Source organism: Roseococcus pinisoli (assembly GCF_018413645.1).
Classification (GTDB): Bacteria; Pseudomonadota; Alphaproteobacteria; order Acetobacterales; family Acetobacteraceae; genus Roseococcus; species Roseococcus pinisoli.
Genome location: NZ_JAHCDA010000005.1, coordinates 55,197 through 168,819 on the forward strand (window position 1 = coordinate 55,197; position 113,623 = coordinate 168,819).

102 protein-coding genes (2 of these 102 only partly in view) are annotated in these 113,623 nt (G+C 70.3%); 57 read left to right on the forward strand and 45 right to left on the reverse strand.

Features of this window, described 5'->3' with window-relative positions; genetic code table 11:
* From KHU32_RS21050 to KHU32_RS21075, 6 genes are all read left to right on the forward strand, one after another.
* Positions 1-665, forward strand: partial view of an alkaline phosphatase D family protein gene (locus KHU32_RS21050; protein ID WP_213672148.1) — the 3' end only. It extends 907 nt beyond the left edge of the window; the window shows 665 of its 1,572 coding nt (coding positions 908-1,572); its start codon lies beyond the left edge, outside the window; it ends in the stop codon at positions 663-665.
* Positions 666-682: 17 nt separating this feature from the next.
* Positions 683-1,585 (forward strand): 3-hydroxyisobutyrate dehydrogenase, encoded by a 903-nt coding sequence (gene mmsB, locus KHU32_RS21055; RefSeq protein WP_408887866.1) that lies wholly within the window; start codon positions 683-685, stop codon positions 1,583-1,585.
* 27 nt (positions 1,586-1,612) lie between these two features.
* A complete protein-coding gene (locus KHU32_RS21060; RefSeq protein ID WP_213672150.1) occupies positions 1,613-2,071 on the forward strand; it encodes a carboxymuconolactone decarboxylase family protein in 459 nt (152 codons plus the stop codon).
* Between the two features lie 63 nt (positions 2,072-2,134).
* Positions 2,135-3,139 (forward strand): ABC transporter substrate-binding protein, encoded by a 1,005-nt coding sequence (locus KHU32_RS21065; RefSeq protein WP_213672151.1) that lies wholly within the window; start codon positions 2,135-2,137, stop codon positions 3,137-3,139.
* A gap of 68 nt (positions 3,140-3,207) precedes the next feature.
* The gene (locus KHU32_RS21070) at positions 3,208-3,885 is read left to right on the forward strand and encodes an ABC transporter ATP-binding protein (protein WP_347265585.1); all 678 of its coding nucleotides are present in this window, start codon (positions 3,208-3,210) and stop codon (positions 3,883-3,885) included.
* On the forward strand, positions 3,882-4,649 hold the full coding sequence (locus KHU32_RS21075; protein ID WP_213672152.1) for an ABC transporter permease: 768 nt from the start codon (positions 3,882-3,884) through the stop codon (positions 4,647-4,649). Before KHU32_RS21070 ends, KHU32_RS21075 begins: the two co-directional genes overlap by 4 nt.
* Here the strand turns inward: KHU32_RS21075 and KHU32_RS21080 are convergent.
* The 4 genes from KHU32_RS21080 to KHU32_RS21095 form a co-directional block, all read right to left on the reverse strand.
* A complete protein-coding gene (locus KHU32_RS21080; protein ID WP_213672153.1) occupies positions 4,600-5,388 on the reverse strand; it encodes a polysaccharide deacetylase family protein in 789 nt (262 codons plus the stop codon). The two genes, KHU32_RS21075 and KHU32_RS21080, sit on opposite strands and share 50 nt — an antisense overlap.
* Positions 5,385-6,341, reverse strand: a complete 957-nt coding sequence (locus KHU32_RS21085) for a glycosyltransferase family 2 protein (RefSeq protein WP_249681488.1) — start codon at positions 6,339-6,341, stop codon at positions 5,385-5,387. Before KHU32_RS21085 ends, KHU32_RS21080 begins: the two co-directional genes overlap by 4 nt.
* Positions 6,342-6,513: 172 nt before the next feature.
* Entirely contained in the window at positions 6,514-7,923 is a 1,410-nt protein-coding gene (locus KHU32_RS21090) for an amidase family protein (protein WP_213672154.1), read from the reverse strand.
* Positions 7,910-8,629 (reverse strand): pyridoxamine 5'-phosphate oxidase family protein, encoded by a 720-nt coding sequence (locus KHU32_RS21095; RefSeq protein ID WP_213672155.1) that lies wholly within the window; start codon positions 8,627-8,629, stop codon positions 7,910-7,912. The genes KHU32_RS21090 and KHU32_RS21095 overlap by 14 nt, the downstream gene beginning before the upstream one ends.
* Positions 8,630-8,748: 119 nt before the next feature.
* On the opposite strand from KHU32_RS21095, the gene pdxR reads away from it, so the two are divergent.
* On the forward strand, positions 8,749-10,257 hold the full coding sequence (gene pdxR, locus KHU32_RS21100; RefSeq protein ID WP_213672156.1) for a MocR-like pyridoxine biosynthesis transcription factor PdxR: 1,509 nt from the start codon (positions 8,749-8,751) through the stop codon (positions 10,255-10,257).
* A gap of 18 nt (positions 10,258-10,275) precedes the next feature.
* Here pdxR and KHU32_RS21105 read toward each other — a convergent pair whose 3' ends face one another.
* From KHU32_RS21105 to KHU32_RS21175, 15 genes are all read right to left on the reverse strand, one after another.
* Positions 10,276-11,676: an NAD(P)H-dependent flavin oxidoreductase gene (locus tag KHU32_RS21105; RefSeq protein WP_213672157.1), complete on the reverse strand. Its 1,401-nt coding sequence runs from the start codon at positions 11,674-11,676 to the stop codon at positions 10,276-10,278.
* Between the two features lie 128 nt (positions 11,677-11,804).
* Entirely contained in the window at positions 11,805-14,015 is a 2,211-nt protein-coding gene (gene pnp / locus KHU32_RS21110; RefSeq protein WP_213672158.1) for a polyribonucleotide nucleotidyltransferase, read from the reverse strand.
* Positions 14,016-14,588: 573 nt separating this feature from the next.
* Positions 14,589-14,858, reverse strand: coding sequence for a 30S ribosomal protein S15 (gene rpsO / locus KHU32_RS21115; protein ID WP_213672347.1), 270 nt, complete (start codon positions 14,856-14,858; stop codon positions 14,589-14,591).
* Positions 14,859-14,915: 57 nt separating this feature from the next.
* Complete coding sequence (truB, locus tag KHU32_RS21120) at positions 14,916-15,860, reverse strand: tRNA pseudouridine(55) synthase TruB (RefSeq protein WP_213672159.1); 945 nt, start codon at positions 15,858-15,860, stop codon at positions 14,916-14,918.
* 185 nt (positions 15,861-16,045) lie between these two features.
* Entirely contained in the window at positions 16,046-16,471 is a 426-nt protein-coding gene (gene rbfA / locus KHU32_RS21125) for a 30S ribosome-binding factor RbfA (protein ID WP_213672160.1), read from the reverse strand.
* A 73-nt stretch (positions 16,472-16,544) separates the two neighbouring features.
* Entirely contained in the window at positions 16,545-19,334 is a 2,790-nt protein-coding gene (gene infB, locus KHU32_RS21130; protein ID WP_213672161.1) for a translation initiation factor IF-2, read from the reverse strand.
* Positions 19,335-19,355: 21 nt separating this feature from the next.
* A complete protein-coding gene (locus KHU32_RS21135; protein ID WP_347265586.1) occupies positions 19,356-20,054 on the reverse strand; it encodes an RNA-binding protein in 699 nt (232 codons plus the stop codon).
* Positions 19,981-21,537 carry a transcription termination factor NusA gene (nusA, locus tag KHU32_RS21140; protein WP_213672162.1) on the reverse strand — a complete coding sequence of 519 codons (1,557 nt, stop codon included), beginning with the start codon at positions 21,535-21,537 and terminating at the stop codon, positions 19,981-19,983. The genes KHU32_RS21135 and nusA overlap by 74 nt, the downstream gene beginning before the upstream one ends.
* A 3-nt stretch (positions 21,538-21,540) precedes the next feature.
* A complete protein-coding gene (gene rimP / locus KHU32_RS21145) occupies positions 21,541-22,059 on the reverse strand; it encodes a ribosome maturation factor RimP (protein WP_249681489.1) in 519 nt (172 codons plus the stop codon).
* Positions 22,060-22,175: 116 nt separating this feature from the next.
* Positions 22,176-23,486 (reverse strand): glycosyltransferase, encoded by a 1,311-nt coding sequence (locus KHU32_RS21150; RefSeq protein WP_213672164.1) that lies wholly within the window; start codon positions 23,484-23,486, stop codon positions 22,176-22,178.
* Positions 23,483-24,046, reverse strand: coding sequence for a polysaccharide biosynthesis C-terminal domain-containing protein (locus KHU32_RS21155; protein WP_213672165.1), 564 nt, complete (start codon positions 24,044-24,046; stop codon positions 23,483-23,485). Before KHU32_RS21155 ends, KHU32_RS21150 begins: the two co-directional genes overlap by 4 nt.
* Positions 24,047-24,131: 85 nt before the next feature.
* On the reverse strand, positions 24,132-25,799 hold the full coding sequence (locus KHU32_RS21160) for a stimulus-sensing domain-containing protein (RefSeq protein ID WP_213672166.1): 1,668 nt from the start codon (positions 25,797-25,799) through the stop codon (positions 24,132-24,134).
* A gap of 339 nt (positions 25,800-26,138) precedes the next feature.
* A complete protein-coding gene (locus KHU32_RS21165; RefSeq protein WP_213672167.1) occupies positions 26,139-27,662 on the reverse strand; it encodes a tripartite tricarboxylate transporter permease in 1,524 nt (507 codons plus the stop codon).
* On the reverse strand, positions 27,662-28,171 hold the full coding sequence (locus KHU32_RS21170) for a tripartite tricarboxylate transporter TctB family protein (RefSeq protein ID WP_213672168.1): 510 nt from the start codon (positions 28,169-28,171) through the stop codon (positions 27,662-27,664). Before KHU32_RS21170 ends, KHU32_RS21165 begins: the two co-directional genes overlap by 1 nt.
* 103 nt (positions 28,172-28,274) lie before the next feature.
* A complete protein-coding gene (locus KHU32_RS21175) occupies positions 28,275-29,243 on the reverse strand; it encodes a Bug family tripartite tricarboxylate transporter substrate binding protein (protein ID WP_213672169.1) in 969 nt (322 codons plus the stop codon).
* 299 nt (positions 29,244-29,542) lie between these two features.
* Between KHU32_RS21175 and KHU32_RS21180 the strand changes: the two genes are divergently transcribed.
* The 4 genes from KHU32_RS21180 (at position 29,543) to KHU32_RS21195 (ending at position 33,542) form a co-directional block, all read left to right on the forward strand.
* Positions 29,543-30,037 carry a hypothetical protein gene (locus KHU32_RS21180; protein WP_213672170.1) on the forward strand — a complete coding sequence of 165 codons (495 nt, stop codon included), beginning with the start codon at positions 29,543-29,545 and terminating at the stop codon, positions 30,035-30,037.
* Between the two features lie 124 nt (positions 30,038-30,161).
* A complete protein-coding gene (locus KHU32_RS21185; protein WP_213672171.1) occupies positions 30,162-30,695 on the forward strand; it encodes a hypothetical protein in 534 nt (177 codons plus the stop codon).
* Between the two features lie 80 nt (positions 30,696-30,775).
* A complete protein-coding gene (locus KHU32_RS21190) occupies positions 30,776-31,915 on the forward strand; it encodes a cupin domain-containing protein (protein ID WP_213672172.1) in 1,140 nt (379 codons plus the stop codon).
* A 70-nt stretch (positions 31,916-31,985) separates the two neighbouring features.
* On the forward strand, positions 31,986-33,542 hold the full coding sequence (locus KHU32_RS21195; protein ID WP_213672173.1) for a D-aminopeptidase: 1,557 nt from the start codon (positions 31,986-31,988) through the stop codon (positions 33,540-33,542).
* A 33-nt stretch (positions 33,543-33,575) separates the two neighbouring features.
* On the opposite strand, the gene KHU32_RS21200 is transcribed toward KHU32_RS21195, so the two are convergent.
* Positions 33,576-34,349, reverse strand: coding sequence for an AraC family transcriptional regulator (locus KHU32_RS21200; protein ID WP_213672174.1), 774 nt, complete (start codon positions 34,347-34,349; stop codon positions 33,576-33,578).
* Between the two features lie 64 nt (positions 34,350-34,413).
* Between KHU32_RS21200 and KHU32_RS21205 the strand changes: the two genes are divergently transcribed.
* Positions 34,414-35,646 (forward strand): MFS transporter, encoded by a 1,233-nt coding sequence (locus KHU32_RS21205; RefSeq protein WP_249681490.1) that lies wholly within the window; start codon positions 34,414-34,416, stop codon positions 35,644-35,646.
* Positions 35,647-35,698: 52 nt separating this feature from the next.
* On the opposite strand, the gene katG is transcribed toward KHU32_RS21205, so the two are convergent.
* Positions 35,699-37,909: a catalase/peroxidase HPI gene (katG, locus tag KHU32_RS21210; RefSeq protein ID WP_213672350.1), complete on the reverse strand. Its 2,211-nt coding sequence runs from the start codon at positions 37,907-37,909 to the stop codon at positions 35,699-35,701.
* Positions 37,910-38,119: 210 nt separating this feature from the next.
* Between katG and KHU32_RS21215 the strand changes: the two genes are divergently transcribed.
* From KHU32_RS21215 to acdA, 3 genes are read left to right on the forward strand one after another with little or no spacing between them, the layout of a single operon-like run.
* On the forward strand, positions 38,120-39,034 hold the full coding sequence (locus tag KHU32_RS21215) for a hydrogen peroxide-inducible genes activator (protein WP_213672175.1): 915 nt from the start codon (positions 38,120-38,122) through the stop codon (positions 39,032-39,034).
* Positions 39,035-39,038: 4 nt separating this feature from the next.
* On the forward strand, positions 39,039-39,713 hold the full coding sequence (locus tag KHU32_RS21220) for a DUF533 domain-containing protein (protein ID WP_213672176.1): 675 nt from the start codon (positions 39,039-39,041) through the stop codon (positions 39,711-39,713).
* Position 39,714: 1 nt separating this feature from the next.
* Positions 39,715-40,941, forward strand: a complete 1,227-nt coding sequence (acdA, locus tag KHU32_RS21225) for a 3-sulfinopropanoyl-CoA desulfinase (RefSeq protein WP_213672177.1) — start codon at positions 39,715-39,717, stop codon at positions 40,939-40,941.
* A 48-nt stretch (positions 40,942-40,989) separates the two neighbouring features.
* Here the strand turns inward: acdA and mscL are convergent, their stop codons facing one another.
* Together mscL and KHU32_RS21235 are read right to left on the reverse strand one after the other, a co-directional pair.
* Positions 40,990-41,463: a large conductance mechanosensitive channel protein MscL gene (gene mscL / locus KHU32_RS21230; protein ID WP_213672178.1), complete on the reverse strand. Its 474-nt coding sequence runs from the start codon at positions 41,461-41,463 to the stop codon at positions 40,990-40,992.
* 151 nt (positions 41,464-41,614) lie between these two features.
* The gene (locus KHU32_RS21235) at positions 41,615-42,085 is read right to left on the reverse strand and encodes a MarR family winged helix-turn-helix transcriptional regulator (RefSeq protein ID WP_213672179.1); all 471 of its coding nucleotides are present in this window, start codon (positions 42,083-42,085) and stop codon (positions 41,615-41,617) included.
* 155 nt (positions 42,086-42,240) lie between these two features.
* Here KHU32_RS21235 and KHU32_RS21240 point away from each other — a divergent pair, with 155 nt between their 5' ends.
* The 4 genes from KHU32_RS21240 to KHU32_RS21255 all read left to right on the forward strand — a co-directional run bounded on the left by KHU32_RS21240 (position 42,241) and on the right by KHU32_RS21255 (position 46,297).
* Complete coding sequence (locus KHU32_RS21240; protein WP_213672180.1) at positions 42,241-43,377, forward strand: TRAP transporter substrate-binding protein; 1,137 nt, start codon at positions 42,241-42,243, stop codon at positions 43,375-43,377.
* A gap of 78 nt (positions 43,378-43,455) precedes the next feature.
* On the forward strand, positions 43,456-44,175 hold the full coding sequence (locus KHU32_RS21245; RefSeq protein WP_249681491.1) for a TRAP transporter small permease subunit: 720 nt from the start codon (positions 43,456-43,458) through the stop codon (positions 44,173-44,175).
* Between the two features lie 5 nt (positions 44,176-44,180).
* Entirely contained in the window at positions 44,181-45,593 is a 1,413-nt protein-coding gene (locus KHU32_RS21250) for a TRAP transporter large permease (RefSeq protein WP_249681492.1), read from the forward strand.
* Positions 45,590-46,297, forward strand: a complete 708-nt coding sequence (locus tag KHU32_RS21255; RefSeq protein ID WP_213672181.1) for a hypothetical protein — start codon at positions 45,590-45,592, stop codon at positions 46,295-46,297. The genes KHU32_RS21250 and KHU32_RS21255 overlap by 4 nt, the downstream gene beginning before the upstream one ends.
* A 43-nt stretch (positions 46,298-46,340) precedes the next feature.
* On the opposite strand, the gene KHU32_RS21260 is transcribed toward KHU32_RS21255, so the two are convergent.
* From KHU32_RS21260 to KHU32_RS21270, 3 genes are read right to left on the reverse strand one after another with little or no spacing between them, the layout of a single operon-like run.
* Positions 46,341-46,814: a DUF3237 domain-containing protein gene (locus tag KHU32_RS21260; protein ID WP_213672182.1), complete on the reverse strand. Its 474-nt coding sequence runs from the start codon at positions 46,812-46,814 to the stop codon at positions 46,341-46,343.
* Between the two features lie 39 nt (positions 46,815-46,853).
* Positions 46,854-47,630, reverse strand: a complete 777-nt coding sequence (locus KHU32_RS21265; protein ID WP_213672183.1) for an RMD1 family protein — start codon at positions 47,628-47,630, stop codon at positions 46,854-46,856.
* Positions 47,631-47,640: 10 nt separating this feature from the next.
* Positions 47,641-48,057, reverse strand: coding sequence for a rhodanese-like domain-containing protein (locus KHU32_RS21270; RefSeq protein ID WP_213672184.1), 417 nt, complete (start codon positions 48,055-48,057; stop codon positions 47,641-47,643).
* A 95-nt stretch (positions 48,058-48,152) separates the two neighbouring features.
* On the opposite strand from KHU32_RS21270, the gene KHU32_RS21275 reads away from it, so the two are divergent.
* From KHU32_RS21275 to ppdK, 7 genes are all read left to right on the forward strand, one after another.
* Entirely contained in the window at positions 48,153-48,887 is a 735-nt protein-coding gene (locus tag KHU32_RS21275) for a maleate cis-trans isomerase family protein (protein ID WP_213672185.1), read from the forward strand.
* Between the two features lie 74 nt (positions 48,888-48,961).
* A complete protein-coding gene (locus tag KHU32_RS21280; protein WP_213672186.1) occupies positions 48,962-51,064 on the forward strand; it encodes a TonB-dependent receptor in 2,103 nt (700 codons plus the stop codon).
* Between the two features lie 8 nt (positions 51,065-51,072).
* The gene (locus tag KHU32_RS21285) at positions 51,073-51,453 is read left to right on the forward strand and encodes a DUF6525 family protein (RefSeq protein WP_213672187.1); all 381 of its coding nucleotides are present in this window, start codon (positions 51,073-51,075) and stop codon (positions 51,451-51,453) included.
* A 45-nt stretch (positions 51,454-51,498) separates the two neighbouring features.
* Positions 51,499-53,154 (forward strand): gamma-glutamyltransferase, encoded by a 1,656-nt coding sequence (ggt, locus tag KHU32_RS21290; protein ID WP_213672188.1) that lies wholly within the window; start codon positions 51,499-51,501, stop codon positions 53,152-53,154.
* A 138-nt stretch (positions 53,155-53,292) separates the two neighbouring features.
* Positions 53,293-54,171: a glycine--tRNA ligase subunit alpha gene (locus tag KHU32_RS21295; protein WP_213672189.1), complete on the forward strand. Its 879-nt coding sequence runs from the start codon at positions 53,293-53,295 to the stop codon at positions 54,169-54,171.
* 3 nt (positions 54,172-54,174) lie between these two features.
* On the forward strand, positions 54,175-56,313 hold the full coding sequence (glyS, locus tag KHU32_RS21300; protein WP_213672190.1) for a glycine--tRNA ligase subunit beta: 2,139 nt from the start codon (positions 54,175-54,177) through the stop codon (positions 56,311-56,313).
* Between the two features lie 12 nt (positions 56,314-56,325).
* Positions 56,326-59,001 (forward strand): pyruvate, phosphate dikinase, encoded by a 2,676-nt coding sequence (gene ppdK / locus KHU32_RS21305; protein WP_213672191.1) that lies wholly within the window; start codon positions 56,326-56,328, stop codon positions 58,999-59,001.
* Between the two features lie 37 nt (positions 59,002-59,038).
* On the opposite strand, the gene KHU32_RS21310 is transcribed toward ppdK, so the two are convergent.
* Entirely contained in the window at positions 59,039-59,470 is a 432-nt protein-coding gene (locus KHU32_RS21310; RefSeq protein ID WP_213672192.1) for a PACE efflux transporter, read from the reverse strand.
* Between the two features lie 105 nt (positions 59,471-59,575).
* Here KHU32_RS21310 and KHU32_RS21315 point away from each other — a divergent pair, with 105 nt between their 5' ends.
* On the forward strand, positions 59,576-60,478 hold the full coding sequence (locus KHU32_RS21315) for a LysR family transcriptional regulator (protein ID WP_213672193.1): 903 nt from the start codon (positions 59,576-59,578) through the stop codon (positions 60,476-60,478).
* Between the two features lie 5 nt (positions 60,479-60,483).
* On the opposite strand, the gene ygfZ is transcribed toward KHU32_RS21315, so the two are convergent.
* Entirely contained in the window at positions 60,484-61,296 is an 813-nt protein-coding gene (gene ygfZ, locus KHU32_RS21320; protein WP_213672194.1) for a CAF17-like 4Fe-4S cluster assembly/insertion protein YgfZ, read from the reverse strand.
* A 62-nt stretch (positions 61,297-61,358) separates the two neighbouring features.
* On the opposite strand from ygfZ, the gene KHU32_RS21325 reads away from it, so the two are divergent.
* Genes KHU32_RS21325 through asnB form a run of 5 tightly spaced genes read left to right on the forward strand, consistent with a single transcriptional unit; the run spans position 61,359 to position 66,789 of the window.
* Positions 61,359-62,285, forward strand: coding sequence for a glycosyltransferase family 9 protein (locus KHU32_RS21325; RefSeq protein ID WP_213672195.1), 927 nt, complete (start codon positions 61,359-61,361; stop codon positions 62,283-62,285).
* Positions 62,282-63,046 carry a glycosyltransferase family 2 protein gene (locus KHU32_RS21330; protein ID WP_213672196.1) on the forward strand — a complete coding sequence of 255 codons (765 nt, stop codon included), beginning with the start codon at positions 62,282-62,284 and terminating at the stop codon, positions 63,044-63,046. The genes KHU32_RS21325 and KHU32_RS21330 overlap by 4 nt, the downstream gene beginning before the upstream one ends.
* Positions 63,043-63,999, forward strand: coding sequence for a glycosyltransferase (locus tag KHU32_RS21335; RefSeq protein ID WP_213672197.1), 957 nt, complete (start codon positions 63,043-63,045; stop codon positions 63,997-63,999). Before KHU32_RS21330 ends, KHU32_RS21335 begins: the two co-directional genes overlap by 4 nt.
* A gap of 10 nt (positions 64,000-64,009) precedes the next feature.
* Positions 64,010-65,023: a glycosyltransferase gene (locus KHU32_RS21340; RefSeq protein WP_213672198.1), complete on the forward strand. Its 1,014-nt coding sequence runs from the start codon at positions 64,010-64,012 to the stop codon at positions 65,021-65,023.
* 11 nt (positions 65,024-65,034) lie between these two features.
* Positions 65,035-66,789 (forward strand): asparagine synthase (glutamine-hydrolyzing), encoded by a 1,755-nt coding sequence (asnB, locus tag KHU32_RS21345; protein WP_213672199.1) that lies wholly within the window; start codon positions 65,035-65,037, stop codon positions 66,787-66,789.
* Positions 66,790-66,831: 42 nt separating this feature from the next.
* On the opposite strand, the gene KHU32_RS21350 is transcribed toward asnB, so the two are convergent.
* The 3 genes from KHU32_RS21350 to KHU32_RS23500 are packed head-to-tail and all read right to left on the reverse strand — an operon-like array spanning position 66,832 to position 68,709.
* Positions 66,832-67,680, reverse strand: coding sequence for an ABC transporter permease (locus KHU32_RS21350; RefSeq protein ID WP_249681494.1), 849 nt, complete (start codon positions 67,678-67,680; stop codon positions 66,832-66,834).
* Positions 67,677-68,426, reverse strand: a complete 750-nt coding sequence (locus KHU32_RS21355; protein WP_213672200.1) for an ABC transporter ATP-binding protein — start codon at positions 68,424-68,426, stop codon at positions 67,677-67,679. The genes KHU32_RS21350 and KHU32_RS21355 overlap by 4 nt, the downstream gene beginning before the upstream one ends.
* 31 nt (positions 68,427-68,457) lie before the next feature.
* Complete coding sequence (locus KHU32_RS23500; RefSeq protein WP_213672201.1) at positions 68,458-68,709, reverse strand: DUF1289 domain-containing protein; 252 nt, start codon at positions 68,707-68,709, stop codon at positions 68,458-68,460.
* A 259-nt stretch (positions 68,710-68,968) separates the two neighbouring features.
* Here KHU32_RS23500 and KHU32_RS21365 point away from each other — a divergent pair, with 259 nt between their 5' ends.
* The 4 genes from KHU32_RS21365 to KHU32_RS21380 all read left to right on the forward strand — a co-directional run bounded on the left by KHU32_RS21365 (position 68,969) and on the right by KHU32_RS21380 (position 72,526).
* Positions 68,969-70,285, forward strand: coding sequence for a dihydroorotase (locus KHU32_RS21365; protein WP_213672202.1), 1,317 nt, complete (start codon positions 68,969-68,971; stop codon positions 70,283-70,285).
* Positions 70,282-70,743 carry a group III truncated hemoglobin gene (locus tag KHU32_RS21370; RefSeq protein ID WP_314073074.1) on the forward strand — a complete coding sequence of 154 codons (462 nt, stop codon included), beginning with the start codon at positions 70,282-70,284 and terminating at the stop codon, positions 70,741-70,743. The genes KHU32_RS21365 and KHU32_RS21370 overlap by 4 nt, the downstream gene beginning before the upstream one ends.
* Positions 70,740-71,429 carry a 5-formyltetrahydrofolate cyclo-ligase gene (locus KHU32_RS21375; RefSeq protein ID WP_213672203.1) on the forward strand — a complete coding sequence of 230 codons (690 nt, stop codon included), beginning with the start codon at positions 70,740-70,742 and terminating at the stop codon, positions 71,427-71,429. Before KHU32_RS21370 ends, KHU32_RS21375 begins: the two co-directional genes overlap by 4 nt.
* 143 nt (positions 71,430-71,572) lie before the next feature.
* Positions 71,573-72,526, forward strand: coding sequence for an aliphatic sulfonate ABC transporter substrate-binding protein (locus tag KHU32_RS21380; RefSeq protein WP_213672204.1), 954 nt, complete (start codon positions 71,573-71,575; stop codon positions 72,524-72,526).
* A 6-nt stretch (positions 72,527-72,532) separates the two neighbouring features.
* Here the strand turns inward: KHU32_RS21380 and KHU32_RS21385 are convergent, their stop codons facing one another.
* Positions 72,533-72,907 (reverse strand): hypothetical protein, encoded by a 375-nt coding sequence (locus tag KHU32_RS21385; RefSeq protein WP_213672205.1) that lies wholly within the window; start codon positions 72,905-72,907, stop codon positions 72,533-72,535.
* A gap of 95 nt (positions 72,908-73,002) precedes the next feature.
* On the opposite strand from KHU32_RS21385, the gene KHU32_RS21390 reads away from it, so the two are divergent.
* From KHU32_RS21390 to egtD, 11 genes are all read left to right on the forward strand, one after another.
* Positions 73,003-73,653 (forward strand): tetratricopeptide repeat protein, encoded by a 651-nt coding sequence (locus KHU32_RS21390; RefSeq protein WP_213672206.1) that lies wholly within the window; start codon positions 73,003-73,005, stop codon positions 73,651-73,653.
* On the forward strand, positions 73,653-75,017 hold the full coding sequence (locus KHU32_RS21395) for an outer membrane protein assembly factor BamB family protein (RefSeq protein WP_213672207.1): 1,365 nt from the start codon (positions 73,653-73,655) through the stop codon (positions 75,015-75,017). The genes KHU32_RS21390 and KHU32_RS21395 overlap by 1 nt, the downstream gene beginning before the upstream one ends.
* A gap of 4 nt (positions 75,018-75,021) precedes the next feature.
* Entirely contained in the window at positions 75,022-76,389 is a 1,368-nt protein-coding gene (gene der / locus KHU32_RS21400; RefSeq protein WP_213672208.1) for a ribosome biogenesis GTPase Der, read from the forward strand.
* Between the two features lie 92 nt (positions 76,390-76,481).
* On the forward strand, positions 76,482-77,294 hold the full coding sequence (locus KHU32_RS21405) for an isocitrate lyase/PEP mutase family protein (RefSeq protein WP_213672209.1): 813 nt from the start codon (positions 76,482-76,484) through the stop codon (positions 77,292-77,294).
* Between the two features lie 164 nt (positions 77,295-77,458).
* Complete coding sequence (locus KHU32_RS21410; RefSeq protein ID WP_213672210.1) at positions 77,459-78,142, forward strand: 3-oxoacid CoA-transferase subunit A; 684 nt, start codon at positions 77,459-77,461, stop codon at positions 78,140-78,142.
* A 180-nt stretch (positions 78,143-78,322) separates the two neighbouring features.
* The gene (locus tag KHU32_RS21415; protein ID WP_213672211.1) at positions 78,323-78,964 is read left to right on the forward strand and encodes a 3-oxoacid CoA-transferase subunit B; all 642 of its coding nucleotides are present in this window, start codon (positions 78,323-78,325) and stop codon (positions 78,962-78,964) included.
* The gene (locus KHU32_RS21420) at positions 78,961-80,058 is read left to right on the forward strand and encodes an acyl-CoA dehydrogenase family protein (RefSeq protein WP_213672212.1); all 1,098 of its coding nucleotides are present in this window, start codon (positions 78,961-78,963) and stop codon (positions 80,056-80,058) included. The genes KHU32_RS21415 and KHU32_RS21420 overlap by 4 nt, the downstream gene beginning before the upstream one ends.
* Positions 80,055-80,840 carry an enoyl-CoA hydratase/isomerase family protein gene (locus KHU32_RS21425; protein WP_213672213.1) on the forward strand — a complete coding sequence of 262 codons (786 nt, stop codon included), beginning with the start codon at positions 80,055-80,057 and terminating at the stop codon, positions 80,838-80,840. The genes KHU32_RS21420 and KHU32_RS21425 overlap by 4 nt, the downstream gene beginning before the upstream one ends.
* 397 nt (positions 80,841-81,237) lie before the next feature.
* Complete coding sequence (locus tag KHU32_RS21430) at positions 81,238-81,603, forward strand: DUF427 domain-containing protein (RefSeq protein WP_213672214.1); 366 nt, start codon at positions 81,238-81,240, stop codon at positions 81,601-81,603.
* A 193-nt stretch (positions 81,604-81,796) separates the two neighbouring features.
* The gene (gene egtB / locus KHU32_RS21435; RefSeq protein ID WP_213672215.1) at positions 81,797-82,999 is read left to right on the forward strand and encodes an ergothioneine biosynthesis protein EgtB; all 1,203 of its coding nucleotides are present in this window, start codon (positions 81,797-81,799) and stop codon (positions 82,997-82,999) included.
* A complete protein-coding gene (gene egtD, locus KHU32_RS21440) occupies positions 82,996-83,955 on the forward strand; it encodes an L-histidine N(alpha)-methyltransferase (protein ID WP_213672216.1) in 960 nt (319 codons plus the stop codon). The genes egtB and egtD overlap by 4 nt, the downstream gene beginning before the upstream one ends.
* 6 nt (positions 83,956-83,961) lie before the next feature.
* Here egtD and KHU32_RS21445 read toward each other — a convergent pair whose 3' ends face one another.
* The 7 genes from KHU32_RS21445 to KHU32_RS21475 all read right to left on the reverse strand — a co-directional run bounded on the left by KHU32_RS21445 (position 83,962) and on the right by KHU32_RS21475 (position 95,083).
* The gene (locus KHU32_RS21445) at positions 83,962-84,876 is read right to left on the reverse strand and encodes an ABC transporter ATP-binding protein (RefSeq protein WP_213672217.1); all 915 of its coding nucleotides are present in this window, start codon (positions 84,874-84,876) and stop codon (positions 83,962-83,964) included.
* A complete protein-coding gene (locus KHU32_RS21450; RefSeq protein WP_347265587.1) occupies positions 84,873-85,511 on the reverse strand; it encodes an ABC transporter permease in 639 nt (212 codons plus the stop codon). The genes KHU32_RS21445 and KHU32_RS21450 overlap by 4 nt, the downstream gene beginning before the upstream one ends.
* A 5-nt stretch (positions 85,512-85,516) precedes the next feature.
* Entirely contained in the window at positions 85,517-86,134 is a 618-nt protein-coding gene (locus KHU32_RS21455; RefSeq protein WP_213672219.1) for an ABC transporter permease, read from the reverse strand.
* Positions 86,134-87,009, reverse strand: a complete 876-nt coding sequence (locus KHU32_RS21460) for a glycine betaine ABC transporter substrate-binding protein (protein ID WP_213672220.1) — start codon at positions 87,007-87,009, stop codon at positions 86,134-86,136. Before KHU32_RS21460 ends, KHU32_RS21455 begins: the two co-directional genes overlap by 1 nt.
* 199 nt (positions 87,010-87,208) lie before the next feature.
* Positions 87,209-93,595 (reverse strand): autotransporter domain-containing protein, encoded by a 6,387-nt coding sequence (locus KHU32_RS21465; RefSeq protein WP_213672221.1) that lies wholly within the window; start codon positions 93,593-93,595, stop codon positions 87,209-87,211.
* 132 nt (positions 93,596-93,727) lie between these two features.
* Positions 93,728-93,901 (reverse strand): hypothetical protein, encoded by a 174-nt coding sequence (locus tag KHU32_RS21470; RefSeq protein WP_213672222.1) that lies wholly within the window; start codon positions 93,899-93,901, stop codon positions 93,728-93,730.
* A gap of 294 nt (positions 93,902-94,195) precedes the next feature.
* On the reverse strand, positions 94,196-95,083 hold the full coding sequence (locus tag KHU32_RS21475; RefSeq protein ID WP_213672223.1) for a LysR substrate-binding domain-containing protein: 888 nt from the start codon (positions 95,081-95,083) through the stop codon (positions 94,196-94,198).
* A 112-nt stretch (positions 95,084-95,195) separates the two neighbouring features.
* On the opposite strand from KHU32_RS21475, the gene KHU32_RS21480 reads away from it, so the two are divergent.
* The 3 genes from KHU32_RS21480 to KHU32_RS21490 all read left to right on the forward strand — a co-directional run bounded on the left by KHU32_RS21480 (position 95,196) and on the right by KHU32_RS21490 (position 97,900).
* Entirely contained in the window at positions 95,196-95,915 is a 720-nt protein-coding gene (locus KHU32_RS21480) for a dienelactone hydrolase family protein (RefSeq protein ID WP_213672224.1), read from the forward strand.
* The gene (locus KHU32_RS21485) at positions 95,905-96,648 is read left to right on the forward strand and encodes a sulfite exporter TauE/SafE family protein (RefSeq protein WP_213672225.1); all 744 of its coding nucleotides are present in this window, start codon (positions 95,905-95,907) and stop codon (positions 96,646-96,648) included. The genes KHU32_RS21480 and KHU32_RS21485 overlap by 11 nt, the downstream gene beginning before the upstream one ends.
* A gap of 82 nt (positions 96,649-96,730) precedes the next feature.
* Entirely contained in the window at positions 96,731-97,900 is a 1,170-nt protein-coding gene (locus KHU32_RS21490) for an acyl-CoA dehydrogenase family protein (RefSeq protein WP_213672226.1), read from the forward strand.
* A 43-nt stretch (positions 97,901-97,943) separates the two neighbouring features.
* On the opposite strand, the gene KHU32_RS21495 is transcribed toward KHU32_RS21490, so the two are convergent.
* Entirely contained in the window at positions 97,944-98,315 is a 372-nt protein-coding gene (locus KHU32_RS21495; RefSeq protein ID WP_213672227.1) for a hypothetical protein, read from the reverse strand.
* Between the two features lie 121 nt (positions 98,316-98,436).
* On the opposite strand from KHU32_RS21495, the gene KHU32_RS21500 reads away from it, so the two are divergent.
* Together KHU32_RS21500 and KHU32_RS21505 are read left to right on the forward strand one after the other, a co-directional pair.
* Entirely contained in the window at positions 98,437-99,840 is a 1,404-nt protein-coding gene (locus KHU32_RS21500; RefSeq protein ID WP_213672228.1) for an amidase family protein, read from the forward strand.
* Positions 99,841-99,848: 8 nt separating this feature from the next.
* Complete coding sequence (locus KHU32_RS21505) at positions 99,849-100,190, forward strand: hypothetical protein (RefSeq protein ID WP_213672229.1); 342 nt, start codon at positions 99,849-99,851, stop codon at positions 100,188-100,190.
* 81 nt (positions 100,191-100,271) lie between these two features.
* On the opposite strand, the gene KHU32_RS21510 is transcribed toward KHU32_RS21505, so the two are convergent.
* Together KHU32_RS21510 and KHU32_RS21515 are read right to left on the reverse strand one after the other, a co-directional pair.
* The gene (locus KHU32_RS21510) at positions 100,272-100,613 is read right to left on the reverse strand and encodes a hypothetical protein (RefSeq protein ID WP_213672230.1); all 342 of its coding nucleotides are present in this window, start codon (positions 100,611-100,613) and stop codon (positions 100,272-100,274) included.
* Between the two features lie 49 nt (positions 100,614-100,662).
* Positions 100,663-101,664, reverse strand: a complete 1,002-nt coding sequence (locus KHU32_RS21515; RefSeq protein ID WP_213672231.1) for a Bug family tripartite tricarboxylate transporter substrate binding protein — start codon at positions 101,662-101,664, stop codon at positions 100,663-100,665.
* Positions 101,665-101,927: 263 nt separating this feature from the next.
* Here KHU32_RS21515 and sdhC point away from each other — a divergent pair, with 263 nt between their 5' ends.
* The 5 genes from sdhC (at position 101,928) to KHU32_RS21540 (ending at position 106,089) form a co-directional block, all read left to right on the forward strand.
* Entirely contained in the window at positions 101,928-102,365 is a 438-nt protein-coding gene (sdhC, locus tag KHU32_RS21520) for a succinate dehydrogenase, cytochrome b556 subunit (protein WP_213672232.1), read from the forward strand.
* A gap of 5 nt (positions 102,366-102,370) precedes the next feature.
* A complete protein-coding gene (sdhD, locus tag KHU32_RS21525; RefSeq protein WP_213672233.1) occupies positions 102,371-102,772 on the forward strand; it encodes a succinate dehydrogenase, hydrophobic membrane anchor protein in 402 nt (133 codons plus the stop codon).
* Positions 102,773-102,883: 111 nt separating this feature from the next.
* Entirely contained in the window at positions 102,884-104,695 is a 1,812-nt protein-coding gene (sdhA, locus tag KHU32_RS21530; RefSeq protein ID WP_213672234.1) for a succinate dehydrogenase flavoprotein subunit, read from the forward strand.
* A gap of 2 nt (positions 104,696-104,697) precedes the next feature.
* A complete protein-coding gene (locus KHU32_RS21535) occupies positions 104,698-105,480 on the forward strand; it encodes a succinate dehydrogenase iron-sulfur subunit (protein ID WP_213672235.1) in 783 nt (260 codons plus the stop codon).
* 186 nt (positions 105,481-105,666) lie between these two features.
* A complete protein-coding gene (locus tag KHU32_RS21540; protein WP_213672236.1) occupies positions 105,667-106,089 on the forward strand; it encodes a DUF1489 family protein in 423 nt (140 codons plus the stop codon).
* Between the two features lie 60 nt (positions 106,090-106,149).
* On the opposite strand, the gene KHU32_RS21545 is transcribed toward KHU32_RS21540, so the two are convergent.
* The 3 genes from KHU32_RS21545 to KHU32_RS21555 all read right to left on the reverse strand — a co-directional run.
* Positions 106,150-107,550, reverse strand: coding sequence for a M20/M25/M40 family metallo-hydrolase (locus KHU32_RS21545; RefSeq protein ID WP_213672237.1), 1,401 nt, complete (start codon positions 107,548-107,550; stop codon positions 106,150-106,152).
* A gap of 67 nt (positions 107,551-107,617) precedes the next feature.
* Positions 107,618-110,425 (reverse strand): AsmA family protein, encoded by a 2,808-nt coding sequence (locus KHU32_RS21550; protein WP_213672238.1) that lies wholly within the window; start codon positions 110,423-110,425, stop codon positions 107,618-107,620.
* A protein-coding gene (locus tag KHU32_RS21555) for a hydantoinase B/oxoprolinase family protein (protein WP_213672239.1) crosses the window boundary here: on the reverse strand, positions 110,422-113,623 show its 3' portion. The gene runs 446 nt beyond the window's last position; the window shows 3,202 of its 3,648 coding nt (coding positions 447-3,648); its start codon lies beyond the right edge, outside the window — the gene reads right to left on this strand; it ends in the stop codon at positions 110,422-110,424. Before KHU32_RS21555 ends, KHU32_RS21550 begins: the two co-directional genes overlap by 4 nt.

Below are 113,623 nucleotides of genomic sequence, written 5' to 3' on the forward strand. Positions count from 1 at the left end.
ACATCACCGCCTATCGCCGGCTGCGCTTCGGCCGCACGCTGGACCTGCACGTGCTCGACACGCGCCGCTTCCGCGACGACCAGCCCTGCGGCGACGGCACCGCCCTGCCCTGCGAGGCCGTCGCCCGGCCGGAGGCGCAGGTCCTGGGGGCCGTGCAGGAGGCCTGGCTGCGCGCGGGCATCGCCGGAAGCTCCGCCCGCTGGCAGCTGCTGGGCCAGCAGATCTTCGTGGCGCCACGCCTCTTCCCCAATGGCGGCCGCAGCATGGATTCCTGGGATGGTTACCCGGCGGCGCGTGAACGCCTGCTCGCCATGCTCGCGGGCCGCGACGCGGCGGTCCTGACCGGCGACGTCCATCGCGCCTGGGCCAACGACCTCCAGGCCCGGCCGGACGGTCCGCCCGTGGCGGTGGAGTTCGTCGGCACCTCGATCACCAGCGAGGGCGATGGCAGCGAGGCGCAGCCGACGGCCGCCGCCGCCATGTCGATCAACCCGCACCTGAAGTTCCACAGCAACCGCCGCGGCTACACGCGCCACGTCGCCCGGGCGGACCGGCTGGAGGCGACCTACCGCGCCGTCGGACATGTCCAGCAGCCGGACGCGCCGCGGGAGGACCGAGGCCACTTCGTCACGCTGGCCGGGCGGCCCGGGGTGGTTGCGGGCTGAGGCTTGGCCTAGCCTCACTGGAAAGCAAGGAGGAGGCGCGAATGGCACGCATCGGTTTCGTCGGTCTCGGCAATATGGGCCTGCCCATGGCGCGCAACCTCGCGAAGAAGGGCCATGAGGTGCGCGGCTACGACCTCAGCACCGCCGCCATGGACGCCGCCGCGCAGGACGGCGTGGGCCGGGCGCAGTCCGCCGCCGATGCCGCCCGCGGCGCCGACTTCGTCATCTCCATGCTCCCCGCCGGCACGCATGTACGGGATGCCTGGCTGGGCGCCGGCGGCATGGCCGCGGCCTGCGAGCCGAAGGCCGTGCTCATCGACTGCTCCACCATCGACGTCGAATCCGCCCGCGCCGTCGCCGCCGGGCGGCCGATGCTGGACGCCCCCGTCTCCGGCGGCACCATGGGCGCCGAGGCCGGCACCCTCACCTTCATGGTGGGCGGCCCCGCCGAGGCCTTCGCCAGCGCGAAGCCGATCCTGGAGGCCATGGGCCGCACCATCGTCCATTGCGGCGAGGCCGGCGCCGGCCAGGCGGCCAAGCTCTGCAACAACATGCTGCTCGCGATCTCCATGATCGGCACCTGCGAGGCCTTCGCCCTGGCCGAGAAGCTCGGCCTCAGTCACGAGGCGCTGTTCGAGGTGGCGAGCAAATCCTCCGGCCAGAGCTGGTCGCTCACCACCTATTGCCCGGTGCCCGGGCCGGTGCCGGGCAGCCCCGCCAACCGCGACTACAAGCCCGGCTTCGCGACCGCCCTCATGCTGAAGGATCTCGGCCTGTCGCAGCAGGCGGCGGAATCCGCCGGCGCCGCGACGCCGCTGGGCGCGGCCGCGCTCGCCCTCTACCGGCGCTTCGCCGAGGGCGGCGATGCGGGCACCGACTTCTCCGGGATCATCCGCATGCTTCGCGACGAGGCCCGCTGAGGGAACGCCAACGAAAGGGAGACCAGGATGAGCACGAGGATCGACTACGCCGCCGCCGCGCCCGGTGGCGTGAAGGCCCTGGGCGGGGTCTATGGCTACATCCAGCAATCCGGCCTGCCGGCGCAGCTGGTCGACCTCGTCTATCTGCGCGTTTCCCAGATCAACGGCTGCGCCTATTGCATCGACCAGCATTCGCGCGACCTGCTGAAGCATGGGCTGGCCGTCGAGAAGCTGGTGCTGGTGCCGGCCTGGCGCGAGGCCGGCGCGCTCTTCGACACGCGGGAGCGCGCGGCCCTGGCCTGGGCCGAGACGGTGACCCGCGTCGCCCAGACGGAGGTGCCCGATGCCGATTACGCGGCCGCCGCCGCCGTCTTCGAGCCGAAGGAGCTCTCGGACCTCACCATCGCGATCGGGCTGATGAACCTCTACAACCGGCTGGCCATCAGCTTCCGCAAGACGCCCCAGGCAGCGATGGCGCACGGCTAGCGGCACCCTGGCGCTCCGGCGCCTCAACGCCACATAGTCCTGCCGCCGGGACAGGAGACCGCGATGCGCACGCGCTACCGAATTCAACGCCGCGCCCTGGGGGGGCTTTTCCTCGCCGCGGTGCCGGGCGCGCGCGTGGCCGTGCCGCAGAGCCTGGACCGCGTCTCCTTCCACACCAACTGGCGCGCCCAGGCCGAGCAGGGCGGCTACTACCAGGCCGTGGCCGCCGGCATCTATCGCCGCCACGGCATCGAATGCGAGCTGCGTCAGGGCGGCCCGCAGATCGACCCCATCCGCCTCATGCTCACGAGCCGCGTGGATATGGTGATGTCCAACGGCTTCCAGGCGCTGGCCTATGTGCGCGAGAACATCCCCGCCCTCACCATCGCGGCCATGATGCAGAAGGACCCGCAGGTGCTGATGACCCATGCGGGCAACGGCATCGAGAGCTTCGAGGACATGCGCGGCAAGCCCATCCTGGTGGGCGCCGCCGGCCGCGTGACCTACTGGCCCTTCCTGAAATCCCGCTTCGGTTTCACCGATGCGCAGGTGCGCCCCTACACCTTCAATCTGCAGCCCTTCCTGCTGGACCGCATGGCCATCCAGCAGGGCTTCCTTTCCTCCGAGCCCTTCTCGGCACGAAAGGCCGGCGCCGATCCCCGAACCTTCCTCATCGCCGATGCCGGCTACGAGAACTACCAGACCACGATCGACATCCATCGCAGCTTCGTGGACCGCAAGCCCGATGTCGTGCAGCGCTTCGTGAATGCGAGCATCGAGGGCTGGACCCAGTACATGAAGGGGCAGGACGCCGCGGCCGCGAACCGCCTCATCCTGCGCGACAATCCGGAGATGACCGAGGAGCGCATCACCTATGCCGTCGATGCCATGAACGCCGCCGGCATCGTGATCTCGGGCGATGCGACGACGCTGGGCGTGGGCGCCATGACCGATGCGCGATGGGAGCGCTTCTACAACACCATGCGCGATGCGGGCGTCTATCAGCCGGGGCTGGATTTCCGCCGTGCCTATGACCTGCGTTTCGTGAACCAGCGGGTCGGGCTCTGACGGGCTCCCTCCTCCGGCTCGACGGCGTCTCGAAGAGCTTTCCGGGTGGCGTCATCGCCGTCGAGGGCATCACGCTCGACGTGGCGGAGGGCGACTTCCTCGCGCTGCTGGGCCCTTCCGGCTGCGGCAAGTCGACGCTGCTGCGCATGATCGCGGGGCTGATCGAGCCCAGCGCCGGGCGCCTCGACTGGGGGCGGGATGCGCGCCGCGAGATCGGCTTCGTCTTCCAGGAGCCCACGCTGATGCCCTGGGCCACCGCGCTGCGCAACGTGGCGCTGCCGCTCGAGCTCGGCGGGATGCCGCGGCGCGAGGCCGAGCGCCGGGCAGCCGAATGGCTCGCCCGCGTCGAGCTCGCGGGCTTCGAGGACGCCTATCCGCGCGCGCTCTCCGGCGGCATGCGCATGCGCGTCTCGATCGCGCGCGCGCTGGTGACGCGGCCGCGCCTGCTGCTGATGGACGAGCCCTTCGCGGCGCTCGACGAGATCACCCGCTTCCGCCTGAACGACGACCTGCTGAAGCTGTGGCAGGCGGAGCGCTTCACCGCGGTCTTCGTCACCCATTCCACCTTCGAGAGCGTCTTCCTCGCCGAGCGCATCCTGGTGATGTCGCCGCGCCCCGGCCGCGTGGCGGCCGAGCTGCATGTTCCCGCCGGGGACCGCGCGACGCCCGAATTCCGGACCTCCGCCGCCTATGCCGCGCATTGCCGCGCGGTCTCTCAGGCGCTCGGCCGGGCCATGGCGGCATGAGCCTGGCGTTGCGCGTCCTCGCGCCGCTGCTCGTCGGCCTGGCGGTGCTGGGCGGCTGGGAATGGGGCGTGCGCCATTACGAGGTGCCGCCCTATATCCTGCCCGGCCCCGCCCTGATCGCGCAGACGCTGTGGAGCGACTGGGCCACGCTGGCGCCCTCGCTGCTCGTCACCCTTGAGATCACCTTCGCCGCGCTGCTGGTGGCCGCGACGCTGGGGCTGGCACTGGCCATCCTCTTCGCGCAGTCCCGCGTCATCGAGATGTCGCTCTTTCCCTATGCAGTGGTGCTGCAGGTGACGCCGATCGTCGCCATCGCGCCGCTGATCATCGTCTGGGCCGACAACCTGATGCTGGCGCTGCTGATCTGCGCCTGGATCGTCGCCTTCTTCCCAGTGTTGTCGAACACCACGCAGGGGCTGAACAGCGTCGACCCGAACCTGCGGGACCTGTTCCGGCTCTACCGCGCCAGCCGCTGGCAGGTGCTGTGGCGGCTGCAGCTGCCGGGCGCCCTGCCCTATTTCCTCGCGGGGCTGCGGATCTCGGGCGGGCTTTCGCTGATCGGCGCGATCGTCGCGGAATTCGTGGCGGGCACGGGCGGGGCCTCCTCGGGCCTCGCCTCACGCATCCTCGAGGCCGGCTACCAGTTGCAGATCCCGCGCATGTTCGCGGCGCTGGTGCTGGTCTCGGGCCTCGGCATCGTGATCTTCGGCGCGCTCACGCTGCTCTCCTACCTTCTGCTGCGGCGCTGGCACGACGCGCGCTGAGCTCCCGCGCCGGGTCCAGCCATTCGAACCGTGGGTCGGCGGAAAGGCGGCCCAGCAGCTCGTCGAGGAAAGCCCAGGCGGCGGCGTCATGGGCGAGATGGTGCGTCAGCAGGCCGATCGGCCCGTCCCAGTCACCCGCGAGCCGGCGCAGCCGCAGCATCCTTCGCAGGCGTGCGAGCGTCGCCCCGCGCCCCCGGAAGCGGGGCGACGGCTTCCAGCGCAGCAGGTCGACCTGCGCATGCGCCTGCCGAAGGCCGAGCCCCGGCAGCGCCGCCGGCTCCCCGGCCGAGAAGCCTTCGAACCCCGCCTGCCGCAGCGCCTCGTGCAGCGCCGGATGGCTGTCGTTCCAGGGCGGCACGTAGAGCTTCAGGGCGCGGGGCAGCGACCCGATCGCGGGCCAGGCCGTGGCAATGGGCAGGGCGATGGCGCCGGGTTGCTCCTCCGCGCGGAACTCCGTGTCGCGCTCACCGGCCCGGCGCCGGTTCTCATGCGCCACGCCGTGTTGGGCGGCGAAGACGCCCGGACGGGATGCCAGGAAGGCGCCAAGCCGCGGCAGCCCCGTCCCCGAGGGGATGACCGCCAGCACAAGCGGAAGCCGGTGCCGGGAGGCGAGCTCCACGAGCCGTTCCAGGGCGAGGGTAACGTCGCCGGCATCGTCGTCGCGCCACCAGAGCCGGGGCCGCCGTCCGGCGGCGGCCCATCGATCCAGCTCGCGGCCCAGCCGCCACCAGGCGATCACGCGGCGCTTTCGCCCGCCGATTGCTCCGCGGACCGGCAGGGGTTTACGGGTATTGCAGGCTCCAGCCGCGCCCGGAGCTCGGAGAGGATGGGGTAGAAGGCCGCCATCAGGGCGATCATCACGCCCCAGTCGCCCTCGCGGTAGCCGCGCCGGGCAACGTAGCACTTCCAGAACCGCCGCAGCCCCCGGAAGGCATGCGAGAGCAGACCGTGGCGCCGCCGCCCGGCCTGCAGGTCCTGGGCGTTGAGCTGGGTGTAGCGGTCCAGCCGGCGCAGCATGTCGGAGACGTCGGTGTCGACCTCGTGCCGGAGGGCGTGCCGCAGGCGCCCGCCGGGGGTGCCGAGCAGGCGCGCCGCCGGATGCACGCGTTCCATCCCCCAGGCCTTGCCGCCGCGCCGATAGAGTCGGGCCACGGCGCTGGTGCCGAAGGAGCCGCCCCAGCCGTGCCGCACGCAGCGGCCGCCGACATAATTATCGACCGGCAGCAGGAACCAGTCCGCCTTCGGCGCCCCCTGGAGGAGGAGACGGATCTCCTCGGCCAGTTCGGGCGGCACCAGCTCGTCGGCGTCGATCTCCAGCACCCAGGCGCCACGGCAGGCCGCCAGGGCGGCCGCGCGGCGCGGCCCCTCGAGCGGGAAGATGCCTTCCACCACGCGGTCGGCGAGCGCGCGGGCGATCTCGGCCGAGGCATCCGTGCTGCGGTCGAGCAGGACGACGATCTCATCGGCGAAGCGCAGATGCTCCAGGCATTGCGGCAGCCGCGCGGCCTCGTTGCGGGCGCAGACGAAGACGGAGAGCCCGATATCAGGCGGCGTGGCGGGCGGTTTCCCCTCCCCCGCTTCCGACGAAGCCAGGACGTGGCTGTAACCGGATGCCGTCACGAAAGGGACGACGCCGGCGTCGGGATCGAAGGGCGAGGACATGTGGAGGATCCAGGTGCGAATGATTCGCATCTATATGTGTCAAAACGTAACGACAAGCGGAATTGCCGTCGCGACACAGCCCCACGAACCCATTCCGAAGAAATGGAATGTATATTTCGTCCAGTTATTTCTGTTGCTTATGGGTAAACATCGCATCGCCGCCCGATGGCCTTTCGGCCATCGGTAACGGATATGTAACGGCTTACGCCTGGGTGGCGGGCGTCACCTCGAAGGGCTTCTCGGCCAGGAAGCCCGCCGCCGCGCGCAGCACCAGCGCATCGGCCAGGCGCGGCCCGGCGAGTTGCAGCCCCACCGGCAGCCCCTCCGCGCTGAAGCCGCAGGGCACCGAGATCGCGGGGCCGTGCGAGAGATCGAAGGGATAGGAGAATTCTGCCCAGACCAGCCAGTCCCAGGGATGCTGGGGCCAATGCGGCGGAAGCTGCATGCCGACCGGGAAGGCCGCCACAGAGGCCGAAGGTGTGGCCAGGAGGTCGAAGCCCGCCTCCTGGAACCAGGAGTTCACCGCCGCGGCATAGGCGAAGCGCCGGCCCATGGTCGCGTGCGCCTGGTCGAGGTTGAAGTCGCGATAGGCCTCCGTGCAGGCGACGAGGCCGGGATCCATCTTCGTCGTGTCCTCGGCGCCGCGCGCCAGGAAGGGGCGCATGCCGATGCCCCACATGTCCCGCTCCAGCGCCGAGCCGATCGGGCCCCAGGCTGGCGTCACCTCCTCCACGACCGCGCCGGCCGAGCGCAACGCGTCGAGGCTCGCCTCGACCGTGGCCGCGACGTCCGGATCGACGCGCGCATGGCCGAGATCGGGGCTATAGGCGATGCGCAGGCCCCGCAGGCCGCCCGGGGCGATGGCCGCCGGGAAGAAATCAGGCAGCGTCGTGTGATCGAGGTCGTGCGGCCCGGCCACGACGGAGAACATCAGCGCTGCATCCTCGGCCGAGCGCGTGATCGGCCCGGCATGCGAGAGCGCGCCGTTGTTCGGCACCGGCACGTAGGGCACGCGCCCATAGGTCGGCTTGAAGCCCACCACGCCGCAGAAATGCGCCGGCAGGCGGATCGAGCCCGCGCCATCCGTGCCCAGGTGCAGCGGCCCGCAGCCCGCCCCGCAGAGCGAGGCCGCGCCGGAGGAGGAACCGCCGGCCGTGCGCCCATGCATCCAGGGATTATGCGTGCTGCCCGTCAGCGGGCTGTCGCTCACCGCGGTCCAGCCCTGCTCGGTGCTGGTGGTCTTGCCGAGGATGATCGCCCCGGCCCGGCGAAGCCGCTCGACCAGCGGCGCGTCATGGGCCGCCGGCGCGGGGTCGGTGAGGCGGGAGCCCCGCCGCGTCGGCAGCCCCTTCACCGCCTGCACGTCCTTGATGGTGACGGGCACGCCGTGCAGCGGGCCCAGTTCCTCGCCGCGCATCACGGCGTCCTCGGCCATGCGGGCCTGGGCCAGCGCGCCCTCGGCATCGAGCGCCACGAAGGCGTTCAGGGAAGGATTCTTCCTGCCGATCCGATCCAGAACCGCCTCGGTGATCTCCAAGGGAGAGGCGCGCTTGCCACGCACCATCGCCGCCAATTCGACCGCCGAGGCGGTAGCCAGATCAGGTCTCGCCATAAGTTTTCTTGTAACTTTCCCTCATGATCTCATCGAGCCTACGACCCGGGGTGAAACCTGCAAGACCTTTCGGGAAGGGCACGCCTTCCACCAGCCTCGGGCAATCCTCGGGCGTGCCGATCACCTGCGTCACCGGAATGCGCGCGGCATAGATCGGGAGGGCATAATCTTCCTCCTCGTCGCCGACGCCCTTGTTGCGGACCTTGCCGGAGGCTTCGTCGATGTTCATGCCGATGACCATCGTCGCCTTCAGCTCCTGCGTCGTGCTCGGCCGCAGCTCGGCGTTCCGGCCGGGATAGAAGCGGTCGATCATCAACTCCAGCAGCTTCGCCTTCTCATCGAGGTCGTCGATGATATGCGCGTTGCCGAAGCACATGGCCGAACGGTAGTCGACCGAGTGGTTGAAGCCGCAGCGCGCGAGGACCAGGCTGTCCAGATGCGTGACGGTGACGCAGACCGGCGTGCCGGGCTTCTGCGTGCGCAGCATCCGGCTCGCCGAGGAACCGTGCCAGTAGAGGTGGTTGCCCTCGCGCCAGAAGGCGGTCGGCGTGCAATAGGGCTGGCCGTCGATGACATAGGAGACGTGGCAGATCATCGCGGCGTCCAGGATTTCGTAAACCGAGGCATAGTCGTGCCGCCCGCGCTCGTGCAGGCGGCGGACCTTGTTGCGCTCGGTGACGGGATAGCGGTCGGTGACCTCGGACATGGCGGAAATCCTGGCGGATAGGTGAAGGCCGCATGCTGGCAGGCTCAATGGCTCCTCACGAGAGCCAATTTAACCAACATTCACTGGTCCAATACCTAACGCCTCGCTAGGCTGCCTCCATGGCCGCCGACCTTTCCCATCTCCTGATGCTCGCCATCGAGCGCTCCAACGGGACGCCCCTGCTGCGCCAGGTCTACCTGGAGCTGCGCCGGGCGATCCTCGGCGGCACCCTGCCCCCCGGAGCGCGGCTGCCCGCCACGCGGGTGCTGGCGCAGCGCCTGGGCATCGCCCGCAACACCGTCGTCGCGGCCTATGAACAGCTCCTGGCCGAAGGCTTCATCGAGGGGCGGGTGGGCGCGGGCAGCTACGTCTCGCGCGACCTGCCGGAAGGGCTGGAGCGCCCTGCCGCCGCGCGGACGCCGGGCAAGCTCCCCCCGCCGGGGCCGAGCGCCGTCAACATCCCCCACATGGTCCAGCCGGGCGCGCAGCCCTTCAACACCGGCCGCACCTCCTGGGACGACGCCACCGCGCGCATCTGGCGCCAGCTCACGCTGCGGCGGCTGCAATCGCCCGATCCGGACATGCTGGGCTATGGGGACCCGCGCGGCTCGCTGGCGCTGCGCGAGGCCATCGCCAACTACCTCGGCGCCGCGCGGGCCGTGCGCTGCACGCCGGACCAGGTGATCGTCACCTCCGGTGCGCAGCAGGCCATCGACCTGGTGCGCAAGGTGGTGGTGGCGCCGGGCGATCCCGTCTGGGTCGAGGATCCCTGCTACCCCGCGCTACGCGCCGCCATGGCCGCGGCCGGCGCCCGGATCGTGCCGGTGCCGGTGGATGCGCAGGGCCTGATCGTGAGCGAGGGCATCGCCGCCTCGCCCACGGCGCGGCTGGCCTATGTCACGCCCTCCTCCCAGTACCCGATGGGCGTCGTGCTCTCCATGGCGCGGCGGATGGAGCTGCTGGCCTGGGCGCGGCGCACCGGCGCCTGGATCGTGGAGGACGACTACGACAGCGAGTTCCGCTATGCCGGCCGCCCGCTGGCCTCGCTGCAGGGCGTGGATGAGGCCGGGCGGGTGATCTACATCGGCACCTTCAGCAAGGTGCTCTTTCCCGGCCTCCGGCTCGGCTACGCCGTCCTGCCGGCGGAGCTGCTGGCCCCGGTCCAGTCCGCCCGCCTCCTCTCCGACTGGCACCCACCCGTCTTCCAGGAGGGCGTGGTCACGGACTTCCTGGCCGAGGGGCATTTCGCCCAGCACCTGCGCCGCATGCGGCAGCGCTACCGGCTTTCGCGCGACGCGGTGGTGGAGGCGCTGCGGGAGAGTTGCGGCCACTTCCTCGACGTCGAGGCACCGGACCAGGGGCTGAAGCTCCTGGCGCGGCTGCGGCCGGGATGGCAGGACACCGAGGTCGCCGCGGCGGCCGAGCGCGCGGGCGTCATCGCGCGGGCGGTCAGTCCCATGTTCATGGAGGAGCGCCCGATCCAGGCGCTCATGCTGGGCTTCTCGGGACACGAGCCCGGCACCCTGAAGCATGCCTCGCGGCTGCTGGCGCGCAGCGTGGAGGGGATGCACCCCTTCCACGTGGATGTCAGTTCAAGATTAGCCGAGCCGGCCGCATCGCAGCGGTGACCGGCCCGGCCGGATGACCTAGCGCCCGGAGATGATCCGATCGACCAACTGCTTCACCGTCGGCACGAAGCCGTTGGAGTAGAAGGGGTCGGAGCTGAAGCGATAGGCATTGTGGCCGGCGAACATGAGGTTGTTCTCCAGGCTGCCGTCATGCGCGATGTCCTGAAGGGTCTTCTGGATGCAGAAGCTGCGGGGATCGGCCTTCTTGCCCGTGCTGAACTCCGGCCCGTGCTGCGTCCAGTTGCTGAAGCGGCACTGGCTGAGACAGCCCATGCAATCCACCTGATCCTTCACGATCTCCCGCGCATTCTCGGGCGTCACGAAGACCAGCGTGGAATCCGGCGTGCGCAGCGCGTCGCTGAAGCCCTGGTCGGTCCAGGTCACCGCATGCTCGCGGTCGGTCGGCGTCAGCCACACCGGGCGCTTGCGCGGGCCCACGCCGAATTCGGCCGTATGCTCGCCGATCGGCTCGCTCGTATAGGCCACCTGCCGCTCGCTGCGCGCCTCCAGGTCATGGAGGAAGTCGTTGCGCACGGCCGAGGAATAGAAGCCGGTGGGCGAGAAGGGCTGCAGCAGGACGTCGCCGGGCTTCAGCGTGGTCAGGCGCTGCTTCCAGGCGTCGCTGATCGGGCTTTCCTTCGTCAGCAGCGGCCGCGTACCGAACTGGAAGGCGATGGGGCCGAGCTCCGGATTGTCGAGCCAGTCGTCCCATTCCTCGAGCCACCAGACGCCGCCCGCCATGATGATGGGCGTCTCGTCCAGGCCGAAGGCGCGCATCTGCTCGCGCAGCTTGCGCACGCGCTCGTAGGGCCGCTCGGGCTTCTTGGGGTCCTCGCCGTTCGAGAGGCCGTTATGGCCGCCGGCGAGCCAGGGGTCCTCATAGACGACGCCGCCCAGCCAGTCGCTGACCTTGGAATAGCTGCGCTTCCACAGCGCGCTGAAGGCCCGGGCGGAGCTGACGATCGGGTAGTAGTGCACGCCGAACTCGCGCGCGATCTCGGAGAGGCGATAGGGCATGCCCGCGCCGCAGGTGATGCCGTTGATGAGGCCCTTGGCCCCTTCCAGCACGCCGCGGATCACGCGCTCGGCGCCGCCCATCTCCCAGAGGATATTGGCATGGATGCGAGCATTCTTGCCGCCGACGTCGCGCGCCTCGCGCGCCTGGGCGATACCGCCCGCGATGCCGTAGGCGACCAGCTCCTCATGCCGGTCCACGCGGGTGCGGCCGGTATAGATCTGCCGGATCGTCCGCCCCTCCGCGTCGTAGCTGTCGGCATTGACGGCCGAGAAGGTGCCCACGCCGCCGGCCGCGGCCCAGGCACCGGCCGTGAGGCCGTTGCTGACGGCCACGCCCTTGCCACCCTCCACGATAGGGAGCACGTCCACGCCGCCCATGCGGATGCTGTTGATCGCCTTCACCGTCCGCCGTTCCTGCCGAATATTTCTCAATATGACACTAACATGAATTCGCCCGGCGCAAGCAGAGGCGCCGGGCGTGATATGGGGTTTTTCGGCCGGAATGCAAAGCTTCCGGCCGATCCCGCAGCTTAGTCGCGCCGCGGGCGGCGGTCGCGGCCGCCTCGGTCGTCACGGTCGCGGCGGGGGCGATCCTCGCCCTCGCCCGCCTCGCGCGGGCGGCGCTCGCCGACCTGCTCGGTGATGTCCGCACCCGTCGCCTGGTCGACCACGCGCATGGAGAGCTTCACCTTGCCTCGGTCGTCGAAGCCGATGACCTTGACCTTCACGGCATCGCCATCCTTGACGACGTCGGTGGTCTTGTTCACCCGCTCGTTCGACAGCTCGCTGATGTGGACGAGGCCGTCCTTGGCGCCGAGGAAGTTCACGAAGGCGCCGAACTCGGCGGTCTTCACCACCTTGCCGTTGTAGATCGTGCCGATCTCGGCCTCGGCCGTGATGCCCTTGATCCGGTCGATCGCGGCCTGGGTCGCCTCGGGGCTGGTCGACGCGATCTTGATCGTGCCGTCATCCTCGATGTCGATCTTCGTGCCGGTCTGCTCGACGATCTCGCGGATCACCTTGCCGCCCGTGCCGATCACTTCGCGGATCTTGTCCTTCGGCACGTTGATCACGGTGATGCGCGGCGCGGTGGCCGCCATCTCGCCGCGGGCGCCGCTGATGGCCTTGGCCATCTCGCCGAGGATGTGGAAGCGGCCATCCTTGGCCTGGCCCAGGGCCGTCTTCATGATGTCGAAGGTGATGGACGTGATCTTGATGTCCATCTGGAGCGCGGTGATGCCCGCTTCCGTCCCGGCCACCTTGAAGTCCATGTCGCCGAGGTGATCCTCGTCGCCGAGGATGTCGGAGAGCACCGCGAAGCCGCGGTCTTCCTTGATCAGGCCCATGGCGATGCCGGCCACCGGGCGCAGCAGCGGGCAGCCGCTGTCCATCAGCGAGAGCGAGGTGCCGCAGACCGTCGCCATCGACGACGAGCCGTTGGACTCCGTGATCTCGGACACGATGCGCATCGTGTACGGGAACTTCTCCTTCTCCGGCAGGACCGGGTGGATCGCACGCCAGGCGAGCTTGCCATGGCCGATCTCACGACGGCCGGGCGAGCCCATGCGGCCCGTCTCGTTCACCGAGTAGGGAGGGAAGTTGTAGTGCAGCATGAAGTTCTCGCGGTACTCGCCCGCGAGAGCGTCGATGACCTGCTCGTCCTGGCCCGTACCCAGGGTCGCGACGCAGAGGGACTGCGTCTCGCCACGGGTGAACAGCGCGGAGCCGTGGGCGCGCGGCAGCACACCGACCTCGGCGAGGATCGGGCGGACCGTCTTGGTGTCGCGGCCGTCGATGCGCAGGCCGGTGTCCAGGATCGCGTTGCGGACCACATCCGCCTCGAGCTCCTTCAGCAGGCCCTTCGCGGCGCCGACATCGGCACCCTCGGCCTCCAGCGCGGCGACGATGGCCTTCTTGGCCTCGCCGACGGCCTTCTGGCGCGCCAGCTTCTCGGTGATCTTGTAGGCCTCGCCCACGGAGGCGGTGCCGAGCTCGGCGATGCGGGCCTTCAGCGCCGCCACAGCCGGATCGGCCTCACCAACGGCCCAGGGCTCCTTCGCGGCAACCTCGGCGAGGGAGATGATGCCCTCGATGACGGCCTGGAACTGCTTGTGGCCGAACTCGACGGCGCCGAGCATCACGTCCTCGGAGAGCTCCTTCGCCTCGGACTCGACCATCAGCACGCCCTCGGCGGTGCCGGCGACGACGAGGTCGAGGTCGCTCAGCTTGCGCTGCGCGGCGGTCGGGTTGAGGACGTACTGGCCGTCGATGTAGCCGACGCGCGCGCCGCCCACCGGGCCGAAGAAGGGAATGCCGGACAGCGTCAGCGCCGCCGAGCAGCCGACCAGGGCCACGATGTCGGGATCGTTCTCGAGGTCATGGCTGAGGACGGTCGCGATGACCTGCACCTCGTTGCGGAAGCCCTCGGGGAAGAGCGGGCGCAGCGGGCGATCGATCAGGCGCGAGATCAGGGTCTCGCTCTCGGAGGGACGGCCCTCGCGCTTGAAGAAGCCGCCGGGGATCTTGCCCGCGGCAAAGGCCTTCTCCTGGTAGTTCACGGTCAGCGGGAAGAAGTCCTGGCCGGGCTTCACGTTGCGGGCGCCGACCACGGTGCAGAGCACGATGGTGTCGCCAAGGCGCGCCATGACGGCGCCATCGGCCTGACGGGCGACCTTGCCGGTCTCCAGCGTCAGGATCTGACCGCCCCAGGCGATGTCCTTGCGGAAATAGTTGTCGAACATGCGTCGTCCTTCTCGCCCCACAGCGCGCGGGGACTTCTGGACGCGATGAGGCGGGGTGACAGCCCGTCCGCGAAAACCACCTTCGAGGGAGGGAGGCTTTCGACGCTTCGGGGCACATGGAGGCCGGGGACTCTCACCCGCGGCAAAGCCATGTGGCCGGAAACGCCGCCAGACCCGTCTTCCTTCAGGGGTGCGGAGGCTCTGACAACCCGCCGCCAGCGCGCGTGGTTGAGCCGAGCCCGCGTGGCGCGGGACCGGCTGGGCGGCCTTATGGACCGGATGGGCGCGCGGCGCCAGTAAGAATCAAAGCCGGCAGCCGGCTTCGAGACGATCCGCGGTCGTATCGACGATGAAAGGAAGAAATCGGCCGGGGCGCGGGAGCTTCAGCGCCCTGAAGGTCGCATCGCGGGCGACATGGCGCCGCTTGCTCGTAATGGCGATGCTAGGGCGGCGGCAGGGAAATGCCGTCCGCAAAGAAGCCGCCCAACCCCGGAAGGCGCGGCGGATCCACCGGAGCCGCCACGAAGGACGGTCCGGCGGATCACCACGATGCCCGAAGGCTCGTTCAGCCGCTTAGCGGCGCAGGCCGAGCCGCGCGATCAGCGCCTCGTAGCGAGCGCGATCCTTGCGCTTCACGTAGTCGAGCAGGCCACGGCGCTGGCCGACCAGAACCAGCAGGCCACGGCGGCTGTGGAAGTCCTTGGCGTGGGTCTTCAGGTGCTCGGTGAGGTTGGAGATACGCTCCGAGAGCAGGGCGACCTGCACTTCGGGGCTGCCGGTGTCGCCGGGGGTCTTGGCGTGCTCGGCAATAAGCGCCTGGCGGCGCTCCGCAGTGATCGACATCATCTAATCCTTCGGGTTGGCTGCTGTCGCAGCTGAGAAACGAAACGATCCGTTGGTTCAGGCCGAGGCCATCAACCGTTCCGGCCGCAGCATCCCCTCCTCGAGGCGACACAGGCCGACGAACCGCCCCCCTGCCATCACGCGGACCAGCCCCCCATCGGGATCGGCCTCGGACGGAACCCGACCCATGAGATCGACGAGGCTGAGGGCCTGGCCGAAACTGAGGCGGGCGGCCTCCCCTTCGATGACGGCCAGTGCCGGGATGTCGGCCAGCGCGGTCGTCACAGGGAGAAGGAGGTCCAGCGAAGGGGGAGGCGTATCGCCCGTCACGACGATCTTGTCCAGGGGCACGCCGTCCGCTTCCTTGAAGGGACCGACCCGCAGGCGGCGCAGAGCCACCACATGGCCGACCGCGCCGGTGGCCCGGGCGATGTCGCGCGCCAGGGAGCGCATGTAGACGCCCTTGCCGGACTGGACCTCGAATTCGGCCGTGTCGGCATCGGGGCGGGCGACCAGCTCGAAGCGGTCGACGCGGGCGGGGCGGGCCTCCAGGGCCACGGCCTGCCCGTCTCGCGCCAGGTCATAGGCGCGCTCGCCATTCACCTTGATGGCGGAGAAGATCGGCGGCACCTGCATGATGTCGCCGGTGAAGGCGGGCAGCGCGGCGCGGATCGCCTCGTCGGTCGGGCGGAAATCGGTGGTCTCGATGACGGCGCCGTCGGCATCGTCGCTGTCCCGCGCCTCGCCGAAGCGCAGCGTGAAGCGATAGACCTTCGTGCCGTCCATGACATAGGGCACGGTCTTGGTGGCATGGCCGAAGGCGATGGGCAGCAGCCCGGTGGCCAGAGGGTCGAGCGTGCCGCCATGGCCCGCCTTCTGCGCATCGAAGGCGCGCTTCACCTTGTTCACGACGTCGGTGCTGCCGATGCCGCTGGGCTTGTCGATGATGAGCCAGCCGTCGATCTCGCGGCCGCGCGGCTTTTTCCGGAAGTTACGTGCCATGTCTGGTGAAGTCGATCCGAGTTGAAACGGGGGTTCTACGCGGTTCGGCGCCGTTGGGTAGAGCGTCTTGAGCCGGGCGGCGTTCTGGCTGGCATCCGCCCTCGTTATGGCAGCGGAGGCTCGGGCCGCCCCCAGACTATCGACAATGGCAGGGAAAGCGCCCCGGGCTCACTGGACCGGGCGCTTCAGCCTGCCTCGTCCTTGTCGCTCTTCTCGACCGGAAGGTCGCGCATGACCTCGGGCCGCTTCATCAGCTCGTCCATCCGCATGGCGTAGTCGAGCGCGTTGTCGGGCTGGAAATGCAGGTCCGGCGCGAATTTCAGCCGCACGGACTTCGCCACCTGGCCGCGCAGGAAGGCGTTAGCCCGCCTCAGCGCCACGAACTGCTCCTTCGGCACGTCGCGTCCGAGGCCGCTGATGAAGGCCGTCATGTGCTTGAGGTCGGGGCTGGCCCGGACCTCCGTCACCGTGATGCGGGCATTGGCGAGCTCGGGGTCGCGGAAATCCCCGCGCTCGAAGATGGCGGCCAGTGCGTGGCGGACCTCTTCCGCGACGCGGAGCTGGCGCTGCGTGGGCGCACCGGGGGGCGTGTCGTGCTGGCGCTTGGCCATGTCTCGTCTCTCTGAAAAAGCAAAGGGCGCGGCGGGCTGACCCGCCGCGCCCCAATCATTCGCCGGACCGAAATCAGGCGGCCGCGACGGTCTCCGTCTCGAAGCACTCGATCTGATCGCCGACGCGGATGTCGTCGTAGTTCTTGAAGCCCATGCCGCATTCGTAGCCGTTGGTGACCTCGCGGACGTCGTCCTTGAAGCGGCGGAGCGTACCCAGCTCGCCCTCGTGGATGACGATGCCCTCGCGCAGCAGGCGCACGCCGCAGCCGCGCTTCACCACGCCCTCGGTCACGCGGCAACCCGCCACGTTGCCGAGGCGCTTGACCTCGAAGACCTGCAGGATGGTCGCGTAGCCAATGAAGTTCTCGCGCTGCACCGGCGCCAGGCGCGACTTGAAGATCGCCTCGATGTCGTCCGACACCTGGTAGATGATCGAGTAGTAGCGGATGTCCACGCCGTCCCGCTGGGCCATCTCGCGGGCCTGCGTCGTGGCGCGGACGTTGAAGGCCACCACCACGGCGTTGGACGCCTTGGCGAGCTGGATGTCGCTCTCGGTGATCTGGCCGACCGCCGAGTGAAGCACGCGCACGCGCACCTCGTCGTTGCCGAGCTTGCCGAGGGTGACGTTGATCGCCTCTGCCGAGCCCTGCACGTCCGCCTTGACGACGACCGCCACTTCCTTCTGCTCGCCGGCCTGAATGCGGGCCAGCATCTCGTTGAGCGAGCCGCGGTTCGCACCGAGCAGCGCCGCCGCCTTGTCACGCGCCCGCCGCTGGCGGAACTCGCTGACCTCGCGGGCCTTGGACTCGCTTTCGACCGCGACAAAGTTCTCGCCGGCCGAGGGCACGCCCGAAAGACCCAGGATCTCGACCGGGAAGGACGGGCCGGCCGTCTTGATCTGCGCGCCGCGATTGTCGACCAGCGCGCGCACGCGGCCCCATTCGGAGCCGGCGACCACGATGTCGCCCTGGTTCAGCGTGCCGTTCTGCACGAGCACCGTCGCCACCGGGCCGCGGCCGCGATCGAGCTTGCTCTCGATCACGGTGCCCTCGCCCGCGCGGTCCGGATTGGCGCGCAGATCGAGGATTTCGGCCTGGAGGATGATGGCTTCCAGCAGCTTGTCGAGGTTCGTGCCCTTGGTGGCCGAAACCTGGATTTCCTGCGTGTCGCCGCCCAGGCTCTCGACCACGATCTCGTGCTGCAGCAGTTCCTGCCGCACGCGATCCAGGTTGATGCCCGGCTTGTCGATCTTGTTGACCGCCACGATCAGGGGAACATCGGCGGCACGGGCGTGCTTGATGGCCTCGATCGTCTGCGGCATCACGCCGTCATCGGCCGCCACCACCAGCACCACCATGTCGGTGACGCCGGCGCCGCGGGCACGCATCGCCGTGAAGGCCTCGTGGCCCGGCGTGTCGATGAAGGTGACCTTCCCCTGCGGGGTCTCGACCTGATAGGCGCCGATGTGCTGGGTGATGCCACCTGCCTCGCGCGCCGCCACGTCGGTCTTGCGGAGAGCGTCGAGCAGGCTCGTCTTGCCGTGGTCGACATGGCCCATGATGGTCACGACGGGCGGGCGCGGCTGCAGGGCCTCGTCCTCGTCCACCATGCCCTCGAGGCCCAGCTCCACGTCGTCCTCCGCCACGCGCTTCACGCGGTGGCCGAATTCCTGCGCGACCAGCTCGGCCGTGTCGGCGTCGATGCTCTGCGTCAGCGTCGCCATCACGCCCATGCGGAACAGCGCCTTCACCACCTCGCCGCCACGGGCGGCCATGCGGTTGGCGAGCTCCTGGACCGTGATGGTCTCGGGAATGATCACGTCGCGGACGACGCGCTCCTGGCCGGCGCGGAGGCGGGCCAGCTCCTGCTGCCGCCGCTCACGCTCACGGGCGCGGCGGACCGAAGCCATCGAGCGGCTGCGCTCGTCCTCGCCATCCATCGCGGCGGCGACGTCGATGCGGCCACCGGCATCGCGGCGACGATCGCCGGCGAGCGGCGTCTTCTTCACGGGCGCCGGCATGGGGCGCTTGATGCCACCAGGCGCGGGCCCACCGGGACGGCGCGCCGGACCACGGCGGTCGTCCTCTTCCTCGCCGCGGGCACGCGGGCTCAGGGAGAGGCGCGCACCGGGCGCGGAGGACGGCGGCGGGTTGCTCGGCCGGAGCGCCGGACCCTGCGTCGCACGGGCGGCAAGCGGCGTCACGCGCGGCGCGGCCGGGCGCGGCGCTTCCGTCACGGCCGGACGGGGAGCGGGCGCAGCCGGAGCCGGCGCGGGCGTCGCGGCAGGGGCCGGAGCGGCGGCGACCGGGGCCGCCGGAGCGGCAGCAGCCGCACGGGCAGCCTGGCGCGCCTGGCGCTCGGCTTCTTCCTGGGCGGCGCGGGCCTGGGCCTCTGCCTCCTCGCGCTGGCGGCTTTCGTCTTCGGCGCGGCGCGCGGCTTCCTCGGCAGCGCTGCGCACCATGAGGGCCTGCTGCTCACGCTGCTCGCGCTCACGCTGGGCCTCAACCCGGCGCTGCTCCTCCAACACGCGCTGGCGCGTGGCGAGCTCGGCGGCCGTCAGCGGACGCCCGGCGCTCGGCGCGGGCCCACGGGACGGGGCGCCGGATTTCGGGGCTCCACCGGGCGTGGAGGGCCGCGGCGCACCGGGGCGGCCGGGGGGCGTCGGCGCACGCAGCGTCGCCGGCGGGGTGCCAGGGACGGGGGCGCGCTTCTTCACGACCTCGACCTGGACCACCTTCGAGCGCCCATGGCTGAAGCTCTGCCGGACGCTCCCGGCATCCACAGTCTTCCCCAACTCCAAGCGGCCCGCGGGGCGGAGGCTCAACCGGCTCTTCGCCGCATCCTGATCGTTCTGGTCGCTCATTCGTCGTTCCGAAACCAATCCCTATACCCCGCCTGCCGGCAGAAAGCCGGCTAAACGAGCCGCCTCCGCCTGCAGCGAGGACACCATCCGACCCGGGGAGATCGCGACGTGAACCGCGCGATCCCTTCCGAAAACACCACCCAACTCCGCAGCCGTCAGCGGAGTCAGAACCGGCAGCTCTCTGCCGCCAACCAATCGGCTTCGTTCGGCGGGGCTGCCGTCTGAAGCCTGAACCAGCAGCGCCACGCGATCGTGGCGAAGCCAGTCAAGAACCGCCTCGCGCCCCGCGACAGCCTCGCCGCTGCGCCTTGCGAAGCCGACAAGATCACGGATGCGCTGCCGCAGCCCGGAAACGACAAGCGCGCCAAGATCGCCCGGCACTCCTACGGAGCCCCGTGCTGCCCTGGCGAAGGCGCCCTGCTTCAGGGCCTTGTGCAATACATCTTCCCGCGCCAGCAACCATAGGCCTCTGCCCGGTAGGCGTCCACCCAGATCAGGGACCAGCTCGCGCGTAGGGCCTATGACAAAACGGACCAGCCGCTCCTTCGGCAAGACTTCCCGCGTAACGATGCAACGCCGCAGGGGCCCACGCTCACGCGCGATCGCATCGTCCGGTATGTCGTCTTCCGCAGGCGAATGCGCAAGGTCAGCCAGCGGCCTCTCCCCCTTCTTCCTGCACTTCCTGGGCTTCCTCGTCGCCGAACCAATGCGACCGGGCAGCCATGATGACGGCGTTGGCCGTCTCCTCGTCCATCGCGTCGGCGCCCAGGATCTCGATCAGCTCGTCCGAGGCCAGGTCGGCCAGGTCGTCCAGCGACTTCACGCCGCCCTCGCCCAGGGCCACCAGCATGGCGGGGGTGAAGGTGCCGATCTCCGCGATCTGGTCCGACACGCCCAGCTCGACGCGGCGATTCTCGAATTCGGCGTCCTTGGCCTCAAGGAAGGCCATGCCGCGGCGCTTCAGCTCGGCCGAGATGTTTTCGTCGAAGCCCTCGATGCCCGCGAGCTCCTCGTCCTCGACCTCGATGATCTCCTCGATGGTCGAATAGCCCTCGGTCACCAGCAGGCCGGCGATGACGTCGTCCACGTCCAGCGCCTCGACGAAGAGGCCGCTGCGCTTGCGGAAATCTTCCTGCCGGCGCTCGGATTCGCCCGCCTCGGTCAGGATATCGATGTCGTAGCGCGTGAGCTGCGAGGCCAGGCGCACGTTCTGGCCGCGGCGGCCGATGGCGAGCGAGAGCTGCTCGTCCGGCACCACGACCTCGACGCGCTTGCTGTCATCGTCGAGCACGACCTTGGAGACCTCGGCCGGCGCCATCGCGTTCACGATGAAGGTCGCGATGTCCTGGCTCCAGGGGATGATGTCGATCTTCTCGCCCTGCAGCTCGGCGACAACGGCCTGCACGCGCGAGCCGCGCATGCCGACGCAGGCGCCGACGGGGTCGATCGAGGAGTCGCGGCTGATCACGGCCATCTTCGCCCGGCTGCCGGCATCGCGCGCGACGGCCTTGATCTCGATAATGCCGTCATAGATCTCGGGGACCTCCTGGGCGAAGAGCTTCGCCAGGAAGCCAGGATGGGTGCGCGAGAGGAAGATCTGCGGGCCGCGCGGCTCCTCACGGACGTCGTAGATATAGGCGCGGACGCGGTCGCCGTTCTTGAAGGCCTCGCGGGGGATGGTCTCATCGCGGCGCAGCAGCGCCTCGGCCTTGCCGAGCTCGACCATCAGGTTGCCGTACTCGGTGCGCTTCACCGTGCCGTTGATGACCTCGCCGACGCGATCCTTGTACTCGTCGAACTGCTTCTTCCGCTCGACCTCGCGCACGCGCTGCACGATGACCTGCTTGGCGGTCTGCGCGGCGATGCGGCCGAAATCGATGGGCGGCAGCGGGTCCACGATGAACTCGCCGACCTGGATGCCCGGCTTCACCTTCTGCGCGATGCGCAGCGGGATCTGGGTATCCTCGTTCTCGACGGGCTCCTGCTCGACCACCTCGCTCCAGCGGGATAGGCGGACCTCGCCGTTCTTGCGGTCGATGGTGGCGCGGATGTCCTTCTCGAGGCCGTACTTCTGCTTGCCGGCCTTGCCCATGGCCAGTTCCATGGCCTCGAGCACTTCCTCGCGCTCGATCATCTTCTCCCGGGCGACGGCCTCGGCGACCTGAAGAAATTCCGGGCGGGGGATCGCAACATCCAGGGCCATGTCTCAGTTCCCTTTGTTCGCCGTCGTGGCGGCGATGAGTTCATCGGTGAGGACGAGTTTGGCGCGACGCATCTGGTCGCGCGGCAGGGAGATTTCAGGACCTTCGTCGAGGCGAAGCCGGGCATTGTCCAGATCGGCGCCGAGCACGATCCCGCGGAAGCGCTTGCGCCCCTCGACCGGGATCAGCATCTCCACCGTGGCCACGTGGCCGGCGTAATGCTCCCAGTCCTTGGTGCGGGTGAGCGGGCGGTCGATGCCGGGGGAAGAGACTTCCAGCATCCACTCGGCCTTGATCGGATCGGCGACGTCGAGCACCGCGCCCACGGCGTGGCTGATCGATTCGCAGTCCTCGACGGTGAAGGGCGCACCATCCGCACGATCGGCCATGATCTGGACCGTGGGGCGCTCCTTGCCGCTGATCTGCACGCGGACGAGCTCATAACCCAGATGCTCGATGGTGGGAGCCACCAGATCGGCAATGCGGGCGTCAAGCCCTTCGTGTCGCGGACGTTCGATCGTCAAAAAACAAAAAAGGCGGCCCCGGAAGGCCACCCCCCTCAAGAATGGATGGTGTTGAAGGCACGGAATATGACGGTTCCGGCCAGCGGATGCAAGGGCAACGAAGAGAGACGTCGGGATCAGGACCGATCCGACGGCTCGCGGCGAAGCATCTGCCCCAGCCGCCGAAGCGGCGCGGTGACGCGCCAGGACGTGCTCGCGCGAAGAATCCCGATCGCCTGCCGATGCCCTTCCAGCTCGGCGAGGGCCTCAGCCTCTCGGGCCCTGGAGGCATCGAGCTCCGCCCGGACAGCGTCCCCCCGCAGGCTCGCCGCCTCGGCGTTCATTCGGGCCTGCCGCTCACACTCCATCGCCTGTCGGTGCCCGTCCAACTGGGCCAGAGCCGCCGCCTCTCGCGCCCTGCAGGCATCAAGCTCCGCCCGGACCGCATCCCCCCGCATGCTCGCCGCCTCGGCGTTCATTCGGGCCTGCCGCTCACACTCCATCGCCTGTCGGTGCTCGTCCAACTGGGCTAAAGCCGCCGCTTCCCGCGCCTGGGCGCCGGCTACCTCCACCCGTGCCGCGTCAAGACCGGGTAAAGTCTCCCGGATGGCCGTCCAGGCAATCCGGTCGAGGACCTGGCTCACCGCGGAGCGCAGCCCGGCGACCCAGGGCTCGCCCCCTGCCCGCATGACGCGCCACAGTGTCGCCTGCTCAACCTCCATGATGGGGGGATGCCGCAGGATGCCAGGCCACCAGTCGGCTGCGTCGGCGATTCCCACCAGGCGCTCCACCTCCGCACTTGCCGAGAAGCGGGATTTTTTCCAATCCGCACTGAAATGCAGGTTGGTCGGCTGGCGGAGGTAGGCGGGCGGGAGCGCCCCTATTCCCAGCATGCGGCGCCACAGCACCCAATCGGCGGCGGCGGGCACATCCTCCGGCCAGAATCCCGCCTGATGCAGCGCCTCCTTCGTATGTACGACGCAGGCAGCGGGGATCGTGTTGCCTCGATGGAAATCCTGGAGGCCGCCCGGAAGGCCCAGATCGGTGGCGAAAGGGACGATGACGCCGTCGGTGGAGACCCAGAGAGGGCGGCTGTAGCCCCAGGAGGCCCCCTCGCTGTCCAGCAGATCCCCCATCAGGGCCAGATGATCGGGCAACAGCAAATCATCATGCGCGGCGAAAGCGATGAGCCGCCCCCGGGCCTCGCGCAGCGCCAGGTTGCGGTTCGCGTAACCAAAATGCGGCGCCTTCGGCAAATCGAAAAAGCGGATCCGCGGGTCCTCGAAGGCTGCCATGACATCGCGCGTGCCGTCGGTGCATCCATCAGCGACGACGAGAAGCTCGAAATCCGGCTCCGTCTGGGCGAGCACGGACTGGATGGCGAAGCCCAGGACGTCGGCCCGGTTATGAGTGGGCAGCAGAACCGAGAAACGCGGCGTGCCCGTCATCCTCCCGTGGTTCCCTCAGGAAAACGGTAGGGAATCAATGGTGTGTCGAGAGGCAGGCGCCACTTGTCCGGCGCCGCATGGTCGTACTGGATGGTGGGAAAGTTCACGATCACGACGTCACTCGAGCCGATGTTGTGATCCGCATGCCAGACGTTGATCGGCACGTTCACCAGGCAGCGCTCGTGCTCGGAAAGAACGATGCGGCACACCTCTCCGCATGTCGGGCTGTCAGGCCGGGGATCGAAGAGGACCAACGCCATCCGCCCCTGCAAAATGGCGTAGCGATCCTCGTGCCGGCGATGAAGATTCCACCCCTTCACCACGCCGGGACGGATCGTAAAGGTATAAGAGAAGACAAGCGGTTCGGGGTGAAAGCCCCAGCGCGGGTCGTAAAGCTCGGTGACGGTTCCGCGCTCGTCCGTATGCGTTTTCAGGAACCGCACGGAAACACCATGGGTCAGCCGCCCCAGAGACCGCCCCTCGGCGGAGACGGTGGCTTTATCCTGAACCGCCTCGCGCAGTGTCTGATCGAGAAGCGTTTCGTGGAGGGGGGCCTTCAAGACATCGTCCTCATAGGGATTGCCATAAGAGGAAGGATACATTCCGTTCGCTGGGGATGCGATACTCCGGAAGCGGTTACGCGACCTATCCCCGCGGCAGCCGCACCACGAAGCGCGCGCCCAGGACCTTCCCCTCCGCATCGCGCCGGTTCTCGGCGCTGATCCGCCCGCGCAGCCCTTCGATGATCTGGCGCGAGATGGAGAGGCCGAGCCCGGAATGCTGGCCGAACCGCTCCCCGCTCGGACGCTCCGAATAGAAGCGGTCGAAGATCCCCTCCAGCCGGGCATCGGGGATGCCGGGCCCCTCGTCCTCGACGGTCAGCTCCACCTCGGTCGCGGTCTCCCGCGCGCGGAGCCAGACATGGCCCTCCTCCGGGCTGAAGGAGATCGCATTGCCGAGCAGGTTGCGGATGACCTGCACGACCCGGTCCTCCACGCCCATCGCCACCAGCTTGTCCGGCGCCTCGAGGATCATCTCCGGGTCGCGCGGCTTACGGGTCGTGTTGTGCAGTTCCACCAGCACGGCGAGGATGGGGCCGATATCCACGGGCTCGGCGATGCTGCGCGACAGCTCGGCATCGACGCGCGAGCTGTCGGAGATATCGCCGATCAGCCGGTCCATGCGCACCGCGTCATTGGCGATAATGGAGAGCAGCCGGTGCTGCTGCGCCTTGTCCTCGACCCGGCGGAGCGTCTCGATGGCGCTGCGCACGCTGGTCAGAGGGTTCTTCAGCTCATGCGCCACATCGGCGGCGAAACGCTCATTGGCGTCGATCCGGGCCCAGAGCGCGCGGGCGGCCGCCTGGAGGTCGCGCGCCAGCACGCCGATCTCGTCGCGGCGCTCCAGCAGCGCGCTGGGGACGCTGCCGGTTCGGCCCTTGCCCTGCCGCATCTCGGCCGCGGCACCGGCCAGCTGAAGGATAGGCGTGGCGATCGTGCGCGCCAGGTAGAGCGAGACGGCGACGGTGAGGACGAGTGCCAGGCAGAAGAGGCCGAGCACGCTGGCGCGGATCTCGAAGAGGCGCTCATCCACCTCGCGCGCCTCGCGCGTCAGCAACACGATGCCCACGGCCTGCGCCCCGCGCCGTGCGGGCTCGGCGACGGAGACCAACAGGCGGCCGTCCGGCGTGCGGCGGATATAGGGGGTGACGCCCCCCTCCAGCGCCAGGCGCAGCTCGGCCTGGCGCTCGGGCCCGAGGTCCGGCTGCCAGTCGAAGCTCTGGGCATCGGGCGTCGTGTCGAGCACGACGGGATTGGCCGACCGGTTGGGCACCAGGTTCAGCATCCACTCATAGGCGCCGGACAGCGAGGAGGAGAGCGCGCCGCGGGAGGCCGGCGCGGGCAGCGGCTCGGTGACGACGGCGCCGCCGACCCCTTCCCGCACCCGGCTGTCGGCCACGACGAGGCCCGCCGTGTCGAAAAGCCGCGCCTGGGTGTTCGGCGAGGGCTCGACGAGGCGGCGCAGCAGCGGCCGCGCCTGTTCGGGCACCAGCACGGCACGGTCGTCCTGGACGCGGACGGCGGCCTCGGCGATGGCGCCGGCATAGATGCGCGCTTGGTTGCGCATGGCCTCGACCTCGGCGGCCATGAGCCCGTTCTGATACTGGTCAAGATACAGCAGTGCCGCGGCCAGCAGGGCGGGCGGCAACGCGTTCACCAGAAGGATCCGCCGGAGCAGGGGCGAGACCCAGCGGCGGCGGTGCTCCTGCACCGGGCTGCCGTCCTCGGGCTTGAGCAGGGGGGCCTCCGGCATGTTCAGAAGCCTGTCAGAAGGGGTTCGAGGGGGCGGGTGAGCCCATCATTTCCGGGCCCATATCGACGAATGGCCGCGAGATGGGGCGCCATCATGGCGACCGCCGCCGCAGTCCCGTCAGGAAGCGGCCGGGGGCGGCCCAGGGCGGGCGGGGCGGGCGTCGGCGGAAGCAAGGGGGCAATGATCCTCGATGACGATGCTTCGAGCCAGGCGGGCTGGGCATCGAGCAGATACCCTGCGCCGCGCTTCGCCCGATAGAGGTCGAAACGCATCATCGTCAGAAGAGGCGGCATCGGGTGGGTGGGCAGCGGAGCGACCTCCCCTGCCCGCCCGGCCCTCCTAGCTGTCGACGCTCGCGGTAGCGGCCGTCCGGCGGCGCCGCGTCGCCAGGGCGTAGAGGCGGGGCCCGAACAGGGCCAGAGCCGCCAGGATCAGGATGATGAGGCTGCCGGGGCGGGTCACGAAGGTGGTCCAGTCGCCCTCGCTGATGGTCATGGCCTGCCGCAGCGCCTGTTCCGCCATGGGTCCCAAGATCATGCCGATGATCACTGGCGCCACCGGGAAGTCGAAGCGCCGCATGAACATGCCGATGATGCCGATGCCGTAGAGCAGCAGCAGGTCCGTGACCGAGTTGGAGATGCCGTAGGTGCCGATCGTCGCGAAGACCAGGATGCCGGCATAGAGCTGCGGCGTTGGGATCTTCAGGATCTTCACCCAGAGGCCGACCAGCGGCAGGTTCAGCACCACCAGCATGACATTGGCGATGAACAGGCTGGCGATCAGCGTCCAGACCAGATCGGCCTGGGTCTGGAAAAGCAGCGGCCCCGGCTGGATGCCGTAGCTCTGGAAAGCGGACAGCATGATCGCGGCCGTCGCGCTGGTGGGCAGGCCCAGCGTCAGCATCGGCACCAGGATGCCGGCGGCGGCCGCATTGTTCGCGGCCTCCGGCCCGGCCACGCCCTCGATGGCGCCCGTCGTGCCGAATTCATGGGCGTATTCGGGCGCGACCAGCTTCTTCTCCGCGTAGTAGCTCAGCATGGTCGGCATCTCGGTGCCGCCGGCGGGCATCACGCCGAAGGGGAAGCCCAGCCCCGCGCCGCGGATCCAGGGCCAGAAGCTGCGCTTGAGGTCCGTGCGCGAGAGCCAGAGCCGGCCCACCGGCAGCACCTGCACCTTCCCGTCCACGTGGTTCCAGGCCATGTGCAGCGCCTCCGCCACCGCGAAGAGCGCGACCGCGACGAGCACGACGTTCACGCCATCGAAGAGCTCGGGCAGTCCGAAGGTCATGCGGGGTTGGCCGGTCTGCAGGTCGATGCCGACGAGGCCCAGCGAGAGCCCGAAGAACAGGCTGGTCAGCCCCCGCAGCGGCGAGCCGCCCAGCACCGCCGAGACGGTGACGAAGCAGAGCAGCATCAGCGAGAAATACTCGGCCGGCCCGAGCACGAGCGCGAAGTCCACGACGACGGGGCCGAGGAAGGCGATGCCCAGCGTGCCCACCACGCCGGCCACGAAGCTGCCCACCGCCGAGGTCGCCAGCGCCGGCCCCGCGCGGCCGTTGCGCGCCATCTTCGCCCCCTCGAGGGCCGTGATGATGGAGCCGGACTCCCCCGGCGTGTTCAGCAGGATGGAGGTGGTGCTGCCGCCATACATCGCGCCGTAGAAGACGCCGCAGAAGAGGATGAAGGCACCGGTCGCGCTCACCTGGTAGGTGATGGGCAGCAGCAGCGCGATGGTCAGCGCCGGCCCGATGCCCGGCAGCACGCCGACCGCGGTGCCGAGGAAGCAGCCCAGCAGCGCCCAGCCCAGGTTGCCGAGGCTGAAGGCATGCGAGAAGCCCAGGGAAAGTCCGTCGATCGCGTTCATCAGACCGGCTCCTGGCCCATCAGGCGGAGAATGAAGCTCTCGAGCAGCCCGGCGCCGATATTCACGCCGAGGCCCTGCACGAAGAGGAACCAGACCAGCAGCGTCAGCGGCAGGGCGATCAGCAGGTCCCGCAACATGGAGCGGCTGCCGAAGGCGGCCGCCACCAGCACGAACTGCGCCGAGGCCGCGATGGAGAAGCCCGCGGGGACGATCAGGACCAGGTTCACCAGCAGCCCGGCGAGAAGCAGGCCCATCGCGCGGCGGTTCAGCGGCCCGGCCTCCGCCATCTCGGGATTCTCATGCGACCAGCCGCCGCGCAGCGCCGAGATGGTGAGGCCGATGCCCAGCGCCGTCAGCCCGGCGGCGACGACATAGGGAATGGCCTTGGGGCCGACCTGCGCATAGAGCGGCGAGACCGGGATGACGCTGGCCTGCCAGAAGCCGATGAGGCCGAAGCCCAGGACAACCAGGCCGGCCACCAGGTCCGGCCATGAGAGACGTGATGTCATGGAGCCTCGCGAATCCTCGGTTTCTTGTTTTCCGACAGGTCAGGAAAGGGCCAGGCCTCCCCGCCGGACGGTCGTCGCATCCTCCGGCGGAGAGGCCGATCGGTCACGCCAGCCCGAGCTCCTTGAGCACCGATTCCGTCGCCGAGATATCGGCCGCCAGGAAGCGCTCGAACTCCGCGCCGGCCAGGAAGGCATTGTCCCAGCCGCGGGTTTCCATCATCTCGCGCCAGGCCGGCAGGGCCACGAGGTCGGTGATGAAGCTGGTCAGGGCGGCCTTCTGGTTCGCGTTGATGCCGGGCGCGCCGAAGACGCCGCGCCAGTTCGCGATCACCACATCCACGCCCGATTCCTTGAGCGTCGGGATATTGGGGTCGCTCCGGGTCGCGCCGGTCGTGGCCAGGGCGCGCATCCGCCCGGCCCGGATCTGCTCGGCGAATTCGGAGTAGCCGGAGATGCCGGCCTTCACCTGCGCCCCCAGGATCGCCGCCTGGGCCGGACCGCCACCGGCAAAGGCCACGTAGCTGCCCTCGCGGGCATTGCGGCCGAGCGCCCGCAGGATCAGGCCGAGGGTGATGTGGTCCGTGCCGCCCGCGCTGCCGCCCGCGACCGAGGTGCCGCCGGGATTGGCGCGGAAGGCGGCCAGCAGCCCCGCGATATCCTGGATGTCCGACTGCGCGGGGACGACCACGACGCCCACTTCCTGCGTCATCCGCGCGATCGGCGTGACATTCGCCAGGCTCACCGGCGAGCGGTTGGACAGCACGGCGCCCACCATGATGGAGCCGGAGACCATCAGCGCGTCGCCGCGGCCGCGCCGCTGGGAGACGAAGCGCGGCAGGCCGACGATGCCCCCGGCGCCCCCCACATTCTCGAACTGGAAATTGCCGACGAGGCCCGCATGCCGGGCCACCTGCTCGATGGCGCGGCCGAGCCCGTCCCATCCGCCGCCGGGGCCGGCCGGGATGAACATGTTCATATTGGCGAAGCGGGCCTGGGCGGCGGCGTCGCGCAGGCCGAGGCTGCCGGCGAAGGGCGCCAGGGCGGTGGCGGCGAGGACGGTTCGGCGATTCATCGGGCGTAGCCCCTCCATGCGTCCCGTCGCGTTCGGCCGGGCTCGAGTTTCGCCCCAGGATTGTTCCGGGAGAGTTCGGGGCGCAACAGCGAGAATGGCGCAGCAGCCGTGCCGTCTCCACGAAATCGATCAGATGACGGTGGTTTCACCGCTTCCGGGCCGTGAGGCTTCCATGTCACAGCGTTCAAGTCGCTGATTAAAAAAGCGATACCATCCCGCATTGCCGTAATGAAACGTCTTGCGGAAAGGCAATGTCTCGGACAAAGCTCAGGATAGAGGAATCACAAGGCCGCCTCCCGATGTCCGACGCCGACAAGAAAGATCCCCGCCTGACGCGGCGCCTCCTGGTCGCCCGGCTCGCGGGCGGGGCGAGCCTTGCCGCGGCCGCCACCGTCGCCTCGGCACCGGCCGAGGCGCAGTCCGGCCGTTCCGACAACGACCCCAATGATCGCGCCGGCTACGGCCGCTCGGGCCGCTCCGACAATGACCCCTATGACCGCGGTGGGCGCGGCCGCGGCGGCGGGGGCGGCTATCGGACCGGCATCACCGACAACGATCCCAATGACGGCGCCGGCAACGGGCGTGGCGGCGGCGGGCGCCGCGGCACGGGCCTCACCGACAATGATCCCAATGACGGCGTCGGCAACGGCCGCGGCGGCGGGTATCGCCGCGGCACCGGCATCACCGACAACGATCCCAATGATGGCGCCGGCAATGGCCGCGGCGGCTATCGCGGGGGCACCGGCCGCACGGACCGCGACCCCTATGACGCCGCCGGCCGGGGCCGCTACTAGCCCCGGGCGCTGAGCCCCGAACCGGCTTCCCAGGCCGGTTCGGCCCGCAAGCGCCGCATGCCCGCCGTCCCTTTGCCACGATCAGCTGCTTTCATGTCCACGCCAGTTTCAGGAGAAGAATGTCATGGGGAATCGTCTGTCCCGCCGCCTGCTGATTTTGCGCGCGGTCGCGCTCGGCGGAAGCGGAACGGCGCTGGCGGCCTGCGTGCCCGCGCAGCCGGGCTATTATCCCCAGCCCATGCCGGTCTCCACGGGCCTGACCGACGGTGATCCCAACGACCCCGTGGGCAATGGGCGCGGCGGCGGTGGCGGCTATCGCCGCGGCACCGGCATCACCGACAACGATCCCAACGACGGCGTCGGCAACGGGCGCGGCGGCGGGTATCGCCGTGGCACCGGCCTCACCGACGGCGACCCCAATGACCCCGCCGGCAACGGGCGCGGCGGCGGGTATCGCCGTGGCACGGGCCTGACCGACGGTGATCCCAACGACCCCGCGGGCAATGGGCGTGGCGGCGGCTACCGCCGCGGCACGGGCCTGACCGACAACGACCCCAATGACGGCGTCGGCAACGGGCGCGGCGGCTATCGCGGCGGCGGCTACACCGGGCGCTCGGATCGCGACCCCTATGATGCCGCGGGCCGCGGCCGCTACTAGCCTTCCGCCACGGACCACGCGCCAACCCGCGCGCGTGGTCGCTCCACAAAACCCGCCTTATGCCTGATGGACCACGGCCCATGGATCAAGGACTGACGGAAGCCGCCTTCGAGCTCGCCTTCCCGGGCATGGAGGTCGATGAGGTGCTCGCGCTGCGCGAGGGGCGGAACTGGCGCTACTTCCCGGCCCAGGACGCCAGCCGCTTCGACCATCTCGTCAGCGTGGCGGCGATCGACGCGCATCTGCGCACCGATGGCGCGCGGGCACCGCGCGTCTCCATGGCGGACGAATCGCGCAACGGCAGCGCCGGCGTTCCCGAGCACGAATTCGCCCTGCCGGATGGCCGCGTGGACCTGCCCAACCTGCTGCTGCGCTTCGATGCGGGCGCCTCGCTGGTCCTTTCGCAATTCCATGAGAGCCACCCGCCGCTGGCCGATTTCTGTCGCGGGCTGGAGCGGCTGTTCCTGCATGGCGTGCAGGCCAATATCTACCTCACCCCGCCCGCCGCGCAGGGCTTCCGCACCCATTACGACACGCATGACGTCTTCGTGATGCAGGTCGAGGGCCGCAAGCGCTGGCGCGTCTGGGACGGCGAGCCCCTGGAACGCCCGACCCGTCGCACGCCCTGGCAGGGCGACATGCCCCCTGCCGGCAAGCTGCACGAGCTGACCCTCTCGCCGGGCGATGTCCTCTACATCCCGCGCGGCGTGATGCACGACGCGGCGACGCTGCCGGGGGAGCGCTCGCTCCACATCACCCTCGGCCTGCTCGAGGCGAGCTGGGCCCAGGCCATCCGCAACCTGCTGGACGAGATGGAGCTGCGCGACCCGGCGCTGCGCGAGAGCGTACCGACCTGGCGCATCGGCGAGACCGACCTCTTCGCGGCGATGTCCGAGCGCCTCAACGGCCTGGCCAAGCCGGAGAATGCCGGCCGCCTCACCAATCTGCTGCTGGAGCAGCTGGCACGCGACCGCCAGCCCCTGCCGGCGCGCGGCCTCTTCGCGCCGCTGCCCGAAGGCCCGCTGCGCCTCACCCAGGGGATGCACACCCATCTTGTGCAGGCGGAGGACGGTGCCGGGACGCTGTTCTGGACGGGCGGGCTGCTCGAGCTCTCCCCCACCCAGACGGAGACCCTCACGGCGCTGAGCGAGGGCGCTGCGCCCGAGGACAAGGAATTCGCCGGCAAGCTCTGGCGCCTCGGGCTGCTCGAGCCCGCCTGAGCCTCCGACCGCGGCAGGGCGAGCCCATTTCGCCCTGTTCGCAACCTTGAGGCCGTGGAAAGCTGGACCCATGCCTCATCTTGCCCAGCGCCTCGATTCCGTCCTCTCCCGGCTCCCACGTGCCTATCCCGGCCCCGGCGGGGCCGTCGCCGTCCTGCGCGGCGGGGAGGTCCTGGCCCGCCATGCCTGGGGCTGGGCCAATGCCGAGCGGCGGATCCCCTTCACGCCGCGCACGCTCTTCCGCCTCTGCTCCATCACCAAGCAGTTCACCTGCGCCACGCTGCTGGACCTCTTCCCCGATCCGGCCGCACTGGACGGCGCCCTGCGGGAAAAGCTGCCGCTGCTGGAAGGGCCGGCGCCGACCGTGGCCCATCTCGCCCACAACCAGTCCGGCCTCCGGGACTATTGGGCGGTGGCGATGCTGCAGGGCTCGCCCGTCGAGGCGCCTTTCGGCGACACGGAGGCGGAGCGGCTGATCGCCGGCACGCGCGCGCTGCATTTCGCGCCCGGCACCCGCTACTCCTACGTGAACCAGAACTTCCGCCTGCTCTCGGACATGCTGCAGGACCGCTCCGGGCGAGCCTTCGCCGACCTGCTGCGCCGCCACGTCTTCGAGCGCGCGGGGATGGAGACCGCCTTCCTCGCGGCCGATACCCGCGCCATGCCCGACGGCACGGAAGGCTACGAAGGCTCCCAGGCCGGGGGGTTCCGGGCGGCCGAGAACCGCATCCTCTGGACCGGCGATGCCGGCCTCGGCGCCTCGCTGGACGACATGATCGCCTGGGAGCGGCATCTCGACGCGACGCGCGACGAGCCGGCCTCGCTCTACGGCCGCATCTCGGCGCCCGTCGCCTTCTCGGACGGGGCGCCGGCCGCCTATGGCTTCGGGCTCTCCCGCGGCACGGATTTCGGACGGGAGCATACCGGCCATGGCGGCGCGCTGCGCGGCTGGCGCAGCCACCGGCTCTATGTGCCGTCGGAGCGTGTCTCCGTCGTCGTGATGTTCAACCATTTCGGCGACGCGCATGGCGCCGCGCTCGACCTGCTGGCCGCCACGCTCGACGAGACCAGGCCCGCGGCCGATCCCACGCTGCCGCCGCCCGCCTGGCTCGGCGCCTATGTCGAGCCGGAGACCGGGCTCTCGGCACGGATCGAGGCGGTGGCGCCGGGCCAGCTCCTGCTGCGCTTCGGCCATTCGCCCGAGCGGCTCGACATCGCCACCGACGGCAGTGCCGGCAATGGCCGCACGCGGCTGCGCCAGGACGGCGAGGCACTGTGGATGGACCGCCCGCAGGAGAATTTCAGCACCCGCCTCCTGCCCGTGCACGGCGAGCCGGCGACCGATCTGGGCGGCCGCTACCGCTGCGCCGAGCTGGGCGCCGAGCTGACCGTGGTGGAGACGGGCGGCACGCTTTATGGCGGCTTCTCGGGCTTCCTCGGCCAGGGACGGATGGAGCTGCTGAACCCGATCGCGCCGGACCTCTGGGCCCTGCCCTGCCCCCGCGCGCTGGACCACACGCCGCCCGGCGACTGGACCCTGGCCTTCCGGCGCGATGCCGCCGGCCGCGCGGTGGGTGTCGAGGTGGGCTGCTGGCTGGCGCGCGGGCTGCGCTACGACCGGATCTGAGCTCCCGCGGGTACGGGCCTGTGGCGAAGGGGCCTAGCGCGCCTCGCCCGGCGTGATGCCGAAGGCGGCCCGGAAGGCCGCGCCGAAGGCCGGCGCGCTGGCATAGCCGACGCTCGCCGCCGCCTGGGCGGGCGTGGCGCCCCCGGCCAGCAGGGCGGCCGCTTCCGTCAGGCGCAGCGTCTGCCGCCACCGCGCGAAGCCCATCCCGGTCTCCCGATGGAAGAGCCGCGCCAGCGTCCGAGCGCTGGCGCCGCAGCGCTGCGCCCATTCGTCCAGCGTGAGGTCGCTCGCCGGCTGCTTCGAAAGCGCCTGTGCCAGGCGCCTCAGGCGCGCATCGTGCAGCGCCGGCACGCCGAAGGGCAGCCGCGGCGCCCGCGCGATCTCCTCCGCAATCAGCGCCGCCAGGTGTCCGCCGCGCCCGGCCTCGTCCCATTCCAGCGGCTCGGCGCAGGCCGCCAGGATGAGCTCCCGCAGCAGGGAGGAAACGCCGAGCACCGCGGTCATTCGTTCGCCCACCTTCGCGGCATCCGCGCGGAAGAAGAGCGAGCGCATCGCCAGACGGCCCTGGCTGCGCACCTCGTGCTCCAGCCCGGAAGGGACCCAGAGCGCGCGGCCGGGCGGGACGACGAAATGCGCCGCCAGCGTGTCCACCCGCATGACGCCCTCGATCGCGTAGAGCACCTGCGCGCGCCCGTGATGGTGCCAGCCCGTGGCCTCGCCCTCGCCGTAGTCCCGCACGAAGGCGGCCATGGGCCGGTCGACCTGCTCCTGGGCGATGGTGCGGGGGTTATGGCCGAATCGCGACATAGCTCGTCCGGACGTTGCTCAGCGGACAGGCTAGTCTTTTCCGTAACGGAAGGAAATCGCACTCATGACGCCCGCCACCCGGCAGATCTGTCTCATCAATGCCGCGCACCTCTTTACCCATTACGGCCTGCTGATCCTCGCCACGGCGGTGCTCGCCATGGTGCAGCAGGATGGCGAGATCTTCGGCACCGCCTATGGCCCCGTCCTCGCCCTCGGCACGGCCATGTTCGTGATCTACGGCCTCGGCGCGCTGCCGATGGGCTGGTTCGCGGCCAAGATCGGCCGCAAGGCGATGATGACGCTGTTCTTCTTCGGCGCCGGCGTCGGCATGGCCTCGGCGGGCTTCGCCACAGGCCCGCTGGGCCTTGCCATCGGCCTCGTCGTGATGGGCGGCTTCCTGGCCATCTACCACCCGATCGGGACGGCCATCATCGCCGAGGCGGGCGGCGACCGCGTGGGCCGCGCCATGGGCATCAACGGCGTCTTCGGCAATCTCGGCGTGGCGCTGGCGCCGGTGGTGACGGCCTTCCTCGCGGTGCAGTTCGGCTGGCGCTACGCCTTCATCGTGCCCGGCCTGTTCTGCATCGCCGTCGGCCTGATCTACCTGCGCGAACCGGCCTTCGACGCGAAGAAGGCCGGCGTGCAGACGCGCCCCTTCCCGAAGATTCCGCCGCATGTCGTCCGCCAGGCCGTGGTCTCGCTGCTCTCCATCGGCGCGGTCTCCGGCCTCGTCTTCAACGCCTTCACGCTGCTGCTGCCCAAGCTCATGGAGGAGCGGCTGGCCGGCAATCCGGACCTGCTTCCGGTGGTCGGCATGCTCGCCTTCCTGGCGACGATCTGCGGCGGCGTGACGCAGTTCACCGTCGGCCAGATGATCGACCGCAAGACGCTGAAGTCGGTCTTCATGCCTCTGACGCTGGTGCTGGTGCCCGGCCTGCTGGCGCTGTCCTTCCTGGACGGCTGGATCGTGCTGCCGGTCTCCGCCCTCGTGGCCTCGGCCATCTTCGGCCAGGTGACCGTGAACGAGACCATGACGGCGCGCTACATCGCGCCGGAGATGCGGGCCAAGATCTATTCGATCCGCTTCACGGTGGGCTTCATGGGCGCGGCGCTGGCCTCGCCCATCGTGGGGCTGCTGCATGAGGCCACCGGCAACCTGGCCCTGGTCATGGTCGTGCTGGCGGCCTTCGCGATGGTGATGCTGGTCTGCGCCATCTGGTTCCCGAACCGGCCGGAGGAGCTGAAGCCGGAACTCTGGAGCGCGCCCGCCGCCGCGGCACCGGCCGCCGCCGAATAGTCAGTCAAAAACCCCCAGGCCGTCATGGCCTGGGGGCATTGCGCTTCGCCGGTCAGGCGAGGTCGAAGCGGTCCAGGTTCATCACCTTCGTCCAGGCCGCCACGAAGTCGGACGCGAACTTCGCCTCCGCGCCGCTCTGGCCATAGACCTCCGACAAGGCCCGCAGCTGCGAGTTCGACCCGAAGACGAGGTCGACGCGCGTGCCCGTCCACTTCACGGCACCGGTGGCGCGGTCCCGGCCCTCGAACTCCTGGGCCTCCTCCGAGGTGGGCGTCCAGGCCGTGCGCATGTCGAGCAGGTTGACGAAGAAGTCGTTCGTCAGCTGGCCCGGCCGGCTGGTGAAGACGCCATGCGGCGAGGAGCCGACATTCGCGCCCAGCACCCGCAGGCCGCCGACGAGCACGGTCATCTCGGGCGCCGTCAGCGTCAGCAGCTGCGCCTTGTCGACCAGCTGCTCCTCCGCCGGGATCGCGTAATGCGCCTTGCGGTAGTTGCGGAAGCCATCCGCCTCGGGCTCCAGCGGCTCGAAGGAGGCAGCGTCGGTCTGCTCCTGCGAGGCGTCGGTCCGGCCCGGAGTGAAGGGCACCGTGACCTCGCGGCCCGCCGCCTTCGCCGCCAGCTCCACCGCCGCATTGCCGCCGAGCACGATCAGGTCCGCGAGCGACACCTTCTTGCCGTCCTTCGCCGAGGCGTTGAAGGCCTTCTGGATGCCTTCCAGCTTCGCCAGGACGCCGGCGAGCTGCCCCGGCTGGTTCACCTCCCAGTCCTTCTGCGGCGCGAGGCGCAGGCGCGCGCCATTCGCGCCGCCGCGGCGATCCGAGCCGCGATAGGTCGAGGCCGAGGCCCAGGCGGTGGAGACCAGCTGCGAGACCGAGAGGCCGGAGGCCAGCAGCTGCGCCTTCAGCGCCGCGACATCCGCCGCATCGACCAACGGATGCGTCACCGGCGGGACCGGATCCTGCCAGATCAGATCCTCGGCCGGGACCATCGAGCCGAGGTAGCGGACCTTCGGCCCCATGTCGCGGTGGGTGAGCTTGAACCAGGCCCGGGCGAAGGCCTCGGCGAGCTGGTCCGGGTTCTTGTGGAAGCGCTCGGAGATCTTCCGGTATTCCGGATCCATCTTCATCGCCATGTCCGCCGTCGTCATCATCGGCGGGTGGCGCTTCGTGGGATCATGCGCGTCCGGCACCAGCGTCTGCGCGGCCGGGTCGGTCGGCTTCCACTGCTGCGCGCCGGCCGGGCTCCTCGTCAGCTCCCAGTCGTAGCCCAGCAGCATGTCGAAATAGGTGTTGTCCCAGGTGGTCGGCGTGGGGGTCCAGGCGCCCTCGATGCCGCTGGTGATGGCATCGACGCCCTTGCCGCTGCGGAAGGTGCTGATCCAGCCGAGGCCCATCTGCTCGAGCGGCCCGGCCTCCGGCTCGCGGCCGACCAGCGAGGCATCGCCCGCGCCGTGGCACTTGCCGAAGGTGTGGCCGCCGGCGGTCAGGGCCACCGTCTCCTCGTCGTTCATCGCCATGCGCGCGAAGGTCTCGCGGATGTCGCGGCCGGAGGCGACGGGGTCGGGATTGCCGTTCGGCCCCTCGGGATTCACGTAGATGAGGCCCATCTGCACCGCGGCCAGCGGGTTCGCGAGCTCGCGGTCACCGGTGTAGCGCACGTCGCCGAGCCAGGTGTCCTCGGCGCCCCAGTAGACGTCTTCCTCGGGCTCCCAGATGTCCACGCGGCCGCCGCCGAAGCCGAAGGGCTTCAGGCCCATGGATTCGATCGCGCAGTTGCCGGTGAAGACGAAGAGGTCGGCCCAGGAGATCTTGTTGCCGTATTTCTGCTTGATTGGCCAAAGCAGGCGCCGCGCCTTGTCGAGATTGGCGTTGTCCGGCCAGCTATTCTCGGGCGCGAAGCGATGCGCGCCGTTGGAGGCGCCGCCGCGGCCATCCGCCGTCCGGTAGGTGCCGGCCGCGTGCCAGGCCATGCGGATGAAGAGCGGACCGTAATGGCCGTAATCGGCCGGCCACCAGTCCTGCGAATCCGTCATCAGCGCGATGACGTCCTTCTTCAGCGCCTCGAGGTCGAGCTTCTTGAACTCCTCGGCGTAGTTGAAGCCCGCGCCCATCGGATTGGACTTGGCGGATTGCTGGCTGAGGACGCGAAGGTTGAGCTGGTTGGGCCACCAGTCGCGGTTCGACCGGGCCGAGAACCGCGCGCTCGTCTGCTTCCCATGCATGAAGGGGCATTTGCCCCCGCCCTGACCGCTGTTTCCGTCCATCATGTCTCTCCAATCATCTTTGTTGCTTACTGAGGCGGCCGGATCACGCGATCGGCGCACCGGATGGAGTGCCCAGGCCCCGCCACCGACGGCGCCGGTCTCTGCAGGCAATGCGACCATGGGGTTCCTGGCATTCCATGAGCGCAGCTTGCGTCGTGGGGTCTCGCGCGGTCCAATGAATTGTTTTGGTTCAAATGATCGTTTCCCTGGATGATCCTCCCTTCCCCGCAGCAGCTTCGCTACCTCTCGGCCCTGGCTGACCATGGCCATTTCGGCCGTGCCGCGGCGGCCTGCGCCGTCACGCAGTCCACCCTTTCCGCGGGGATCCTCGCGCTCGAACGGCAGCTCGACACCGCCCTGATCGAACGCGGCGCGACCAAGCGCCCCGTCTTCACGCCGATCGGCCTCGAAGTCGTCGCGCGCGCCCGCGCGGCGCTGTCCGCGCTGGAGGCCGTGGCGGAGACGGCCGCCGCCACCCGCGACCCGCTGTCGGGGCCGCTGCGCCTTGGCGTCATCCCGACGATCGGCCCCTTCCTGCTGCCGCGCCTGATGCCGGCGCTGCGCAAGGCGTTTCCGCGCCTCAAGCTCTACCTGCGGGAGGACATGACCGAGCGGCTGATGGCGCATCTGGACGCCGGCAAGCTCGACCTGCTGCTGCTCGCCCTGCCCTGCGACTGCAGCGTGGCGGAGATCGAGACCATCGCGCCCGACCCCTTCCTGCTCGCGCTGCCGGCCAATCATCGCCTGGCCGCGCTGCCCCAGGTGCCGCTGGGCGCGCTGGCGGGCGAGCGCGTGCTGCTGCTGGAGGACGGGCATTGCCTGCGCGCCCAAGCGCAGGAGGCCTGCGGCCTGCCGCGCGGCCTTTCGGCGGAGGGCTTCGCCGCGACCTCGCTCCACACGCTGGTGCAGATGGTGGCAGGCGGCCTCGGCCTCACGCTCCTGCCGCGCCTCGCTGTGGAGGGCGGGGTGCTGAACGGCACCGATCTCGTGGTCCGGCCGGTGCAGGCGGACACGCCCGGCGAGGCCACGCCGGCGCGGACCCTCGCCCTCGCCTGGCGCCCGCGCAGCCCGCGCGCCGCCGAGTTCCGATCGCTGGCGCCGGCCATCGCGGAAGGGGTAGGCTGACCCCATGGATTTCGGACGGATTCTCGACGCGGTGCTCAACGGCGCCGCGCAACGCCCTCGCACCGGCACCACCGCGCGGCGCAGCCCCCGCGCGGCCTCCGGCCCCTTCGGCATGACGCAGGCCGAGACGCGCCAGATCGGCCGCGCGCTCGGCACGCTGGCCACCATCGCGGCGGATGCGCTCTCCAAGCGCGGCACTCCCGCGCCCGAGCCCTCGCGCAACCCCCTGCCCACGCCCGCCCCCACCCCGTCGCGGCGCATCCCCGACATCGCACCGCGCCGCGAGCCGCCGGCCCGCACCGAGCTCGTCGCGGCATCGGACCAGGGGGCCGAGACCTCGGAAGCGCGGCTGCTGCTGCGCGCCATGATCGCGGCCGCCCGGGCCGATGGCACGGTGGACCGGGCCGAGCGCGCGACCATCGCCGCCCGGCTCGACGCCTCCGGCCTGACCGCGGCCGAGCGCGACCACGTGCTCGCCGATTTCGACAAGCCCGCCAGCATCGAGGAGCTGGCCGCGGGCGCGCGCGACCCCATGCTCGCCGCGCAGCTCTATGCCGCCGCCTTCGGCGCCGCCGGTGAGCTCAGCCCCGAGGAGCGGGCTTGGCTGGACCGGCTGGGAGTGGCACTGAAGCTGGATAAGGCCGCGATCGCGGCCATCGAACGACGTTTGGGGGGTTAGGATGTTCACGCTCACCGAGGCGCAGGCGCGCCTTCGCGACACGGCGCGCGAGCTCGCGCAGGAAGCGGCCGCGCAGGCGGCGGAGACCGATCGCAGCCTCCAGTATCCCTGGCCCATGGTCCGCCGCATGACCGAGGCGAAGTTCATGGGCCTCACCATCCCGCGCGAATGGGGCGGCCAGGGTGGCTCCTACCTCGATGCCGTGCTGGTGGTGGAGGAGATGGCCAAGGCCTGCGCCGTCTGCGGCCGCATCGCCGTCGAGGCCAACATGGGCGCCGTCGGCGCCGTCATGGCCTATGGCACCATCGAGCAGAAGCGCATCGCGGCCGAGCTGGTGCTGGCCGGCGACAAGCCCGCCATCTGCATCACCGAGCCCGAGGCCGGCTCCGCCGCCGGCGAGATGACGACCACCGCCGTCCGCAAGGGCGACAAGTGGATCATCAACGGCGTGAAGCACTGGATCACGGGCGGCGGCGTCTCGCGCCTGCACCTGATCTTCGCCCGCGCGATCGAGGACGGCGTCGACCAGGGCATCGGCGGCTTCCTCGTCGTGCGCAACGGCGAGAACGATCCGGCCCAGCTGGTCGTGAAGCGCCGCATCCCCTCCATGGGCCTCTGCGGCATGCCCGAGGCCGAGCTGCATTTCGTCGAGCTCGAGGTGCCGGACCGCATGGTCCTGCGCGCGCCCGGCGGCTTCAAGCGCGGCTTCGGCAAGCTGATGGACGCCTATAACGGCCAGCGCGTCGGCGCCGCCACGGCCGCGCTCGGCATCGCGGCCGGCGCCTATGACCGGGCGCTGGCCTTCGTGCAGCAGCGCCGCCAGTTCGGCCGCCCGATCGCGGAGTTCCAGGGCCTCGGCTGGATGCTGGCCGACATGTCGATCAAGCTGGAGGCGAGCCGCGCGCTCATCTGGCAGGCCGCGGCCTCGGCCGGGCCGAACGGCTTCCCGGACCGGCTGATGGCCGCCCGTGCCAAGGTGCTGGCGGCGGACAGCGCCGTCGAGGTCACCAATGCGGCGCTGCAGCTCTGGGGCGCGGCGGGCTATTCGCGGGAGAATCCGATGGAGCGCGCGGTGCGCGATGCGCGGATGTTCCCCATCGCCGGCGGCACGGCGCAGATCCTGCGCAACCAGGTCGCCGAGCAGCTGCTGGGCCGCAAGCTGCCGCAGACGCGCGACGGCATGCTGAAGCTGGCCATGGACGAGGCGACCAAGCAGGCCGCCGAGTAAAAAGCCTATCCCCCGCCGCGGCCTGCGCCGTGGCGGGGGAAGCGGCCCTTAGGCTGCCGGCGGAGGCGTCGCGCCTTCGCGCCCGTTCTGCACCTTCAGCTCGTCGCGAATCTCGGTGAGCAGCTGCTCGGTGGGCGACGGGCCGGACTTCTTGCCGGATTCCAGGCCGATCTTCATCAGCACGCGAACCAGCCAGAAGACGGCGAAGCCCACGATCGTGAACTTGATGACCGCGTTGATGAAACGGCCGACGCCGATGACGGCCGCGCCGCCCTGGCGTGTCGCCTCCAGCGTCGCCTGACGCTCACCGCTCAGCACCACGAAGAGGTTCGAGAAGTCGATCCCGCCGACCAGCAGGCCGATGAGCGGATTGATCAGATCCTCCACCACCGAGCTGACCACCGCCGTGAAGGCCGCGCCGATGACCACGCCGACGGCGAGGTCGATCACGTTGCCGCGCATGAGGAAGGATTTGAAATCCCGGAGCCATTGCGGCTGAGGGATCGAGATCGGCGGTGGCATCAAGCAACTCCGTGAGAGGTTCCGCACGCATTCCACAGGATACGCCGTGGCCGGCGCAAGTGCTTGGTACGCGGTTACACCCGCCCGCTAACCCGCGGCCTGCCTAAGCTTACAAGGAGTGGAAAGGCCCCGGGGCGGAAACTTCGGCGCCCTAACCGTCCGACAGGCGCTGCAGCAGCTCGAGCAGATGGTCGCGCTCGGCCGGGGTGAGCATGGCCATCAGCGTGTCGTTGGCCCGTTGGCCCGCGGCCTGGCCTTCCTGCAGCAGCCGCTCTCCTTCCGGCGTGATGGTGAGCACGCGCATCCGGCGGTCCATCGGGTTGGAGCCCGTCTGGATGAAGCCGCGGTCGATGAGGCGCCGCACGACCCCCTGCACGGTCGAGGAATCCATCGCGGCCAGGCGCCCCAGATGGTTCTGCGTGGCGCTGCCGAGCTCTGCCAGCCGCACGAGCGTCGCGAATTGGGGGCCGGTCAGGCCGAGGCCGGCCGCATATTCCTGGAACAGCGACTGGTAGCGCTGGTGCGCGCGTCGGAGCAGGTGCCCGGCCGAGATGTCGAGCAGATAGGGGCTCGGCTCGGGGTGCTGCTCAAGGGGCAAGGTGTCGTCGCAGATATCGCTCATCTCATCCCGAATTCCCTGCCCATCGCAGCCCTGCGGCCATTCCAGGTCAAGATGCGGCGGGTGGCAATCTGTCATTGCTTCTAGATGAGCGTTTCTTTATGCGGGAAGTATCCGCCGTTCGAGCGGGGTGAAAAAAAATAAATGGGGAGTGCCTCATGTCCGTTTCCAAGATCGGCAGCCGCCGTGGGCTGCTGAAGGCGTCTGCTGTTGCAGCAACCGGTGCCGCCGTACTTGCCACGCCGAGCGTCAGCCGCGCGCAGACCGTGGTCCTTCGCTTCCAGTCCACCTGGCCGCAGCGCGACATCTTCCATGAATTCGCACAGGACTACGCGACGCGCGTGAACAACAATGCGGGCGGCCGCCTGCGCGTGGAGCTTCTCGCCGCCGGCGCGGTGGTCGGGGCCTTCCAGCTGATGGATGCGGTGCATACCGGCACGCTCGATGGCGGCCACGGCGTCTCCGCCTATTGGTTCGGCCGGAACAAGGCCTTCAGCCTGTTCGGGACCACGCCGCCCTGGTTCGGCGACGCCAACCAGATGCTCGGCTGGTTCTACTACGGCGGCGGCGAGGCGCTCTACAAGGAGCTGCTGCACGACGTGCTGCGCCTCAACGTCGTGGGCTTCATGTCGGGCCCGATGCCCACGCAGCCGCTCGGCTGGTTCCGCAACCCGATCGAGCGCGCGGATCAGGTGCGCGGCCTGCGCTACCGCACCGTCGGCCTCGCGACCGACCTCTTCCAGGAGATGGGCGCGGCCGTGGTCGCGCTGCCGGGCGGCGAGATCGTGCCCGCGCTGGAGCGCGGCGTCATCGACGCGGCGGAGTTCAACAACCCCTCCTCCGACCGCGTGCTCGGCTTCCCGGACGTCGCCAAGAATTTCTACATCCAGAGCTACCACCAGGCGGTGGAGTGCTTCGAGATCCTCTGGAACAAGCCTAAGCTCGAGGGCCTTCCCGCCGAGCAGCAGGCCCTGCTGCGCCTGGCCGCCGAGGCGGCCTCGGCCGACATGTCCTGGAAGCTGCAGGACCGCTATTCGCGCGACCTGCTCGGCATGGCGCAGCAGCAGGGCGTGAACGTGCGGGCGACGCCGCGTCCCATCCTCGATGCGCAGCTGCAGGCCTGGGATCGCGTGATCGCCAAGATGGAGGGCGACAACAGCTCGCCGGCCAATGGCCCGCTGTTCAAGAAAATTTGCGACAGCCAGCGCGAATGGTGCCGCCGCGTGGGCAATTTCTCCCTGCGCTACCAGGTCAGCCCGGTGGTTTCCTACAACCACTTTTTCGCCCGCGGCTGACTTCCGCACGAAGGACGTCGTCAGGGCCCGGAACGCTTCCGGGCCCCTTTTCTGCCGTGCAGAGGGAGGCGGGAAAACTTGACCGACAGCATATTCATCGGCGGCCTGGCCTGTCTGGTCGTCGCCGCGCTGATCGTGGGCATCGCATTTTCGGGCAGCGCGACGGTAAGCCGGGCCCTGCTCGCGGTAGACAGGCTCTCGACCTTCGTCGGGCAGACCTTCTCCTGGTGCATCCTGCTCCTGACGCTCGTCATCACCTACGAGGTCATCGCCCGGAAGTTCTTCGCGGCGCCGAGCAACTGGGGATATGACACCCAATACATGCTCTACGGCCTGCTGTTCATGTTCGCGGGCGCCTACGCGCTCAGTCGGAACGGGCATGTCCGCGGCGATTTCCTCTACCGCATGATGGCCGCCCGCCGGCAGGCGATGCTCGACCTCCTGCTCTACATCCTGTTCTTCTTCCCCGCGATCTTCGCCTTCATGATCGCGGGCTATCATTTCTTCGAGCTGAGCTGGCTGCAGAACGAGCGCAGCATGTTCTCGCCCTCCGGCCCGATCCTCTGGCCCTTCAAGGGCATCATCCCGATCGTGGGCTTCCTCCTGCTGCTCCAGGGCCTCGCCGAAGTGGTGCGCTGCGTGCGCTGCATCCGCAGCGGCGAATGGCCGCAGCGCCTCTCCGACGTGGAGGAACTCGACCAGATCATCCTCGCCAAGGCCGCCGAGCAATCGCCGGAGGAACTCGCCCGCGCGCTCGCCGAAGAGGGTGACGCCGCGCTGACCGCCAAGGGACCGTGACGCTCATGATTTCCGACGCCGGCCTCGGCCTGACGCAGCTCTTCCTCTTCCTCTTTTTCATTCTGCTGGGCTTCCCCATCGCCTTTACCCTGATGGCGATGGGGCTGTTCTTCGGCTACCTCGGCATGGGCGACCGCGTGTTCGACCTGCTGATCCAGCGCACCTACGCGGTCATGAGCAGCGACGTGCTGATCTCCGTGCCGCTCTTCGTGCTGATGGGCTACATCATCGAACGCGCGAACATCCTCGACCGGCTGTTCCGTGCGCTGCAGATGGCCTCGGGCAATATCCCCGGCAGCCTCGCCGTCGCCACGCTCGCCACCTGCGCGCTCTTCGCCACGGCCACCGGCATCGTGGGCGCGGTGGTGACGCTGATGGGCCTGCTCGCCTTCCCGGCCATGCTGCGCGCGGGCTACGACCCGAAGCTCGCGGCCGGCGTGGTCTGCGCGGGCGGGTGCCTCGGCATCCTCATCCCGCCCTCCATCATGCTGATCCTCTATGGCGCGACGGCGGGCGTCTCGGTCGTGCAGCTCTATGCCGCGGCCTTCCTGCCGGGCCTCATGCTGGCCGGCCTCTACATCGTCTATGTGATCGGGCTCGCGATCATCCGGCCGGAGGTGGCGCCGCGCCTGCCGCCCGAGGCGGTGAAGGTGCCCTTCGGCAAGCTTTTCTGGGCGCTGCTGACCAGCTTCTTCCCGCTCGCCCTGCTGATCTCGATGGTGCTCGGCGCCATCCTGATGGGCCTCGCCACGCCGTCCGAGGCAGCGGCGATGGGCAGCCTCGGCTCGCTGGTTCTGGCCGTGGCCTATCGCTCCTTCTCCTTCGAGAAGCTGAAGGAGAGCGTGTTCCTTACGGCGCGCACCAGCGCCATGGTCTGCTGGCTCTTCGTCGGCTCCTACATCTTCAGCTCGGTCTTCGGCTATCTGGGCGGCCAGGGCGTGGTGGAGGAATTCGTCAAATCGCTGCCGCTCAACACCGTCACCTTCCTGCTGCTGGCACAGGCGATCGTCTTCATTCTCGGCTGGCCGCTGGAATGGACGGAGATCATCGTGATCTTCGTGCCGATCTTCCTGCCGCTGCTGGACGATTTCGGCGTGGACCCGATGTTCTTCGGCGTCCTCATCGCGCTGAACCTGCAGACGAGCTTCCTCTCGCCCCCGGTCGCCATGGCGGCCTTCTACCTGAAGGGCGTGGCGCCGAAGCACGTGAAGCTGGAGGACATCTTCCGCGGCTGCATGCCCTTCATCGGCATCGTCCTGCTCACCATGATCGCGGTCTATGTCTTCCCCGGCATCGTGACCTGGCTGCCGGACCAGCTATATGGAGGGGAGTCAGGTCCGCCCGCGATCCAGATGGATTCCGCGCCGGCGGGCGGCTTCCAGGAAGAAGAGATTCCCGAATTGCCCCCCCTTCGATGAGTGAGACTTCCGCCGCCCAGGCGGCCCGTTACCTGGCGGAGGCCTGGACCTCCGGCGATCCGCTCGCGCCCTTGCCCGAGGGGCTTGCCCCTCAGGACATGGCCGCGGGCGAGGCCATCGCGGCCGAGCTGGTATCGTCGCTCGGCCTTCCCGTCTGCGGCCTGCGCCTCGCACCTGGGCCGGACGGGCTGTCGCGGATCGCGGCGCCCCTTCTGGAGCCGCGCATGCTGCGCGCGGGCACGCCCATCGCGCTGTCCACGCTGCGCCACCCGCGCATCTCCGCCGGCGTGCTGGGCGTCCTGGCCGAGCCGCTGGAGGCCGCGGGCGAACCCGTCTTCTCCGCCCTGCATCCGGTGATCGACATCGCCGCCAGCCGCTATTCCGCGCCCGCGACCGACGGCGCGCATCAGCTTGCCGACCTCAACGGCCTCGGCCTCGTGCTGGTGGGCAAGCGCTGGATCGGCGCGGTGCCGGAGGATGCCGAGGCGCGCATCAGCCTCACGGGCATGCGCCCGCGGCCGCTGCGCGCGCCGCTCGCGGCCCTGATGCGGGAGGCCGCCGAGGCCGCCCTCCGCTGGGGCGGCCTGCCGGCCGGCGCGGTGCTGGTGGTGTCGGGCCTGGCCACGGGCTCCCCGCCCCTGCCGGGCCAGAAATGGTCCGCCGCCATCCCGCCCGTGGGCCGGATCACGGCCGTCCTGGGATAGCCGAAGGGGTGGAGCGCCGCCTTCGCCGCGGCGCCCGACCGCTCTACCGGATGGCGTAGACGTCGTAGCGCGGGCCGGTGGGCGGGCGCTGCCCCACGCCGACCGCGATCACCCGGTTCATCCAGGCGAGGTCGGCCGCGCCCGTCGTGAAGCGCATCGCCACGCGGAAATAATAGTCGGCCGCCGGCACCGCCTCGCCGGCATTGAGCCGCGCCAGCACCTCCGGCGCGCCGGTCCGCACCCCCGAATACTGGGCATAGACGAGGCTTCCCGAGGCGGCCCGGATCGTCAGGCGGACGTCCATATGCGCGGTGCCGTCGGCCTCCACGCGCAGCCAGTCGGCCGCCGTGCCGCCCAGGACCTCGCCCTGCAGCCGAGGCCCGGCGACCTTGCCGCCAGTGACGTTGATGATGCGCAGGTCGAAGCCGTCCGGCCCCTTGCCCACCATCTGCGGGGTGCCCACGGCGAGTTCCATGGTGAAGAGATGCTCGCTGGCGAGCGGCAGAATTTCGGGCATTCGTTGTCCTCCCTGAAGCGCGAGGATGCCCGCCCGCGGCTAGCGCAGCAATCCATAGAGCGTCGCCACCACCTCGATGCCGATGAAGAGCGCGACGGCGATCTCCAGCACCTGCGAGCGCTGCCCCTGGATCAGCGACAGCAGCGTCTGCATCGTCTCGCCGATCACCACCAGCTTGGCATCGAGCGCGGCGGAGCGGTCGGCGAGTTCATATTCCTCGGCGAGGCGCTGGTGCAGGCGCTCGAGCTCGGCATGCTCCCACAGCGTCTCGGGGCGGTCGCCGGCCTGCACGCGCGCGGTGGCGTGGCTGCGCGCGGCCAGCGCGTCGCCCACGGCGCGCAGCAGCCGGCGGGAGAAGATGGCGAGGCGCCCGGTCCGGCGCAGGCTGGCGACCACGGGATCCATCCCGTCCAGCGTGCGGGCGAGCTCGCCCTCCTGATGGGTAAGCGCCGCGCTCTTGGCCATGGCCTCGGCGACCAGCGCCAGGCGCGGCGGCGCGAAGTCGATCAGCTGGATCTCGCCGCCTTCGGCCACATCATCGCGGGCGGCGCCATCGGCGATCCAGGCGCGCTCCTCCACCGGAAGGTCGAGCGGCGAGGAGATGCGGTCCCGCAGCAGGCGCAGCATCGCGTCGCGCTCGGCCTCGGTGGCGCCGAAGAGCACCAGCCCGCCCCAGCGGAAGACGAAGGCCCCGAGGCCAGGGCCGTCGCGCAGCATGACGGGATCGGCGCCGCTGCCGGCGGCGCGGGCCAGGCCGCGGAGCTCCAGGCGCTCCCCCAGCAGGAAGGCCTGCGCCTGGATCCGCGTGCCGCTCAACCCCGTGCTGTCAGCGCTGGCGCCAGGGCAGGTTGTTGGCCTTCCAGCCCGCCACGCGGCCGCGATGGCCCTCGTGGTCGACCGGGCCCTCGAAGCCGTCGGCAACGTTGAAGGCCTGCGGGAAACCGGCCGCCTGTGCCGCCTGGCCCGCCGCGAGGCTGCGCGCGCCGGAGCGGCAGAGGTAGTAGACGTGGCTGTCGGCCGTCACGCCGGCCTTACGCAGATGCTCAGCGAAATGGCCGTTCACCTGCATGGTGGGAAAGACCTGCCAGGGGATGAGCACGACCTGCTTGCCCAGGGAGGAGAGATCGGGGACGCCCACGAAATTCCATTCGGCATCGGTCCGCACGTCCACCAGGACGGCGTTGGGATCGGCTTCGAGCGCAGCCCAGCTATCGGCGGGCGAAACGTCGGGCACACCGGACATGGCTTGCTCCTTTGGTATGGGGGCCCCGACAATGGTGTCAGGATGGTGCGGGGGCAATGCAGCCCCATGGATTCGCGACGAATTTCGGAGGCCGCATGCGCCTGGGCTTTCTCACCCCCTCCTCCAACACGGTGCTGGAACCGGCCATCGCGGCCCTGCTGCGCGACCATCCGGAGATCACCGCGCATTTCGCGCGCTTCCGGGTGACGGCGATCAACCTCGGCGAGGCCTCCAGGGGCCAGTTCGACACGGGGCCGATCCTGGCCGCGGCGGAGCTGCTGGCGGATGCCAAGGTGGCGGCGATCTGCTGGGCCGGGACCTCCGGCAGCTGGCTCGGCGTCACGCAGGACGAGGCGCTCTGCGCCGCCATCACCGCGCGGACCGGCATCCCCGCGACGACGGCGACCCTGGCGCTGCATGAGGCGCTGCGGGCGGCCGGGGCGCGGCGCGTGGCGTTGGTGACGCCCTATCTGGCCGAGGTCCAGGCGGCGATCGTCGCCAATCTGGAGGGCGCGGGCCTCACCGTCACGGCGGAGCGGCATCTCGAGGATCCCGGCAATTACAGCTTCGCGCTCCATGCCGCGGAGACGGTGGACACGCTGGTGGAGGCGGCCGTGGCCGAGGCGCCGACGGAGGCCGTGATCATCCATTGCACGAATTTCCGCGGCCTGCCGGGCGCGGTGGCGCTGGAGGAACGGCTGGGGCCTCTCATCCTGGATTCCGTCGCGGTCTCGGTCTGGGGCGCGCTAGGCGCGGCAGGTGCCCGGGCCGGATTGCCCGGCGGGCGGCTGTTCCGGCTTGCCGGGCAGCTAGATGACGGGGCGCGCTGAAATGTTATACTGTCCATCTTGCCGATAGTGATGTTATAGTATTACGTAATCCTTGAACGCCTCAAGGGTTACTCATGCGCCTGTCTCCCCTCTGGATCGTCGCCGGCCTGGCGCCGTCCGCCGCCCTCGCCCAGGCTCCCCAGCCCATCGACCTGCCCGCCATGTCGGTGACGGCGAGCCCCATCGCCGGCGACCAGCCCGGCACCTTCGTGCCCGTCACCGATCTCGACCGCGAACGCATCGCGCAGGACCCGGCCCGCTCCCTCGGCGACGTGATGCGCGACGAGCCAGGCCTTTCGGCCACCACCTTCGCCCCCGGCGCCAGCCGCCCCATCATCCGCGGCCTCGATAATTTCCGGGTCCGACTGCAAGAGAACGGCTTCGGCGCCGGCGACGTCTCCGCCTATGGCGAGGACCATGCCGTGCCGCTGGACCCGCTGACCGCGGAGCGCATCGAGGTGATCCGCGGCCCGGCCTCCCTGCGCTGGGGCTCGCAGGCGATCGGCGGCGTGGTGAACGTCATCAACAACCGCATCCCGACCAGCCTGCCCGGGCAGGCCGTCTCCGGCCGGGTCTCCGGCGGCTGGAACAGCGGCAGCCGCGGCTGGGACGGCGCGGCCAGCACCGACGTCCGCGCCGGCAACGTCGTCGTCCATGGCGACCTCTTCGGCCGCCACGATAGCGACTATTCCATCCCGGGCGGGCGGCGGCAGGCCAATACCGGCGTGCGGACCGATGGCGGCTCCATGGGGCTCAGCTACTTCTTCGACCAGGGCTTCATCGGCACCTCGGTCTCGCGCTTCACGAGCCTCTACGGCATTCCCGGCGAGGCGGATGCGCTGGCCGGCACCTCGATCCGCATGGAGCAGACGCGCTGGGCCAGCCGGGGCGAGTACCGGCCGGGCTCGGGGCCCATCCGCAGCGTGAACTTCTGGCTCGGCTACACCACCTACCGCCACGAGGAGATCGGCGCGGGGCACGACGACCACGATCACAGCGATCACGACCACCCGGCGACCGGCGAGCGCCTGGTCCATGGCGGCTTCCGCAACAATTCCTGGGACGGGCGGCTGGAGTTCCAGCACATGCCCGTCCAGACCGGCCTCGGCGAGCTGAACGGCACCTTCGGCCTTTCCTACGAGCAGGAGAACCTCCGGACGACGGGTGAGTTCTTCGAGTTCCTGCCCTCCGCCCGGACCAACCGCGCGGCCGGCTACCTCTTCGAGGAACTGCGCCTCTCGCCCGTCTGGCGTCTGCAGGCGGCCGCCCGCCTGGAATTCGTGCGCATCGCGGGCTCCACCGCGGCCTTCCCGGACGGGCTGCTGCCGGTCGACGCGGATCAGGAGCTGGAGAACGCCTCGCGCCGCCGGGACTTCATGCCCGCGAGCTTCAGCCTCGGCCTGCTCCGCGACCTGCCCTGGGCCATGCAGGGGCGCGCGACGGCGCAATACGTGCAGCGGGCGCCGAGCGCGGCCGAGCTCTTCTCGCGCGGCGCGCACGACGCCTCCGGTACCTTCGACGTCGGCGCCCCGAACCTGCGGAAGGAGGCGGCCACCACCGTCGAGCTCGGGCTCGGCCGCCGGACGGGCGCCTTCCGCTTCGACACCAGCGCCTACTACTCGCGCTACAACGGCTTCATCTATCGCGCCCTGACCGGCAGCACCTGCGGCGAGGAATTCTCCTCCTGCGCCCCGAGCGGCGGCGGCGAGTTCCGGCAGGTCGCCTATGGCCAGCGCGACGCCACCTTCTACGGCTTCGAGGGCCGGGCGGAGCAGGATGTCCTGCGCCTCGGCAGCGGCACGGCCGGCGTCTCGGGCCGCTACGACTTCGTCCGCGCCGAATTCGCCAATGGCGCCGGCAACGTCCCGCGCATCCCGCCGCACCGGCTTGGTGCCGGCCTCTGGTGGCGCAGCGCGAGCTGGCAGGCCAGCGTCGACTACCTGCACGCCTTCGACCAGACGCGCACCGGCACGAACGAGACGCGCACCAACGGCTACGACCTTCTGGGCGTGCGGATCGGCTACACCGCGCAGCTCGGCGGCACGCGGGCGGTCAACTTCTCCGTCATCGGCAACAACCTTCTCGATTCCGAGGTGCGCAACGCCGCCTCCTTCAAGAAGGACGAGGTGCTGCTGCCCGGCCGCAGCGTGCGCTTCCTGATGACCATGACCTTCTGACGGCCCCCATGCCTCCGCTCCCCTCCCCCGGCCCGGATGCCAACGACGTCACGGAGCGGCCGCGCCTCTGGCGCCGCTTCGGCGGCGACGACTGGGCGGCCTTCGACGCCCTGCCACCGGCCGTGCGCCAGCATCTCCACGAGCACGCCTATGACGCCTGGACGGTCAATGCGCTGATCCTCTGGAGGATCTTCCGGCGGCAGACGGCCAGCAGCGCGCGCGGCGTGGCGCGGCTGCTGAACCATCTGCGCATCTGCGAGCGCCTCGAGCTCGAGGCCTTCGCGGAGGCCTATGCCCGGCAATGCGGCGGCACCCTGCCGCATGTCGCCGCCGGGGCCTCGACCCTGCGATACGGGGCGGCGGCGCGCCGCCCCAGGCGCCGAAGGTAGCCTACCCGGCTTGCCGAGCCGGCCGCATCGCGCGAGCCTCCCGTCATGACGACATGGCGCGCCCGCGCGGGCACCACCTTCACCCCTCAGAAGCAACCCGCCTTCGGCGCCCGCGGCATGGTGGTCACGAACCACCCGGCCGCCAGCGCCGCCGGCGCCCAGATGCTGGCCGAGGGCGGCAATGCGGTGGACGCCGCGGTCGCCGCCATCCTCGCCCTGACGGTCTGCGAGCCGATGATGGTGGGCATCTTCGGCGGCGGGCTCATGCACATCGCCTCGCCGGACGGCCGCCACGAGGTGCTGGACGGCATGGCCACCTGCCCCCTCAGCTCCCGCCCCGAAATGTATGAGGGCCAGGATCCGCGCCGGCAGAGCGTGGGGGCCCTCTCCGTCGCCGTGCCCGCCAATCTCCTGGCCTGGGAGGCCGGGCTGAAGCGCCATGGCCGCTTCTCCATGGCCGAGGTGATCGAGCCCGCCATCCGCCTCGCCTCCAAAGGCTTCGAGACGGGCGGCTATCTGCATGAATGCATCGCGGAATCCGCCGCCGACCTGGCGCTCGACGCCACCATCGCCAAGCTCTTCCTGCCGGGCGGCACGCCGCTGGCTGCCGGCTCGCGCCTGGTGAACGAGCCGCTGGCCGAAAGCCTGCGCGCCGTGGCGCGCGAGGGCGCGGCCGCGCTCCACCAGGGCGACCTCGGCACCTCCGCCTCCTACGATCTGGCGCGCAAGGGCGGCATCATCACCACCGACGACCTCGCCGCCACGCGCATGATCCAGCGCGAGGCCGTCCGCGGCACCTATCGCGGCATCGAGGTCTATGGCCCGCCGCCGCCCTCGGCCGGTGGCGTGCATGTGCTGCAGATGCTGAACCTGCTGGAGGCCTACGACATCGCGGCCAGCGGCTTCGGCACGCCGGAGACGCTGCATCTCATCGCCGAGGCGCTGAAGATGGCCTTCGCCGACCGCGCCGTCGCGACGGCCGACCCGGCCTTCCTGGAAGTGCCAGTGGCCAGGCTCATCAGCAAGGAATACGCGGCCGAGCGGCGCGCTTTCCTGGACAAGGCGCGGGCCAAGACCTGGTCGCCCGGCATCACGGCCATGGAGAGCGCCAACACCACCCACATCACGGTGGCCGACCATGAGGGGCGGATCGCCTGCTGCACGCATACGATCAACAGCCTCTTCGGCTCGAAGATCATGCTGCCGGAAAGCGGGCTGATCCCGAACAACTACATGGCGCTCTTCGACCCGCGCCCGGGCCTCGCGCAGTCGGTGGAGCCGGGCAAGCGCATCACCACCTCCATGTCGCCGCTGATCCTGCGCAAGGACGGCAAGCCCTATGCGGCGCTGGGGCTGCCCGGCGGCCTGCGCATCTTCGCCTCGACCTTCCAGGCGGTGATGAACCTGATCGACCACGGCATGTCGCTGCAGGAGGCCGTGGAGGCGCCGCGCCTCTGGACCATGGGCGGCCCGGTCGAGATGGAGGGCGCCTTCTCGGCCGAGGTCCGCGCCGCCATGGCAGCGATGGGCCACGACGCCGTCGCCATGCCGCATGTGGCCGGCGGCATGGGCGCCATCCGCTGGCACGAGGACGGCCTGATGGAGGGCGCCTCCTGCTGGCGGGCCGACGGCGCGCCGGTCGCGATCGGCGGCGGCCCGGCCCAGGCGGGCGTGCGCTTCTGGCCGGACGCGCGACGGTAAGTTCCACTCCCGGGCGCCGGGCCTGCCGGCGCCCACCCTTCCGGAGGGCCACGAGCCCTGTTCTTTTCGGGTGGCGGCCAAGCCTCCCGGGAAGGGGCTCCGTTGGTTTTCCGGTCCGGGACCGCTATGAAGCCCGCGATGACCGAAAAGCCCCTCTCCTTCCAGCAGATGATCCTTCGCCTGCACGACTACTGGTCGTCGCAGGGTTGCCTCATCCTCCAGCCCTACGACATGGAGATGGGCGCCGGCACCTTCCATCCGGCGACCACGCTGCGCGCCCTCGGCCCGCAGCCCTGGAGCGCGGCCTATGTGCAGCCCTCGCGCCGGCCGTCGGACGGCCGCTACGGCGAGAACCCGAACCGGCTGCAGCACTACTACCAGTACCAGGTCATCATGAAGCCGAGCCCGCGCGACCCGCAGGCCATGCTCATGGAGAGCTACAAGGCCCTCGGCCTCGACCCCGCGCTGCACGACATCCGCTTCGTCGAGGACGACTGGGAGAGCCCGACGCTGGGCGCCTGGGGCCTCGGCTGGGAAGTCTGGTGCGACGGCATGGAAGTGACGCAGTTCACCTATTTCCAGCAGGTCGGCGGCATCCCCTGCGAGGTCCCCTCCTGCGAGCTGACCTACGGGCTCGAGCGGCTGGCCATGTATATCCAGGGCGTCGAGAACGTGTACGACCTCGACTTCAACGGCCGCGGCGTCACCTATGGCGACGTCTTCCTCCGCGCCGAGAAGGAATACAGCGCGCATAATTTCGAGCATGCCGACGTGGCGCTGCTGAAGCGCCATTTCGAGGAGGCGGAGCAGGAATGCGCCGCCCTGGTCGCCAAGGGCCTGGCCATGCCGGCCTATGACCAGTGCATCAAGGCCAGCCACCGCTTCAACCTGCTGGACGCCCGCGGCGCCATCAGCGTGACCGAGCGTGCGGCCTATATCGGACGTGTGCGGGCCCTCGCGAAGGCCTGCTGCGAGAGTTGGCTGGCGGGCGCGGCCCAGCATGAGCGGGTGGCCTGATCCATGTCTGAACTGCTGATCGAATTCCTTACCGAGGAAATCCCCGCGCGCATGCAGGCCCGCGCGGCCGAGGATCTGTGCCGGCTGGCCAAGGCCGCCCTCGCGCCCCTGATCCAGGGCGAGCCGAAGGGCTTCCACGGCCCGCGGCGCCTGGGCTTCGTGGCCGATATGGCGCTCTCGGCCGAGACGCCCGCCCGCGAGGAGCGCGGCCCGCGCCTCGGCGCGCCCGACCAGGCCCTGGCCGGCTTCCTCAAGAAGCACAATGCGACCCGCGAGATGCTCGTCGAGCAGAACGGCTTCCTGGTGCTGGTGAAGCCCGGCGAGACCATCACTGCCGAGGCCGTGCTGCACCGCGCCCTGCCCGATCTCGTCTGGTCCTTCCCCTGGCCCAAGAGCATGCGCTGGGGCAGCTCCGCCCTGCTCTGGGTGCGCCCGCTGCAGCGCGTGCTGTGCCTGCTGGACGGCAAGCCCGTGCCGGTCGCGCTCGCGCGCGGCAATGACGCGGCCCATGGCCTCGTGGCGGCCGACCTTACCGAGGGCCATCGCGTCCATGCGCCCGGCGCCTTCGCCGTGACCGGGGCGGCCGACCATGCCCGGAAGCTGCGCGAGCATTTCGTCGTCTCCGACGCCGAGGCCCGGATGGCGATCATCCGCGACGGAGTGGCCGCGCTCGCCGCCGCCGAGGGGCTGGAGGTCGTGCCCGACGAGGGTCTGCTGGCCGAGGTCGCCGGCCTCGTCGAATGGCCCGTACCGCTGCTCGGCCGCATCGAAGACGGCTTCATGGACCTGCCGGCCGAGGTGATGCGCACCTCCATGCGCGTGAACCAGCGCTACTTCGCGCTGCGCCGGCCGGACGGCACGGCCGCGCCGTTCTTCGCGCTGGTGGCGAATATAGCGGCCATCGACGGCGGCAAGGCGCTGGTGGCAGGCAATGAGCGCGTGCTGCGCGCCCGCCTCTCCGATGCGCGCTTCTTCTGGGACCAGGACCGCAAGCAGAAGCTGGAGGAGTTCCTCCCGAAGCTCGACGGCGCGGTCTTCCACGCCAAGCTCGGCACGCAGGGCGAGCGCGTCCGTCGCATCGCGAGGCTCGCAACCTTCCTCGCGCCGCTGGTCGGCGCCGATGCGGCGCTCGCGGAACGCGCGGCGCTGCTCGCCAAGGCCGATCTCGTCTCCGGCATGGTCGGCGAGTTCCCGGAGCTCCAGGGCGTGATGGGCGGCTACTATGCGCGCCTGCAGGGCGAGGATGCGCGCGTGGCGGATGCCGTCGCGCAGCATTACCGTCCGCTGGGCCCGACCGACGCCGTGCCGACCGAGCCCGTCGCGATCGCGGTCGCGCTGGCGGACAAGCTGGACCAGCTCGCGGGCTTCTTCGCCGCCGATGAGCGGCCGACCGGCAGCGGCGATCCCTTCGCGCTGCGCCGCGCCGCGCTCGGCGTCATCCGCATCCTGCGCGAGAACGGCCTGCGGCTGCGCCTGGTGGATATCCTCGGCGAGGCCTTCTTCGGCTTCCCGCAGGCCACGGGCACGACCGCCACGCCGGAATTCGGCATGGCCGTGGCGCAGGAGCGCATGAAGGCCGGCGCGCCGGCCGAGGGCCGCCACCCGCCGATGGTCGCTGCCTTCGCGGCCGGCGTGGTCGACTTCCTCACCGACCGCCTGCGCGTGCAGCTTCGCGCCGAAGGCGCGCGGCACGACCTCGTCGCCGCCAGCATCGGCCAGGATGACGACATCCTGCGCATCCTTTCCCGCGCCGAAGCGTTGAAGGGCCTCGTCGAATCCGAGGACGGAAAGAACCTGCTGGCCGCCTACAAGCGCGCGCAGAACATCCTGCGCATCGAGGAAAAGAAGGACGGCCCGCATTCCGGCGCGGTGGACGAGGCTCTGCTCGCCTTGCCGGAGGAAAAGGCGCTCAATGCCGCCCTCGACGCCATCGACGGCTCCGTCCGCGAGCTGCTGGCTGCCGAGAAGTTCGGCCCGGCGACCTCGGCCCTCGCCGCGCTCCGCGCGCCGGTGGATGCCTTCTTCGAACGGATCATGGTCAACGATCCCGAGCCTTCATTACGCCGCAACCGCCTGCGACTACTCTCCCGCCTCCGGGCCGCGATGGACACGGTGGGCGACCTCTCCAAGATCGAAGCCTGAAGGAAACCGCGCATGACACAGTGGGTGTACAGCTTCGGCGCCGGCCACAACGAGGGCAGCGCCGAGATGCGGAACCTTCTCGGCGGCAAGGGTGCCAACCTCGCCGAGATGGCCTCGATCGGCCTTCCGGTGCCGCCGGGCTTCACGATCACCACTGAGGTCTGCACCTACTTCTACGACCACGGAAAGCAGTATCCGGGCGAGCTCGACGCCGCGGTCGGCGCTGCGCTGGCCCGCATCGAGGAAGCCGTCGGCCTGAAGTTCGGCGACACCGAGAAGCCGCTCCTCGTCTCCGTCCGCTCGGGCGCGCGCGTCTCCATGCCGGGCATGATGGACACCGTCCTGAACCTCGGCCTCAACGACCAGACGGTCGAGGGTCTCGCGAAGGCGAGCGGCGATGCCCGCTTCGCCTGGGACAGCTACCGCCGCTTCATTCAGATGTACGGCTCGGTCGTGCTCGACGTGGATCACCACCGCTTCGAGGAGATCATCGAGGACGTGAAGCTCGACCGCGGCGCGGCCGAGGATACCGCGCTGACCGCCGACGACTGGCGGGACGTGGCGATGGGCTTCAAGACCGTCGTCGCCGACGCCACCGGCAATCCCTTCCCGCAGGACCCGCGCGCGCAGCTCTGGGGCGCGATCGGCGCCGTCTTCGGCTCCTGGATGAACGCCCGTGCCAATACCTACCGTCGCCTGAACGACATCCCGGCGAGCTGGGGCACGGCCGTGAACGTACAGGCCATGGTCTTCGGCAACATGGGCGACGACTGCGCCACCGGCGTGTGCTTCACCCGCGATCCCTCGACCGGTGAGGACATCTTCTACGGCGAGTACCTGGTGAACGCGCAGGGCGAGGACGTGGTGGCCGGCATCCGCACGCCGCAACCCATGAGCTCGGGCCGCGCCAAGCCCGGCGAGAAGCCGATGGAATCGGTGATGCCCGCCGCCTATCAGGAGCTCGTCCGCGTCCGCTCCGTGCTCGAGAAGCACTACAAGGACATGCAGGACATCGAGTTCACGGTGCAGCAGAACAAGCTCTACATGCTGCAGACGCGCAACGGAAAGCGCACCGCCGCCGCCTCGCTCAAGATCGCCGTGGACATGTGCCGCGAGGGGCTGATCGACGAGACCGAGGCCGTCAAGCGCGTGGCCCCCGGCTCGCTGGACCAGCTGCTGCACCCGACGCTCGACCCCAAGGCGCCGCGCAAGCTGCTCAGCAAGGGCCTTCCGGCCTCACCGGGCGCGGCCTGCGGCGTGGTGGTCTTCAGCTCCGACGAGGCGGAGATGCGCTCGCAGAAGGGCGAGAGCGTCATCCTCGTCCGTATCGAGACGAGCCCCGAGGACATCCACGGCATGCACGCCGCCCGCGGCATCCTCACCACGCGTGGCGGCATGACCAGCCACGCGGCGGTGGTGGCGCGCGGCATGGGCCGGCCCTGCGTGGCGGGCGCCGGCGGCATCGCGGTGGACTACGCCTCGCAGGCGCTGTCCTCGGGCGGCCAGATCGTCCGCGCGGGCGATACCGTCACGCTGGACGGCGCCACGGGCGAGATCTTCCTCGGCTCCGTCGCGATGATCGAGCCGCAGCTCTCGGGCGATTTCGCCACCCTCATGGAATGGGCCGACAAGGTCCGTCGCATGAAGGTGCGCGCGAATGCGGAAACCCCGCTGGACGCCGAGACCGCGAAGAAGTTCGGCGCCGAGGGCATCGGCCTCTGCCGCACCGAGCACATGTTCTTCGACCCCGCGCGCATCGGCGCCGTGCGGCAGATGATCATGTCCGAGACGGAGGATGGCCGCCGGTCCGCGCTGGCCAAGCTGCTGCCCTTCCAGCGGGACGACTTCACCGAGCTGTTTCGCATCATGGCCGGCCTGCCGGTGACGATCCGCCTGCTCGACCCGCCGCTGCACGAATTCCTGCCGCATACCGAGGCAGAGATCGCCGAGGTCGCCGCCAGCCTGGGCGTCGAGGCCGCCGCCATGCAGCGCCGCGCCTCCGAGCTGTCGGAGGCCAATCCGATGCTGGGCCATCGCGGCTGCCGCCTGGGCGTCACCTATCCCGAGATCTACGAGATGCAGGCCCGCGCCATCTTCGAGGCGGCCGTCGCCGTCGCTAAGGAGACCGGCCTGGCGCCCGTTCCCGAGATCATGATCCCGCTGGTGATGGTGAAGCGCGAGCTCGACATCACCCGCGCGCAGGTGGACGGCGTCGCGAAGCAGGTCTTCGAGGAGACGGGGACGACCATCGAATACCTGGTCGGCACCATGATCGAGCTGCCGCGCGCCTGCCTGACGGCCGATACCATCGCCGAGAGCGCGGACTTCTTCAGCTTCGGCACCAACGACCTGACGCAGACCACCTTCGGCCTCTCGCGCGACGATGCGGGCAAGTTCCTGCCCGCCTATGTCGAGAAGAACGTGCTGCCGAAGGACCCCTTCGTCTCCATCGACCCGGACGGCGTGGGCGCGCTCATGTCGATCGGCGCGCAGAAGGGCCGCAGCGTGAAGCCGGGCCTCAAGCTCGGCATTTGCGGCGAGCATGGCGGCGACCCGTCCTCGATCTCCTTCTGCGAGACAGTCGGCCTCGACTACGTCTCCTGCTCGCCCTACCGCGTGCCGGTCGCCCGGCTCGCAGCGGCGCAGGCGGCCCTCAGCGGCAGCGGCGGGGTGGACCGCACCGCCTGAGGCGGCGCGATCGCCACACGGAAGACCTGGCCGGCCCTCAGGCCGGCTGGGGCTCGATCGGCGGGATCGGGAAGACCCGGTCGTAGGCCAGGTTGAAGAGGAAGGCGTAGGCCACGTAGAAGGCCGCGATCGCGAGATCCATGATGAAGGCCTCGGCGAGGCTGATGTTCAGGTACCAGGCGATGGGCGGCAGCAGGATGATCAGCAGCCCCGCCTCGAACAGCACCGCATGGCCCACCCGTACCCACAGCCCCTTCCGCGTCTGGCCGGTGAGGCGGCGCATCGCGTGGTCGAAGCCCAGGTTGTAGATGTAGTTCCACACCGTCGCGACCGTGGCGCTGCCGACGGCGATGACGCCGATATCCGCGGTCGACAGGCCGAAGAGCGGTCCTCCGAAAACGATGACGATCGCCAGGCCGATGGCCTCGAACAGCAGGGCATGGCGGATACGATCACGAACGCTACGCATGATGAGGCCTCTTGGGAGAATCCACGGGAGGAAAGTCGCCGCGGCGGGCGCCTTTTCCATCCGAATTGCGATGACACCAAGTTAGTATCCATCTGATAATCAGATATGACCGTGTCGCTGGATCAGCTCGAAGCCTTCGTCACCGCGGCCGAGGCCGGTTCCTTCTCGGCGGCGGCGCGGCGGCTGCGCAAGGCGCAATCCGCGGTCAGCACCCAGGTCGCCAATCTCGAGACTGATCTCGGCCTCGCACTTTTCAGCCGGGAGGGGCGCCAGCCCGTCCTGACACCGGCGGGCGAGCGGCTGCTGGCCGAGGCCAGGGTGGTGCTGGAGCGGCGCGAGCATTTCCTCGGCGTCGCCTCCAGCCTCGACCGGCGGACGGAGCTGCGCCTCGTGGTCGCGATCGACCAGCTCTATCCGGAGCGCGCGCTCGGCGGGCTCTTCGCCGAATTCGCGGAGCGATTCCCCTTCGTGGAGCTGGAGGTCCTGTTCCCGCTGATGGACGACGTCAGCCAGCTCGTCCGCGAGGGCAAGGCCGATCTCGGCGTCATGTGGCAGCAGGAGGCGCTGCCCACCGAGCTCGGCTTCCAGACCATCGGCTGGGTGCCGCTCAAGCTCGTCTGCGGCCGCCATCACCCGCTCGCCAAGGCGCGCGTGGAATGGGAGGAGCTGAAGCGCCATCGCCAGATCCTGATCTCCGGCCGCGGCGGCGGGCGGGAGAAGCAGCGCCTGCGCGTGGCCGCCGAGGTCTGGTGGGTGGAGAGCCAGTGGGTCATCCTGGAGATGGTGAAGCACGGCATCGGCTGGGCCTTCGTGGCGGACCACGTCATCGCCAACTCGGCCGCCGCGCCCGAGCTGATCACCCCCGACCTGCAGTTCGACGACGGCGACTGGCCGGTGGCGCTGGAGCTCGTCTGGCATAAGCAGCGCCCCACCGGCCCGGCGGCGGAATGGCTCCGCCAGCGCTTCGCGGCGGAGCGTTCCCTGGGCCGGGTGAAGCCGACGGGCTGAGGGCCTCAGCCCGCGGCGGATTCGGGCAGCTTCATCCAGGCGGGCGGACGCGCGCGCAGAACGGCCTCGCCGCAGCGCAGCTCGCCGCCATCCAGCGCGGCCAGGCGAAGCAGCGCGATGCCGCGCTTGCCCCAGCCGGAGCGCATCTCGCCGACTTCCGTGCCCTCGCGGGTGACGGGCGTGCCACGCGGCGGCATGTCGCCGTCGATCTCCACGGGAACGAGGCGGCGCTTGATGAGGCCGCGATACTTGGTCCGCGCCGTCAGCTCCTGGCCCATGTAGCAGCCCTTGGTCCAGGAAACGCCCTGGAGCTCGTCGAAGCCGGCCTCCAGCAGCACGGACTGCTCGGCTTGCAGGTCCCGGCTGCCGTCGGGCAGGCCGAGGCCCAGGCGATGGGCGTCGTAATCCTCGGCCGAGGCCGTCGCCGGCAAGGGCGCCGAGGTGACGAGCCGCCAGCCGGCCTCCGCCAGCCGGGGATCGGGCGTGGCGCCGGGCGGCATGGCCTCGCCCCAGCCGGCCTGCACGGAGAACCCCTCCAGCCGCGCCATCGCGACCTTGGAGCGCAGCTTAAAGCGCAGCAGCCTGGCCATCGCGGTCTCGGCGAGCCCCGCCTCGACATCCATCAGCAGCCGCTCGCCCTGCGGGACGAGGAAGAAATCCGCCAGCCACTTGCCCTGCGGTGTCAGCAGCGCGGCCCAGCGCGCCTCGCCCGCCGGGATATCCAGCACGTCGTTGGAGACGAGACCCTGGAGGAAGGTCAGCCGATCCTCGCCGGTGACTTCGAGGACGGCACGTTCGGGGAGGGTTGCGATGGACATGCCCCGAATGTGGCAGCTTCGGCAGGGGGTTCAACCGGGGGGGATTCTGCTAGAGGAAACCCGTGCGTATTCTGTTCATCACCTCGACGCGGATCGGCGACGCCGTGCTTTCCACGGGCCTGCTCGACCATCTGCTGCGCGCCCATCCGGGAGCGCAAGTCACCGTCGCCTGCGGCCATGTGGCCGAGGGCGTCTTCACCCGCATGCCCGGGCTCGAGCGGATCATCCCCGTCACCAAGCGGCCCTGGTCGCTGCATTGGCTGGACCTCTGGCGGAAAGTCGCCTTCCGTCGCTGGGATCTGGTCGTGGACCTCCGCGGCTCGGCCATCGCCTGGCTGCTCTGGACGCGCCGGCGGGCCGTGATGCGCGGCGGGCGGCGGGCCGGGCATCGCCTGCAGCACATCGCCGACGCGCTGGGCGTGAAGCCGCCGCCGCACCCGGTCGCCTGGTTCGACGCAGCGGACGAGGCCCGTGCGGCCGAGCTGCTGCCCGGCGGCCCCTGGCTGGTGCTGGGCCCCACCTCCAACTGGCACCTCAAGACCTGGCCGGCCGACCGCTTCGTCACCCTCGCCGATCGCCTCACGGCGGCCGACGGCCCCCTTCCCCAGGCCAGGATCGCCATCCTCGGCGGGCCGGGCGAGCAGGAGCGGCGCTCGGCCGCCTCCGTGCTCAACGCCCTTCCGGGCGCGGTCGACCTGGTGGGCCGCCTCTCCCTGCCCGAGGTGGCGGCCGCACTGGCCCGCGCCGGCCTCTATGTCGGCAATGATTCCGGCCTGATGCACATCGCGGCCGCCACCGGCGTACCGACGCTCGGCCTCTTCGGGCCCACCCCGGCCAGCGAATACGGCCCCGTCGGCCCGCGCGCCGAGGCGGTGCTGGCCGATGGTCCGCCCGCCACCACGCCCATGGACCGCCTGTCCGTGGACAGCGTGGTTGAGGCCGCGACGCATCTGCTGGCCCCCGTGAGCGCGCCTGGGGTGGCGGCATGAGGCTCTCAGCCCTCGTCGTCGCACGCAACGAAGAGGCGCGCCTGCCGGCCTGCCTCGCCACCCTCGGCTTCGTCGACGAGATCGTGGTGGTCCTCGATCGCAGCACCGATGCCAGCGCGGAGATTTCCCGCGCGGCCGGCGCCGTGGTGCTGGAGGGCGCCTGGGCGCTGGAGGGCGAGCGCCGCAACGCCGGCATCGCCGCCTGCTCGGGTGACTGGATCATCGAGATCGACGCGGATGAGCGCGTTCCGCCCGAGCTCGGCGCCGAGATCCGCCAGCTCATCGAGACCAGCGCGGAGGCCTTCCACCGTGTCCGCATCGACAACTACGTGGGCGACCGGCTGATCCTGCACGGCTGGGGCGGCAGCTTCGGCACGACGCTGAAGCCCATCCTCTTCCGCAAGGGCGCCAAGCACTGGCGCGCCCAGCGCGTGCACCCCGGCCTCGACTGGACGGGCAGCGAGGGCGCGCGGCTCACCACCCACGGTATCCGCCATGAGGTAGACCGCGACATCTCCGACATGCTCCGCCGGCTGGATCGCTACAGCAGTGCCAAGGCGGCGGACCTGCTGGATTCCGGCGATATCGGTAGCCTCGGCAACAACCTGCGGCGCTTCGTCTCGCGCACCTTCAAGTGCCTGATCGGGCGGAAGGGCTACAAGGAAGGCGGCTGGGGCGTGCTGATCGCGCTCTGCGCCGGGCTCTTCCCGCTGCTGTCACATCTCAAGGCGCGGCTGGAGCCGGAGCGTCACCGGCATTGAGAATCGTCCTCGCCAATGAGGGGCCGCGCATCGAGGCCGAGGCCATCGGCACGCGGCCGCTGGGCGGGGTGGAGACGGCGGTGGCCCTGCTGGCGCGGGCCCTTGCCGCCCGTGGCCACGAGCTTCACCTGCATTTCGAGGGCGAGGCGACCGCCCTGCCCGACCGCGCGGACCTCGTAATCGCGGTGCGCGTGCCGCGGCTCTTCCGGCAGCTGACCCGGGGTCGGCGCGTACTCTGGCTGCACAATCCCGCGCGCTATCTCCGCAAGCCGCGCCATGCCTGGCCGCTGCTGCTCGCGCGCCCCACCCTGGTGACGCTCGGCGACTACCACGCCTCGACGGTGCCGGGCTGGCTGCCGGGCCCGCGCGCGCAAATTCCCCTCGCTGTGGCGCCGCCCTTCGATGCGGCGGCGCCCGAGCGCGCCCCGCCGCCGCCGGTCGCCATCTTCACCTCCAATCCCCTGCGCGGCCTCGACCGGCTGGCCGAGCTCTGGCCGCGCCTCGGCGCTGGCGAGCTCCACGCCTATTCGGGGGCCGCGACCTATGAGGGCGACGCCCGCCTCGCCGATCGCGCCGCGCCGATCCTGGAACGCGCGACGGCGGCGGGGGTGCGGGTCTTCCCGCCCGTCGCCCGCGGCCTGCTCCGGGACAAGCTGCTGGAGGCCCGCTGCATGCTCTACCTCGGCGACGAGGGCGAGACCTTCTGCCTCGCCCTCGCGGAAGCCCAGGCCGTGGGCCTACCCTGCGTGGTGATGAACCGCGGCTCTGTGGCCGAACGCCTGGTGGACGGCGTCACCGGCATCGTCGCGCGCGACGAGGACCAGTTCGTCGAGGCCGCCCGCCGCCTTCTCACCGACGATGCCGCCTGGCTCGCCATGCACCGCGCCGCCTTGGCCCGGGGAACGGGCCCCGGCTGGGACGACATCGCCGCCCGTTTCGAGGCCCTTGCATGATCCGCCCCCTATGATTCGTCTGGCCAATATCATGGCCGGCGCCCGCCACGGCGGCGCGGAGGCCTTCTTCGAGCGGCTCACGCTGGCGCTGCACGGCGCGGGCGATGAGGTCCTGCCCGTCATCCGCCGCGATCCGGAACGCGCGGCCCGCCTCGCCGAGGGCGGCCTGCCGCCGTTCGAGCTGCGTTTCGGCGGCCCGCTGGACGTCATGACCCGCCCGAGGCTCGGCCTGCTGCTGAAGTCCTATCGCCCGCTCGTCTCCATGGTCTGGATGAACCGCGCCGCCGCCAAGACGCCCGGCGGGCCCTGGCCGACGATCGGGCGGCTCGGCGGCTATTACGACCTCAAATACTACACCAGCTGCGACCATCTCGTGGGCAATACCCGCGACCTGCGCGACTGGATCGTCGCCCAGGGCTGCCCGGCGGAGAACGCGCACTACCTGCCGAACTTCGTGAGCGACCTGGCCGACGCCGCCCCCGCCGATCTGCCCGGCGCGGCGCCGCGCGTGCTGGCCATGGGCCGGCTGCATCGCAACAAGGGCTTCGACGTCGCGATCCGCGCCCTCGCCCTGGTCCCCGAAGCCACGCTCTGCATCGCCGGCGAAGGGCCGGAGCGCGAGGCGCTGACCGCCCTCGCCCGGGAATGCGGCGTCGCCGACCGCGTCCACCTCCTCGGCTGGCGGACGGATATCGGCGCGCTGCTGGCGGGAAGCGACGTCTTCCTCTGCTCCTCCCGGCATGAGCCGTTGGGAAATATCGTGCTCGAGGCCTGGTCCGCCTCGCGCCCCGTGGTCGCCGCGGCGGCCCAGGGGCCGCGCGAGCTCATCGTGCCTAACGAGACCGGGCTGCTCGTCCCCGTCGAGGCGCCCGAGGCGATGGCCGATGCGCTGCGGGCCGTGCTGGCCGACCGCGCCGCCGCGGCCGGAATGGCGGAAAGAGCGCGGAAGGCCTTCGAGACGGATTTCGCCGAAGCGCCGGTCCTCGCCCAATGGCGCGATTTCCTCCACAAGGTACAGCGATGAGGAACGGATAGATGTGCGGCCTCGCGGGCCTCGCCCTCCACCCCGGCAGCGCGCCGCAGATGGCGGCGCTGGAGGCCATGACCTCGGCGCTGGCCCATCGCGGGCCGGACGGCGCCGGGCATCACCTGGCCGGGGGCGTGGCCCTCGCCCATACGCGCCTGTCGATCATTGACCTCGTGACGGGCGACCAGCCGCTCTTCGCCGGCGGCGCCGCCCTCGTGGCCAATGGCGAGATCTACAACTACCGGGAGCTGCGCGACCAGAACCAGCTCGTCTGCGCCACGCAGTCCGATTGCGAGCCGCCGCTGCACCTCTATCGCCGCGACGGCCTGCGCTTCGTGGACAGCCTGCGCGGCATGTACGCGATCGCGCTGCATGACCGCGCCACGCGCCGCCTCGTGCTGGCGCGCGACCCCTTCGGCATCAAGCCGCTCTACATCGCCGAGCTGCCCGAGGGCGTGGCCTTCGCCTCCGAGCCGCAGGCGCTGATCGCCGCCGGCCTCGTCAAGCCGCGCGTCCGCGAGGAGGAGCGCGAGGAACTGCTGCAGCTGCAGTTCACCACCGGCGCCGAGACCATCTTCGAAGGCATCCGCCGCGTTCTGCCGGGCGAGAGCCTGTGCATCGCCGACGGCCGGATCGTCGAGCGCCATCGCCGCTCCGCCCTGCCGGAGGGGCCGCCGGAGAACATCTCCGAGGAGGATGCGCTCACCCGCCTCGACCGCGCGCTGGAGGAGAGCGTCGCCCTGCATCAGCGCAGCGACGTCCCCTACGGCCTCTTCCTCTCGGGCGGCACGGATTCGGCCGCCATCCTGGCCATGATGGCGCGGCTGAACACCAATCCCGTGATGGCCTTCACCGCGGGCTTCGACGTGAAGGGCGCGGCCGACGAGCGCGCCGCCGCCCGCCACGCCGCCCAGGCCGCCGGCGCCCATCACGTCGAGGTGCAGGTCACCGAGGAGATGGTCTGGCGGCACCTGCCCGAGATCGTCGGCGGCATGGACGACCCAGCGGCCGACTACGCCATCATCCCCACCTGGTTCCTGGCCCGCCGCGCGCGGGAGGACGTGAAGGTGGTGCTGGCCGGCGAGGGCGGGGACGAGATCTTCGGTGGCTACGGCCGCTACCGCGCGGCGATGCGGCCCTGGTGGCTCTGGGGCCGGGCCATGCGGTCCCGCGGCGCCTTCGACCGGCTGGACGTGCTGCGCTCCCCGCCGCGCTCCTGGCGCGACGGCATCGCCGCCTCGGAGACCGAGGTCGCGACCGAGGGCCGCACGCGGCTGCAGACCGCGCAGGCCGTGGACGTCGCCGACTGGCTGCCCAACGACCTGCTCTCCAAGCTCGACCGCTGCCTGATGGCCCATGGCGTGGAGGGCCGCACGCCCTTCCTCGATTCCGGCGTGGCCGAGGCCGTCTTCCGCCTGCCGGATTCGCTGAAGGTGCGGAAGAACGCCGGCAAATGGCTGCTGCGCGAATGGCTGGCCCGGCATTTCCCCGCCTCCGAGCCCTATCGCCCGAAGCAGGGCTTCACCGTGCCGATCGGCGCCTGGATCGCCCGCCGGGCGGACCGGCTGGGACCGCTGGTGGCACGGCAGCCGGCGATCGTCGACCTCTGCCTGCCGGGCAAGGTCGAATCGCTGTTCCGCCATGCGGGAGAGAAGCGCGCCGGCAGCGCCGCCTGGCACCTCCTCTTCTACGCGATCTGGTATCGCCGCCACATCGAGGGCCGGCGGACCGAGGACAGCAACGTCTTCGACTTCCTGGCCTGAGGCGCTTCATGGCCGGGAAGGCATCCCTCCCCGGCCATGGCCCTATTCGCCGATGTTCAGCAGCGCGCCCTTCACCCGGGCCGCCTGGAACTGGTTCATGAAGACCCAGCCCATCGCCGCGATCCACACCGCATCCAGCAGATAGGCGGCGCCCAGATGGCCCCAGGCGACCTCGCCATGGGTCAGGGCCGCGCGCATCCCCTCGAAGATATGCGAGGCCGGAAGCGCCAGCGCGACGGGCTGCAGCCAGCTCGGCAGGATGCTCACGGGATAGAAGACCGCGGCGAAGGGCGTGATGCCGAAGAGCACCGACCAGGCCAGCGTCTCCGCCCCCGCGCCGTAGCGCAGGATCAGCGAGGTCACGCCCAGCGCCACCGCCCAGCCCATGATGATGAGCGCCGCGAAGAAGGCGACCATCAGCGGGCCCAGGGCGAAGATGTTGAAGGAATAGAGGAACCAGGCCAGCAGCATGGCCGGGATCACGCCGATCAGGGTGCGCAGCAGGGCCATGGTGGCGAGGCCCGCCACCAGCTCGCCCGGCCGCAGCGGCGAGACGAAGATATGGCCCAGGTTGCGCGACCAGATTTCCTCCAGGAAGGAGACGGAGAAGCCCATCTGGCTGCGCAGCGCGCCCTCCCAGAGCAGCACGCCGCCGAGCAGCACTCCGGCCGCGACCGAGCCAAGGTTGTTCTGCACCCCGGCGAGATAGGCCGTGATGAAGCCCCAGACGATCATCTGCAGCACGGGCCAGTACATCAGCTCGATGAGGCGCGGCGGCGAGCGGCGGTAGAGGGCGAGGTGGCGATAGACCAGGCCCCAGACCCGGCGGGCGCTCTGCAGGAGCGGCGACGGATCGTTCCGCGGCGCCTCGCGATCGTGCATCCCGGTCATTGCGCCGCCTCCGCCCGCGTGCCCCGCGCGATGTCGAGGAACACCTCCTCGAGGTCGCCGCGGCCGAAGCGCTCCACGAGGTCGCCGGGGCTGCCCTCGTCCACGACCCTGCCCTGCTTCAGCATGAGCACGTGGTCGCAGAGCCGCTCCACCTCGCCCATGTTGTGGCTGGCCAGCAGGATGGCGCAGCCGGTCTGCGCCCGGTAGCGCTCCAGCCAGCTGCGGACCCAGTCGCCGGTGTCGGGGTCGAGGCTGGCCGTCGGCTCGTCAAGCAGGAGCAGCTCGGGCCGGTTGATGAGCGCCTTGGCCAGCGCCACGCGGGTCTTCTGGCCCGCCGAGAGCTCGCCGGCCGGGCGGTCCAGCAGCTCTTCCAGCTGCAGGTCGCGCGCCAGCTCGGCGATGCGCGCCTCGGCCTGCCGGACGTTGTAGAGATGGGCATAGACCCGCAGATTCTCCGAGACCGAGAGCCGGTGCGGCAGCGCGATATAGGGCGAGGAGAAGTTCATCCGCGCCAGGGCCGCGAAGCGGTCCTTCTCCATGTCGTGGCCGAGCGCGGTGATGCGGCCCGAGCTCGGCACCAGCAGGCCCAGCAGCATGGCGATGGTGGTGGTCTTGCCCGCGCCATTGCCGCCGAGAAGGCCGTAGGTGGCGCCCCTGGGCATGGCGAAGCTGAGCCCATCCACCGCGGGGGGCCGTCCGGCGACATAGGTCTTGACGAGGTTATCGACGATCAGCGCATGGGACATGAGAGGGATATGCGGCCGAAGCGGCCCCCCGTCACCCCTTCTTTCGTTGCGCCACCGCCGCGCCGGGGCGGGCCGGCAAGCCCGCGGCCTCGTCGCCGAAAGCGGCCCGCCTTTCGCCCGCCGCACGCAGGATCGCGTGCCGCGCCGCGACGCTGGCGATAGACCAGGCCGCGATCTCGTCGAGGCGGCGGCCGCAGCCGAGGCAGACCTCCCCCTCCAGCCGGCAGACGTGCCGGCAGGGCGAGGGCGGGTCGGAGTCGGTCGGCTGCGGGATGTCCGGCACGCCGTTCAGGCCCGCCGGGACGGGCGTCGATCGTCGCCCCGGAGGTGCCGGGGCAGGCCGGAGTACATCCTTGATTGCTCCTGGGCTGGGGCTCACGCCCTCAGGTTTCGGCGGGGCCGATGTCGGCCCGGAACCCCTTCCCGGGAAGGCATTCGCCACCATATCATCGATATATCTTTATGTTTCAAGATTCCGGACACGTCTTGCACGTCCTGCCGGACCCGTCAGATTGCGACCCTCCATCTTCCGGAGTTCCGCGATGCCCCATTTCGATCTCATCCTGCGCGGCGGCCAGGCCGTCCTGCCCTGGGGCATCGAGCCGCTCGACATCGGCGTGCGCGATGGCCGGATCGCGGCCATGGGCGCGCTGGGCAAGGCCGAGGCGGCGCAGGTGATCGATTGCACGCATCTGCACGTCCTGCCCGGGCTGATCGACGCGCATGTCCATCTGCGCGAGCCGGGCGATCCGGCCGTGGAGACCATCGAGACCGGCACCAGGGCCGCCGTGCTCGGCGGGCTCACGGCCGTCTTCGACATGCCGAACACCTCGCCCTCCATCACCGATTCGGCGCAGCTCGCCTGGAAGCGCGAGCATGTGTCCCAGCACGCCTGGTGCGACATGGGCCTCTATGTCGGCGCCTCGAAGAAGAACATCGCCGAGCTCGCCGAGCTCGAGCTCGAGGACAATGTCTGCGCGGTGAAGGTCTTCGCCGGCTCCTCGACGGGTGACCTGCTGATCGAGGACGATGCGACGCTGGAGGCCGTGATGCGCTCCGGCCGCCGCCGCATCTGCTACCATTCCGAGGACGAGTACCGCCTGCAGGAGCGCAAACCGCTCTTCACCGAGGGCATGCCGCACCGCAACCACATGGTCTGGCGCGACGTGGAATGCGCGATGCTCGGCACGAAGCGCCTGCTGGCCCTAGCCCGCAAGACCGGCCGCCCCGCGCATATCCTCCACGTCTCGACCGCCGAGGAGCTGGAATATCTGGCGGAGTTCAAGGACATCTGCTCGGCCGAGGTGCTGGTGAACCACCTCACCCAGACCGACGAGGCCTATGACCGCCTCGGCGGCTATGCCGTGATGAACCCGCCCATCCGCGACAAGCGCCACCTGGAGGCCGCCTGGGCCGCCGTGCGCAACGGCACGGTGGACGTGATCGGCAGCGACCACGCCCCGCATTCCCGCGCGGCGAAGGAGCGCCCCTGGCCCAATACCGCGGCCGGCCTGACCGGCGTGCAGACCATCGTGCCCGTGATGCTGGACCATGTGAGCAGCGGCCGCCTCAGCCTCATGCGCCTCGTGGACCTGATGTGCGCCGGCCCCGCGCGGGTATACGGTGCGGTGAACAAGGGTCGCCTCTCGGTCGGCTTCGACGCCGACTTCACGCTGGTGGACATGGCCAAGTCGCGCGAGATCACCAACGACTGGATCGCCAGCCCCTGCGGCTGGACGCCCTTCGACGGCTATCGCTGCCAGGGCTGGCCGGTCGGCACCATCATCCGCGGCCAGGTGGCGATGCGCGACGACGAGGTGCTGGGCGCCCCGGTCGGCAAGCCGGTCAACTTCCGGTGAACGCGGCGCGCGACGCCGCCGAGCGCCGCGCGCGGGCCACCGCCGAGATCGTCGCGCGCACCGGCATCGATGCCGCGATGATCGAGCGGCTGGTGCGCCACTTCTATGAACGGGTCCGCGAGGACCCGCTGATCGGGCCGGTCTTCGCGGCCCGGATCGGCGAATGGGAACCGCATCTCCAGCGGATGTTCGCCTTCTGGTCATCGGTCGCGCTGATGTCCGGCGAGTATCACGGCAGCCCGATGGAGAAGCATCTGCCGCTTCCCGTGGATGCCGGGCACTTCGACCGCTGGCTGGCGCTCTTCGAGGCCGCGGCGCGGGAGATCTGCCCGCCCATCGCGGCCGACCATTTCCTTGAGCGCGCGCGGCGCATCGCCCAGAGCCTGGAAATGGGCATCGCGGCGGGCCAGGGCGTGCTGCTCGGCCGCGACGAGCGGTTCCGGCGCACGGGGTCATGACCAAGCCTCCGAAGCCGCCGGAGTTCCACGACTACGCCTCCCCGGCCTGCTTCCTGCACGAGGTCGACCCCGACTACCTCGGCTATGCGCCGGAGCCCGACGCCCAGCAGCGCCGCGACGTGGCCCGCTGGCGTAAGGCGGAGCGCGAGCGCCTGATCGCGCTCCGCCTCGCCATCGACCCCGAGACCCGCCGCCAGGAGACGGCGCGCATTGCCGAGGGGCTGGACCTCGCGATCGGCGAGGTCGCGGGCCGCATCGTCAGCGCCTACTGGCCCTTCCGCGGCGAGCCCGACCTGCGCGCCTGGCTGGGGCGGATCCATGAGCGCGGCGGGCGCTGCGCCCTGCCGGTGGTGATCGAGAAGGGCCGGCCACTGGTCTTCCGCGAATGGCGGCCCGGCGCCGCCCTGGCGCGGGGCGTCTGGAACATCCCCTTTCCCGCCGAGGGCGCGGAAGTAGCGCCCGATGTCGTGATCGCGCCGGTCGTGGGCTACGACCCCGGCTGCTATCGCCTCGGCTATGGCGGTGGCTTCTTCGACCGCACGCTCGCGGCGATGGCCGCCCGGCCGCTGGTGCTGGGCGTCGGCAGCTCCCGCGCCGCCATTCCGACGATTTTTCCGCAGCCCCACGACATCCCGATGGACGCCATCGTCACCGAACAGGGCGTGCTGCACCCCGCCAGGCCCTGAGCCACGCCCTTTTCCACGGCGGAGTGCCGCATGGCAGGGATGCGCAACGGCCAATTTCACCAATAAATAAGATAAAATATAATTTTAACCTGTTTAACAGGTTAATCCGGCTTCCGGACCTCACCCCATCAGGAGTGCTCCCCGTGACGAACATCACCGCGCCTTCCCGCCGGCATCTCCTGCTCGCCGCCGGGGCGATCTGCGCCGCGCCCGCGATCGTCCGCGCCCAGGGGCGGCCCGTCCTGAACGTGGGCAACCAGCGTAGCACCCTCCGCGCCCTGCTGGAGGGCGCCGGCCAGCTCGACGGCCTGCCCTACACCATCGACTGGAAGGAATTCATCGCGGCACAGCCCATCCTGGAGGCGATGCAGGCCGATGCGGTGGACATCGCCCAGATCGGCGACATCAACCTCTTCAGCGTCGCCTCCTTTGGCGCGCCCTTCAAGGGCATCGCCACCACCCGCTCCACCGGCGCGTCGCATGCGCTGATCGTGCCGCAGAACTCCACCCTGCGGAGCGTGGCCGACCTGCGGGGCAAGAACATCGCCTCGGTGCGCGGCGGCTGGACCCATTATTCCATGCTGCGGATCCTGGAGGCCCATGGCCTCAAGGCCCGCGACGTCCGGGTGTCCTGGATCAACCCCGCGGATTCCGCCCTGGCCTTCCGGGCGGGGCAGATCGACGCCTGGTCGGTCTGGGGCGCGCTCACCTCCATCGAGGTCCAGCAATACGGCGCCCGCATCCTCGCGACGGCCGAGAACCTGGTGCCCGCGGCCGCCTTCACCACCGTGAAGGCCTCCGCCATCCCGGCCAAGCGGGAGCTCTTCCAGGACTTCTCCCGCCGCGTCGACCGCGCGACGGCCTGGGGCCTCGAGAATCCGGCGGAATATGCGCGCCTCACCGCCGCCCTCATCCGCCAGCCGGCCGAGGCCCTGGAATGGACCTTCCGCGTGGACCGGGTGCGGGCGACGCCGCTCGATGACGCCGCCCTGCGGGGATACCAGGACCAGGCGGACAAGCTGCTGGAATACGGCATCATCAACCGCTCGATCCGGGTGACCGACATCATCGACCGCAGCTTCACGCCCAGCGCCTGAACGCGGCTAGAAGCCGGGCCAGCGGGCCGTCCGGTCGGCCTCCTGGGCCGGCGTGAGGCTCGCCGGCCCGTCCACCACGCCCTGGACCATGGGGATCGTCCCCGGCCGGGTCACCCAGCAATCCACGCTGCCCCGGCTGCGCGTGCAGTAGGGCGGCGGCGAGGGGGCCGGCACCCGCGCCGCGCAATAGGACATCCCTCGGTCCAGGCGGACGATCGAGCAGTCCCGCCCCGTCACGCCCGAGACCAGGATATCCGGCACCGACCGCCCGACCAGGGTCAGCGAGGCCACGTTCACGCCCGCCGTGGCGACGAGCGCCGGCCCGTCGCAGCCGCCCAGAATGGGAAGGAGAAGCAGGGAAAGGAGGGTCGATGGCCGCACATCCGCCAAGAAACGCCGGCAAGCCTTAACGCCGTGCAAAGGGGCCGCTATACCCGCTCCTCCCGAACGCCCTCCCCCGAACAAAGGCGCCCGCATTGTCCGATCTGATCGACGAGGTTGAAGAGGAGCTCCGCGCCGAGCGCGCGCGCAAGCTCGCCCAGCGCTACGGCGGCCTCGTCATCGGCGTCGTGCTGCTGGCCATGGCCGGCGTCGGCGGCTGGGAAGGCTGGCGCTGGTATGAGCGGCGCGAGGCCGCCAAGGTCGCCGACACCTTCCTCTCCGCCACGCGCGACGCCGCGGCCGAAGGTGCGGACCTCCGCGCCATCGCGGACCGCTTCGTGGCCATGGTGCCCCAGGCGCCGGCCGGCTATCGCGCCCTGGCCCGCCTGCGTGGCGCCTCCCTGCTGGCCGAGACCGGCCAGATGGAGCAGGCCCTGGCCGCCTACGACGCCCTCTCCCGCGACACCGCGGCCGACCCACTCTATCGCGATCTCGCGACCGTGATGTGGGGGCTGCATGCCCTGGATACCGGCAATGCCGCCGAGATCGAGGGCCGCGTCGCCCCCCTCACCGCGCCCGGCGCCCCCTGGCGCTCCTCCGCGCAGGAGGTGCAGGCGCTCGCCGCCCTCAAGGCCGGCAACACCGAACAGGCGCGCGCCACGCTCCAGGCGCTCACCACCGATGTCGCGACGCCGCAGGGGCTGCGCGACCGCGCCGGCCGCCTGCTCCAAGGACTGGGAAGCTGATGCCCGATTCGACGAAACGGTTCCTGGGTCGCCGCACGGCGCTGCTGGGTGGCGCCGCCCTTCTGGCCGGCTGCGAAAGCACCCGGAACTGGGTGGACGACATGCTGGGCACGCCCAAGGTGGCACTGCCGGGCGAGCGCCATTCGGTCCTTTCCAGCGAGCGTGAGGTCGCGCCCGACGAGGCCGCCCTCAGCCGTCCCTTCTCGCTGCCGGCGCCGACGCTCAATGCGGACTGGCCCACGGCCGGTGGCGCGCCGGGCCATGCGCCGGGCCATCTCTCGCTGCCGCGTCCGGTCGGCGAGGTCTGGCGCACCTCCATCGGCTCGGGCAACGCCTATCGCCGCCGCCTCACCGCCCCGCCGCTGGTGGTGGGAGACGCCGTCTTCGCCATCGACGCGCTGGGCTGGGTGAGCTGCCTGGATGCGGGCCGCGGCGGCCGCCGCTGGCAGACCGACACCCGCCCCCGCCGGGACCGCGACGGCGCCCTGGGCGGCGCCCTCGCCTATTCCGACGGCGTCCTCTACGTCGCGACCGGCCTGGCGGAAGTGCTGGCGCTCGACCCCGCCTCGGGCGAGATCAAGTGGCGCGCGTCCATCGGCGTGCCCGCGCGCGGCGGCCTCTCGGTCGCCGGCAACCGGATCCTGGTCCCCACGGTCGAGAACCACCTGGTCGGCCTCACAACCGAGGATGGCAGCCGCGCCTGGACCTTCCGCGCCTCCCCCGTGCAGGCGCTGCCGCTCGGCCTGCCCAGCCCGGCCGTCGAGGGCGACACCGCCGTCGCCGGCTTCGCCTCCGGCGAGATCGTGGCCCTGAACATCGCCGACGGCCGCGTGCTCTGGAGCGAGAGCCTCGGCACCACGCGCGGTGGCGTCTCCATCGCCGATATCGGTGCCATCTCGGCGCTGCCGGTCATCGACCGCGGCCGCGTCTTCGCCATCGGCATGGCCGGGGCGGCGACCTCGATCGACCTGCGCTCGGGCCGCCGCGTCTGGGAGCGCGAGGTGGGCGGGTCGCTCACCCCCTCCGTCGTGGGCGACTGGTGCTTCGCGCTGACCCGCGGCAACCGGCTGATGGCGCTGGAGCGCGACAACGGCCGCGTCCGCTGGATCAGCGAACTGCAGAGCTACGAGGACGAGGCCCGGCGCCGCCGGCCGATCATCTGGAGCCCGCCGGTCGTCGCCGGCGGCCGCATCCTGGTCGCGTCCAGCCACCGCCAGCTGCTCGAGGTGGATGCCGGCACGGGCGAGATCATCGACCGCCTGCGCCTGCCCGACGGCGCGACGCAGCAGCCCGTCGTGGCCAATAACAGCGTCTACCTGATGACCGACGGCGGTTCCGTCGTTGCCCTTCGCGGAGTTGGATAAAATCATGTCAGATCGTGGCGACAGCCTGCCGGTGGTCGCCATCCTCGGCCGGCCGAACGTGGGCAAGTCCTCGCTCTTCAACCGGTTGGTGGGGCGGCGCCTCGCGATCGTGGACGACACGCCGGGCGTGACGCGCGACCGCAAGGAGGCCGAGACCCAGCTGGGCGGCCGGGACATCCTGCTGGTGGACACCGCCGGCCTCGAGGAAGCCGCGCCCGAGAGCCTCTTCGGCCGCATGCGCGCGAGCTCCGAGGCGGCGCTGGAGCAGGCCGACGTCGCCATCTTCGTGGTGGACGCGCGCTCGGGCATCACCGCGTCCGACCGTGCCTTCGCCAACTGGCTGCGCCGCGCGCGCCGGCCCGTGATTCTCGTCGCCAACAAGGCCGAGGGCCGCGGCGGCGCCGCCAATGCCATGGAGGCCTACGAGCTCGGCCTCGGCGACCCCATCGCGGTCTCCGCCGAGCACAATGAGGGCATCGCCGGGCTGATGGATGCCATCGTCGAGCACCTGCCCGAGGTCGATGCCCCGAGCGAGACGGAGGAGGAGGAGGACGAGAAGCTGCTCCGCCTCGCCATCCTCGGCCGGCCGAATGCCGGTAAGTCCACGCTGCTCAACACGCTGCTGGGCGAGGAGCGCATGATCACCGGGCCCGAGCCCGGCCTCACGCGCGACGCCGTCGCCGCGAAGTGGCAGGATGAGCAGGGCCCGATCCGCATCGTCGACACCGCCGGCATGCGCAAGCGCGCGCGGATCAACGCCAAGCTGGAGGGGCTGAGTGTCGCTTCCTCCATCAACGCGCTGCGCGAGGCGGAGGTGGTGATCCTCGTCCTCGACGCCCTGCTGGGGCTGGAGGAGCAGGACATCCGCATCGCCCGCCTGGCCGAGCGCGAGGGCCGTGCGATGGTCATCGCCCTGAACAAATGGGACGCCATCGAGGACCGGGCCGCCGCGCGCAGCCGGGTGGCCGATACGCTGGAGACCTCGCTGAACCAGCTGCGCGGCCTGGAGGTTGTGACCATCTCGGCCGCCACGGGCGCGGGCGTTGACAAGCTGCTGCCTGCCGTCCGTCGCACGCACGAACGCTGGAACCGCCGCGTCGGCACCGGCGCGCTGAACCGCTGGTTCGGGAACATGCTGGAGCGGCATCAGCTGCCGCTGGTCGAGGGCCGGCGCCTGAAGCTGCGCTACATCACCATGCCCAAGGCGCGGCCGCCGACGCTGACCATCTTCGGCACCCGCGCCGAGCAGCTGCCGCAGGAATACCAGCGCTACCTGCTCAACGGCTTCCGCGAGGAATTCGACATGCCGGGCGTGCCGATCCGGCTGCAGCTGCGCGGGACGGAGAATCCCTACGCGGAAGAGCAGGACTAGGGATCTTCCGGCGGATGGTGCTTCGGAAAACGCCGAATGGTTTTTTCCGCCCGTCCGTCTAGGCTTCCTCTCAACCGGGGAGGAAAGCCGCCATGAGCGCCGCCTATGAAAAGTTCCGCGACCTGCATCGATCAGGCTGCTTCGTCATGCCCAACCCCTGGGACGGCGGATCGGCCGTGCTTCTTGCCCGCGAGGGTTTTCCGGCGCTGGCCTCCACCTCGCTGGGCATCGCCTTCGCCATGGGCGTGCCCGACGGCCGTGCGGCGCTGAGCCGCGAGGTCTCGATCGAGAATGCGGCGATGATCCATCGCCTCACCGGCCTGCCCGTGAACGGCGACCTGGAGGACGGCTTCGGCCCCTCGCCCGAGGATTGCGTGCTGACGGTGGAGGCCTCGATCGCCGCGGGTCTCGCTGGCCTCGGCATCGAGGACACGACGGCCGACCCGGCCGATCCCATCCACGGCTTCGACGCGGCGGTGGCCCGCGTGAAGGCCGCGGCCCGGGCCGCGAAGGGCCGCATCCTGCTCACCGGCCGCACCGACAACTTCCTCAACGGCCGCCCCGACCTGGACGACACGATCCGCCGCCTCCAGGCCTTCGCCGAGGTGGGGGCGGATGTCCTCTACGCGCCCGGCCTGTCGGACATGGCGGCGATCGAGGCCGTGGTGAAGGCGGTGGCGCCCCTGCCCGTCAACATCGTGATGGGGCCGCGCAGCGGCGCCGTGCCGGTCTCGGTCCTCGCCGCGGCGGGCGTGCGCCGGATCTCGATCGGCGGCGGCCTTTACCGCCAGGCCATGGGGGCCATGGTCGGCGCCGCGCGGCGGCTGCGGGACGGCGACCTCGACATCCTGGGCGGCGCGCCGACGAGCGCCGAGATCACGCGGCTGCTGCCGCCTCTCGCCTGAAAGCGCCCTCGCCCGGCGCCGCCTGCGCCGGGCGAAAGCCGCAAATGCCGACCGACCGATCGGTCACCCCTCTTGGAGAATGCGTCCCGACAACGCAGTATCCGCCGCGAAGAATGGCGGCGCAGGGTGCGCTGCAACATGTGGTTCCGGGGGCGGATTTTTTCATGATCAACAAGATCGTCAACTCGCTGGCCGAGGCGCTGTCCGGCGTGAAGGACGGGTCGACCGTCCTCATCGGCGGCTTCGGCAGCGCCGGCCAGCCGGACGAGCTGATCGAGGCGCTGATCGAGCAGGGTGCGAAGGATCTCGTCTGCGTCGCCAACAATGCCGGCACGGGGCATGTCGGCCTGGCTCGCCTGATGGAGCTCGGCCGCGTCCGGAAGATCATCTGCTCTTTCCCGCGCAGCGCCAACAGCGTCGTCTTCGAGCAGCTGTACCGCGAGGGCAAGATCGAGCTCGAGATCGTGCCGCAGGGTACGCTGGCCGAGCGCATGCGCGCCGCGGGCGCCGGCATTCCCGCCTTCTACACCGCCACCTCGCACGGCACGCTGCTGGCCCGCGGCAAGGAGGAGCGCGAGTTCGAAGGCCGCCACTACGTGATGGAGCGCGCCCTCCACGCCGACGTGGCGCTGGTCGAGGCCTGGAAGGCCGATCGCTGGGGCAACCTCGTCTACAACCAGTCCGGCCGGAACTTTAACCCGGTGATGGCCACCGCCGCCGAGCTGACCATCGTGCAGACGCAGCACATCGTCGAGCTGGGCGATCTGGATCCCGAGGCGATCGCGACGCCGGGCATCTACGTGAACCGCGTCGTCCAGGTCGACCGCGGAGCCCCCTGGGCGCCCTGAGCCACCTCCTTCGCCGGGGCGCCAAGACCCCGGCGAGCGATCAAGAACGGCCCGGCCTGCGCGCCGGGCACCCCATCACGCCGCGAGGCGTCCGGCCGCCAGAACCCATCCGGGAAGGCCGGGCGCCAAGCTGGACCTGCACATGTCCCGGGCCTAGCCTTGGCCCAAAGGAGGAGCCTCATGCCCTATAGCCGCACCGACATGGCCGCGAAGGCCGCCGCCGACATTCCCGAGGGCTGGGTTGTCAATCTCGGCATCGGCATGCCGACCCTGATCGCCAACGAGGTTCCGCTCGAGCGCGAGGTGATCTTCCAGTCCGAGAACGGCGTGCTGGGCATGGGCCCCGCGCCGGAGCAGGGCAAGGAGACGCCCTGGCTGATCAACGCCGGCAAGCAGTTCGTCACCCTGCGCAAGGGCGGCTCCTTCTGCCACCACGCCGACAGCTTCTCGATGATCCGCGGCGGGCATATCGACCTCTGCGTGCTCGGCGGCTTCGAGGTCGCGGAGAATGGCGACCTCGCCAACTGGGCGACCAGCGAGAACGACACGGCCCCGGCCGTGGGCGGCGCGATGGACCTCGGTGCCGGCGCCAAGCGCCTCTGGGTCGTCATGGACCACACGACCAAGGACGGTCGCCCGAAGATCGTCGAGAAGTGCGGCTATCCGCTGACCGCGCTCTCCAACGTCAGCCGCGTCTACACGAACCTCGCGGTGCTGGACGTGGTGCCCGAGCTCGGCTTCGTCGTGCGCGACATCGCCGATGGCGTGAGCCTGGAGGAGCTGCAGGCGAAGAGCGCCGCCAAGCTTCACACCCGCGCATGAGCGCGTCGGCCGCCGGCGTGGCGCCCTTCTCGGGCGACCGCGCGGAAAGCATCGAGATGATCCGCGATTCGGCGCGCGGACTTCTCGGCACGGACCTCGCACGGGTCCGCAAGCTGCGCTTCACGGAGCCGGGCTTCGACGGCGGCCTGTTGCGCCAGATGGGCGAGGCCGGCTGGATCGGGCTCGCCGTTTCCGAGGAAGCGGGCGGCACGGGCCTGGGCATGGGCGAGATGGTCGCCCTGGCCGAGGAAGCCGGCCGCGCGCTGGCGCCCGAGCCGCTGATCGGCTGCGCCCTCTCGGCGCATCTGCTGGCCGCGGCCGGCGCCACGGAGCTGCTGGGCCAGCTGCTGGCCGGCGAGGCCGTGGTCCTCACCGCCTGGCAGGACCGCGCGAATACGCTCTCCCTCGCCTCCTCGGCCGAGGGCGCGCGCGCCTTCGTGCCCATGGCGGGCGGCGCCACGCATATCCTCTGGCCCGTAGCCGAGGGTAAGGGCGTGGCCCTCCACCTCCTGACGCGCGACCAGGTCACGATCACGACCGAGGCGACGCAGGATGGCGGCCATCTCGGCACCGTCGCGCCCAAGCCCTTCTCGGGCCACGGCCCTGGCCAGCACATCGCCGACGATATCGGCGCGGCGCTGACCGAGGCGCTGGACCGCGCGGCGCTGGCCACCGCGGCTTCGCTGCTCGGCGGCATGGAGGCGAGCTTCGCGATGACGCTCGAATACCTCAAGACGCGCCAGCAGTTCGGCAAGATCATCGGCACCTTCCAGTCGCTGCAGCACAAGGCGGCGGATGCGAAGATGCAGGTGGCGCTCACCCGCGCCGCCGTGGAGCAGGCGGCCGCCGCGCTGGACGACGGCGCGACGGGCGAGGCGGCACAGGCCATCGTCAGCCGCGCCAAGGCGCGCGCCAGCGAGGCGGGCATGCTCGTGGCCCAGGCCTGCGTGCAGCTGCACGGCGGTATCGGCTACACCGACGACTACGATGTCGGCCTCTATATGCGTCGCGCCATGGTCCAGGCCCCGGCCCTCGGCGGCGCCGCCCTGCACCGCAAGCGCTTCATGGCGCTCGCCCCGGAGACCGAGGAATGAGCGACGCGACCGAAGCGCCCGTGATGCGCATCGCCGAGGAGCGGCACGGCGCCGTCCTCGTCCTGACCATCGACTACCCGTCGCGCCGCAACGCGCTTGCCGTGCCGCTGCGGCAGGCGCTGGAGGATGCGATCGAGCGCGCCAGCGCCGATACCTCGATCCGCTGCTTGGTGCTCACCGGCTCCGGCGGCGTGTTCAGCGCCGGCGGCGACATCACCGGCATGAACATCGAGAACCCCTATGACGGGCGCGAGCGGATGCGCCGCACGCACCGCCTGGTGCGGCTGATGGCGCGGGGCAACCTGCCCATCGTCGCCGCCGTCGAGGGTTGGGCGGTGGGCGCCGGCCTGTCGCTGACGCTGCTCTGCGACACGGTCGTCGCGGCCGAGAATGCCCGCTTCATGGCCGGCTTCCACAAGATCGGCCTGATGGCGGACATGGGCATGCCCGCGACGCTGCCCGCGCGCATCGGCGTCGGCCGCGCGCGCGACATGCTGCTGCACCACACCCAGTACCTGGGCACCGAGGCCAAGGCGATCGGCCTCGTGGACTACGTGGTCGCGCCCGGCCTGGCGCTGGAGGCCGCGATGGAGAAGGCCCAGGCCCTGGCCGAATCCGCGCCGCTGCCCATCGCCTATACGCGCCAGTGGTTCGCCGAGGATCTCGACAAGGCGCTCGCGCGCGAGGCGGATTTCCAGGCGACGCTCTTCGTGACGCAGGACCACAAGGAAGGCCGCGCGGCCTTCCTCGGCAAGCGCAAGCCGGTTTTCACCGGGAAGTAAGCCCCAACGCGGGGCTCCCGCCCTAGGCCGACAACCGGCGTAGGGCGGGGTTGTAGTAGGCGGGAGGTGCATCGCATTGCCCGGATGCAGGGCGATGGAGCAACCCGCCTTTCAGCGGCCTGCTGCACGGGCGCCCCCGGAGGTCGCCCTCTGCCGCGGCGACCGGCACCAAACACTTTCCGACACGCAGCCCATCATCGCAAACCAGCCCAGCCGGCGCGAGAACGATCCTCCGCGGCATGTTCAGACTCCAGCGAAGGCGGAGGTGGACATCCATGGCCGGGCACACCACGTGGTTGATCCAGCCTCTCTCCGCGCGCGAGAGGCATCCCCGCCCCACGGCGGGTCAGATCGGTCTGACCGGGCCGTCAGCGCCAACATCCCGGGAGTTCCTGCGATGACAAAACCCGTGCTTCCGCCTGACCCCAACCACCCCATTACCATCGAGCCTCTTGGGCGCCGGGTTACCGTCATGGTCGCGGGGCAGACCATCGCCGAGAGCGACAAAGCCCTTGTTCTGCGCGAAGCCTCTTACGCCCCGGCAATCTATATCCCGCGCCAGGACGCGCGGATGGACCTCCTCGAGCGCAGCGATCAAAGTTCCTACTGCCCCTACAAGGGCGATGCCTCGTATTTCAGCATCCCAGCCGGCGGCCGGCGATCGGTCGATGCCGTCTGGACCTATGAGGCCCCCTATGAGGCCGTGGGCGAGATCAAGGATCACCTTGCCTTCTATCCCGATAGGGTGGATGCGATCAGCTGAGATTGGCCATTCCCCAAGCCCTCGATCGACGCGGGCAATCTTACCGACACGTAACTGCCGACGTCAGAGCACGCATCACCTCGGCGCGCCGCTGAAACCCAAGGCCCGTTCCGGGGCTCTATGACGACCAGCCCGAAGTGAAGGCGCGCAGCGCCGGGCCGCCATGCGGCAGAAGTCGGAGGAATCGCTCATCATGGACGTCATCGATCACCGGCCGACAGACACCACACGTTCCCTGACTGAACGCTACGCGCGGGTCCGATCGAGGACGGAGGCTTTGGCCGCCCCCCTCTCGCCGGAGGATCAGGTCGTCCAGTCGATGCCGGATGCGAGCCCGACGAAATGGCACCGGGCGCACACCACCTGGTTCTTCGAGACCTTCCTGCTGCTGCCCTTCCTGCCCGGCTACCGGCGGTTCGACGAGAGCTTCGCCGTTCTCTTCAACTCCTACTACGTGGCCGCCGGCCCGCGGCATGCACGGCCGCAGCGCGGCATATTGACCCGCCCGAGCAGCGACGAAGTCGCCGCCTATCGCGCCGCCGTTGACGCCGCCATGGCACGGCTGCTGCGCGACCCGCCGGCGGAGACGCTGCCGCTGATCGAGCTCGGCCTCCATCATGAGGAACAGCATCAGGAACTGCTGCTGACCGACATCCTGCATGTCCTCTCGGGCAATCCACTGCGCCCGGCCTATGACGCCGGCTGGCACGAGCCGCTTGGCACCCGTGGCGCCGCGCGCATGCTCGACGGCCCGGAGGGCGTGGTGGAGATCGGCCATGCCGGCGCTGACTTCGCCTTCGACAACGAGACCCCGCGCCACCGGACCTACCTCGCGCCCTTCCGGATCGCCGATCGCCTGGTCCGTAACGGCGAATGGCTCGCCTTCATGGAGGATGGCGGCTACCGGGACGCGCTCCTCTGGATGAGCGACGGCTGGTCCGCCTGCCAGGCCGAGGGGTGGGAGGCGCCGCTCTACTGGGAACAGCGTGACGGCGCGTGGTGGCAGTTCGGCCTGGGCGGGATGCGGCCGGTCGACCCGCTTCTGCCCGTCCGGCACATCTCCTGGTACGAGGCGGATGCCTTCGCCCGCTGGGCCGGCAAGCGCCTGCCGACCGAACAGGAATGGGAGGCCGCGGAAGCCCTGCCCGGCTTCGCCGAGGGATCCGGTATCTCCTGGCAATGGACGGGCAGCGCCTACCGCCCCTATCCGGGCTTCAGGCCCTGGGCGGGCGCCGTCGGCGAGTACAACGGCAAGTTCATGATCGGCCAGATGGTGCTGCGCGGGGGCTCGCTGGCGACCCCACCGGGACATGCGCGTCCGAGCTACCGCAATTTCTTCCCGCCCGGGGCGCGCTGGCAATTCAGCAGCCTGCGGCTGGCGGAGGACGCGGCGTGAGCGGCGCATTCCGGCGCGATGCCGCGACGGCGCAGGCCGAGGCGCTCCGTGCCGATGCGCTCGCCGGGCTCGCGGGCACGCCGAAGACCCTGCCCTGCAAATGGCTTTATGACGCCGAGGGCTGCCGGTTGTTCGAAGCCATCACCCGGCTTCCGGAATACTACCCCACGCGCACCGAGGTGCGGATCCTGGAGGAGAGCGGCCAGGACATCGCCGATGCCATCGGCCCTAGCGCGGCCGTCGTGGAATTCGGTCCGGGCACCGGCGCCAAGGCCGTGCAGCTGCTCGGTGCGCTTGAGGCGCCGGCCGCCTATCTCCCCGTCGATATCGCCGCCGAGTGGTTGGAGGAGGCGGCCGCGCGCGTTTCCGCCGCCTTCCCCGGCCTCAAGGTCCGGCCCGTGGTGGCGGATTTCACGCTGCCCTTCGACCTAGCCGGGCGTGCCGCCGGCAGCAGGACCCATCTGGGCTTCTTCCCCGGCTCCACCATCGGCAATTTCGAACCGAAGGAGGCCGTGGCCTTCCTGCGGCGGGCCCGGGCAAGCCTGCGGCCAGGCGCGCGCCTGCTGCTCGGCGCCGATCTCGTGAAGGAAGCCGCCATTCTCGAAGCGGCCTATGACGACCCGGCCGGCGTCACCGCGGCCTTCAATCTCAACCTGCTGGCCCGGTTGAATCGTGAGGCCGGTGCCGATTTCGACCTCTCGGCCTTTCGCCATGAGGCGCGCTGGAACGCCAGGCTCGAACGGATCGAGATGCATCTGGTTTCGCAGCGCGCGCATAGCGTGATGGTCGCGGAACACCGGTTCCGCTTCGAGGCCGGCGAGAGCATCCACACCGAAAGCAGCCACAAATACCGGCCGGATCGTCTGCGCGCGCTGGCGGAGAGCGCGGGCTGGCGTCCCTTGAAAATGTGGAGCGATCCGGAAGGGCTGTTCTCGGTCTGGTTGCTGGAGTCCTGAGCCTGCTCAGGTGGCGGCCTTCTCGAGCACGGCCTCGAGGATGACCGAGCCGCCCTCCGCCAGGGGCACCGCACGGGTGCCGCGCGCCAGCATTTCCGACAAGGCGTCACGCAAGGTCGCCTCGGGAGGCAGGGCCGCTCCGGTCGCCGCAGCCTCGCCCCTCATCGATGCGGCGAGGAAAAGCCCGAGCCGCGTCAGCGCGCGATCGGTCCCGAGGAAATCGGCCACGAAGCCCGTCGCTGGATGGGCCAGCAACTCGGCCGGGGAAGCGTGCTGCAGGAGCGCGCCCTCCCTGAGGATCGCCACCGCGTCGCCCAGACGCATCGCCTCCGAGACATCATGCGTGACGACGAGCACCGTCTTGCCCAGCTCGCGCAGGAGCTTAAGCACCTCGTCCTGAAGCTGGCGGCGGCGCAGGGGGTCCACCGCGCCGAAGGGCTCATCCATCAGCAGGACCGGCGGATCGCCGGCCAAGGCCCGCGCCACGCCCACCCTTTGGCGCTCGCCGCCCGAGAGCTGATACGGCCGCCGATCCGCGAAACCCGGCAGCCCCACCAGCTCCAGCACTTCCGCCACGCGCGCCTTGATCCGCGCCGCGTCCCAGCCGAGCAGCACCGGCACGGTCGCGACGTTCTCGGCCACGCTGCGATGGGGAAAGAGGCCGACCTCCTGGATCACATAGCCGATGCGCCTCCTGAGTTGGATCGGATCCTGCCGCAGGGCGTCCTCGCCGCCGATCCAGACGCGGCCGGCGGAGGGCTCCACCAGCCGGTTCACCATCCGCAGCGTGGTCGTCTTGCCGCAGCCGGAAGGACCGATCAGGGCGCAGCTCGTTCCCTCCGGCACTTCCAGCGAGATGTCCGCGACCGAGGCCTTCGCCGCACCCGGCCAGTGCTTGGTCAGCCCCTCCAGCCGGATCATGCCTGCACCCTCCGTTGCAGCCGCCGCTCCAACAGGCCGAAGCCCGCCTCGGTCAGCAGAGCCAGCACGGCGATCGCCGTCGCGCCGAGCAGCATGCGGCCGGTATCCAGCAAGGCGAGCCCCTGGGAGACGAGATCGCCGAGACCGCCCCCGCCAATGAAGGTGGCGAGCGCCGCGCCGGAGACCACCTGCACCGCGGCGATGCGCAGCCCGGCGAAGAGCAGCGGCAAGGCCAGCGGCAGCTCCACGCGGAGGAGGACCTGCCCGGGCGACATCCCGAGCCCCGTCGCTGCCGCGACCGCCGCCGGATCGGCGCCGCGCAGCCCGGCCAGGAGGTTCACCAGGACCGGCGGAACGGCGAGCAGTGCGAGCGCGATCACCGAGGGGGTGAAGCCTACGCCCAGCAGCGGCAGCAGGGCCGCCAGCACCGCCAGGCTCGGCACGGTGCGGAGCCCCCCGGCGAGGGTGATGGCGAGCTCGGCGCCGCCTGGGCGATGGGCGACCGCAAGCCCGAGCGGGACCGCCACGCCGATGCCGAGCCCGAGCCCGACGAGGGAAAGCAGCACGTGCTCGCCCAAGGCCCCGGTGAAGGCCGCAGGATTGGCCTGCAGCCAGGCGAGGGTCTCGCCGAGCACCTGCCTCAAGCGAGCCTCGGCAGGTGGCGCTGCACCGCGCCCAGGGCCTGATCCAGCGCCAGGGCCAGGGCGGTGACCAGGAAGGCGCCCACCAGGATCTTCTCCGTATGCCCCTGGTCGAGCCCCGTGAGGATCAGCGTGCCCAACCCGCCGGCGCTGATATAGGCGGCGACGGTGGCGGCGGAGACGACGGTGACAGAAGCGACGCGAAGCCCGCCAATCATCACCGGCAGGGCCAAGGGCAGCTCGACGCGCCAGCGCCGCTGCCAGGGGCTGAGGCCCATGCCCGTCGCGGCCTCCTTCACGGGCGCCGGCACAGCGGCGATGCCGGCGACGATGGCGCGCAGCAGAACCGGAAGCGCATAGGTCGCCAGGGCCACGAGGGCCGGGGCGAAGCCGAGGCCGAGCACCGGCACCAGCAGCGCGAAGACCGCCAGCGTCGGCAGGCTGTAGAGCAGGCTCGCGCTGCCGAGCAGCCAGGCGCTGAGCCGCGGCCTCCCCGCCGCCAGCAGCCCGAGCGGCAGGGCCAGCACCAGCGCGATGGCGAGCGCCGCGAGCACGAGCTCCAGATGGGTCACCAGGGCGGCCAGGATGGTATCGAGGTTCCGGCTGGTCCAGCGCATCAGGTGGGGTTCCGGGCGGCGAGGAAACGCCGGGTGACCTCGCGCGGCTCGTCGCCATCCTGGTCGACCTCGCGGTTCAACCGCTGCATCACCGCATTGTCCAGCCGCTGGCTGACCGCGGCCAGGGGCGCTTCAATGCCGGGCGTGTCGCGCAGGGTCGCGCCACGGATCACGGCGCAGAGCTGGTAGGCGGGCCAGAGCCCGCGATCGTCGTGAAGCGAGGTGTAGCCGCCCACGGCGATCTGCCAGTCGGTGGCGTAGGCGTTCACGACATCCGCCTGGCCATGCGCGAGCGCCGCGTAGCGGAGGCCGAGCGCGGCGAACTGCCGGAAGCGCCGGAACTGCATCCCGTAAACCCGGCGCAGACCGGGCAGGCCGTCCGCCCGGTCGGCGAATTCATTCCCGGCCGCGAGGGTGAGCTTCGGCGCCTCCCGGGCGAGATCCGACAGCGTGGCGAGGTTGAGCCGCCGTGCCGTGGCCGCGGTGACCAGGAGCGCATTGCCGTTGTCGATGCCGGAGGGGGCGATCCAGTCCAGATCGAAGCGCGCGGTATAGCCGGCCCGGACCTTCGCAAGGACGCCGTCAGGAGTGCCCTCCGGAGGCTCCTGCAGCACCACGCCGAGGCCGGTGCCGGTGTACTCCGGATAAAGGTCGATTTCGCCGCTCAGCAACGCGCTCTGCGCGATGGCGGTGCCGCCGAGGTTGAACCGCCGCTCGACGGTCGCGCCCCAGGCCTCCAAGGTTTGGGCATAGAGCTCGCCGACGATGAGCTGCTCGGTGAAGTTCTTGGAGCCGACGCGAAGCCGCGGACTGGCGCCTGCCGCGGTGGGCAACAGCCAAGGCAGTGAGAGCGAGGCGCGCCGCGTGAAGGTCACCGCCACATCCTATCGGAAGGGACGCGGGTTTCCAGGCAAAGGTTTCGGGGCGGGCTTAAGCGGTAGCTGAGCGCTCCGGCTTTAACGTCTTGCCCCCCAACGGCGAAACGGCGGGGAAGTCCCCGCCGTCGCACTTCCCGAAGCCGGGTCCTATTACCGATGGCGCGGCAGCCTGCTCCCGCAGGCACGCCGCTTCCTTTCAGAACCGCCAGCTCAGATTGCCGCGCACGCCATGGGCCTGCGCCTGGTCGCCGATCTGGCCGGTGTAGGAAACCGCCACCGTGAGGCCGCGGCCGATGGCCGTGGAGATACCCGTCTCGACGATCGCGGCATCGCGGCCGATCGGCGCACCCGTCACCGTGAACGGATCGCCGCCGGCGAAAGCCATCGTGGCGGTCGGGCGAACGTCGCCCCAGGCACGGCGCCAGCCGAGCATGCCAGTCGCCGTCAGGTCGAGGCCGCCGAGCGCGAAGGAGGTGGCGCCGCGGAGGCCGAGGGTCGCGAAGGCCACCCCCATGTCGTCGCTTCCCGACCGGAGCGCGGCGGCGCCGCCCTGCTCGGTGAAGCTGTCGGTATGGACATTCACATAGGCCAGGCCGGCGAAGGGCTCGAGCGCCACCCGGCCGAGATCGACGCGGTAGCCCAGCTCGCCGAAGGCCTGCGCCGTTCCGGCATTGTGGCGGCCGCGCAGCCGGTCGGAGTAGCCGGTGAAGGCGACGTTCCGCCGCATACCGACATCGCTCCAGCTATAGGCCGCACCGAGGCGAAGGCCGAGCTGCCCCCATTGCGTGCCGCCGTAGAGGCCGAGATGGAAGTTGTCCGCCTCGCCGGAAGAGCGACGGTCGCCGACGTTGAAGGTGGAGCGGCTGTAGCCGGAGAGCAGGCCGACGCGCCACTTGCCGCCGAGCACCGGCGCATCGGCACCCACGAGGATACCGCCGACGTTATGGGAAACCCGGGCAGCGCCGCCGGAAGCACCGAGATGCCCCCAGGCGCCGAAGCCCTGCGCCCATACGGCGGTGCGCTCCGTCGTCGCCGAAGCGGGCACGAAGCCTCGCCCCCCGGCCGGGCCGGCATAGGCCATGACCGGACCGCCGGTGGCCGAAACGCCCCCGAAGGCAGCGCGGATGCGATCCATGCCGGCGGCGCGCACGAAGCGGCTGTCGTCGATCAGCACGCCCTTCGAGGAAGCATGCGCCTCGCCTGAGAGCTGGTCGAAGGCCGAGCGGGCCGCGCCTGCATTGAGCTGGACCACGGCGTTATGGAGCGGCCCGCCGGTCAGCGTGTCCAGGCCCGTGGCCGCCGTCCGCTGGTTGCCCGTCGCGGCGACGGAGGCGAAGGCCACCGCATTCCGCTCCAGGGTCAGGTAGACGTTGTTCGTGTCGTAGCTGAGCATCGGCGTCAGGAAGGTGAAGTCGGAGGCGATCGCCGGGTTGAAGGCCCCGGCCACGCCGCCCGCCGCCGTCAGCACGGTGTAGCGGGTCGAGAGGCTCCAGCCGCCCGTGGCGCGCACCGCGACGCCCGCACCGCCGTCGATGGCGGCCGCCTGCGTCACCCGCACCAGGTCGCTGCGGCCCCGCGCATCGACGTCGACCGCGTAGGTCGCGCCAGCCTCGAGACGCAGCCCGCCCTTCACCGTCAGGGTGCCGATCGCGCCGTTGCCGGGCGACAGGGCACCGCCTGCGGCGACGGTCGTCGTTCCGACCGTGCCCGCACCAGCGAGCGTGGCGCCGCGCGCCACGGCGAGCGTGCCGCCGAGCGTGCCGTCCACCGCCAGGGTGCCGGCCGCCACCTCGGTGAGGCCGGTATAGGCCGAGCTGTCGCCGCTCAGCGTCAGTCGTCCGGCGCCGACCTGGCGCAGCAGCCCCGCGCCCGAGATGGCGCCGGCATAGCTGGTCACGTCCGACCGGTTGAAGGTGAGCGTGCCGTTGGCCACGACGTCACTGGCGATGCTGCCGCGCGTGCCGCCATCGCCGACCATCAGGGCCGCGCCTGCGCCGAGGGCAATGCCGCCGGTGAAGCTGTTCTCGCCGGTCAGGGTCTGGGCGCCGCCCGTCAGCAGCAGCCCGCCGGTGCCGGAGATGACGCCGGCGAAGGTGTCGTGCGCCGCGCTCAGGCTAAGCGTCCGCGCGCCGAGGACGACCGCGCCCGAGCCCCCCAGCGAGGTGAGCGAGGCTCCCGCATCGGCGGCGGAGATGTCGAAGGTGCCGTTGTCGACCAGGCGGCCCACGATGGCGCCGCTCCCCACCAGCGCCAGCGTGCCGGCCTCGATCACCGTGCCGCCGGTGTAGGTATTGGCGGCGGTCAGGATCAGCGTGCCCTGGCCCGTCTTGACGATGTCGCCCGGCGCCGTGCCGTCGGAGATGACGCCGCTGATCGTCGCGGTCTGCCCGGTGATGACATCGATATAGGGATCACCTGAGACGGTGATCGCATTGCTGATCGTCTGGCTGCCGGAGAAGCCGATCGCGGTGCCCTCCGCCATGGCGAGCGTACCGGTGCCGAGCGCCCCGTCGGCACCGATCAGGATCGCACCGCTGTTGAGGTCGGTGCCGCCCGAATAGCTATTGTCCGCCGTCAGCGCCAGCACGCCGTTGCTGTTCTGGACGACCGCGCCGGTGCCCGAGATCGTCCCCGCGACGGTGACCACGCCCATGCGGTCGAAGGCGAGCGTCCCGTCGTTGACGACGTTGCCGACGATGCTGCCGGCCGTGCCGCCATTGCCGATCTGCAGCGTGCCGGAGGTGATCATGGTGCCGCCGGTATGGGTGTTGTCGCCGGTGAGGACCAGGGTGCCGCCGCCGTTCACGGCCAGCGCACCGCCGCCGGAGATCGCGCCCGCCTGCAGGGCGGTGTCCCCGGAACCGAGGGTCGCGGTCACCGTCGAGCCGGTGGTGACGCCGATGGCATTCGCGACAGTGACGCCGCCGGCATATTGCAGCCCCGCATCGCCCACCACCTGCACGCTGCCCGAGCCCAGCGTGGTGTCGCTGGTCAGATCGACGGTCACGCCCGAAAGCACGGTGTTGCCGCTGAAGCCCGAATTATTGCCGCTGAGGCGCAGAAGGCCGTCTCCCGTCAGGGCATAGGTGCCGCCGCCGGAGAGATTGCCGCTCTGGGTCGCTTCACCGGTGGCCACATGCAGGTTCACCGCACCGGCGATGATCAGGGCATTCGCGACGTCGATCCCATTGGCATAGGCGAGGGTCGTGCCATCGCCTAGCGTGATCGTCCCGGTGCCCGCGGCGGCCGAGGTGAGCAGGCTCAGCTCGCCCGCTGCGACGATGGTGCCGCCGGAGTAGCTGCTGTCCTGCGTGAGCGTCAGCCGCCCCGCGCCCGCCTTCTCCACCGCGCCGGTTCCGGAGATGGCGCCCGTGAAGATCACGTCGTCGGCGCGGTAGAAGGCGAGCGTGCCGCCATTGGCGACATTGCCGGCGATGCTGCCCGTGGCGCCGCCGTTGCCGAGCTGCAGCGTCGCGCCGGTGGAAATGGCCGTGCCGCCGGCATAGCTGTTCGTGCCGGACAGGATCTGGGTCCCGCCGGTGACGGCAAACCCGCCGGCGCCGTTGATGGCGCCGGAGAAGGTATCCGCCGCCGCGGTGAGGGCAAGGGTCTGCGTGCCGAGCGTCACGCTGCCGCCGCCGGCGAGGCTGCGGAGCGAAGCGCCGGAGGTCCCGGAAATGTCGAGGGTGCCGTCGGAGGCCACTCGGCTGGAAGCGGCGATGCCGCCCGCGCCGGCCAGGAACAGGCTGCTGCCGGCGGCGATATTGGTCTCGCCGGTGAAGGTATTCGCTGCCGTAAGGGTGAGCGAGCCCGCACCGCGTTGGGCCAGCCCGCCGGTGCCGGAGACGACACCGCCAAAAGAGATGGCGGCCGCGCGGTCGAAGGCGAGCGTGCCGGCCGTGGCGACGTCGCCGAGGAGGCTGCCGCCATTGCCGATCCGCAGCGTGCCGGAGGCGATGGTGGTGCCGCCGGTATAGGTGTTGGCACCCGTCAGGGTCAGCTCGCTGGCGCCAGCCTTGATCAGGTGGCCGCCGCCCGAGAGAACGCCGGACCAGGTGGCGCCGAAGCCGGCAGTGTCGATCGTGGAGCTGGTGCCAGCAACCAGCGTCGCATCCACACCCGTCGTCAGGGTCGAACCGATCGCCCGGATCGTACCGCCGCCGAGATTGAAGGCATAGCTGCCGGTGGCCGCGCTGGCGCCGCCGCCATAGCGGCCCTCCAGGCTGGTGCCGCCGATCTCCAGCACGCCGCCGGTCAGGTTGTAGGTGCCGCTGCCGTAACCGCCGAGATAAAGGTTGGACTCGTCCACGAACCGCAGGGTGCCGCCGGACTGGTTGATGACGCCGGTGCTGTTGGTGACGCCGGGATTGCTGGCGTCCCGATCGCCGATCACCAGGAAGCCGCGGCTGTCCGGCGTGGGCCGCACTTCGACCAGGGCCGTGCCGCTGATCTCGAGCTCGCCATGGCCCGCGGGGTTGGCGCCGGCATTGCGGCCGAGGGAATGGCTGGCGCCCGAGATCAGCAACGCGCCACCGCTGATGGCGTAGCGGCCGGTGCCGCCCTGGTTGCCGATGTTCAGGGAGGCGCAGCTGGCGGTAAGGCAGGTGGAGGAGAGCCTAACCTCGCCGCCGCTCTGCTCGACCAGGCCCGAGCCGCCCCAGTCGCCGACCTGCAGCGCCGTCCCGAAGCTGATGGTGCCGCCGGAGACGAGTAGCCGACCGCTATTGGGCGTACCGCTGGTCGTACCGCTGCCGACCGCGAGGTAGTCGACCACCGTATTGCCGGAGGTCTGCGCCAGAGTGCCGCCCAGCACATAGGCCTCGCCGCCGCTGATGGTGGCACCGTCGATGGTGAGTGTGCCGGTGCCGCCCTTGGCGAACCTGCCGTAGAGCGCATCCCAGCCCGTGCCGCCATTGCGGATCGTGCCGGAGAAGGCGCTGTCGGTGTTGTCGGTACCGACGATCAGGAGGTTGGTGCCGCTGATCACCTCGCCTGAGCCGGACAGGCTCCCGAGCATGATGTCGGCACGCCCCCCGCCCGAGGTGGCGCCCGACAGATCGACGACGCCGTCATTGGTCAGCCTGGCATTGGCGCCGATGCGGCCGCTGCCGGTCAGCGCCAGCGTGCCGCCGCTGATCGTCGTGGTGCCGGTATAGGTATTGGCCGCCGTCAGCGTCAGCGTGCCGCCACCGGCCTTGATGAGCGCGCCGTCCCCGGAGAGGACGCCGCCCCATTGCGCAGCGAGGCCGTTCGTGTCGAGGGTGAACTGGGTCCCGGATTGCAGCGTCGCCGCATGGGCGGTGGTCAGGGCACTGTCCTGCACGCGCAGCGTCGCGGTGCCGAGGTTGAGGGCGCCCGTGCCGGAAATGCCGTTGGCGCCGCCGACCAGCAGCGTGCCGCCCTGCAGGTTGTAGGTTCCGACGCCGGCGCCGAAGCGCAAGGTCGCGCCATCGTTGAGGGCGAGAGTGCCGCCCGTCTGATCGATCAGGCCGGTCGAGCCCGCCGCATTGGCGAGCACAAGATTGCTGGCGATATTCGCCGTGCCGCCGCCGATCCGGAAGTTTCCGGTGCCGCCGGCGGCGTCGCCGAAGATGATCTGATTCGAGCCGCCGACATTGAGGACGTTCAGCGTGCCGCCCGTCAGTTCATAGGTGCCGGTGCCACCGCCCGCGACGGCGTTGCTGAGATTGCTCCCGAAGCGGATGGGATTCATCAGGCCAAGCGTGACGGTGCTGCCCGGGCCGGACTGGCGGATGATGCCGGTCCCGCCCGCATCGCCGACATAGAGCTGGCCGCCCGAATTGGCACCGGTGGTCATGGTGAAGGCCGCGCTGTCGCGGATCTCCATCTCGCCGCTGCCGCCGCGCGAGCCAATATACATCGTCACGCCGCCATGGCCGGCATCGAGCTGCGCGTCGCCGCTCAGGTTGTAGGCGCCCTGACCGTCAAAGATGCCGAGGTCGATGGCGCCGCCGCTCTGGAACCTGACGGTGCCCCCGGCCTGGTCCACGGTGCCGGTGACCCCGGCGCCGCGGCCGATCGCCAGCCCGCCGTAATTCCCGGTGCCGGCAACGACGGGGGTGAATTCAAGCAACCCGGACGACATGGTCAGGGTGCCGGTGCCGCCAGTGGTGTTGGTCTGACCGCCACCGACCCAGATCCGCCCGATCGAGGAGCCGGCCGTCGGGCCGTCGGCGATATTGACGGTGAGCGTGCCGCCATCGATGCGCAGTGCGCCAGTGCCGCCATTGCCGATTTCGATGCGGGAATCCGTGCTGCCATCCACCGTGTTCATGACGACGGTGGCGCCGCCATGAATGGCAACCGTACCCTCGCCTTCCCGACCGATCACCAGGGTATCCGGCAAGACGCTGCTGCCGGCGGTGTACTCACGCACCGCGCCGTTATCGACGACGTCCTCGGCGCGCGCGGCGGCGGAGACCATGGTCAGTGCGGCGGCACCGCAGAGCAGAAGCGCGCGCTTGGAAGGTCCCTTCCTTCGGATCACGGCGAGCGTCGTATCGAGGCGTGCGATCTCGCGCCGGCACGCGCCGTCCTGCTGCATTTCTGCCTGCGAGTTCATAGCAACTTGTCCCTCACTGCCCGCCGCTCGTCTGAGTACCGAGCCGCCGGGAAGTACCGGACCACACGCCACTCAGCCCCACGCAAAGACCGCGGATGAAAATTCATGAATATCGCTCGAAGAACGACACAATCATTCTAAGATTATAATGTCGCTAGTCAGAGGATTGGCATCGGTCAAGCCGTTATCATTGTCGATTTCCCCCAGCGCATTCAGTCGCATACTTTCATCAAACATGTCGGGAATGCGGAAGGAAACTTTCCACTGATGGGCGTCAACGCGGAGCTGTTTTTTGTCCGGATCCAAGCCTGTTCATCATCGCGAAGTCCGACTGGCTCACGGATGCAACGCTCGCGATCCAAGCGTTGGAGTCGTCAACTGCTTCAGCCGGCGCATCCCTCACGCACTCCGATACGCTGCATGGACCTCTTTCAAGTCATGGCTATCGGACGCTTGACGCCGTGACGTGCGAGGGCAGTGCGCGCTGCCGCGGAGCGACTGTGAGCCTGCCGCTTGAGAGCAAGAACCGAGCCCTCAAAAACCCGACCTATTGCACGCCAACAGTCGCCACGGAGGGCGCCGCAGAGCGGCGTCCGTCCATCACGTACTGGACGCCAGATGCTCCACGAGCCGCCTTGCATGCGGCGGCAATCCCGCCAGGCTGCGCACGCAGATACCGAGCCGCCGTTCTGCCCAGGCATCAGTCAGCGGCACGATCCGGATCTGCGAGACGCGGCGCGCCCGTTCCGCCGCGGTGCGTGGCACCACGCCAATGCCCACCCCCGCCCCCACGAGCCGGCAGATCGCCTCGAAGCTTCGCACCCGCATGCGCAGCCGCAGCTTCCGGCGCGCGGCAGCCACGTGACGGGACAGGTGTTCCTGGAGGGCCGCATCCTCCGGCTGCCCGACGAAATCGAAGCCGAAGGCCTCCGCGAAGGCCACCGCGCGCTTAGCGGCCAGCGGATGGCCCCGCGGCGTCACCAGCACCAGCCGGTCCACGCGGAAGGGCAGCACCTCCAACCCCGCCGCCGGTGCCCAGTCGGCGATGACGCCGGCATCCGCCTGGCCGCTGGCCACGGCTTCGACGATGGAGGGGCTCGGTCGCTCCTCCAGCTCGACATCCACGTTGGGGTGCTCGGCGAGCCAGGGCGCCAGGAGCTCGGGCAGGATCTCGCTGAGGGCGGAGGTGTTCGACAGCAGGCGGACATGCCCGCGCAGCCCGCTTGCATAGTCGTCCAGCTCGCCGCTCATGCGCTCAAGCTGGTCGATCACGGCCTTCGCATGCCGCGCCAGCACCCTGCCCGCCGGAGAGGGCGAGACGCCGCGCCGCCCGCGCAGCAGCAGCGGCGTGCCCAGCGTCTCCTCCATGCCGCGGATGCGCGCGCTGGCGGAGGCGAGCGCCAGGGCCGAGCGGTCGGCGCCGCGCGTGATGCTTCCGGCCTCCACTGTCGCGAGGAACAGGCGCAGGTCGGTCAGGTCGAAACGCATGCAGCCCTCCTGCCTCTGCCCCAGCCGAAGGCAGGCTTCCGGAAAGCCAGATTGTGCGCGGCCTGCGCGATCAGCAAGGTCCGCGTCACCGCAATTCCTGGGAGGAAGCTGCATGAAACACATCCTGGCAGCGGCCGTCCTGGCCGCGCTGTCGATGGGCGCCCCGCGCGCCGAAGGGTCGGAGCGCTTCCCGCCGCACGATCATCCCGCCATCATCGGCGTGCTGTCCCTGCCCCATGCGCCGGCCGAGGAGCGCGCGGCCGCCGTGCTGGTCCTGCCCGACACGCTGGGCCCCGACCGCCGCGCCGATCCCTATGTCGATGCGCTGAACGCGGCCGGGCTGATGGTGCTGGAGGTGGATCTGGAAGCCGTCGCGGAGACCGCGCAGCTGTCACTGACCGACGCGGCCGCACTGGTGCTGCAGGAGCTGGAGCGTGATCCGCGCGTGGTGGAGGGGCGGATCGCGCTGCTCGGCTTCGGCGCGGGCGGCCGCGCGGCGCTCCAGGTATCAGGCGATGTGGCGCGGGTGGCCCTCTATCCGGGCTGCGCCGGCCTGGGCCCGCTGCCGGAAGCGCCCCGCCTGATCGTCCATGGTGATGCCGATGCCGCGAACCGGCCGGAGGACTGCCAGCGGCTGGGCGGGGCCCGCACCGAGATTCCCGGCGCCGGCTATGCCTGGGACCGCCCGCCGCATGGCGCCGAGGGGCCCGTCCTTCTGCCGCGCCCGGATGGGCCGGGGCGCCTGCCGGCCACGCCGCATCCGGATTTCTGGGACCTTTCCGTCCCCTTAGTCACGACCTGGCTGACGCGGGAGCTGCGCCATGCCGAATGATCCCGCGCTGCTGGCCGCCGTCGCCGTCATATTCGTCCTGGCCGGGATCGCAAAGGGCGTGGTCGGCCTTGGCCTACCCACCCTCTCCATGGGCCTGCTGACGCTGATGGTGGCCCCCGCCCAGGCCGCGACGCTGCTGCTCGCCCCCTCCTTCGCCACCAACCTCTGGCAGATGGTGGTGGGGCCGCATCTGCGCCCGCTCCTGCGGCGGCTCTGGCCGATGCTGGGCGGCGCCTGTTTGGGTACCGTGCTGGGCGCGGGCTCGCTCACCGCGGGCAGCAAGGCGGCGGTGGCAGGGCTCGGCGTCGTGCTGCTGCTCTATGCGGCCGTGGCGCTCTGGGCGCCGCGCCTCCGGGTGCCGCGGGACGTGGAGGGCTGGCTCGGCCCGGTCATCGGCGTGGCCACGGGGCTGGTGACGGGGGCGACCGGCGTCTTCGTCGTTCCCGCCGTGCCCTATCTCCAGGCAATCGGGCTCGAGAAGGACGAGCTCGTGCAGGCGCTGGGCCTTTCCTTCACCGTCTCGACCGTGGCGCTGGGCCTCGGTCTCGGGCTGAACGGCGGCTTCTCCTCGCCGATGGTCCTGACCTCCCTGCTCGCGCTGGTGCCGGCGATGCTCGGGATGCAGCTCGGCCAGCACCTGCGCACGCGGATGGCGCCGCCGGTCTTCCGCTTCTGGTTCCTCGCCTCGCTCGCCCTGTTGGGCGTCTGGCTCGCTTTCGGCAGCCTGCTCTAGCTGCGCCGTCGCAGTTGCTCCAGAATGCCGGCAACAGAGGCGCCGCCGTCGAGCAGCGCCGTCCCGGAAACGGAGCCAGAGCATGAATGCCATCACCGGCCGCGAGCCGCAGGACCTCAACGCCCTTCCGGACGACGCCTTCCGCGCGCATATCCGCGCCTGGATCGAGGCCAATTACCCAGCCGAGATCCGCAATCCCGAGAAGCGCCTCCATTGGGAGGAGAACAAGGTCTGGTACTTCAAGCTGGCCGAGAAGGGCTGGCTCGCGCCCGGCTGGCCGCGCGAATATGGCGGCCTTGGCCTGCTGCCCGCCAAGCAGATCATCTTCACCGAGGAGCTGGAGCGTCACGGCTGCGCCCGCTGCAACGACCACGGCATCATCATGCTGGGCCCGTTGGTCATCCGCTACGGCACCGAGGAGCAGAAGCAGCACTACCTGCCCAAGATCCTGAGCGGCGAGCACATCTGGTGCCAGGGCTATTCCGAGCCGAATTCGGGCTCCGACCTCGCCTCGCTCCGCACCGAGGCCGTCGATGCCGGCGACCATTACGTCGTGAACGGCCAGAAGATCTGGACGACGCTGGCGCAGGACGCGAACTGGATCTTCCTGCTCGTCCGCACCGACAAGGCGGCGAAGAAGCAGGAGGGCATCTCCTTCCTGCTGGTGGACATGAACACGCCGGGCATCACCGTGCGCCCCATCATCAACCTCGAGATGCATGACGAGTTCTGCGAGGTCTTCTTCGACAATGTGAAGGTGCCCAAGGCCAACCTGGTGGGCCAGCTCAACAAGGGCTGGGACATGGCCAAGGCCCTGCTCTCCTTCGAGCGCATCTACCTCGGCTCGCCGCGCCAGAGCGCCTATGCGCTGACGCGCCTGAAGCAGCTCGCCGAGCGCATGGGCGTGGCCGACGAGGCGAGCTTCCAGGAGCGCTATGCGCGCCATCGCTGCGACCTGGAGGACCTCAAGGCCCTCTACGGCCGCTATGTCGAGGTGCTGAAGCAGGGCCGCCCGCTGGGCGCCGACGTCTCGCAGCTCAAGGTCATCCAGTCCGAGCTCTTCCAGCGCATCACCGAGACCATGCTGGAAGTGGCCGGCGAGAATGCCGGGCTGTTCGGGCCGATGGAGGGCAACCGGAACCTCAATCCCGGCGCGCTCTACATCCAGGCGCGGCCGACCACGATCTACGGCGGCACGAACGAGATCCAGCGCAACATCATCAGCAAGAACGTGCTGGAACTCCCGGGCTGAGGCTCAGCCTCGCCCTTTCATGACCACCTGCCCGGGGCCGGCCTCAGTCCGGCTCCCGCCGCAGCAGCTTCTCCGCCTCGGCCATGCTGCGCACCACCGTCAGGATCCGGCGCGGGAAATGCAGCGCGCAGGCCCTGATCCAGAGCGGCATGGCCGCATCGGACGACACGAAGATCGCGTAGCGCCCCGCATCACGCTCATCGGCGATGGTCGCGTAAAGCCGCGCGAATTGCGTGATGTCGTCGTGGCTTACGGTGCCGTGATAGATGCGCATATCGTAGAGCCAGTCGTAGCCCACGGCTTCCGGATGCTGGTCCAGCCAGCCCTGCATGGCATCGAGGAAGGCCCGGCCGGTCGTGCTGATGGCGAAGCGCATCACCAGCCGGCGACGATCCGGCTGGGCGTCGACCCGCATTGTCGCGCCTGCTTCCATACCGCTCGCCCCTCACATTCCCCCGGCCAGGATACATGAGCGCGACCGGTTGACCAGAAACCTTCCGACGGAGAAGGATTCAATTTCCAAGAAGGAGCGTGCAATGCCCGATCTCTGGCGGCTGGATGCGACGGAACTGGCGCAACGCGTGCGAAGCCGCGAGGTCTCGGCCCGGGAGGCCACGCTCTCGGCCCTCGCCCGGCTCGACGCCGTGAACCCCCGCCTCAACGCGGTGGTGCAGACCATGCCCGAGGAGGCGCTCGCCGCGGCCGATGCCGTGGACCGCGCCCTCGCGGCCGGAGAGCCCGGCGGGCTGCTGGCCGGCGTGCCCGTCACCGTGAAGGTGAATATCGACCAGAAGGGCTTCGCGACCACCAACGGCCTCAAGCTCCAGGCCTCCCATCGCGCGACCGAGGACAGCCCGGTTGTGGCCAATCTCAGGAATGCCGGGGCCATCATCATCGGGCGCACCAATACGCCCGCCTTCTCGCTGCGCTGGTTCACCTCCAACGACGTGCATGGCGAGACCTTCAACCCGCGCGACAAGGGGCTGACGCCCGGCGGTTCCTCGGGCGGGGCGAGCTCGGCCACGGCTGCCGGGATCGGCGCCATCGGCCATGGCACAGATATCGGCGGCTCCGTCCGCTACCCGGCCTATGCCTGCGGCATCCATGGGCTGCGGCCGACGCTGGGGCGCATCCCGGCCTGGAATCCGAGCCTGCCCGACCGCGACATCGGCCCGCAGCTCATGGCCGTGAGCGGCCCACTGGCGCGCTCGATCCCCGATCTGAGGCTGGCCCTGGCAGCGATGAGCGTCGGCGATGTGCGCGACCCCTGGTGGGTGCCGGCCCCGCTGGAGGGTCCGCCGGCGCCGAGGCGCGTGGCGCTCTGCGTCGCGCCGGAGGGGATGAAGGTCGCGCCGCCCGTCGTCGCAGCCCTGCGTGACGCCGCGGCGCGGCTCCACAGCGCCGGGTGGGAAGTCGAGGAGGTGGACGAGGTGCCGCCCCTGCGCGAACCCGCCCGGCTGCAGGCCCGGCTCTGGCTGGCCAACCTGCCCCGCGGCGGCCTGGAGATGGCCGAGCGCGAGGGCGAGGCGGCCTCGCTCGCGGTCTATCGCCACATGGCGGCGCTCACGACCCCGCCGGACATCGCCGAATTGCAGGACACGCTGACGCGGCGGCTCGGCTTCCTTCGCGACTGGATGCTGTTCTTCGAGCGCTATCCGGTGGTCCTGCTGCCGGTCTCGGGTGAGCTCCCCTTCCCCAACCACGCCGACCAGCGCGGTGCGGAGGCCTTCTCGGCCATCATCGAGGCGCAGCTGGTCCAGGTCGGCCTGCCGCTCATGGGGCTGCCGGGCCTGACGGTCTCGACCGGCCTGGTGGGCAAGGCGCCCGTGGGCGTGCAGCTCGTCGGCGGCCGCTATCGGGAGGACCTGTTGCTGGCCGCCGGCGAGGACATCGCGGCGGGCGGCACGCCCCCCTCGCCCATCGATCCGGACTGGGATTAGACAGGGGCATGCGCGCCCTTCTGCTCCTGCCCCTGCTCCTCGCCGCCTGTGTCGCACCGCCTCCTGGCTCCCTGGGAGGCTGCGACGGCCGGATCCAGCTGCGCAACGCCTCGCCCGTCGCGGTGGAGCAGCTCTATGTCAGCGCGGCCGGGCCCGCCGACTGGGGGCGGGACCAGCTCTCGCCCGGCACCTTGTCCAGCGGGGCCGCGCGCGACGTCGTCGCCCGGCCGGGCCTCAATGCCGTGCGCGTGGTCTTCGTGAATGGCCGCGCGGTCGAGATGGCGGGCCTGGACGTCTGCGCGACCCCCGTCCTCACCGTGCAGCCCAACGGGCTGCAGGCCAGCCGCTAGCCGCTCGGACCGGGCGAAAAGGTCCTGAAACGCAAAACGGGGCCCGAGGGCCCCGTTTCGCCTGATGCCTTGAAAAGCGGTTCAGGCCTTGCGCGCGAGCGTCGGAATCTCCTCGCGCAGGCGGAAGCGGAGGGCCGACCAGGTGGCGTCCAGCGCAACCTGAGTGACCGGCAGCAGCCCGGCCTGGGTCAACGGCTCCCAGCCATGGTCGCGATCCAGATCCGAGCGCACTGGCCCGTTCTTCTTCGGATACGCGAACCACAGCCGCCCGCCGACGCCGTAGAGGTCGAGGGCGCGCGCAGCGACACGGCCCAGCGACGCACGGTCGGAGGCGAAAGCGAGGATGAGCTCCGGCTCGGAAGCCGAGGTGGCCGGCAGGCCGTGCTTCAGGCCGGCCGGCGGTTCGAGAACGGAGCACACCATGCCGGGCTTGAAGCCGAGCTTGCGGGGAATGGTGGCTTGGATGGCAGCGTCAATCAGCGGTCACTCCGGCGGCTCTAGCCACCGGCCCCCATATGGAATCCTGCGCGCGGATGGTGGTCGCGAGCTCAATCCGCGTCCCCCCGATGGGTTCGGCCGACAGTGCCCGCAATCGGTTGACCACTGCAGCGTCACGCGCCACTGCGATGGCTGCCGCCTCCAGCTTGCTCAGGACGGTACTGGCCAATCCGCGCGGCCCCATCAGCGCGAGCCAGGTCTCGGCTTCGTAGCCGGCGACGGTCTCCGCCACTGTCGGGGTCTCGGGCAGAAGGGCCGACCGGGCGCGCGAAGTCACAGCCAGAAGTCTGACCCGTCCTTCCCGCACCAGTGGCAATCCGATGACAGCAGCCTCCACATAGACCTGGACACTCCCGTTGAGCAATTCAGGAAGTGCACCTGCAATCCCGCGAAAATGCACAAAATCGCAACGCGCCCCCGCTGATCTCATGAGAAGCTCGAGCGCCAGATGCTGCGCGGAACCCGCCCCTGGCGTGCCGCAAGTCCCTGGTCTTGCTTTCAAATTCTCGATGAGGTCACCGACCGTCCGGTCGTCCGAGCCCGGCCCCGTCAGCACCAGGAAAGGTAAGCTCGCGAAGCGGCTTATGGGGGTCAGGTCTGCTTGTGGGTCATAGCCGAGATGGCGGGACAGGTGCCGGTTCAGCAACATCGTCGTCGCGGTCACGACGCCGAGCGTGTTCCCGTCCGGAATGGAGCGCGCGAGCTCCTCGCCCGCGACGTTGCCGCGCGCACCGGTCCGATTCTCGACCCGCACGGGCCGGAAAAGGCGCTCGCTCAGCCCCTGGGCGAGCACGCGCGAGATCTCATCCACGCCGCTTCCGGGCGGCATGCCGACCAGCAGGCGGATCGGCTCGCGTTCGTCGGCGACGGTCGGAGGAGGAGCAGGAGAGGTGGAGGATTGTGCGCCGGCCAGCGCCGGCAGCAGCGCGAGGCCCACCGCACAACCCGCGATCAAAAGGAGACGATGCGCGCGCAAGAGGCTTTCCTGCCGGCGGGATACCGGTTCTGATGAGGGCCGCACAGTCACTTCCCGGAGGCCCCGGGTCAATGTGGAACTTCGCAGCTGCGAGACACCCTCCTTGCAAGACGTCGTGAGCATGCCCACTTGCGAATTATTCGCAATGAGCAGAAGCACTTCCGCGCCCCGGGGTCGGATTGACGTCGCCTCGAAGGGACGCCTAGAAAAGCCCGGCAAATCAGCCATGGCTGGAGTTCGTTTGAGATGAAGGCGCTGAGCGCATGAGTGACCCGCGCGATGCTGGCATGATCGGCCGTCGCACCGACGGCAAGATCGTCCACCGCCCGCTCTCCCCGCATCTGCAGGCCTACGACATGATGCAGATGACGAGCTTCACCTCGATCGCGCATCGAATGGCAGGCTGCGCCTGGGCCGCGGGTACGCTGCTCCTGGCCTGGTGGCTCATGGCTGCGGCCACCAGCGACGTCGCCTTCGCCCGCGTGCAGTGGTTCATGTCCTCCTTCCTCGGGATCCTGGTCCTCTTCGGCCTTACCCTGGCCGCCTGGTACCACACCCTCGCCGGCCTCCGGCACCTCGTCTGGGACGCCGGCTACGGCTTCGATATCCCGACCGTCTACAAGACGGGCCGCGCGGTCCTGATCGGCACCATCGTGCTGACGGTGCTGACCTGGCTCTTCGCCATCGCTTTCTGGGGCTGAGCATCATGGCCACCGAAACCTCCCCCCGCGCGATGCGCACCCCGCTCGGACGGGTTCGTGGCCTCGGCTCCGCGAAGTCCGGCACGCATCACTGGTGGATGCAGCGCGTCACCTCCATCGCGCTCCTGCCGCTGACGATCTGGTTCGTGATCAGCATGATCGGGCTGGCCGGCGCCGGCTATCTCGAGACGCTGCTCTGGATCGGCAAGCCGGTGAACGCCGTGCTGATGATCTCGCTCATCGCGCTGACCTTCCATCACATGGCGGCGGGCTTGCAGATCGTCATCGAGGACTATGTTCGCAACGAGGCCCAGCGCATCGTGGCGCTGCTCCTCGTCAAGGGCGGCTGCGCGCTCCTTGCGCTGGCCTGCACTTTCGCGGTCCTGCGCATCGCCTTCGCGATCTAGCCGCGCTGTTTCCGCGGCGGCCACGCGCCGCCGTTCCTGAGGCCGGCATGTTCCGGTGGGTCATTTGAGGCGCGGGGCCGGTTCCGCCGCGCCAGAGAGCGGATCGGGTCGATGAACGCCATCAGCAAGCCCTCCTTCGGCGCCTATCGCGTCGTGGATCACACCTACGATGTCGTCGTGGTCGGCGCGGGCGGCGCAGGTCTGCGCGCCACCTTCGGCATGGGCGCGGCCGGGCTCAAGACCGCCTGCATCACCAAGGTGTTCCCCACCCGCTCCCACACCGTGGCCGCGCAGGGCGGCGTCGGCGCCTCGCTCGGCAACATGGGCGAGGACGACTGGCGCTGGCACATGTACGACACCGTGAAGGGGTCGGACTGGCTCGGCGACCAGGATGCCATCGAGTACATGTGCCGTGAGGCCGTGCCCGCGATCATCGAGCTCGAGCACTACGGCGTGCCCTTCTCCCGCACCGAGGACGGCCGCATCTACCAGCGCCCCTTCGGCGGCCACATGCAGCATTACGGCAAGACGCCGGCCATGCGCGCCTGCGCCGCGGCCGACCGCACGGGCCATGCGATCCTGCACACGCTCTACCAGCAGTCGCTCAAGCACAATTGCGAGTTCTTCGTCGAATACATCGCCCTCGACCTCATCATGGACGATGAGGGCGTGTGCCGCGGCGTCACGGCCTGGAACCTCGAGGACGGCACGATCCACCGCTTCCGCGCCCAGACGGTCGTGATGGCGACGGGCGGCTACGGCCGCGCCTACTTCTCCTGCACCTCCGCGCATACCTGCACGGGCGATGGCGGCGGCATGATCCTGCGCGCCGGCCTGCCGCTGCAGGACAACGAGTTCGTGCAGTTCCACCCGACCGGCATCTACGGTTCCGGCTGCCTCGTGACCGAGGGCGCGCGCGGCGAAGGCGGCTACCTCACCAATTCCGAGGGCGAGCGCTTCATGGAGCGCTACGCGCCGACCGCGAAGGACCTCGCCTCGCGCGACGTCGTCTCGCGCGCCATGTCGATGGAGATCCGCGAGGGCCGCGGCGTCGGCCCGCACAAGGACCACATCTACCTGCACCTGGAGCACCTGGGCGCCGAGCTGCTGCATGAGCGCCTGCCCGGCATCTCCGAGACGGCGAAGATCTTCGCCGGCGTGGACGTGACGAAGGAGCCGATCCCGATGCTCCCGACCGTCCATTACAACATGGGCGGCATCCCGACGAACATCCACACCGAGGTGCTGCGCCCCACCGCGCAGGACCAGGATGCGGTCGTTCCCGGGCTGATGGCCGTCGGCGAGGCCGCCTGCGTGTCGGTGCACGGCGCCAACCGCCTCGGCACCAACTCCCTGCTCGACCTCGTGGTCTTCGGCCGCGCCGCCGCGCTGCGCGCCGCCGACACGATCAAGCCCGGCGCGAGCCAGCCTCCGCTGCCGCCCAAGGCCGGCGAGAACGCGCTGGATCGCCTCGATCGCGTCCGCAACGCCAAGGGCGGCACCAGCGTCGCCGAGCTGCGCCTCGACATGCAGCGCACGATGCAGACCCACGCCGCCGTCTTCCGCACCTCCGAACTGCTGAAGGAAGGCGTCGCCAAGATGGAGAAGGTGGCCGCCGGCTACCAGGACATCCGCGTGGCCGACCGTTCGCTGATCTGGAACAGCGACCTCGTCGAGGCGCTGGAACTCGACAACCTGATGGACAACGCGCTGACGACCATCGTCGGTGCGGAGGCGCGCAAGGAAAGCCGCGGCGCCCATGCCCAGGAAGACTACCCGGATCGCGACGACGTGAACTGGATGAAGCACACGCTCGCCTGGGTGAACGACAAGCGCGAGGTCAAGCTCGACTATCGCGACGTGAAGATGCGGACGCTGACCAACGAGGTTCAGGTGTTTCCGCCCAAGCCGCGGGTGTACTGATCATGGCCAAATTCGCGCTCCCGAAGAACTCGACGATCACCGCCGGCAAGACCCACAAGGCCGAGCCCGGCTCGAAGAACGTCAAGACCTTCAAGATCTACCGCTGGGATCCGGACGACGACGCCAATCCGCGGACGGACAACTACGAGCTCGATCTCGACAAGTGCGGCCCGATGGTCCTGGACGCGCTCATCAAGATCAAGAACGAGGTCGACACGACGCTGACCTTCCGGCGTTCGTGCCGCGAGGGCATCTGCGGCTCCTGCGCGATGAACATCGACGGGCTGAACACCCTGGCCTGCCTGAAGCCCATCGACGAGGTGAAGGGCGACGTCCGCATCTCGCCGCTGCCGCACATGCCGGTGGTGAAGGACCTGGTGCCCGATCTCAGCCAGGTCTACGCGCAGTACCGCTCGATCGAGCCCTGGCTGAAGGCCGAGACGCCGCCGCCGCCGGATGAGGAGCGCCGCCAGTCGAAGGAGGAGCGCGCCAAGCTCGACGGCATGTGGGAGTGCATCCTGTGCTTCTGCTGCTCGACCTCCTGCCCGAGCTACTGGTGGAACGGCGACCGCTATCTGGGTCCGGCCATCCTGCTGGCGGCCTATCGCTGGATCGCGGACAGCCGCGACGAGGCGACCGGCGAGCGACTGGACGACCTGGAAGATCCCTTCCGACTGTACCGCTGCCACACGATCATGAACTGCACGCGGACCTGCCCCAAGGGTCTGAACCCCGCGGAAGCCATCGGCAAGATCAAGACGCTGATGGTGACGAGGCAGGGCTAACGCCCTGCGGGGCGTTGCTTTGCCCTCAGACGCCGGGCGGCGGCTCCGCTGCCTGGGCTTCTCCGCCCTCTGATGCGCCGGCCGTAAAGGCCGGTTAGGCGGCGCCAGCCGGATTCTGGATCGCCCCCACAGATCGCCCCGCCCGTGGCCTTGCCCGACTCCGATCGGGCGACCATTCATTCCTTCATGCTTCATCTCATCAAGCTCTCGGTCGGCTCGAAGGACGTCGCCGGCTTGCAGGCCTGGCAGGCGGAGCGCGCGCTGACGCATCCGCCGCTGCGGCACCGCACGCGCAACCGCCCCAAGCGGCGCGACGATCTGCTGGACGGCGGCAGTATCTATTGGGTCATCGCCGGCTTCATCCAGGCCCGCCAGCGGATCGTGGACCTCATCGACGACACGATGGAGGACGGCTCGGCCTGCGTGGGCATCGTGCTGGACCCGCTGCTGGTGCCGGTCGCGGCCCGGGCGATGAAGGCGTTCCAGGGCTGGCGCTACCTGGAGCCCGATGCCGCCCCGCCCGACCTTGCGGACCACAGCACCGCGCCCGGCATCGAGGGCCTGCCCCCTGCCCTTCGCGCCGCTCTGCGCGAGGCCCGCCTGATCTGAATTCCCGTCAGGGGCCGGGGATCGACGCGATCCCCGGCGGGTTCGAGGCTGAGCCCCGCCCTACTTCTTCTCGCCCAGGTCCCAGTACATCCCGGCGAAGGCGATCAGCCCTTCCCGCGCCGGCCCCGGCAGAAGGTGCTCGTCCGGCCCATGCTGCTTGCAGCCGTTGTAGCTGTGCGGCACCCAGATCAGCGGCACGTCCAGATGGTCCACGAAGACGTCGCCCGGCAGGCCGCCCGAGGAGTTCGGGATCACCTGCACATGCTTGCCCAGGGACTTCTCCATGCTCTCCCGCGCCCAGATGACCCAGGGATGGGAGGGCGAGGTCCGCGAGGCCGGCATGCGGACGAAGGCATTGGCGATCGCGACGTTCTCGAGGCCATGGGCATCGAGGTGCTTGCGCAGGGCAGGCTCGAAGCCGGCGGTGTCGCTGTCGACCGTGTAGCGGATCTGGCAATGCGCGCGGGCATCCGGCGCGACCGCATTCACCGGATTCTCCGGGCGGCCGCTGACCATGGCGAGGATGATGAGGCTGTTCCAGCCGTAGATCTTCTCCGCCGCCGTAAGGCCCGGCTCGCCCCAGTCGGCATCGATCGTCGCCGCCTCGCCGCCGCCGCCGACCTCGCAGCCGGACAATACGCCGCGGACATCAGCGGGAACACCGTTCCGGGGCAGCCAGTCGCGCACCAGGATCTTGCCGTTGCGATCCATCATGGTGCCGATGGCATGGGCGAGGATGACGGCCGGGTCGGTCGTCAGGCCACCCCAATGGCCGGAATGCACGCCGCCGTCGCGCAGCTTCACCTCCAGGTCGAAATGGAACGTGCCGCGCGTGCCGGTGGCGATGGTCGGGACCTCGGGCATCACGCGCGGGCCGTCGCTGGCGATCAGCACGTCGGAAGCCAGCAGCTTCGCGTTCTGGGCCACGAAATCCCGCAGGCCTAGGCTGCCGCGTTCCTCGGCCGTCTCCAGCACCAGCTTCACGTTGGCGCCGAGCTTGCCGCCGCGCGCGGCCAGGACAGCCTCCAGCGCCATCAGGTTGATGACGTGCTGGCCCTTATTGTCCGCCGTGCCGCGCCCGTACCACTTGCCGTCGCGCTCGGTGAGCTCCCAGGGCTTCAGCCCCTCGCTCCATTGATCGTCCAGACCGCGCACCGTGTCGCCATGGCCATAGAGAAGCGCCGTCGGCCGCTCCGGATCCTCGGTCCGCTCGGCGGTCAGGATGGGGCCGAAACCCTCCCGCGGATTGGGGTGAATCGTCACCGAGGTGAAGCCCAGGCGTTCGGCCCAAGGCTTGATGGCCTCTTCGAGATATTGCGTCAGGTAGGGGGCGTGGCCCGGCTCCTGCGAGGTCGAGGGAATCGCGACGAAGTCCGACAGGCGGGCCTTCAGCTTGCCCTCGTCGAACATCGCGGCGGCCCGGGCGAGCGCGTCTTCCCGGGAACCTGTCTCAATCGTCATCTCAGCCATTACCTTTCTACCCAGGAAGCGCCGCAAACTGCCGCGCCTCGCCGTTTTCGTCCATGGGTCAGGGGGAGTGCTCGGCGCGCCAGCGCAGCCACTGCGCGACCTCCACGAGGCGGCGCGGCCGCTGGCTCGGCCCCGTCAGGCGCAGCCCGACATCGGGCGCGCCCTCGGCCACCGGCATGGTCACCCTGAGGCCGAGAACGTCCCGCGCCAGATCGACCTGACCGCCGAGGCGCATCGCCGCTCCGCCATCCCCCTCCAGCGTCGCCTCGTCGACGGTGACGGTGCCGCCCGCGATCGAAAGGCTCGCCGTGGCGCTCTGGATCGCGGTGGCGCCGCCCTGCAGCGCCGCGCGCAGCCCGGCCTCCGCCCCGCGCAGGTCTTCCTGGCGAAGCGCCGCGGCGGCCGCCGTGCCGTCGAGGCCCTGCAGCACGCCCTCGCGCCAGTTGAGCCGCGCCTCGCCGCCCAGCCCCTCGACGAGGGCAGCCGGCGCATTCCCCGCGCTGTTCAACCTGAATTCGCCGGAAAGCCGGCCCGCGGAGATATCCACCGGGCGTCCCGTCAGCGGGCCGTCGAGCACCACGTCGCTGAAGCTGCCCTCGGCCGAGACGCGCGCGGTCGGGCCGCGCTCCAGCCGGAGCGCACCGGCCAGCGTGCCGCCGGCGATATTCGCCCGCAGCTCCTCGATCCGCAGCGTCGCCGCATCGGTCCGGAGCTGGGCGGAGGCCTGCTCCAGGGCCGGCAGGTCCAGCGGCTCGACCCGCTCGGCGGTCAGCGCGACGTCCAGCGCCGGGCCGGACCAGGCGCCGAGCTCCAGGTCCCGCCAGGCCGGCAGCGGCAGCCTCTCCAGCGCCAGGCGGCCGGTGGCCGCGCCTCCCTCCCCGAGGGCGAGCTGGCCGCGGCCGCGCAGCTGCCCGGCCACGACATCGAAGCTCTCGGCGCTCCAGCCTTCCGGCCGGCGGGCCAGGCTGGCGATCAGCGAGAAGGAGCCCTCGCCCAGCCATTGCGGCGCCGGGCGCTCCGTCAGCACGCCGATCATGCGGGCGGCGCCGGGATGGCGGAGGGTGAACGTACCCTGGCCGAGCCCCTTGGCGACGTCGATCGTGGCCTGGGACTCGATGCGCGCCTCCGAGAGGTCGCCCTCGACGCGCAGGGGCAAGGCGTCCAGCGGGCCCGCGCCGCTGGCGCGCAGCCGCAGCGGCAGGCCGGCGAGGCCCGGCCTCTCCAACCCCAGCCGGGCGAGAAGCGGCCCCGCGAGGCCCTCCGCCTCCAGGGTCAGGTCGCTGACCCGGTCGGCCGCGAGGGTACCGGCCAGCGCCACGTCCAGGCCCAGATGGCGGCCGGCCAGGCGGCGCAGCAGCAGCCGGCCGTTCTCGACCGCGCCATCCACCGCCACGCGCTCCCAGGCCGATGGGCCCAGGCTCAGCCGGTCGAAGCCGAGCCGGAGCTGGAAATCGGCATTGGCCCCGGCCTCGCGGAGGGAGGCGAGGAGCTCGGCGGGGGTGAGGCCCGCCTCCAGCCGATCGAAATCCAGCCCGAGGGCGAGGGTCGGCCGCGACTGCTGGCGCCAGACGAAGCCGCCCGTCGCGCGAGTGGGGCCGAGCTGCGCGGTCAGGTCGGTCGCCGTGACCTGCGTGCCCTCCCAGGACAGGCGCAGCTGACCTTCGGAGGTCCCCGGCGGCAGGAGCTGGCGCGCCGGCAGGGCGATCGCCTCGGCCAGCTGCTCCGCCCGTGCCGAACGCCAGCGCAGGGCAAGGTCGAGGCGGGGGCCGGCGCTGGCGCCGGAAAGCTCGATGGTCGTCTCGCCCGGAAGCTCGGCCGAGACGTCGGTAAGCGTCAGCCGCTCGCCCTGCAGGAAGGCGGCGCCGCGCAGCTTGCGCAGCCGCAGCGGACCGAGCGTCGCCCCCTCGGCGGAGATGTCGAGCGAGACGGGCACGGCCTGCGGCCCGGCGCCCCGCAGGGCGGCCAGCCAGGGCTCGACCTCGAGGCGCGGCGTGGCGAGGGTCAGGTCGAAGCGCGGCTCGCGCCCCAGCCGCAGCAGCGCCGAGCCGCGCACGGATTGCCCGCCGACCTCGAGCGCGAGCTGTCGCGCGGTCAGCACCTCGGCGCCAGCCACGAGGCTCGACGTCGCGCGGAAGGGCCCGGGCGGGGCCGGGAGGACGGCGGCGAGGTCGGGCCCGGAGATCTCCAGGCGGCCCTCGAAGCCGCCTTCGGCCAGCAGGGCGCCGCGCGCCTGCAGGTTCACGCTGGCATGGCTCGCGGAGACGTCGAGCGGCGCGATGCCGTCGTCGCCCGCGCGGCCCAGCGTCGCCTGGAAGCGCACCGGCCGGCCGCGCCAGACCAGCGCGCCCTCGGCGGTCAACGCCTCGGCGGGGCTGCCGGCGGTGAGGCGGGCCGAGACGCCCTCGAGCAGCGCGCCGCCGATGGAGATCCGGCTCTCCTCGAGCCGCGCATCGAGGGCGGTCAGGCGCGGCAGCGGCGCCAGGGCCGGCAGGGAGGTGGGCGGCCAGGGCAGCCGGATATCCGCGCCGACCAGCGCGAGCTCCCGCACCTTGATCCGGCCGAGCAGGAGCGCGCCCAGGTCGAGCCGCAGCCGCAGGGCGCGGGCGGACATGCGGACATCGTCGCCGGTCTGGCCGATGACGACGCGCGAGGCCTCCAGCCGCGGCTGGGGCAGCAGCTCCAGCGTGACCGGGCCCTCGAGCCAGACCGGGCGGCCCAGCCGCTCGGAGGCGATGGCCGCGATGGTGCCGCTATGGCGGTCCCAATCGAGCCATTTCGGCACCACATAGGCACCGGCGGCCGCAGCGCCGGCCAAGCCCAGAACGAGCGCGAGGGTGAGCCCGCGCGCGGACGCCAATCGCTTCAAGCCGCTCCCCAGCCGCCGCCGCCGGGCGTCTCGACGACGAGGATGTCGCCGGGCGCCAGCTCGGCCTTGCCTGCATTGCCGGGGATGACGTCGCGCGTGCCGTCGGCGCGGTCGACCCATTGCCGGCCCGGCGCGCCATCCGCGCCGCCATGCAGGCCATGGGGCGCCACGTTGCGGCGGGAGGCGACGACCACCGCCTGCATCGGGCGCAGGAAGCGGATGCGCCGGCGCGAGCCGTCGCCGCCATGCCACTGGCCGGCGCCGCCCGAACCGCGCCGGATCGAGAATTCCTCAAGCCGCACCGGGTAGCGCATCTCCAGGATCTCGGGGTCGGTCATGCGCGTATTGGTCATGTGCGTCTGCACCGCGCTGGTCCCGTGGAAGCCGGGCCCGCCCCCCGTGCCGCCGCAGATGGTCTCGTAATACTGATAGGTCGCGTCGCCGAAGAGCGAATTGTTCATCGTCGACTGCGCGGCGGCGCAGGCGTCGAGCGCGGCCAGCAGCGCGTTGCAGGTCACCTGACTGACCTCGGTATTGCCGGCCACGACCGCGCGCCCGCCCCCGGGCCCGCCCGCCGTGGGGCTGAGGAAGCTGCCCGGCGGCACGATGATCTCGAGCGGCTTCAGGCAGCCGTCGTTGAGCGGGATGTCCTGGCCCACCAGCGAGCGGAAGCAATAGAGCACCACGGCGCGGCAGACGGCGGCGGGTGCGTTGAAATTGTCCGGCCGCTCGGGCCCCGTGCCGGTGAAGTCGATGACGGCGCGGCGGTTGGCCTGGTCCACGCGGACGGCGACGACGAGCGGCGTGCCGTCATCCGTCACGGTCTCGAAGCGGCCGTCCTTCAGCGTGGAGAGCACGCGGCGCACGCTCTCCTCCGCATTGTCCATCACATGGCCCATATAGGCGCGGACGGTGTCGAGGCCGAATTCCCGCACCGCCCGGCGCAGCTCCTGCACGCCCATCTCGTTGGCGGCGACCTGCGCCTTGATGTCGGCCACGTTCACGTCGGGGCTGCGGGCGGGGTAACGGGCCGAGGCGAGAAGTTCCCGGAATTCGGCTTCACGGAAATGGCCGGCATCGACAAGAAGAAAGTCGTCGATGACGACGCCCTCCTCCTCCAGCGTGGCGGAGCCGGGCGGCGTGGAGCCGGGCGTGAGGCCGCCGATATCGGCATGGTGCCCGCGCGAGCCGACGAAGAAGAGGATCTCCTGGCCCGCCTCGTCGAAGACCGGCGTGATGACCGTCACGTCCGGCAGATGCGTGCCGCCGTTATACGGATTGTTCAGCGCCACCACGTCGCCCGGGCGCAGCGTGGCGCCGCGCTGGCGGATGACGGTGCGGACGCTCTCGCCCATCGCGCCCAGATGCACGGGCACGTGCGGCGCATTGGCGACCAGCTGGCCGGTCGCGTCGAAGATCGCGCAGGAGAAGTCCAGCCGCTCCTTGATGTTCACCGAAAGGCTGGTGTTCTGCAGCACCGTGCCGGTCTGCTCGGCGATGGACATGAAGAGGCTGTTGAACAGCTCCAGCATCACCGGATCGACACGGCCGGTCTCGGCCAGCCGCGCGGCGGCGCGGGCCTCGATGCGGTGCAGGACCAGATGGTTCAGGGGCGTGACCCGCGCCTCCCAGCCCGGCTCCACCACCGTCGTCGCGATGGCCTCGCGGATGAGGGCGGGGCCGCGGATGGCGTCGCCGGAGAGCAGCGCCTCGCGGTCATGGACCGGCGCGTCATGCGCCGCGCCCTGGGCGAAGAGCGTGACGCGGTCGAGCAGCGGGAGGGCCTCGCCGGCAGCGCGCGCGGCCAGCTTCTCCTCCTGCACGGCCTCGCCCGGCATGGTGACCTCGGCGATGGCGGCCTCGACGACGACCTCGCGCTCGGGCGTGGCGAAGCCGAAGCGCGCGCGATGCGCCTCGGTGAAGTCGCGCAGCACCTGGGCATGGGCGCCATAGGTGACGGGCAGGAAGGAATCCGTGCCGGCATAGCGCAGGTGCAAGCGGTGCTCGGCCTTCAGCCGGGCGGCATCCGCGCCCTGGCGAACCAGCTCGGCCCGGCCGGCCGCTTCCAGATCGGCGAGGCGGTCCTTCAGCAGGTCCATGGAATCGGGCGCCAGCGGCTTCTCGATCGCGGCCTCGCGGATCAGCGCCTGGTCGGCCAGGCCCATGCCATAGGCGCTGAGCACGCCGGCGAAGGGGTGGATGAAGACGGTCTCCATGCCGAGCTCGTCCGCCACCAGGCAGGCATGCTGCCCGCCCGCGCCACCGAAGCAGGCCAGCGCGTATTTCGTGACGTCATAGCCGCGCTGCAGGCTCACCTGCTTGATGGCATGGGCCATGTTGGAGACGGCGATGCGCAGGAAGCCCTCGGCGACCTCCTCGGGCGAGGGCGTCGTGTCGGTCGTCGCGGCTATCTCGGTGGCCAGCGCCGCGAACTTCTCCCGCACCACCTCGACGTCGAGCGGCTGGTCGCCGTTCGGGCCGAAGATCGCTGGGAAATGCCGGGGCTGGATCTTGCCGACCATGACGTTCGCGTCGGTGACGGTGAGGGGGCCGCCGCGGCGGTAGCAGGCCGGGCCCGGCACCGCGCCCGCGCTCTCCGGCCCCACGCGGTAGCGCGCGCCGTCGAAGGTCAGGATGGAGCCGCCGCCGGCCGCGACCGTGTTGATCGCCATCATCGGCGCGCGCATGCGCACGCCGGCCACCACCGTCTCGAAGGCACGCTCGAAGGCACCGGCATAAAGCGCCACGTCGGTCGAGGTGCCGCCCATGTCGAAGCCGATGATCCGGTCGTAGCCCGCCATGGCCGCGGTGCGCGCCGCGCCCACGATGCCGCCGGCCGGGCCGGAGAGGATCGCGTCCTTGCCCTGGAAGCTGGAGGCCTCGGTCAGGCCGCCGGAGGACTGCATGAAGTAGAGCTTGATCGGCGGCCCGACGGGCTCCGCCCCGCCGCCGAGCTCCGAGGCGACCTGCTGCACGTAGCGGCCGAGGATGGGCGAGAGATAGGCGTCCACCACCGTCGTGTCGCCGCGCGGCACGATACGGGGCAGCGGGCTCGCCCGGTGGGAGAGGCTGATCTGCGGGAAGCCGATCTCGGCCGCGATCTCGCCGATCCGCTGCTCATGGGCCGGATGCGCCCAGGCATGCATGAGCACGACGGCGACCGCGCGGATGCCGTCGTCATAAGCCGCCTGCAGGGCT

What these genes read in the sequence shown, in the direction of transcription:
- KHU32_RS21060 (WP_213672150.1), top strand. Translation starts at nt 1,613, where the DNA reads ATGAGCACGAGGATCGACTACGCCGCCGCCGCGCCCGGTGGCGTGAAG.
- KHU32_RS21065 (WP_213672151.1), top strand. Translation starts at nt 2,135, where the DNA reads ATGCGCACGCGCTACCGAATTCAACGCCGCGCCCTGGGGGGGCTTTTC.
- KHU32_RS21075 (WP_213672152.1), top strand. Translation starts at nt 3,882, where the DNA reads ATGAGCCTGGCGTTGCGCGTCCTCGCGCCGCTGCTCGTCGGCCTGGCG.
- KHU32_RS21085 (WP_249681488.1), bottom strand. Translation starts at nt 6,341, where the DNA reads ATGCGAATCATTCGCACCTGGATCCTCCACATGTCCTCGCCCTTCGAT.
- KHU32_RS21090 (WP_213672154.1), bottom strand. Translation starts at nt 7,923, where the DNA reads ATGGCGAGACCTGATCTGGCTACCGCCTCGGCGGTCGAATTGGCGGCG.
- KHU32_RS21095 (WP_213672155.1), bottom strand. Translation starts at nt 8,629, where the DNA reads ATGTCCGAGGTCACCGACCGCTATCCCGTCACCGAGCGCAACAAGGTC.
- pdxR (WP_213672156.1), top strand. Translation starts at nt 8,749, where the DNA reads ATGGCCGCCGACCTTTCCCATCTCCTGATGCTCGCCATCGAGCGCTCC.
- pnp (WP_213672158.1), bottom strand. Translation starts at nt 14,015, where the DNA reads ATGTTCGACAACTATTTCCGCAAGGACATCGCCTGGGGCGGTCAGATC.
- rpsO (WP_213672347.1), bottom strand. Translation starts at nt 14,858, where the DNA reads ATGTCGATCACTGCGGAGCGCCGCCAGGCGCTTATTGCCGAGCACGCC.
- truB (WP_213672159.1), bottom strand. Translation starts at nt 15,860, where the DNA reads ATGGCACGTAACTTCCGGAAAAAGCCGCGCGGCCGCGAGATCGACGGC.
- rbfA (WP_213672160.1), bottom strand. Translation starts at nt 16,471, where the DNA reads ATGGCCAAGCGCCAGCACGACACGCCCCCCGGTGCGCCCACGCAGCGC.
- infB (WP_213672161.1), bottom strand. Translation starts at nt 19,334, where the DNA reads ATGAGCGACCAGAACGATCAGGATGCGGCGAAGAGCCGGTTGAGCCTC.
- nusA (WP_213672162.1), bottom strand. Translation starts at nt 21,537, where the DNA reads ATGGCCCTGGATGTTGCGATCCCCCGCCCGGAATTTCTTCAGGTCGCC.
- KHU32_RS21150 (WP_213672164.1), bottom strand. Translation starts at nt 23,486, where the DNA reads ATGACGGGCACGCCGCGTTTCTCGGTTCTGCTGCCCACTCATAACCGG.
- KHU32_RS21160 (WP_213672166.1), bottom strand. Translation starts at nt 25,799, where the DNA reads ATGCCGGAGGCCCCCCTGCTCAAGCCCGAGGACGGCAGCCCGGTGCAG.
- KHU32_RS21165 (WP_213672167.1), bottom strand. Translation starts at nt 27,662, where the DNA reads ATGAACGCGATCGACGGACTTTCCCTGGGCTTCTCGCATGCCTTCAGC.
- KHU32_RS21170 (WP_213672168.1), bottom strand. Translation starts at nt 28,171, where the DNA reads ATGACATCACGTCTCTCATGGCCGGACCTGGTGGCCGGCCTGGTTGTC.
- KHU32_RS21175 (WP_213672169.1), bottom strand. Translation starts at nt 29,243, where the DNA reads ATGAATCGCCGAACCGTCCTCGCCGCCACCGCCCTGGCGCCCTTCGCC.
- KHU32_RS21180 (WP_213672170.1), top strand. Translation starts at nt 29,543, where the DNA reads ATGTCCGACGCCGACAAGAAAGATCCCCGCCTGACGCGGCGCCTCCTG.
- KHU32_RS21185 (WP_213672171.1), top strand. Translation starts at nt 30,162, where the DNA reads ATGGGGAATCGTCTGTCCCGCCGCCTGCTGATTTTGCGCGCGGTCGCG.
- KHU32_RS21190 (WP_213672172.1), top strand. Translation starts at nt 30,776, where the DNA reads ATGGATCAAGGACTGACGGAAGCCGCCTTCGAGCTCGCCTTCCCGGGC.
- KHU32_RS21195 (WP_213672173.1), top strand. Translation starts at nt 31,986, where the DNA reads ATGCCTCATCTTGCCCAGCGCCTCGATTCCGTCCTCTCCCGGCTCCCA.
- KHU32_RS21200 (WP_213672174.1), bottom strand. Translation starts at nt 34,349, where the DNA reads ATGTCGCGATTCGGCCATAACCCCCGCACCATCGCCCAGGAGCAGGTC.
- KHU32_RS21205 (WP_249681490.1), top strand. Translation starts at nt 34,414, where the DNA reads ATGACGCCCGCCACCCGGCAGATCTGTCTCATCAATGCCGCGCACCTC.
- katG (WP_213672350.1), bottom strand. Translation starts at nt 37,909, where the DNA reads ATGGACGGAAACAGCGGTCAGGGCGGGGGCAAATGCCCCTTCATGCAT.
- KHU32_RS21215 (WP_213672175.1), top strand. Translation starts at nt 38,120, where the DNA reads ATGATCCTCCCTTCCCCGCAGCAGCTTCGCTACCTCTCGGCCCTGGCT.
- KHU32_RS21220 (WP_213672176.1), top strand. Translation starts at nt 39,039, where the DNA reads ATGGATTTCGGACGGATTCTCGACGCGGTGCTCAACGGCGCCGCGCAA.
- acdA (WP_213672177.1), top strand. Translation starts at nt 39,715, where the DNA reads ATGTTCACGCTCACCGAGGCGCAGGCGCGCCTTCGCGACACGGCGCGC.
- mscL (WP_213672178.1), bottom strand. Translation starts at nt 41,463, where the DNA reads ATGCCACCGCCGATCTCGATCCCTCAGCCGCAATGGCTCCGGGATTTC.
- KHU32_RS21235 (WP_213672179.1), bottom strand. Translation starts at nt 42,085, where the DNA reads ATGAGCGATATCTGCGACGACACCTTGCCCCTTGAGCAGCACCCCGAG.
- KHU32_RS21240 (WP_213672180.1), top strand. Translation starts at nt 42,241, where the DNA reads ATGTCCGTTTCCAAGATCGGCAGCCGCCGTGGGCTGCTGAAGGCGTCT.
- KHU32_RS21250 (WP_249681492.1), top strand. Translation starts at nt 44,181, where the DNA reads ATGATTTCCGACGCCGGCCTCGGCCTGACGCAGCTCTTCCTCTTCCTC.
- KHU32_RS21255 (WP_213672181.1), top strand. Translation starts at nt 45,590, where the DNA reads ATGAGTGAGACTTCCGCCGCCCAGGCGGCCCGTTACCTGGCGGAGGCC.
- KHU32_RS21260 (WP_213672182.1), bottom strand. Translation starts at nt 46,814, where the DNA reads ATGCCCGAAATTCTGCCGCTCGCCAGCGAGCATCTCTTCACCATGGAA.
- KHU32_RS21270 (WP_213672184.1), bottom strand. Translation starts at nt 48,057, where the DNA reads ATGTCCGGTGTGCCCGACGTTTCGCCCGCCGATAGCTGGGCTGCGCTC.
- KHU32_RS21275 (WP_213672185.1), top strand. Translation starts at nt 48,153, where the DNA reads ATGCGCCTGGGCTTTCTCACCCCCTCCTCCAACACGGTGCTGGAACCG.
- KHU32_RS21280 (WP_213672186.1), top strand. Translation starts at nt 48,962, where the DNA reads ATGCGCCTGTCTCCCCTCTGGATCGTCGCCGGCCTGGCGCCGTCCGCC.
- KHU32_RS21285 (WP_213672187.1), top strand. Translation starts at nt 51,073, where the DNA reads ATGCCTCCGCTCCCCTCCCCCGGCCCGGATGCCAACGACGTCACGGAG.
- ggt (WP_213672188.1), top strand. Translation starts at nt 51,499, where the DNA reads ATGACGACATGGCGCGCCCGCGCGGGCACCACCTTCACCCCTCAGAAG.
- KHU32_RS21295 (WP_213672189.1), top strand. Translation starts at nt 53,293, where the DNA reads ATGACCGAAAAGCCCCTCTCCTTCCAGCAGATGATCCTTCGCCTGCAC.
- glyS (WP_213672190.1), top strand. Translation starts at nt 54,175, where the DNA reads ATGTCTGAACTGCTGATCGAATTCCTTACCGAGGAAATCCCCGCGCGC.
- ppdK (WP_213672191.1), top strand. Translation starts at nt 56,326, where the DNA reads ATGACACAGTGGGTGTACAGCTTCGGCGCCGGCCACAACGAGGGCAGC.
- KHU32_RS21310 (WP_213672192.1), bottom strand. Translation starts at nt 59,470, where the DNA reads ATGCGTAGCGTTCGTGATCGTATCCGCCATGCCCTGCTGTTCGAGGCC.
- KHU32_RS21315 (WP_213672193.1), top strand. Translation starts at nt 59,576, where the DNA reads ATGACCGTGTCGCTGGATCAGCTCGAAGCCTTCGTCACCGCGGCCGAG.
- ygfZ (WP_213672194.1), bottom strand. Translation starts at nt 61,296, where the DNA reads ATGTCCATCGCAACCCTCCCCGAACGTGCCGTCCTCGAAGTCACCGGC.
- KHU32_RS21330 (WP_213672196.1), top strand. Translation starts at nt 62,282, where the DNA reads ATGAGGCTCTCAGCCCTCGTCGTCGCACGCAACGAAGAGGCGCGCCTG.
- KHU32_RS21340 (WP_213672198.1), top strand. Translation starts at nt 64,010, where the DNA reads ATGATTCGTCTGGCCAATATCATGGCCGGCGCCCGCCACGGCGGCGCG.
- asnB (WP_213672199.1), top strand. Translation starts at nt 65,035, where the DNA reads ATGTGCGGCCTCGCGGGCCTCGCCCTCCACCCCGGCAGCGCGCCGCAG.
- KHU32_RS21350 (WP_249681494.1), bottom strand. Translation starts at nt 67,680, where the DNA reads ATGACCGGGATGCACGATCGCGAGGCGCCGCGGAACGATCCGTCGCCG.
- KHU32_RS21355 (WP_213672200.1), bottom strand. Translation starts at nt 68,426, where the DNA reads ATGTCCCATGCGCTGATCGTCGATAACCTCGTCAAGACCTATGTCGCC.
- KHU32_RS21365 (WP_213672202.1), top strand. Translation starts at nt 68,969, where the DNA reads ATGCCCCATTTCGATCTCATCCTGCGCGGCGGCCAGGCCGTCCTGCCC.
- KHU32_RS21375 (WP_213672203.1), top strand. Translation starts at nt 70,740, where the DNA reads ATGACCAAGCCTCCGAAGCCGCCGGAGTTCCACGACTACGCCTCCCCG.
- KHU32_RS21395 (WP_213672207.1), top strand. Translation starts at nt 73,653, where the DNA reads ATGCCCGATTCGACGAAACGGTTCCTGGGTCGCCGCACGGCGCTGCTG.
- der (WP_213672208.1), top strand. Translation starts at nt 75,022, where the DNA reads ATGTCAGATCGTGGCGACAGCCTGCCGGTGGTCGCCATCCTCGGCCGG.
- KHU32_RS21405 (WP_213672209.1), top strand. Translation starts at nt 76,482, where the DNA reads ATGAGCGCCGCCTATGAAAAGTTCCGCGACCTGCATCGATCAGGCTGC.
- KHU32_RS21410 (WP_213672210.1), top strand. Translation starts at nt 77,459, where the DNA reads ATGATCAACAAGATCGTCAACTCGCTGGCCGAGGCGCTGTCCGGCGTG.
- KHU32_RS21415 (WP_213672211.1), top strand. Translation starts at nt 78,323, where the DNA reads ATGCCCTATAGCCGCACCGACATGGCCGCGAAGGCCGCCGCCGACATT.
- KHU32_RS21420 (WP_213672212.1), top strand. Translation starts at nt 78,961, where the DNA reads ATGAGCGCGTCGGCCGCCGGCGTGGCGCCCTTCTCGGGCGACCGCGCG.
- KHU32_RS21425 (WP_213672213.1), top strand. Translation starts at nt 80,055, where the DNA reads ATGAGCGACGCGACCGAAGCGCCCGTGATGCGCATCGCCGAGGAGCGG.
- KHU32_RS21430 (WP_213672214.1), top strand. Translation starts at nt 81,238, where the DNA reads ATGACAAAACCCGTGCTTCCGCCTGACCCCAACCACCCCATTACCATC.
- egtB (WP_213672215.1), top strand. Translation starts at nt 81,797, where the DNA reads ATGGACGTCATCGATCACCGGCCGACAGACACCACACGTTCCCTGACT.
- KHU32_RS21445 (WP_213672217.1), bottom strand. Translation starts at nt 84,876, where the DNA reads ATGATCCGGCTGGAGGGGCTGACCAAGCACTGGCCGGGTGCGGCGAAG.
- KHU32_RS21455 (WP_213672219.1), bottom strand. Translation starts at nt 86,134, where the DNA reads ATGCGCTGGACCAGCCGGAACCTCGATACCATCCTGGCCGCCCTGGTG.
- KHU32_RS21465 (WP_213672221.1), bottom strand. Translation starts at nt 93,595, where the DNA reads ATGAACTCGCAGGCAGAAATGCAGCAGGACGGCGCGTGCCGGCGCGAG.
- KHU32_RS21475 (WP_213672223.1), bottom strand. Translation starts at nt 95,083, where the DNA reads ATGCGTTTCGACCTGACCGACCTGCGCCTGTTCCTCGCGACAGTGGAG.
- KHU32_RS21480 (WP_213672224.1), top strand. Translation starts at nt 95,196, where the DNA reads ATGAAACACATCCTGGCAGCGGCCGTCCTGGCCGCGCTGTCGATGGGC.
- KHU32_RS21485 (WP_213672225.1), top strand. Translation starts at nt 95,905, where the DNA reads ATGCCGAATGATCCCGCGCTGCTGGCCGCCGTCGCCGTCATATTCGTC.
- KHU32_RS21490 (WP_213672226.1), top strand. Translation starts at nt 96,731, where the DNA reads ATGAATGCCATCACCGGCCGCGAGCCGCAGGACCTCAACGCCCTTCCG.
- KHU32_RS21495 (WP_213672227.1), bottom strand. Translation starts at nt 98,315, where the DNA reads ATGCGGGTCGACGCCCAGCCGGATCGTCGCCGGCTGGTGATGCGCTTC.
- KHU32_RS21500 (WP_213672228.1), top strand. Translation starts at nt 98,437, where the DNA reads ATGCCCGATCTCTGGCGGCTGGATGCGACGGAACTGGCGCAACGCGTG.
- KHU32_RS21505 (WP_213672229.1), top strand. Translation starts at nt 99,849, where the DNA reads ATGCGCGCCCTTCTGCTCCTGCCCCTGCTCCTCGCCGCCTGTGTCGCA.
- KHU32_RS21510 (WP_213672230.1), bottom strand. Translation starts at nt 100,613, where the DNA reads ATGGTGTGCTCCGTTCTCGAACCGCCGGCCGGCCTGAAGCACGGCCTG.
- sdhC (WP_213672232.1), top strand. Translation starts at nt 101,928, where the DNA reads ATGAGTGACCCGCGCGATGCTGGCATGATCGGCCGTCGCACCGACGGC.
- sdhD (WP_213672233.1), top strand. Translation starts at nt 102,371, where the DNA reads ATGGCCACCGAAACCTCCCCCCGCGCGATGCGCACCCCGCTCGGACGG.
- sdhA (WP_213672234.1), top strand. Translation starts at nt 102,884, where the DNA reads ATGAACGCCATCAGCAAGCCCTCCTTCGGCGCCTATCGCGTCGTGGAT.
- KHU32_RS21535 (WP_213672235.1), top strand. Translation starts at nt 104,698, where the DNA reads ATGGCCAAATTCGCGCTCCCGAAGAACTCGACGATCACCGCCGGCAAG.
- KHU32_RS21540 (WP_213672236.1), top strand. Translation starts at nt 105,667, where the DNA reads ATGCTTCATCTCATCAAGCTCTCGGTCGGCTCGAAGGACGTCGCCGGC.
- KHU32_RS21545 (WP_213672237.1), bottom strand. Translation starts at nt 107,550, where the DNA reads ATGACGATTGAGACAGGTTCCCGGGAAGACGCGCTCGCCCGGGCCGCC.